General features: G+C 67.1%; 105 protein-coding genes and 1 pseudogene (2 of these 106 running past the window's edge). 68 read left to right on the forward strand and 38 right to left on the reverse strand.

The genetic code is table 11. The annotated features are described in order from the left end of the window. Together LDO22_RS02615 and LDO22_RS02620 are read right to left on the reverse strand one after the other, a co-directional pair. On the reverse strand, positions 1–285 hold the 5' end (the start) of the coding sequence (locus tag LDO22_RS02615) for an SDR family oxidoreductase (RefSeq protein ID WP_224026009.1). Its footprint begins 603 nt before the window's first position; the window shows 285 of its 888 coding nt (coding positions 1–285); it begins with the start codon at positions 283–285; its stop codon lies off the left edge, out of view. 9 nt (positions 286–294) lie between these two features. Next, positions 295–2,913, reverse strand: coding sequence for an excinuclease ABC subunit UvrA (locus tag LDO22_RS02620; protein ID WP_224027144.1), 2,619 nt, complete (start codon positions 2,911–2,913; stop codon positions 295–297). Between the two features lie 180 nt (positions 2,914–3,093). On the opposite strand from LDO22_RS02620, the gene LDO22_RS02625 reads away from it, so the two are divergent. Further along, entirely contained in the window at positions 3,094–3,918 is an 825-nt protein-coding gene (locus tag LDO22_RS02625) for a DUF1206 domain-containing protein (RefSeq protein WP_159632104.1), read from the forward strand. A 17-nt stretch (positions 3,919–3,935) separates the two neighbouring features. Here LDO22_RS02625 and LDO22_RS02630 read toward each other — a convergent pair whose 3' ends face one another. Continuing rightward, a complete protein-coding gene (locus tag LDO22_RS02630; RefSeq protein WP_224026010.1) occupies positions 3,936–4,706 on the reverse strand; it encodes an MBL fold metallo-hydrolase in 771 nt (256 codons plus the stop codon). A gap of 246 nt (positions 4,707–4,952) precedes the next feature. On the opposite strand from LDO22_RS02630, the gene LDO22_RS02635 reads away from it, so the two are divergent. Then, positions 4,953–5,696 carry an SGNH/GDSL hydrolase family protein gene (locus LDO22_RS02635; protein WP_159632102.1) on the forward strand — a complete coding sequence of 248 codons (744 nt, stop codon included), beginning with the start codon at positions 4,953–4,955 and terminating at the stop codon, positions 5,694–5,696. Between the two features lie 25 nt (positions 5,697–5,721). On the opposite strand, the gene LDO22_RS02640 is transcribed toward LDO22_RS02635, so the two are convergent. Together LDO22_RS02640 and LDO22_RS02645 are read right to left on the reverse strand one after the other, a co-directional pair. After that, a complete protein-coding gene (locus LDO22_RS02640) occupies positions 5,722–6,423 on the reverse strand; it encodes an SCO1664 family protein (protein ID WP_159632101.1) in 702 nt (233 codons plus the stop codon). Between the two features lie 58 nt (positions 6,424–6,481). Then, positions 6,482–7,111, reverse strand: a complete 630-nt coding sequence (locus tag LDO22_RS02645) for an MSMEG_4193 family putative phosphomutase (RefSeq protein ID WP_224026011.1) — start codon at positions 7,109–7,111, stop codon at positions 6,482–6,484. A 168-nt stretch (positions 7,112–7,279) separates the two neighbouring features. Here LDO22_RS02645 and LDO22_RS02650 point away from each other — a divergent pair, with 168 nt between their 5' ends. After that, the gene (locus tag LDO22_RS02650) at positions 7,280–8,668 is read left to right on the forward strand and encodes a sigma 54-interacting transcriptional regulator (protein ID WP_159632099.1); all 1,389 of its coding nucleotides are present in this window, start codon (positions 7,280–7,282) and stop codon (positions 8,666–8,668) included. 14 nt (positions 8,669–8,682) lie between these two features. Then, complete coding sequence (locus LDO22_RS02655) at positions 8,683–10,686, forward strand: VWA domain-containing protein (protein ID WP_224026012.1); 2,004 nt, start codon at positions 8,683–8,685, stop codon at positions 10,684–10,686. Here LDO22_RS02655 and LDO22_RS02660 read toward each other — a convergent pair. After that, complete coding sequence (locus tag LDO22_RS02660; RefSeq protein ID WP_224026013.1) at positions 10,683–12,824, reverse strand: glycogen debranching N-terminal domain-containing protein; 2,142 nt, start codon at positions 12,822–12,824, stop codon at positions 10,683–10,685. The genes LDO22_RS02655 and LDO22_RS02660 overlap by 4 nt on opposite strands. A gap of 148 nt (positions 12,825–12,972) precedes the next feature. On the opposite strand from LDO22_RS02660, the gene LDO22_RS02665 reads away from it, so the two are divergent. The 6 genes from LDO22_RS02665 to hrpB all read left to right on the forward strand — a co-directional run bounded on the left by LDO22_RS02665 (position 12,973) and on the right by hrpB (position 19,015). Continuing rightward, the gene (locus LDO22_RS02665) at positions 12,973–13,608 is read left to right on the forward strand and encodes a dihydrofolate reductase family protein (protein ID WP_159632096.1); all 636 of its coding nucleotides are present in this window, start codon (positions 12,973–12,975) and stop codon (positions 13,606–13,608) included. A gap of 169 nt (positions 13,609–13,777) precedes the next feature. After that, positions 13,778–14,725, forward strand: a complete 948-nt coding sequence (locus LDO22_RS02670; protein ID WP_224026014.1) for a 5'-3' exonuclease — start codon at positions 13,778–13,780, stop codon at positions 14,723–14,725. A gap of 136 nt (positions 14,726–14,861) precedes the next feature. Then, positions 14,862–15,377: a flavin reductase family protein gene (locus LDO22_RS02675; RefSeq protein WP_224026015.1), complete on the forward strand. Its 516-nt coding sequence runs from the start codon at positions 14,862–14,864 to the stop codon at positions 15,375–15,377. Positions 15,378–15,489: 112 nt separating this feature from the next. Beyond that, complete coding sequence (locus LDO22_RS02680; RefSeq protein ID WP_159632093.1) at positions 15,490–15,792, forward strand: hypothetical protein; 303 nt, start codon at positions 15,490–15,492, stop codon at positions 15,790–15,792. Continuing rightward, complete coding sequence (locus LDO22_RS02685) at positions 15,782–16,363, forward strand: hypothetical protein (protein WP_224026016.1); 582 nt, start codon at positions 15,782–15,784, stop codon at positions 16,361–16,363. The genes LDO22_RS02680 and LDO22_RS02685 overlap by 11 nt, the downstream gene beginning before the upstream one ends. Before the next feature lie 42 nt (positions 16,364–16,405). Next, positions 16,406–19,015, forward strand: coding sequence for an ATP-dependent helicase HrpB (gene hrpB / locus LDO22_RS02690; RefSeq protein ID WP_224026017.1), 2,610 nt, complete (start codon positions 16,406–16,408; stop codon positions 19,013–19,015). 59 nt (positions 19,016–19,074) lie between these two features. Here hrpB and LDO22_RS02695 read toward each other — a convergent pair whose 3' ends face one another. Next, positions 19,075–19,752, reverse strand: coding sequence for an alpha/beta family hydrolase (locus LDO22_RS02695; RefSeq protein ID WP_224026018.1), 678 nt, complete (start codon positions 19,750–19,752; stop codon positions 19,075–19,077). Between the two features lie 67 nt (positions 19,753–19,819). Between LDO22_RS02695 and ligD the strand changes: the two genes are divergently transcribed. Continuing rightward, complete coding sequence (ligD, locus tag LDO22_RS02700) at positions 19,820–20,842, forward strand: non-homologous end-joining DNA ligase (protein WP_224026019.1); 1,023 nt, start codon at positions 19,820–19,822, stop codon at positions 20,840–20,842. Between the two features lie 24 nt (positions 20,843–20,866). Here ligD and LDO22_RS02705 read toward each other — a convergent pair whose 3' ends face one another. Next, positions 20,867–21,487, reverse strand: coding sequence for an L-threonylcarbamoyladenylate synthase (locus LDO22_RS02705; RefSeq protein ID WP_141160539.1), 621 nt, complete (start codon positions 21,485–21,487; stop codon positions 20,867–20,869). Positions 21,488–21,578: 91 nt separating this feature from the next. Here LDO22_RS02705 and LDO22_RS21755 point away from each other — a divergent pair, with 91 nt between their 5' ends. From LDO22_RS21755 to LDO22_RS02750, 8 genes are all read left to right on the forward strand, one after another. Further along, complete coding sequence (locus LDO22_RS21755; RefSeq protein WP_263422192.1) at positions 21,579–23,567, forward strand: DUF4118 domain-containing protein; 1,989 nt, start codon at positions 21,579–21,581, stop codon at positions 23,565–23,567. Beyond that, positions 23,564–24,283: a response regulator gene (locus LDO22_RS02720; protein WP_159632088.1), complete on the forward strand. Its 720-nt coding sequence runs from the start codon at positions 23,564–23,566 to the stop codon at positions 24,281–24,283. The genes LDO22_RS21755 and LDO22_RS02720 overlap by 4 nt, the downstream gene beginning before the upstream one ends. Positions 24,284–24,398: 115 nt before the next feature. After that, the gene (locus LDO22_RS02725) at positions 24,399–24,830 is read left to right on the forward strand and encodes a VOC family protein (protein WP_159632087.1); all 432 of its coding nucleotides are present in this window, start codon (positions 24,399–24,401) and stop codon (positions 24,828–24,830) included. A 136-nt stretch (positions 24,831–24,966) separates the two neighbouring features. Beyond that, positions 24,967–25,203, forward strand: a complete 237-nt coding sequence (locus tag LDO22_RS02730; protein WP_224026020.1) for a hypothetical protein — start codon at positions 24,967–24,969, stop codon at positions 25,201–25,203. A gap of 20 nt (positions 25,204–25,223) precedes the next feature. Beyond that, positions 25,224–25,730: an HAD domain-containing protein gene (locus LDO22_RS02735; RefSeq protein ID WP_224026021.1), complete on the forward strand. Its 507-nt coding sequence runs from the start codon at positions 25,224–25,226 to the stop codon at positions 25,728–25,730. Positions 25,731–25,882: 152 nt separating this feature from the next. Continuing rightward, complete coding sequence (locus LDO22_RS02740; RefSeq protein WP_159632085.1) at positions 25,883–27,130, forward strand: inorganic phosphate transporter; 1,248 nt, start codon at positions 25,883–25,885, stop codon at positions 27,128–27,130. Continuing rightward, positions 27,127–27,348, forward strand: coding sequence for a hypothetical protein (locus tag LDO22_RS02745; RefSeq protein WP_159632084.1), 222 nt, complete (start codon positions 27,127–27,129; stop codon positions 27,346–27,348). The genes LDO22_RS02740 and LDO22_RS02745 overlap by 4 nt, the downstream gene beginning before the upstream one ends. A 26-nt stretch (positions 27,349–27,374) precedes the next feature. Beyond that, complete coding sequence (locus tag LDO22_RS02750; RefSeq protein ID WP_224026022.1) at positions 27,375–27,935, forward strand: dihydrofolate reductase family protein; 561 nt, start codon at positions 27,375–27,377, stop codon at positions 27,933–27,935. Between the two features lie 10 nt (positions 27,936–27,945). Here LDO22_RS02750 and LDO22_RS02755 read toward each other — a convergent pair whose 3' ends face one another. Next, positions 27,946–28,410 (reverse strand): hotdog fold thioesterase, encoded by a 465-nt coding sequence (locus LDO22_RS02755; RefSeq protein WP_159632082.1) that lies wholly within the window; start codon positions 28,408–28,410, stop codon positions 27,946–27,948. A gap of 19 nt (positions 28,411–28,429) precedes the next feature. On the opposite strand from LDO22_RS02755, the gene polA reads away from it, so the two are divergent. From polA to rpsA, 3 genes are all read left to right on the forward strand, one after another. Beyond that, positions 28,430–31,270, forward strand: a complete 2,841-nt coding sequence (polA, locus tag LDO22_RS02760) for a DNA polymerase I (protein ID WP_224026023.1) — start codon at positions 28,430–28,432, stop codon at positions 31,268–31,270. Between the two features lie 72 nt (positions 31,271–31,342). Further along, on the forward strand, positions 31,343–32,641 hold the full coding sequence (locus LDO22_RS02765) for a GNAT family N-acetyltransferase (RefSeq protein ID WP_201302425.1): 1,299 nt from the start codon (positions 31,343–31,345) through the stop codon (positions 32,639–32,641). A gap of 250 nt (positions 32,642–32,891) precedes the next feature. After that, a complete protein-coding gene (gene rpsA / locus LDO22_RS02770) occupies positions 32,892–34,367 on the forward strand; it encodes a 30S ribosomal protein S1 (protein ID WP_159632080.1) in 1,476 nt (491 codons plus the stop codon). A gap of 143 nt (positions 34,368–34,510) precedes the next feature. Here rpsA and LDO22_RS02775 read toward each other — a convergent pair whose 3' ends face one another. Together LDO22_RS02775 and LDO22_RS02780 are read right to left on the reverse strand one after the other, a co-directional pair. Further along, positions 34,511–35,011 carry a GNAT family N-acetyltransferase gene (locus LDO22_RS02775; RefSeq protein ID WP_224026024.1) on the reverse strand — a complete coding sequence of 167 codons (501 nt, stop codon included), beginning with the start codon at positions 35,009–35,011 and terminating at the stop codon, positions 34,511–34,513. Beyond that, positions 34,995–35,684: a YigZ family protein gene (locus LDO22_RS02780; protein ID WP_224026025.1), complete on the reverse strand. Its 690-nt coding sequence runs from the start codon at positions 35,682–35,684 to the stop codon at positions 34,995–34,997. Before LDO22_RS02780 ends, LDO22_RS02775 begins: the two co-directional genes overlap by 17 nt. Positions 35,685–35,761: 77 nt before the next feature. On the opposite strand from LDO22_RS02780, the gene coaE reads away from it, so the two are divergent. The 4 genes from coaE to LDO22_RS02800 all read left to right on the forward strand — a co-directional run bounded on the left by coaE (position 35,762) and on the right by LDO22_RS02800 (position 41,946). Further along, entirely contained in the window at positions 35,762–36,976 is a 1,215-nt protein-coding gene (gene coaE / locus LDO22_RS02785; protein WP_224026026.1) for a dephospho-CoA kinase, read from the forward strand. A gap of 80 nt (positions 36,977–37,056) precedes the next feature. Continuing rightward, complete coding sequence (uvrB, locus tag LDO22_RS02790; RefSeq protein ID WP_159632076.1) at positions 37,057–39,171, forward strand: excinuclease ABC subunit UvrB; 2,115 nt, start codon at positions 37,057–37,059, stop codon at positions 39,169–39,171. Between the two features lie 187 nt (positions 39,172–39,358). After that, positions 39,359–40,387 carry a TerC family protein gene (locus tag LDO22_RS02795; protein ID WP_159632075.1) on the forward strand — a complete coding sequence of 343 codons (1,029 nt, stop codon included), beginning with the start codon at positions 39,359–39,361 and terminating at the stop codon, positions 40,385–40,387. 131 nt (positions 40,388–40,518) lie between these two features. Further along, complete coding sequence (locus tag LDO22_RS02800; protein ID WP_224026027.1) at positions 40,519–41,946, forward strand: MFS transporter; 1,428 nt, start codon at positions 40,519–40,521, stop codon at positions 41,944–41,946. Here LDO22_RS02800 and LDO22_RS02805 read toward each other — a convergent pair. The 3 genes from LDO22_RS02805 to LDO22_RS02815 all read right to left on the reverse strand — a co-directional run bounded on the left by LDO22_RS02805 (position 41,932) and on the right by LDO22_RS02815 (position 46,387). Then, a complete protein-coding gene (locus LDO22_RS02805) occupies positions 41,932–43,284 on the reverse strand; it encodes an alpha/beta fold hydrolase (RefSeq protein ID WP_224026028.1) in 1,353 nt (450 codons plus the stop codon). The genes LDO22_RS02800 and LDO22_RS02805 overlap by 15 nt on opposite strands. Continuing rightward, the gene (locus LDO22_RS02810; protein ID WP_224026029.1) at positions 43,271–43,786 is read right to left on the reverse strand and encodes a GNAT family N-acetyltransferase; all 516 of its coding nucleotides are present in this window, start codon (positions 43,784–43,786) and stop codon (positions 43,271–43,273) included. The genes LDO22_RS02805 and LDO22_RS02810 overlap by 14 nt, the downstream gene beginning before the upstream one ends. A gap of 63 nt (positions 43,787–43,849) precedes the next feature. Beyond that, positions 43,850–46,387, reverse strand: coding sequence for a DEAD/DEAH box helicase (locus tag LDO22_RS02815; protein WP_224026030.1), 2,538 nt, complete (start codon positions 46,385–46,387; stop codon positions 43,850–43,852). A gap of 97 nt (positions 46,388–46,484) precedes the next feature. On the opposite strand from LDO22_RS02815, the gene LDO22_RS02820 reads away from it, so the two are divergent. From LDO22_RS02820 to LDO22_RS02900, 17 genes are all read left to right on the forward strand, one after another. Then, complete coding sequence (locus LDO22_RS02820; protein WP_224026031.1) at positions 46,485–47,264, forward strand: trans-aconitate 2-methyltransferase; 780 nt, start codon at positions 46,485–46,487, stop codon at positions 47,262–47,264. A gap of 137 nt (positions 47,265–47,401) precedes the next feature. Further along, a complete protein-coding gene (locus tag LDO22_RS02825) occupies positions 47,402–49,144 on the forward strand; it encodes an ABC transporter ATP-binding protein (protein WP_224026032.1) in 1,743 nt (580 codons plus the stop codon). Further along, positions 49,141–50,952 carry an ABC transporter ATP-binding protein gene (locus LDO22_RS02830; RefSeq protein ID WP_224026033.1) on the forward strand — a complete coding sequence of 604 codons (1,812 nt, stop codon included), beginning with the start codon at positions 49,141–49,143 and terminating at the stop codon, positions 50,950–50,952. The genes LDO22_RS02825 and LDO22_RS02830 overlap by 4 nt, the downstream gene beginning before the upstream one ends. Then, positions 50,949–51,329, forward strand: coding sequence for a GntR family transcriptional regulator (locus tag LDO22_RS02835; protein ID WP_159632068.1), 381 nt, complete (start codon positions 50,949–50,951; stop codon positions 51,327–51,329). Before LDO22_RS02830 ends, LDO22_RS02835 begins: the two co-directional genes overlap by 4 nt. 47 nt (positions 51,330–51,376) lie before the next feature. Further along, the gene (uvrA, locus tag LDO22_RS02840) at positions 51,377–54,301 is read left to right on the forward strand and encodes an excinuclease ABC subunit UvrA (RefSeq protein ID WP_224026034.1); all 2,925 of its coding nucleotides are present in this window, start codon (positions 51,377–51,379) and stop codon (positions 54,299–54,301) included. 79 nt (positions 54,302–54,380) lie between these two features. Then, positions 54,381–55,097 (forward strand): HAD hydrolase-like protein, encoded by a 717-nt coding sequence (locus tag LDO22_RS02845; protein ID WP_224026035.1) that lies wholly within the window; start codon positions 54,381–54,383, stop codon positions 55,095–55,097. Beyond that, positions 55,084–55,752 carry a lysophospholipid acyltransferase family protein gene (locus LDO22_RS02850; RefSeq protein WP_224026036.1) on the forward strand — a complete coding sequence of 223 codons (669 nt, stop codon included), beginning with the start codon at positions 55,084–55,086 and terminating at the stop codon, positions 55,750–55,752. Before LDO22_RS02845 ends, LDO22_RS02850 begins: the two co-directional genes overlap by 14 nt. 85 nt (positions 55,753–55,837) lie before the next feature. After that, positions 55,838–57,838, forward strand: coding sequence for an excinuclease ABC subunit UvrC (uvrC, locus tag LDO22_RS02855; protein WP_224026037.1), 2,001 nt, complete (start codon positions 55,838–55,840; stop codon positions 57,836–57,838). A 68-nt stretch (positions 57,839–57,906) separates the two neighbouring features. Beyond that, positions 57,907–58,830: an RNase adapter RapZ gene (gene rapZ / locus LDO22_RS02860; protein ID WP_159632064.1), complete on the forward strand. Its 924-nt coding sequence runs from the start codon at positions 57,907–57,909 to the stop codon at positions 58,828–58,830. Then, complete coding sequence (gene yvcK, locus LDO22_RS02865) at positions 58,830–59,849, forward strand: uridine diphosphate-N-acetylglucosamine-binding protein YvcK (RefSeq protein ID WP_224026038.1); 1,020 nt, start codon at positions 58,830–58,832, stop codon at positions 59,847–59,849. Before rapZ ends, yvcK begins: the two co-directional genes overlap by 1 nt. A 9-nt stretch (positions 59,850–59,858) precedes the next feature. Beyond that, positions 59,859–60,839, forward strand: a complete 981-nt coding sequence (gene whiA / locus LDO22_RS02870; RefSeq protein ID WP_015937022.1) for a DNA-binding protein WhiA — start codon at positions 59,859–59,861, stop codon at positions 60,837–60,839. Between the two features lie 102 nt (positions 60,840–60,941). Continuing rightward, positions 60,942–61,568, forward strand: coding sequence for a superoxide dismutase (locus tag LDO22_RS02875; protein ID WP_159632062.1), 627 nt, complete (start codon positions 60,942–60,944; stop codon positions 61,566–61,568). Between the two features lie 259 nt (positions 61,569–61,827). Next, positions 61,828–62,838, forward strand: coding sequence for a type I glyceraldehyde-3-phosphate dehydrogenase (gap, locus tag LDO22_RS02880; RefSeq protein ID WP_224026039.1), 1,011 nt, complete (start codon positions 61,828–61,830; stop codon positions 62,836–62,838). A 10-nt stretch (positions 62,839–62,848) separates the two neighbouring features. Then, positions 62,849–64,075: a phosphoglycerate kinase gene (locus LDO22_RS02885; protein WP_159632060.1), complete on the forward strand. Its 1,227-nt coding sequence runs from the start codon at positions 62,849–62,851 to the stop codon at positions 64,073–64,075. Positions 64,076–64,209: 134 nt separating this feature from the next. Further along, the gene (gene tpiA / locus LDO22_RS02890; protein ID WP_224026040.1) at positions 64,210–65,025 is read left to right on the forward strand and encodes a triose-phosphate isomerase; all 816 of its coding nucleotides are present in this window, start codon (positions 64,210–64,212) and stop codon (positions 65,023–65,025) included. Between the two features lie 48 nt (positions 65,026–65,073). Continuing rightward, positions 65,074–65,331, forward strand: a complete 258-nt coding sequence (gene secG, locus LDO22_RS02895) for a preprotein translocase subunit SecG (RefSeq protein ID WP_159632058.1) — start codon at positions 65,074–65,076, stop codon at positions 65,329–65,331. A gap of 138 nt (positions 65,332–65,469) precedes the next feature. Then, entirely contained in the window at positions 65,470–65,865 is a 396-nt protein-coding gene (locus LDO22_RS02900; RefSeq protein WP_224027147.1) for an RNA polymerase-binding protein RbpA, read from the forward strand. Here LDO22_RS02900 and pgl read toward each other — a convergent pair. Genes pgl through tkt form a run of 6 tightly spaced genes read right to left on the reverse strand, consistent with a single transcriptional unit; the run spans position 65,818 to position 74,035 of the window. Continuing rightward, positions 65,818–66,636: a 6-phosphogluconolactonase gene (gene pgl, locus LDO22_RS02905; protein ID WP_224026041.1), complete on the reverse strand. Its 819-nt coding sequence runs from the start codon at positions 66,634–66,636 to the stop codon at positions 65,818–65,820. The genes LDO22_RS02900 and pgl overlap by 48 nt on opposite strands. Then, entirely contained in the window at positions 66,626–67,567 is a 942-nt protein-coding gene (locus LDO22_RS02910) for a glucose-6-phosphate dehydrogenase assembly protein OpcA (RefSeq protein WP_159632055.1), read from the reverse strand. Before LDO22_RS02910 ends, pgl begins: the two co-directional genes overlap by 11 nt. Further along, positions 67,564–69,123, reverse strand: coding sequence for a glucose-6-phosphate dehydrogenase (gene zwf, locus LDO22_RS02915; RefSeq protein WP_159632054.1), 1,560 nt, complete (start codon positions 69,121–69,123; stop codon positions 67,564–67,566). The genes LDO22_RS02910 and zwf overlap by 4 nt, the downstream gene beginning before the upstream one ends. 15 nt (positions 69,124–69,138) lie before the next feature. Beyond that, on the reverse strand, positions 69,139–70,770 hold the full coding sequence (locus LDO22_RS02920) for a glucose-6-phosphate isomerase (RefSeq protein ID WP_224026042.1): 1,632 nt from the start codon (positions 70,768–70,770) through the stop codon (positions 69,139–69,141). Positions 70,771–70,775: 5 nt separating this feature from the next. Continuing rightward, on the reverse strand, positions 70,776–71,891 hold the full coding sequence (gene tal / locus LDO22_RS02925; protein ID WP_224026043.1) for a transaldolase: 1,116 nt from the start codon (positions 71,889–71,891) through the stop codon (positions 70,776–70,778). A gap of 26 nt (positions 71,892–71,917) precedes the next feature. Then, a complete protein-coding gene (gene tkt / locus LDO22_RS02930) occupies positions 71,918–74,035 on the reverse strand; it encodes a transketolase (RefSeq protein WP_224027148.1) in 2,118 nt (705 codons plus the stop codon). Positions 74,036–74,555: 520 nt separating this feature from the next. On the opposite strand from tkt, the gene LDO22_RS02935 reads away from it, so the two are divergent. Next, a complete protein-coding gene (locus tag LDO22_RS02935; RefSeq protein WP_159632050.1) occupies positions 74,556–75,515 on the forward strand; it encodes a heme o synthase in 960 nt (319 codons plus the stop codon). 174 nt (positions 75,516–75,689) lie between these two features. After that, positions 75,690–77,960, forward strand: coding sequence for a bifunctional SulP family inorganic anion transporter/carbonic anhydrase (locus LDO22_RS02940; protein ID WP_224026044.1), 2,271 nt, complete (start codon positions 75,690–75,692; stop codon positions 77,958–77,960). 71 nt (positions 77,961–78,031) lie between these two features. Here the strand turns inward: LDO22_RS02940 and LDO22_RS02945 are convergent, their stop codons facing one another. The 3 genes from LDO22_RS02945 to LDO22_RS02955 are packed head-to-tail and all read right to left on the reverse strand — an operon-like array spanning position 78,032 to position 80,716. Continuing rightward, positions 78,032–78,976 carry a COX15/CtaA family protein gene (locus LDO22_RS02945; protein ID WP_224026045.1) on the reverse strand — a complete coding sequence of 315 codons (945 nt, stop codon included), beginning with the start codon at positions 78,974–78,976 and terminating at the stop codon, positions 78,032–78,034. Between the two features lie 7 nt (positions 78,977–78,983). Further along, positions 78,984–79,751, reverse strand: coding sequence for an ABC transporter permease (locus LDO22_RS02950; protein ID WP_224026046.1), 768 nt, complete (start codon positions 79,749–79,751; stop codon positions 78,984–78,986). Then, positions 79,748–80,716, reverse strand: a complete 969-nt coding sequence (locus tag LDO22_RS02955; RefSeq protein ID WP_224026047.1) for an ABC transporter ATP-binding protein — start codon at positions 80,714–80,716, stop codon at positions 79,748–79,750. Before LDO22_RS02955 ends, LDO22_RS02950 begins: the two co-directional genes overlap by 4 nt. A gap of 144 nt (positions 80,717–80,860) precedes the next feature. Between LDO22_RS02955 and LDO22_RS02960 the strand changes: the two genes are divergently transcribed. From LDO22_RS02960 to LDO22_RS02985, 6 genes are read left to right on the forward strand one after another with little or no spacing between them, the layout of a single operon-like run. Continuing rightward, complete coding sequence (locus tag LDO22_RS02960) at positions 80,861–81,667, forward strand: helix-turn-helix domain-containing protein (RefSeq protein WP_224026048.1); 807 nt, start codon at positions 80,861–80,863, stop codon at positions 81,665–81,667. After that, positions 81,667–83,130: a Fe-S cluster assembly protein SufB gene (sufB, locus tag LDO22_RS02965; RefSeq protein ID WP_159632044.1), complete on the forward strand. Its 1,464-nt coding sequence runs from the start codon at positions 81,667–81,669 to the stop codon at positions 83,128–83,130. Before LDO22_RS02960 ends, sufB begins: the two co-directional genes overlap by 1 nt. Then, a complete protein-coding gene (gene sufD / locus LDO22_RS02970) occupies positions 83,130–84,371 on the forward strand; it encodes a Fe-S cluster assembly protein SufD (protein WP_159632043.1) in 1,242 nt (413 codons plus the stop codon). The genes sufB and sufD overlap by 1 nt, the downstream gene beginning before the upstream one ends. Before the next feature lie 16 nt (positions 84,372–84,387). Beyond that, a complete protein-coding gene (locus LDO22_RS02975) occupies positions 84,388–84,744 on the forward strand; it encodes a non-heme iron oxygenase ferredoxin subunit (RefSeq protein WP_224026049.1) in 357 nt (118 codons plus the stop codon). A 42-nt stretch (positions 84,745–84,786) separates the two neighbouring features. Beyond that, the gene (sufC, locus tag LDO22_RS02980) at positions 84,787–85,581 is read left to right on the forward strand and encodes a Fe-S cluster assembly ATPase SufC (protein ID WP_224026050.1); all 795 of its coding nucleotides are present in this window, start codon (positions 84,787–84,789) and stop codon (positions 85,579–85,581) included. 12 nt (positions 85,582–85,593) lie between these two features. Further along, a complete protein-coding gene (locus tag LDO22_RS02985; RefSeq protein ID WP_110543073.1) occupies positions 85,594–85,926 on the forward strand; it encodes a metal-sulfur cluster assembly factor in 333 nt (110 codons plus the stop codon). A gap of 141 nt (positions 85,927–86,067) precedes the next feature. Here the strand turns inward: LDO22_RS02985 and LDO22_RS02990 are convergent, their stop codons facing one another. Then, positions 86,068–86,949 carry a neutral zinc metallopeptidase gene (locus LDO22_RS02990; RefSeq protein WP_224026051.1) on the reverse strand — a complete coding sequence of 294 codons (882 nt, stop codon included), beginning with the start codon at positions 86,947–86,949 and terminating at the stop codon, positions 86,068–86,070. Positions 86,950–87,006: 57 nt separating this feature from the next. Between LDO22_RS02990 and LDO22_RS02995 the strand changes: the two genes are divergently transcribed. Both LDO22_RS02995 and LDO22_RS03000 read left to right on the forward strand, forming a co-directional pair. Further along, positions 87,007–88,413 (forward strand): AMP-binding protein, encoded by a 1,407-nt coding sequence (locus LDO22_RS02995; protein ID WP_224026052.1) that lies wholly within the window; start codon positions 87,007–87,009, stop codon positions 88,411–88,413. A 4-nt stretch (positions 88,414–88,417) separates the two neighbouring features. Continuing rightward, positions 88,418–89,596: a thiolase family protein gene (locus tag LDO22_RS03000; protein WP_224027149.1), complete on the forward strand. Its 1,179-nt coding sequence runs from the start codon at positions 88,418–88,420 to the stop codon at positions 89,594–89,596. Between the two features lie 22 nt (positions 89,597–89,618). On the opposite strand, the gene LDO22_RS03005 is transcribed toward LDO22_RS03000, so the two are convergent. The 4 genes from LDO22_RS03005 to LDO22_RS03020 form a co-directional block, all read right to left on the reverse strand. Continuing rightward, positions 89,619–90,242 carry an energy-coupling factor transporter transmembrane protein EcfT gene (locus LDO22_RS03005; protein ID WP_224026053.1) on the reverse strand — a complete coding sequence of 208 codons (624 nt, stop codon included), beginning with the start codon at positions 90,240–90,242 and terminating at the stop codon, positions 89,619–89,621. Continuing rightward, on the reverse strand, positions 90,239–90,970 hold the full coding sequence (locus tag LDO22_RS03010) for an ABC transporter ATP-binding protein (RefSeq protein ID WP_224026054.1): 732 nt from the start codon (positions 90,968–90,970) through the stop codon (positions 90,239–90,241). The genes LDO22_RS03005 and LDO22_RS03010 overlap by 4 nt, the downstream gene beginning before the upstream one ends. 9 nt (positions 90,971–90,979) lie before the next feature. Then, positions 90,980–91,624 (reverse strand): biotin transporter BioY, encoded by a 645-nt coding sequence (locus tag LDO22_RS03015; RefSeq protein ID WP_159635519.1) that lies wholly within the window; start codon positions 91,622–91,624, stop codon positions 90,980–90,982. A 138-nt stretch (positions 91,625–91,762) separates the two neighbouring features. Then, a complete protein-coding gene (locus LDO22_RS03020) occupies positions 91,763–92,695 on the reverse strand; it encodes a hypothetical protein (RefSeq protein ID WP_224026055.1) in 933 nt (310 codons plus the stop codon). 217 nt (positions 92,696–92,912) lie between these two features. Between LDO22_RS03020 and LDO22_RS03025 the strand changes: the two genes are divergently transcribed. Together LDO22_RS03025 and LDO22_RS03030 are read left to right on the forward strand one after the other, a co-directional pair. Next, entirely contained in the window at positions 92,913–93,101 is a 189-nt protein-coding gene (locus tag LDO22_RS03025) for a hypothetical protein (RefSeq protein ID WP_224026056.1), read from the forward strand. Positions 93,102–93,178: 77 nt separating this feature from the next. After that, entirely contained in the window at positions 93,179–93,742 is a 564-nt protein-coding gene (locus tag LDO22_RS03030; protein WP_224026057.1) for a dihydrofolate reductase family protein, read from the forward strand. Positions 93,743–93,778: 36 nt separating this feature from the next. On the opposite strand, the gene LDO22_RS03035 is transcribed toward LDO22_RS03030, so the two are convergent. Next, positions 93,779–93,979 (reverse strand): hypothetical protein, encoded by a 201-nt coding sequence (locus tag LDO22_RS03035; RefSeq protein WP_224026058.1) that lies wholly within the window; start codon positions 93,977–93,979, stop codon positions 93,779–93,781. 151 nt (positions 93,980–94,130) lie between these two features. Between LDO22_RS03035 and LDO22_RS03040 the strand changes: the two genes are divergently transcribed. Then, on the forward strand, positions 94,131–94,568 hold the full coding sequence (locus LDO22_RS03040; protein ID WP_159632032.1) for a VOC family protein: 438 nt from the start codon (positions 94,131–94,133) through the stop codon (positions 94,566–94,568). A gap of 96 nt (positions 94,569–94,664) precedes the next feature. Next, entirely contained in the window at positions 94,665–95,678 is a 1,014-nt protein-coding gene (locus tag LDO22_RS03045) for a DUF808 domain-containing protein (RefSeq protein ID WP_224026059.1), read from the forward strand. 24 nt (positions 95,679–95,702) lie between these two features. On the opposite strand, the gene LDO22_RS03050 is transcribed toward LDO22_RS03045, so the two are convergent. Continuing rightward, complete coding sequence (locus tag LDO22_RS03050) at positions 95,703–96,767, reverse strand: spore photoproduct lyase family protein (protein WP_224026060.1); 1,065 nt, start codon at positions 96,765–96,767, stop codon at positions 95,703–95,705. A 210-nt stretch (positions 96,768–96,977) separates the two neighbouring features. Here LDO22_RS03050 and LDO22_RS03055 point away from each other — a divergent pair, with 210 nt between their 5' ends. Further along, on the forward strand, positions 96,978–98,576 hold the full coding sequence (locus tag LDO22_RS03055) for an ABC-F family ATP-binding cassette domain-containing protein (protein ID WP_224026061.1): 1,599 nt from the start codon (positions 96,978–96,980) through the stop codon (positions 98,574–98,576). On the opposite strand, the gene LDO22_RS03060 is transcribed toward LDO22_RS03055, so the two are convergent. Genes LDO22_RS03060 through LDO22_RS03075 form a run of 4 tightly spaced genes read right to left on the reverse strand, consistent with a single transcriptional unit; the run spans position 98,573 to position 100,623 of the window. After that, complete coding sequence (locus tag LDO22_RS03060; protein ID WP_224026062.1) at positions 98,573–99,049, reverse strand: YbaK/EbsC family protein; 477 nt, start codon at positions 99,047–99,049, stop codon at positions 98,573–98,575. The genes LDO22_RS03055 and LDO22_RS03060 overlap by 4 nt on opposite strands. 3 nt (positions 99,050–99,052) lie before the next feature. Further along, positions 99,053–99,931, reverse strand: a complete 879-nt coding sequence (locus tag LDO22_RS03065) for an SURF1 family protein (RefSeq protein ID WP_224026063.1) — start codon at positions 99,929–99,931, stop codon at positions 99,053–99,055. Further along, complete coding sequence (locus LDO22_RS03070; protein WP_159632028.1) at positions 99,932–100,195, reverse strand: hypothetical protein; 264 nt, start codon at positions 100,193–100,195, stop codon at positions 99,932–99,934. It lies immediately after the preceding gene. Next, complete coding sequence (locus LDO22_RS03075; RefSeq protein ID WP_224026064.1) at positions 100,192–100,623, reverse strand: DUF3099 domain-containing protein; 432 nt, start codon at positions 100,621–100,623, stop codon at positions 100,192–100,194. Before LDO22_RS03075 ends, LDO22_RS03070 begins: the two co-directional genes overlap by 4 nt. Before the next feature lie 151 nt (positions 100,624–100,774). On the opposite strand from LDO22_RS03075, the gene LDO22_RS03080 reads away from it, so the two are divergent. Together LDO22_RS03080 and LDO22_RS03085 are read left to right on the forward strand one after the other, a co-directional pair. Further along, entirely contained in the window at positions 100,775–101,500 is a 726-nt protein-coding gene (locus tag LDO22_RS03080) for a beta-ketoacyl-ACP reductase (RefSeq protein WP_159632026.1), read from the forward strand. 140 nt (positions 101,501–101,640) lie between these two features. Further along, positions 101,641–102,405 carry an SDR family oxidoreductase gene (locus LDO22_RS03085; protein WP_159632025.1) on the forward strand — a complete coding sequence of 255 codons (765 nt, stop codon included), beginning with the start codon at positions 101,641–101,643 and terminating at the stop codon, positions 102,403–102,405. Between the two features lie 77 nt (positions 102,406–102,482). Here the strand turns inward: LDO22_RS03085 and serB are convergent, their stop codons facing one another. After that, positions 102,483–103,376, reverse strand: coding sequence for a phosphoserine phosphatase SerB (gene serB, locus LDO22_RS03090; protein WP_224026065.1), 894 nt, complete (start codon positions 103,374–103,376; stop codon positions 102,483–102,485). A 126-nt stretch (positions 103,377–103,502) separates the two neighbouring features. On the opposite strand from serB, the gene LDO22_RS03095 reads away from it, so the two are divergent. The 5 genes from LDO22_RS03095 to LDO22_RS03115 all read left to right on the forward strand — a co-directional run bounded on the left by LDO22_RS03095 (position 103,503) and on the right by LDO22_RS03115 (position 107,538). Next, positions 103,503–104,288, forward strand: coding sequence for an ABC transporter ATP-binding protein (locus LDO22_RS03095; protein WP_159632023.1), 786 nt, complete (start codon positions 103,503–103,505; stop codon positions 104,286–104,288). Between the two features lie 19 nt (positions 104,289–104,307). Beyond that, a complete protein-coding gene (locus tag LDO22_RS03100) occupies positions 104,308–105,093 on the forward strand; it encodes a sulfite exporter TauE/SafE family protein (protein ID WP_224026066.1) in 786 nt (261 codons plus the stop codon). A gap of 7 nt (positions 105,094–105,100) precedes the next feature. Beyond that, a complete protein-coding gene (locus LDO22_RS03105) occupies positions 105,101–105,910 on the forward strand; it encodes an RNA methyltransferase (RefSeq protein ID WP_224026067.1) in 810 nt (269 codons plus the stop codon). A 175-nt stretch (positions 105,911–106,085) separates the two neighbouring features. Further along, positions 106,086–106,343 (forward strand): type B 50S ribosomal protein L31, encoded by a 258-nt coding sequence (locus LDO22_RS03110; protein ID WP_018771158.1) that lies wholly within the window; start codon positions 106,086–106,088, stop codon positions 106,341–106,343. 97 nt (positions 106,344–106,440) lie between these two features. Further along, positions 106,441–107,538: a biotin/lipoate A/B protein ligase family protein gene (locus LDO22_RS03115; RefSeq protein WP_224026068.1), complete on the forward strand. Its 1,098-nt coding sequence runs from the start codon at positions 106,441–106,443 to the stop codon at positions 107,536–107,538. A 126-nt stretch (positions 107,539–107,664) separates the two neighbouring features. Here LDO22_RS03115 and pepN read toward each other — a convergent pair. Both pepN and LDO22_RS03125 read right to left on the reverse strand, forming a co-directional pair. Next, positions 107,665–110,333, reverse strand: a pseudogene (pepN, locus tag LDO22_RS03120) (aminopeptidase N). A 33-nt stretch (positions 110,334–110,366) separates the two neighbouring features. Beyond that, positions 110,367–111,425, reverse strand: coding sequence for a putative sulfate exporter family transporter (locus tag LDO22_RS03125; protein WP_224026069.1), 1,059 nt, complete (start codon positions 111,423–111,425; stop codon positions 110,367–110,369). 113 nt (positions 111,426–111,538) lie between these two features. Here LDO22_RS03125 and LDO22_RS03130 point away from each other — a divergent pair, with 113 nt between their 5' ends. The 3 genes from LDO22_RS03130 (at position 111,539) to LDO22_RS03140 (ending at position 114,945) form a co-directional block, all read left to right on the forward strand. Beyond that, entirely contained in the window at positions 111,539–113,095 is a 1,557-nt protein-coding gene (locus LDO22_RS03130) for a circularly permuted type 2 ATP-grasp protein (protein ID WP_159632017.1), read from the forward strand. Between the two features lie 75 nt (positions 113,096–113,170). Further along, positions 113,171–114,097 (forward strand): alpha-E domain-containing protein, encoded by a 927-nt coding sequence (locus LDO22_RS03135; RefSeq protein WP_141160461.1) that lies wholly within the window; start codon positions 113,171–113,173, stop codon positions 114,095–114,097. Then, positions 114,094–114,945 (forward strand): transglutaminase family protein, encoded by an 852-nt coding sequence (locus LDO22_RS03140; protein ID WP_159632016.1) that lies wholly within the window; start codon positions 114,094–114,096, stop codon positions 114,943–114,945. Before LDO22_RS03135 ends, LDO22_RS03140 begins: the two co-directional genes overlap by 4 nt. 46 nt (positions 114,946–114,991) lie before the next feature. Here LDO22_RS03140 and LDO22_RS03145 read toward each other — a convergent pair whose 3' ends face one another. Next, positions 114,992–115,343 carry the 3' portion of a pyridoxamine 5'-phosphate oxidase family protein gene (locus tag LDO22_RS03145; protein WP_224026070.1) on the reverse strand. The gene runs 116 nt beyond the window's last position, so 352 of the gene's 468 nt are visible here — the last part of the coding sequence; its start codon lies beyond the right edge, outside the window; it ends in the stop codon at positions 114,992–114,994.

Genomic DNA, 115,343 nt, shown 5'->3' on the forward strand with positions numbered 1-115,343 from the left:
CCAGATATCCAACGTCCCCCGGGCCAGGGCCTCGTCCCGGAGCGCCGCAACGTCTCCCGGCTCGGCGGTGTCGCAGCGCCTGCCGGACGCCGCGATCCCTTCAGCGCGCAGGCGCTGGACGGCGGCAGCAACGCCGTCGTCCGACCTGGCTGCCAGCACCACCGCCGCGCCGTGCAGGCCCAGGACCCGGGCCATTTCAAACCCCAGCCCGCGCGACGAGCCAGTCACCACCGCCACGCGGCCGCGAAGGACGTCGTGGGCGGGCACCGCCCGTCGGGTACGCATTCCTCTGTCCTACGCCCCCGGGCGCCCGGGGGCAAGGTGCGCCCGCCCCGGGCGGCCCTTGCCGGCGGATGCCGCCTGCAGTGCCGCCGCGAGGTAAGGGGCCGTGCGGCTGCTGCGGGAACGGGCGACGGCGGCCGGGTCACCGGCGGCGACGATCGTACCGCCGGCGTCGCCACCAGCGGGTCCCAGGTCCATGACCCAGTCTGCGTCGGCCACCACGTCCATGGCGTGTTCCACAACGATGACCGTGTTCCCGGCATCGACCAGGCGGTTCAACTGCGCCATCAGGAGCTGGACGTCGGCAGGGTGCAGCCCCGTGGTGGGTTCGTCCAGGAGGTACAGGGTGTGCCCGCGCCGGGCCCGCTGCAGTTCGGTGGCCAGCTTGATCCGCTGCGCCTCGCCGCCGGAAAGTTCGGTGGCGGGCTGGCCCAGCCGGAGGTAGCCCAGGCCCACTTCCTGCAGGGTCTGCAGGGACCGTGCGGCCGCGGGAACCGCGGCCAGGAAACCGGCCGCGGCGTTGACCGTCATGCCCAGTACTTCCGCGATGTTCCTGCCCTGGTAGGTGACCTCGAGGGTCTCGGGGTTGTATCGGGTGCCCCCGCATTCAGGGCACGGGCCGTAACTGCCGGGAAGGAACAGCAGCTCCACGGCCACGAAGCCTTCGCCCTGGCAGGTCTCGCACCGTCCACCGGCCACATTGAAGGAAAAGCGTCCCGGGCCGAACCCCCGGCTCCTGGCGGCATCGGTGGCGGCGAATTCCTTGCGGACGGCATCGAACAGCCCCGTGTAGGTGGCCAGGTTGGACCGCGGCGTGCGCCCGATCGGTTTCTGGTCCACCTTCACCAGGCGGTCGATCCGTTCCAGCCCGGAGACGTGCCCCACGGTCAACGGTCCGCCCTGTTCCTCGACGTCGTCCTCCGGCTCCCCGTCGGGTGCCGCGGTACCGGCTTCACCGGTGCCGCGAAGTGCTGCGCCGGCAACGTCGGCGAGGACCCGGCTGACCAGCGTGGATTTCCCGGAGCCCGAGACGCCCGTGACCGCTGTCAGGACGCCGAGCGGAAAGGCGGCGTCCAGGTCCCGCAGGTTGTGGCGGCTGACGCCCCGCAGTTCCAGCCAGCCGGAGGGTTCCCGCAGGGCATCCCTGCCCGCGCCGTCAGCGGCCGCCCCTGGTTCTTTCGCACCTGTTCCGCCCGGGAAAAGGAACGGACGCGTCACCGACTCCGGCACCTCATCGAGGCCCTGCACGGGCCCGCTGTACAGTACCTCTCCGCCGTCCTCCCCGGCCCTGGGCCCAACATCCACAAGCCAGTCAGCCCGGCGGACCATGTCCATGTTGTGTTCCACCACGAACACGGAGTTTCCCGACGACTTGAGCTGGTCCAGGACCGCCAGGAGAGGTTCGGCGTCCGCCGGGTGCAGACCCGCCGACGGCTCATCCAGCACGTAGATCACGCCGAACAGCCCCGACCTGAGCTGGGTGGCGATCCTGAGGCGCTGCATTTCCCCCGGCGAGAGCGTGGGGGTGGCCCGCCCCAGCGCCAGATACCCCAGGCCCAGTTCCAGCAGCACATTGATGCGCTGGAGGAGGTCGCGGGTGATGGCCACAGCCACCTCATTGGACTCGGAGGACTGCTTGCGGGACGCAGTTCCCGCTGTGGCCAGCCTGGTGGTGGGGCGGATGATGTCCGCGAGTTCGGTCATGGGCACGGCGCTGAGCCCGGCGATGGTCTGCCCTGCGAAGGTCACTGCGAGGGCCTCAGGCCTGAGCCCGGTTCCACTGCATTGCGGGCAGGGCCCGGTTTCCATGAAGCGCAGCACCTTTTCCCGCATGGCGGGGCTTTTGGAGTCGAGCAGGGTGTGCATGACGTAGCTCCTGGCGCTCCAGAAGCGGCCCTTGTACGGTTTGGCCACCCGGTCGCGCTGCGGCGTTACTTCCACCACGGGCTGTTCCTCGGTGAAGAGGATCCAGTCGCGGTCTTTTTTGGGCAGTTGCCGCCAGGGGATGTCCACGTCGTAGCCCAGGTGGGTGAGGATGTCGCGGAGGTTCTTGCCCTGCCACGCGCCGGGCCAGGCCGCAATGGCGCCGTCGCGGATGCTCAGGGACGTGTCCGGAACCAGGGATGCCTCGCTGACGGTGTGGGCGGTGCCCAGGCCGTGGCACTGCGGGCAGGCGCCTGCTGCGGTGTTGGGGGAGAAGGCGTCCGAGTCCAGCGGCGCTGCGCCCTCCGGGTAGCTGCCTGCACGGGAGAACAGCATGCGCAGCGAATTGGACAGCGTGGTGACGGTCCCCACGGTGGACCGGGACGTCGCCGTTCCCCGGCGCTGTTGGAGTGCGACGGCGGGCGGCAGCCCGGTGATCAGGTCCACCTTGGGGTTGTGGCCCTGCTGGATGAGGCGGCGGGCGTAGGGCGCCACCGATTCGAAGAACCGGCGCTGCGCCTCCGCGTAGATGGTGCCGAAGGCCAGGGACGACTTGCCGGAACCGGAAACCCCGGTGAACGCCACGATCGCATCCCGCGGCACATCGACGCTGACGTTTCGCAGGTTGTTTTCGCGGGCGCCGCGCACGCGGACGAAGCCGTTTTCGTCGTGATCCGCGGTGGGGCCGGGGATGTTCAGCTCGGTCAGTTCATCAGCGTTCTGTTTGGCATGCACCGCTTCGACTGTAGTAGCCAACGGTGCGTGGCCGGAACTTTCGGGGATCTGTCGGGACGGCGCGGACGGATTTACACTGAAGCATTCCGCGGCGCGGGCAAGGAAAGCCGGCCGCGGAGCAGGAGATCAACTACATATCTGGAAGGGCCGGCCATGGGCAACGCGTCGCAGGGAGCTAACAGGGCAGTATCCGGGGCGGCCTCGGCGGGCCGCAGCCCGGCGGTACGCGTTCTGGCCCGTACCGGATATGTCTTCATCGGCCTGCTTCATATCCTGATCGGTGCCATTGCCTTGCAGTTGACCAGGGGCCAGGGTGGAGAAGCTGACCAGTCCGGGGCGCTGGGAAGCCTGGCATCCAAGCCGGGGGGCGGGATCCTGCTCTGGGCCGGCACTGTTGCCTGTGCGGCGCTTGCCCTCTGGATGCTCAGCGAGGCTGCTTTTGGGGCGCGCACGGAGACCGACTCCAAGAAGAAACTGAAGAAAGCTGCCGGTGCTGCGGGGAAAGCTGTGATTTTCGCTTTCCTTGCCTTTACCTTCGGCGTCTTTGCCGCAGGGGGCAGCAAGAACTCCAGCCAGTCGGCCAGCGATTTCACCGCAAAGTTGATGGGAGCGCCCGCCGGGGTGGTGCTTCTGGTGGTGCTGGGGCTGGCGGTCATTGCAGGCGGCGTCCTTTACGCCTACCGGGGCGTTTCCAGGAAGTTCATGGAGGACCTGCAGGACCCGGGCAACGCGCGGACCGCCGTGGAATGGCTTGGCATCATCGGTTATGCAGCCAAGGGTGTGGTGCTCGCCGTCGTGGGTGTCCTGGTCATCGTGGCGGCAGTAACCGCCGATCCGTCCAAATCCTCCGGCCTCGACGGCGGCTTGAAGACCCTGGGCGCGCAGCCCTACGGCGGGATCCTCCTCGCCGCCATCGCCGCGGGCCTCATCTGCTACGGCGTGTACTCGATGGCGAGGGCGCGGTACGGGAAGTTCTAGCCGCGGTACGGGAAGTTCTAGCCGCGGTACCCGAGAACCGCCAGCGCTTCCGCCAGCGGGGCGCGCAGGGCAGGTCCGTGGCCCGGAAGGACAACCGGGGATTCCAACCCGGCCAGGTTCTGCAGGGCGGCTTCGGCTGCGGCCGGATCTGCGTGGTACATCGGGTGCAGCATCTGCGGTCCGGAAGTCCGGCTGATCGGGTGGCCGCTGACGAAGCAGTCGCCCACGGCGATGGCACCCGCCCCGGGCAGGTGGATGGCTGCATTGCCTGGCGTATGGCCGGGCACTGGTACGGCAACGGGCCGGCCAGGCAGGGCCCGGAGCCTGTCAGCGTCCCACGCTTCGGCCGCCGGCACTGGCTTGGCACCCAGGGCACCCGCCCTGATGACGTGCACCATCCAGCGGAAGATGCGCGGCTTCCAGGCCCGGCGGATGACCTGGCCGAAGGTGACCTGGTGCTTCTCCTTACCCTGGACGTGGGCCAGCTCCCCGGGGGCGCACAGGACCGGGGTTCCGAATGTTTCGGAGAAGAAGGCGGCAGTGCCCGTGTGGTCCACATGTCCATGCGTGACCAGCAGGGCAAGGGCGTTGGCCGGTTCCAGGCCCAGATGGCGGATCGAGGCAAGGACGTTGCTGCGGTCACCGGGGTAGCCGCTGTCGAGAAGGATGAACCCGGAAGGGTCCCGCACCACGATCCAGTTGGAGGCCGGCCCTTCGGCGAAGTAGACGCCGGGCGCCTGCTCGGAAATTTTGGTTGCGGGATTCCACCCGGTTGCCTGCCGCTGCACGGATACAGCGTAGCCCGCGGCTGCAGTGCAGCCTGGTCGGCGCCGCCCGGCCTGACCCCGGACGGCGGCCACCAGGGTACCTAATGCCCTAAAGGTTCCTGTGCAGTCGCTGTGCATCCTGTTGATCCTGGTCACCTTGGCCCTAAAGTATTCCCACAATTGCCTACGATGGGACACGGACAAGAAGAAAAAACGGCCGGCGGGCAATTCCCCGGCCACCCGGAAATCCAGGCAGGAGGAGGTGCCATGCAGGACAGTGCGCTGCTGCACGGGCATCCCGGTCGGCTGGTGACTGCCGGTGTGGCTGCCCTCCTCCTGGCCGTGACGTCGGGAAGTGCAGCCCGGACCCAGCCCCCGGCCACGGCGGCGCCCCCCGTCCGCGTTGTGGTGGTGGGGGACTCGCTGAGCACCGGTCACGGCACGTCGCCGCAGCAGGCGTGGCCGGCGTTGATGCGGACGGACCCGGAGGTGGCGGGCCTTGAGGTGGTCAACGCAGCCGAGGATGGAAGCGGCTACCTCAGCCTGGGCGACTACAACGGAACCTTCGGCACGCAGGTGGATGATTACGTCACCCCTGACACCGGGATCGTGGTTTTCTTCGGCTCGGAAAACGACCTCGGCTACGCCTCTGCCGACGTCGGCGACGCGGCCCTCGCCGCCATGGACAGGGCAGAAGCCCTTGCCCCGGACGCCAGGATCATTGTGGTGGGGCCGCCTTCGTACACCACGGACCCTGACCCCGGGCTCCTGGATATCAGCGACCAACTCAGGACTGCCACTGCGCGGGCGGGCGGTGAGTACGTGGACCCGATCGCCGAGGGGTGGATCAGCGATGACTTTGATGACCTGATTGGCCCGGACGGCGACCATCCCACAGTGCTTGGGCAGCACTACCTGCTGGACCACATCGGCGCGTACCTTGAGCAGGCGGCGCCGGCGGCCGCGGCTGCGCTGGAAGGGCGCCAGGACCCGCGCAGGCCCGCCGCCTGAACCTAAACACCCGGACCTGGGGCGCCTAGATCAGCGGCCAGGGATAGCGCCGGCCGGTGTGGTCAACGGGCAGCACCATCTCCTGCAGCATCCGCTGGACCCTGCGTTGCAGGGCAACCACCTCGGCGGGATGGAGCAGCGCTGCCACGTCAGCCGGAACAGTGTCCGCCAGGGGACTGATGTCCGCCAGCAGGTTGTCCGGGATCGGCTCGCCGGCGAAGTCCCAGATCACCGTGCGCAGCTTGAAGGCGGCGGAAAAGCACAGGCCGTGGTCAATGCCCCAGATGCGGCCGTCCGCTCCGCGCAGGACATGCCCGCTTTTGCGGTCCGTGTTGTTGGCCACGTAGTCGAACAGGGCCATCCGGGCCAGTTCGTCGTGGGTTTCCGGGGAGTCAGCGTACAGGGTGAAGTAGTGTTCCTCGTGGTCGCCCTCGATGAACCACTGCAGCGACCCCACTCCAAGCGGGGCATCCGTGCGGACCACCGTGGGCGGCACCATTCCCCAGCCCAGCGCTTCGCTCAGCAGGTACGCGGCGCGCTCCCGGCGGTACAGGCCGGCGTCGAAATCCGCCAGGGGCCGCTCTCCTGCCTCCGGCTTGTAGACGGCCCAGGCGGAATCGTCACCGCAGGAGAGCTCCGCGAGGAACGTGGCATTGCTGCCGCTCATGATGCGGCCCAGCAGCTCCACGCGGCCCTCGGTGAGGAGGGTCAGCTCCCGCCCGGACACCGCATGCCCCGTGCCGCCGCGTCCCGCGGCCAGTCGTTCCGTGCCGGACCGGATGGCATCACGGCGCCCTCAGCCCGCTCAGGGGCTCCGACATCGAATTCACCGTGAGCACCGCCGGCGCCTGGCCGTCCGCATAGGAGATCACCGAGACCGACGCCGGGCTGATCATGATCCGCTGGAAAAGGTCCAGGTGGGTGCCCAGCGCGTGTGCCACGGCCGCCTTAATGGGATCGGCATGGGAGAAACAGACCACGACGCCACCATGGTGGGCGGCCCGGAGATCCTCCAGCGTCCCGACCATCCGCGCCTGCATTCCGGAAAAGCCCTCGCCGTTGGGGAAGCGGAACGCCGACGGGTTGTGCTGGACAGTCTGCCACTCCGGCAGGCCCGCAAGCCCGGCGAGCGCGGCGCCGGTCCAGTCACCGAAATCGCATTCCAAAAGCCCGGCTTCTTCCGTGACCGTCCGGCCGGTGCGGGCGGCCGTGGGCTCCGCTGTCTCCCGTGCCCGCTCCAGGGGTGACGAATAGAGCGCGTCGACGGGCAGGCCCGCAAGGCGTTCGGCAACAGCTTCAGCCTGCGTGCGGCCGCGCCCGGAAAGATGCAGGCCCGGGGCCCGCCCCGGCAGGACGGTGCCGGTGGTGGGGGTCTCGCCGTGCCGCACCAGGAGGATTAATGTGCTCTGTGTCATTGGGTCTAAGCGTAGCCGCGAGGGGGCCCCGTGCCGAGCCTGCGAGGCGCGGGGAGCGGCAAGCGGTAGCCGCGAGGGGGCCCCGTGCCGAGCCTGCGAGGCCCGGGGTCCCACAGGAATCTGGAGGAATCTATCGATTAGCCGCAAGGCGGGGCTTACCGTAGAGGAGTGACTGATCGCCCCGATATCTACACCGTTGGTGAACTGCGTGCGGCAGGATACGTCCACAAGGACCTAAGGCACGAAATCCGCGACAACCTCCTCGCCGCCCTTGCTGCCGGACGTGACCCCTGGCCGGGCCTGTACGGCTTCAGCCGGACGGTGATTCCGCAGCTCGAGCGGGCCCTGCTCGCCGGCCATGACGTTGTCCTGCTGGGTGAGCGCGGGCAAGGCAAAACCCGCCTGCTCCGTACCCTGGCCGGACTGCTGGACGAGTGGTCGCCGGTGATCGAGGATTCGGAGCTGAACGAGCATCCCTTTGACCCGATCACCGAACAGTCCCGTGCCCGGGCACTGACGGAGGGGGACCGGCTGCGGGTGGCCTGGCGGCACCGTTCGGAGCGCTACGTGGAGAAGCTCGCCACCCCGGACACGTCGGTCGCTGACCTGATTGGTGACGTGGATCCGATGCGGGTGGCCGAGGGACGCCGCCTGGGGGACCCGGAAACCATCCACTACGGGCTGATCCCACGCTCCAACCGCGGCATCATCGCCATCAACGAGCTCCCGGACCTGGCTGAACGCATCCAGGTGGCCATGCTCAACGTCATGGAGGAACGGGACATCCAGATCCGCGGCTACGTGCTGCGGCTCCCGCTCGACGTGCTGGTGGTGGCATCAGCAAACCCGGAGGACTACACCAACCGCGGGCGCATCATCACCCCGCTGAAGGACCGCTTCGGTGCGGAGATCCGGACCCACTACCCCATCGAACTGGAAGACGAAGTAGCGGTCATCCGGCAGGAGGGCCGGCTCGTTGCGGACGTCCCCCCGTTCATCCTGGAGATCCTAGCAAGGTATACCCGGGCGCTGCGGGAGTCGCCCGCCATCAACCAGACGTCCGGCGTTTCGGCCCGGTTCGCCATCGCCGGGGCGGAGACGGTGGCCGCGGCGGCACTGCGGCGGGCCAGCCTGCGGGGGGAGGAGCAGGCGGTGGCCCGCATCATCGACCTGGAGCCAGCAGTGGAGGTGCTGACGGGCAAGATCGAGTTCGAATCCGGCGAGGAAGGGCGGGAGCAGGGTGTCCTTGACCACCTCCTGCGCACCGCCACTGCGGAAGCTGTCCGCGCGCACTTCCAGGGTCTGGACATGGGTCCGCTCGTGGCCGCCCTGGATGGGCACCGGACCGTCACCACGGGTGAACAGGTCACGGCGCAGGAGTTCCTGGGCAACCTCCCGTCGCTGAACGGCTCGGGGCTGTACGACGAAATCGGGCGGCGCCTGGGCGCGGCGAATGACGGACAGCTCGCCGCCGCCGTCGAACTGGCCCTTGAAGGGCTGTACCTGGGCCGCCGGATCTCCAAGGAATCCGACGACGAGGAAACCATCTACGGCTAGGCTCAGGAGGCACCATGGCCATCCACAAGCGGTCCGCCAAGTACGGCCGGTATACCGGCGGCCCGGACCCGCTCGCCCCGCCGGTCGACCTGGCCGAGGCGCTTGACGCCGTCGCCGAAGACGTCATGGCCGGCTACTCGCCCCGCCACGCCCTGCAGGAATTCCTGCGGCGCGGCGGCCGGAACCGGGACGGCCTGGATGACCTTGCCCGGCGCGTCCAGCATCGGCGCCGCGGCCTGCTCAGCCGGCACCGGCTGGACGGCACCCTGGACGAAGTAAAGAAGCTCCTGGACACCGCGGTGCTGGAGGAGCGCAAGCAACTGGCGCGGGACGCCATGATGGACAACACCGACCGTGCCTTCCGGGAGATGCAGCTGCAGAACCTCCCACCCTCCACGGCTGCGGCGGTCAATGAGCTGGCGTCCTACGATTGGCAATCGAGCGCAGCACGTGAGGCCTACGAACACATCAAGGACCTGCTGGGCCGGGAAGTCCTTGAGCAGCGCTTCGCCGGCATGAAGCAGGCGCTGGAGAGCGCCACCGATGAGGACCGGCAGGCAGTGAATGACATGCTCCGGGACCTGAACGAACTACTGGGCAAGCACCGGCGCGGGGAGGACACCGACGCCGACTTCCAGGACTTCATGGCCAAACACGGCCAGTTCTTTCCGGAGAACCCGGAGTCGGTGGAGGAGCTGGTGGACGCCCTCGCCCAGCGCGCCGCCGCCGCCCAGCGGCTCCTGCAGTCGATGTCCCCGGAGCAGCGCGGTGAGCTGATGCGGCTCTCCGCCCAGGCCTTCGGCTCGCCCGAACTGATGGCCCAGCTCAGCGAACTCGACGCCACCCTCCAGGCCCTCCGCCCGGGGGAGGACTGGACAGGCTCGGAACGGTTTGAAGGGCAGGAAGGCCTGGGACTGGGGGACGGCACCGGGGTGTTGCAGGACATCGCCGAACTCGACGAACTGTCCGAACAGCTCTCCCAGTCCTACAACGGCTCCCGCCTTGATGACCTGGACCTGGACGCGCTCACCCGCCAGCTTGGCGAAAACGCGGCCGTAAGTGCGCGTACCCTCGCGGAGATCGAGCGGGCCATGCAGGACGGCGGCTACCTGCGGCGTGGCGCCGACGGCGACCTCAGGCTGTCCCCGCAGGCCATGCGGCGGCTTGGGAAGTCCCTGCTCCGTGATGCTGCCAGGCAGTTGTCCGGCCGGCAGGGAAGCAGGGACACCAGGATGGCCGGGGCCGCAGGAGAACAGACGGGCTCGAGCCGGCAGTGGGAGTTCGGGGACGCCGAGCCGTGGGACGTCACCCGCACCATGACCAACGCCATCCGGCGCACCATGGCCGACGGCGGTGACCCGGCCCGGGGACTGCGCCTCGCCGTCGGCGACATCGAAGTATCGGAAACGGAGGCCCGCACGCAGGCCGCCGTGGCCCTTTTGGTGGACGTGTCCTTCTCCATGGCTGCAGAAGGACGATGGGTTCCCATGAAGCGGACCGCGCTCGCACTGCACCACCTGGTGTCCACCCGCTTCCGCGGTGACCGGCTGGAGCTGATCACCTTCGGCCGCTACGCGCAGGCCATGGACATCGGAGAACTCACGGCGCTGCCCGCCCTCCGCGAACAGGGAACCAACCTGCACCACGGCCTGCTGCTGGCCGGCCGCTTCTTCCGCCGGCACCCGTCCATGCAGCCCGTCCTGCTGGTGGTCACGGACGGCGAACCCACGGCGCACCTCCTGCCCGACGGGGACTCCTGGTTCAACTGGCCGCCGGACGCCGAGACCATCCGCGCCACGGTTGCCGAACTGGACCGCCTTGGCCGCGCCGGCGTCCAGGCCACCTTTTTCCGCCTGGGCAACGACCCCGGCCTGGAGCGGTTCATCCAGCGGTTGGCCCAGCGCGTGGACGGCCGGGTTGTGGCGCCCGAAGTGGGCGGCCTTGGAGCTGCCGTGGTGGGGGAGTACCTGCGCGCCCACGTCCGCAGCGCCTACGCCGACGGCGACTGGGATGTTTAGCTTTTGGCGTCCAGTCCGGCCTGGGAGATGAGCTCGGTCAGCCAGGGCCGGTGTTCGCGGTGGAACGTCAGGCCCTCCGGCAAGCCCTGCACCGCAGGTTCGCCGTCTTTGATGTCGATGGTGATCCGGCCTCCGGCCAGGGGAGCGTTGGTGATGTGCAGGTTCCCGTAGGACTGGGGCAGCGCCGGATCCATCCAAAAACCACCACGGGAGACGTGGGCGTCGTACCGCATCAGGCAGGTGATCAGCATGATCGGCGCGGTGGCCGCCCAGGCTTGAGGGGAGCAGGCCGTGGGGTAGGGCACCGGCTCGGCTACCTGCTCGCGGCTGAAGCCACAGAACAACTCCGGCAGCCGGCCGCCGGAAAAATCCGCGGCTTCGAGCAGGGCGCTGGCGATTCTCTGCGCCTCCTCGACGAATCCGTACCGCATCAGTCCGGCCGCAATAATGGCATTGTCATGCGGCCAGACTGAACCGTTGTGGTAGCTGGCCGGGTTGTAGGCCCCCATATTTGAGGCCAGGGTCCGGACACCCCAGCCACTGAACATCTCCGGCGACATCAGCCGTTCAGCCACCAGCGGCACCTTGTCATCGTCAACGATCCCGTGCCACATGCACTGCCCCATATTCGAGGCGCAGGCATCAACCGGCCGCTTGCGGCCGTCCAGGGCAACGGCGAAGTAGCCACGTTCCGGCAGCCAGAATTCCTCATTGAACCTTTTCTTCAACTGCGCCGCCTCGGCGGTGAGCCGGGCAGCCAACGGCGCGTCCCCGGCGTCGTACGCCATCCATGCCCGGGACAGCAGCGCTGAGTAGACCAGAGCCTGCACCTCGCAAAGCGCGATGGGCGGCTCGGCAATGGTTCCGTCCGCGAAATTGATCCCGTCCCAGGAGTCCTTCCACCCCTGGTTGATAAGGCCCTGGTCGTTGAGGCGCTGGTACTCAACGAACCCGTCGCCGTCCTTGTCGCCGTAGGTCCGGACCCAGTCCAGGGCCCGGTCGGCGTTGGGCAGGAGGGCGGCTATGGCGTCCTTTCCGAACCCCCAGCGGCTGACCGATGCCAGGGTCATCACAAACTGCGGGGTGGCGTCCACGCTGCCGTAGTAGATGGATTTGCCGCCAAGCGCCAGCCCGGAGGACACGCCCAACCGGACTTCGTGCAGGATCTTCCCGGGTTCCTCCTCGCTCATCGGGTCCACTACCTTGCCCTGCCGGTCCGCCAGCGTCTGCAGGGTGCCCAATGCCAGGGACGGGTCCACGGGCAGGGCCATCTCCGAAGCCCACAGCGAATCACGCCCGAACAGGGTCATGAACCATGGGGCACCGGCCGCCACCACTATCCGTTCCGGATGCTCAGGGTCCTCGATCCGGAGCGCGCCGAGGTCGTCATAGCTGCGCCGCAGCGTGCGTTCAATGGACCGGTTCGCCATCTGCAGCCTGGGGATTTTGGCAACCCATTCCTGGTGCCTCCGGTCACTCGGTGACACCCCGTGCCCGGCGGGGCGCGTAACGTTGTGCTGCCCTGCCGGTGCCACGCTCAACCGCGTGCTCCACTGGCCGTATCCGGGAACCACGGCGCGGTATGTGAGTGCGCCGGCGGAGGCGACGGCGCCGCGTCCCCTGACCAGGACAGCTTTCCGCAGGTCCTGCCAGGCCGCGCTGATAATCAGGGAATCGCCGTCGGCTCCGCGGGTGACGTCCCACCGCCGCTGGACCCTCGCCTCCTTCACCTCGAACAGATCGGCGAAGTCCGAATCGACACCGACGGAGATGCTGCATTCAACGGGGTTGCCGGAATAGTTGCGGATCGTAATCTCCTCAACCACTCCGGCCGCCACTTCCCGCAGCCGCTCCACGATCAAGGGGCTGTCCGCATACCCGTCTGCCCGGGGAACGCGGCCGATGAACAGTGCCCGGTAGGGTTCCTTCGTCTCCGCCGCCAACGGCTCAAGGGGCTGGCCGTTCACCGTCATGCTCCACCCCGACAGGATGCGGGTGTCCTCATGGAAGACGCCGTGGGGCAGGTCCGGGTGGATATCACCATTGGCTGCGGAGATACAAAAACATGAGCCTTCGACCAGGGTCACGGTCCCTGCGCCCACAGGCCCCGCCGCTGTGTCTGCATTCCATCCAGCCATGTCCGCTCCTTAGACGGCTACGACGGTTCCGGCGCAATAGACGCTACGCCTGCGGCAGGGCTGATGAAAGGGCCGGACCCTTGTACCTCCGCCCTGGCGGGCATAGCATTGCCGCCAAATCAACGCCGATCAGTCCAAGGAGCCGGCCATGGGCGCCACACCTGCCGAACCGTCCCAGGCACCCCTGATGGTGGACCTGATCATTTCGCTGGACGGTTACGCCTCCGCAGAGGGCTGGCCCGGGTGGTGGGGACTGGAGGGGCCCGAATACCTTGCCTGGCTGGACCAGGAATCGGCGAACAACTACACCTTCCTCCTGGGCGCGAATACGTACCGGCTGATGTACGGCATGTCTGCGCAGGCCGCGGCGAACCGGTCCGGTTTTTCCGAGGAGGAGGGCGCCAGCCTCACGGGGCTGTCCGCAGTACCGAAAATCGTGTTCTCTTCCTCGCTGCAGTCTCCCCTGGACTGGCCGAACTCGACCCTGGTAACCGGGGACGCGGTTGATGCGGTCCGCGAGCTGAAGCGCAGGGGAACGGGACCCCTGAGTACCTTGGGCAGCATCAGCCTGGCACGGTCGTTGCTGGTGGCGGGCCTCGTGGACCGGTTCCGGCTGGTGGTCTTCCCCGTCATTACCGGCGCCACCGGGCGGGAGCGGATCTTCGACGGATATCCCGACGTCCGGCTGGACATGGTGCAGAGCAGGACGTTTGACGGCAGGCTCCAGCTGCTGGAGTACGTTCCCACGGTACTCACCGGCCCGCCCGGCACCGGGCAACCGTGACCGGCGCCCTTGGCACCCCGACGTCCGGCTGAACCGTACGCAGCATGTCCGGTTCGAGCAGGCAGGCCGGGGCCTCCCGGGACTGGGAATCCCTGCCCAGTCCTTCCAGGCGCCACGGCGGAGATCGCGGCTACTGCCCGGGTGGCCATTTCCGTGTGAGGATCGAGGTATGCCCCAGCGCCTCATGCTGCTCGACACTGCCTCCTTGTACTTCCGCGCCTTCTACGGCCTGCCGGACACCATCCGCCGCCCGGACGGCACTCCGGTCAATGCCGTCCGCGGTCTGCTGGACATGATTGCCCGGCTCAGTACCGACTACGCGGCCACCCACCTGGTGGCCTGCTGGGACGATGACTGGCGGCCGCAGTGGCGGGTGGACCTGATCCCCACCTACAAAGCCCACCGGGTGGCGCAGGCGGTCCCCGGCGGCACCGACGTCGAAGTGGTGCCTGAGGGCCTGGAAGCGCAGCTGCCTATGATCCGCCGCGTGCTGGAGCTGGCCGGCATCGCCATTGTGGGAAGAGCGGAACATGAGGCCGACGACGTCGTGGGCACCTACGCCAGCCAGGCAGGCCTTCCCGTGGACGTCGTTACGGGCGACCGGGATCTGTTCCAGGTCTGCGACGACGACCGGAAGGTCCGGGTGATCTACACAGCCCGCGGCATGAAGAACCTCGAAGTCATCACCGAAGAAACCGTCGTGGCCAAGTACAAGGTCCTCCCGCAGCAGTACGCCGATTACGCCACGCTGCGCGGCGACGCCTCCGACGGCTTGCCCGGCGTGGCCGGGATCGGCGAGAAGACGGCGGCATCCCTGCTGCTCAAGTACGGCACCCTGGAACGGCTGCTGGCTGCTGCGGAAGACGACGACGGCGGCGTGTCCGGTCCCGTCCGGGCCAAACTCTCCGCCGCTGCCGCGTACCTCGAAGCAGCTCCCGCCGTCGTCCGCCTGGTGCGCGACCTCGAGCTGCCCACCCTTGAGCAGGCGGGCGCCCTGCTGCAGCCGGTGACGGGTGACCGGCGCGCCGAACTTGAGCGGCTGGCCATCGACTGGAACCTCGGCGGCTCCGTCCGCCGGCTGCTCGCCGCGCTGGACCAGCGGGCGCAGCCGGCATAACGGCCCGGAACCGATGACGCCGGATGTACGGCCGTGACCTTTCGTTGCGGTACGCGTCTGCGTGTTTCGGGCGGCTTGAGCGGCCCGGCCGGCTGGTGGTTTGGTGAGGTAACGATCCAGACGAGAGGGCCACTCCATGACAGTCACTTCAGATCTCGCTCCCCGCCGGCTTCGGGATATCTTCGGAACATTCGCCAGCGGCCTGACCGTGGTCACCGGTTCCACCCCCGGAGGGCCCGTGGGTTTCACCTGCCAGTCCTTTGCCTCCCTGTCGCTGGAACCGGCGCTCGTGACCTTCAGCCCGGCACGCACATCGAGCACGTGGCCGGTGCTGCGGAGGGCCGGTTCCTTCACCGTCAACATCCTCCCCGCGGAACACCAGCACCTCGCCGGACAGTTTGCCCGCCCGGGAACGGACAGGTTCGCGGGAGTCGCCCACACCCCCTCGCCGCTGGGGAATCCGGTCCTGGAGAACGCGCTCGCCTGGATCGACTGCGACCTCCATGCAGAGTACGACGGCGGTGACCACACCATTGTGGTGGCTGCCGTGCGGCACCTCCACGCGCGGGGCGACGCCGAGCCCCTGCTGTTCTTCAAGGGCCGGTACGCCGGACTCGCGCCGGCCGGGCACCTGCTCGAAGCGGCAGGCTGACTGCTGCTCCGCCTCCCCGGCCCCTCCCACTCTTGCTTCCGGCCCATGTGGTAGTAAGCTTACTGAGCATTACTAGTAAGCTTGCTGATTAAATGGGATGGGAGCAGGAGCCATGGGCGCAATATTTGGTACGGCCCTGTCACTGGCGCTGACCTTGGGCGGTGCTGCGGTGGCGGCGGCAGGTGGCCCCGGAGCGGCCCAGCACTACCTGGCCGGCCACGTCCTCCTCGGAATTGGCATTGGCCTGTTGATCGCCACCGCCCTCCGAACCGCAGCCCGCGTCCTCATGGCGCGGCCGGCCTCTCCGGTGCGCGTGGCTGCGGTGCCGGCGCCCGCAGTTGATACCGCCACTGTGACGGTACTGCCCGTGCGTTCCGCGTCCACCCTTCCGATGCGGGGCAGGCATGCGGCCTGAGCCGGAGAAACCGGCGGGACCCGCTCCGGCGGAGGCGTCCACTCCCGCACCCCGCCGCCGGGTCCGCGCCCTGATCATCCTGTGCTGCGCCGTGGTTGCATGCCTCGTCGCTGGCGCGGCAGCCGTCCGCCCGGGCGGCACGGACGACGACGTACTGCGAGGTTTCCAGATCCGCGTGCTGAGCATCAGCCAAGCTGCCTCCGAGAACAGGATGGACGGGGCGCTGGCCGCCCTGCAGGCGCTCGAAAAGGACCTTGGCGAAGCAGCGGCAGCAGGCCGTGTTTCGGCTGCCCGCTACCGCGGCATCGAGGACGCGCTGTCGGCCGTCCGGGCGGATATCGCCACGCAGGTGGCAGCTGCGGCCGCCACGGCATCGCCGGCCGCGGAGCCGGCCGCCGGCGCCCCGGCACCTGCCCTGGCAGACACCACCGGGACCGGGCCCAGCCCGGTGGCCCCGGTTGTTGAGGCCGTCGCCCCGGCCCCTGCCCCCGCCCCGGAAGCGCCCGGTTCACAACGGTCGGACACCGCAAAGGAAGCCAAAGGCAAAGGCCGGAGCCAAGGCAAACCCTGACCCGGGCGGAGGAGCGCTTGCCCGCCAAGGCAGAATGGACGGGTGATCCCTCCTGACGGCAACCCCGCTGCCGGTGCCTTCGACCTTGCTGCCATCGGTGCCGGTCTGGCCTTCCAAGGCTCCCTGCCCGCACTGCAGCAGGCAATGAAAAGCGGCGCCGCCGTTGTCCAGGCTCCGCCGGGCACCGGCAAAACCACGCTCGTTCCGCCGCTGCTCGCCAATCTGTATGGCCGGTCCGGCCGCGTCATCGTCACCCAGCCCCGAAGGGTTGCCGCCCGGGCCGCCGCCCGCCGCCTCTCCGCCCTGGACGGCAGTGGCCTTGGCGGCCGCGTGGGCTACACGGTGCGCGGGGAACGCCAGGCGGGCCCGGCCACCCGGGTTGAGTTTGTCACCCCGGGCATCCTGTTGCGCCGGCTGCTGGCAGATCCCGCGCTCGAGGGGACGGCCGCCGTCGTCCTGGACGAAGTGCACGAGCGCGGCCTGGAAACGGACCTCCTGGTCGGCATGGTCGCGGAGGTCCGGGCGCTGCGCGGTGACCTCGCCGTCGTCGCCATGTCCGCAACGCTGGACGCAACCCGCTTCGCGGCGCTGCTGGCCGATTCCGACGGCGGCGGCCCGGCACCCGTGGTCGGCTGCGCTTCAGTGAATTATCCGCTGGAAGTGCAGTGGCTCCCGGCACCGGCGGCGCGGCTGGACGCCAGGGGAGTGGCGCCTGCCTTCCTGGACCACGTTGCAGCGGCAGCGGCGGACGCCCATGCCCGTGCACTCACCGCGGACAACGCCGTGGATGCCCTCGTGTTCCTTCCGGGCGCCAGGGAAGTCTCGCACGTGGCCGCGGCGCTCCGCGGCCGGCTGGGCCGCAGCGTAGAGGTGCTGGAACTTCACGGCCAGGTGGCGGCATCGGAGCAGGACCGGGCCGTGTCCGGGCGGAACCCCGGAGATCCCCCGCGGATCATAGCCTCCACCGATCTTGCCGAGTCCTCCCTGACGGTGCCCGGCGTCCGGCTGGTGGTCGACTCCGGCCTGACCCGGGAACCGCGGCGCGACTCAGGCCGCGGCATGAGCGGGCTGGTCACGGTCTCCTGCTCCCGGGCGTCGGCAGAGCAACGCGCCGGCCGCGCCGCACGGCAGGGTCCGGGGCAGGTGGTCCGCTGCTACACCCAGCAGGCCTACGGTGCGGCTCCGGCCCACGTCACCCCGGAAATCAACGTGGCAGACCTGACCGGCGCCGCCCTCACCCTGGCATGCTGGGGAGCGCCCGGCGGGAAGGGCCTCGCGCTCCCGGACGCGCCGCCCCGCCTGGCCATGGACGACGCCGTCGAGGTACTCCGGGAACTGGGCGCGGTATCGGACGACGGGCAGGTGACGGCCGCGGGCCGGGCCCTCGCTGCAATCCCCGCCGATCCCCGGCTGGCCCGGGCACTGCTCGACGGCGGCGCCTCCACCGGCCGCCGGCTCGCCGCCGAAGTGGTGGCCGCGGTCTCCGGAGACCACCGCGCACCTGGCGGCGACCTGCCCAGGCTGCTGGCGCAGCTCCGCGCGGACAAAGGCCCGGCGGGGAAGCGCTGGGCGGAGGAGTCCAGGCGGCTGGCTGCCATGGCGCAGCGGAAAGGCGAGGTCGCCCTGCCGGATTCCTCCGGCGCCGCGGGAGGCTCCGACGCGGTGGGCGCCGTCGTCGCCCTCGCGTTTCCCGACCGCATAGGCCGCCGCGTGCCGGGCAGCGAGGGGGCAGGACAGTACCTGCTGACATCCGGCACCCGGGCAGGCCTGCCCGCGGGCAGCACGTTGTCAGGCCACGAGTGGCTGGCCGTGGCCGAAGTGTCCCGGGCCTCGGGCCGGGACGCGGGGGGCACCGGCGCCGTGATCCGGGCCGCCGCACCCCTGGCCGCCACCATGGCCGAAACGGCGGCGTCGCACCTGCTGGCAGACACGGTGGAAGCGGACTTCAGCGGAGGCCGGCTGAGCGCGCGCAGGACACGGCGGCTGGGTGCCATCATGCTCTCGGCCACGCCGGTACGCCCCAGCGCCGAACAGGGACGGAGGGCCGTGGCGGTCGCATTGCAGTCCCAGGGGCTGGCGGCCCTGCCCTGGTCGACGGCGGCGGCTTCCTTCCGGCGCAGGCTCGCGTTCCTGCACCGCCAGCTGGGAGGGCCCTGGCCGGATATGTCGGACACCGCGCTGCTGGAGCGGCTGGAAGAGTGGCTGGGGCCCGAACTGGAGGACCTTGCGGCCGGGAAACCGTTGGCCTCCCTGGACCTGGCGGACCCCCTGCGCCGCCTCCTGCCCTGGCCGGAAGCGGCCCGGCTAAGTGAGCTGGCCCCCGAAAGCCTTGAGGTCCCCAGCGGCTCCCGCATCCGGATCGATTATCCGGAACCGGGCGATGATGGTGCGGCGCCCGTCGTCGCTGTGAAACTGCAGGAGTGTTTCGGACTCGCCGAGTCCCCGCGGCTTGTGGACGGGCGCGTACCGGTCCTGTTCCACCTGCTCTCCCCGGCCCGGCGGCCCCTCGCCGTGACGGATGACCTGACCTCTTTCTGGTCCGGCCCGTACACCCAGGTCCGGGGCGAAATGCGCGGCCGCTACCCCAAACACCCCTGGCCCGAGGACCCCTGGACGGCCCCCGCCACCGCACGCACCAAGCAACGCCGGTAGCCTTGCCCCGGGCGCCCCTGTCATGCCACGGACCGGCATATGCGGGGAGGGGCGCCTCCTTAGCTGTGCGCTGCGATGAACGCGGCCACAGGGGCTGCCAGGGATGCGCCAACTTCCCCGGCCGGCCGCTTCTTTCCCGCCACCGCGAAGGAGTGGTCACCGCCCTCCGCCCACTGGAGCACGGCGTTGGGGCCGATCCGGGAGACCACATCCTCAAGGATCCTCGGTGTGGCAAACGTGTCCCGGGTTCCCTGCAGGAACAGCATCGGGGCGCCCAGCCCGTACAGGTGTTCATCCCGGAGCTTCTCCGGCTTCCCGGGAGCGTGCAGGGGATAGCCCAGGTAGACCAGCCCCGCCACGTCCATGCCTTCGGCTGCAGCCATGGACGCCATCCTCCCCCCGAACGACTTGCCCGCCGCCCACACGGGGCCGCGGTCACCGTGGGCGTCTGCCTGCGCCCGCGCGGCGGCCATGGCGGCCCGCCAGGCGGCGAGGGCCATGGGAGGACGGTCAGGGAACTTCCGCCCCGCCTCGCGGTAGGGGAAATTGAAGCGCAGGGTGGCCAGGCCCAGGCTGTTCAGGGCATCGGTGAAGCCGTGAAGGAAAGGGTGCTCCATGCCGGCGCCGGCGCCGTGTGCCACCACCACGGTGGCGGTGGCATCTGCAGGGCGGGCGTAAACGGCGGAAAACGAGGCGTCCCCCACGGCGACGGTGAGCTGCTCATCGGATGCTGGCATGGGTCCATCATGCCGGAGGGTGGCGGATGTACCCATCCCTGCCGTTGGCGGGGTGTACGTTGTCCCCATGGCGAGTGAACAGACCACCATCACCGTGCAAGGCCCCAACGGACCGCGCGACATGCGCATTTCCAGTCCCAGCCGCGTTCTCTGGCCGGACCTGGGCCTCACCAAGCTGGACCTGGTGAACTACATCTGCGATGTGGGGGAGGCGTTCATCGCCGCCAACGGGGACCGGCCCGTCTCACTTCAGCGGTATTCGGGCAACATCGACGGCGAGATGTTCTTCTCCAAGAACCCGCCCAAGGGCACGCCGGACTTCATCCGCTCCGTCAAAGTTGTCTACCCCAGTGCCCGGTCCCACCCCCAGCTTGTGTTCGACGAGCCTGCGGCCGCCGTCTGGGCCGTCCAGATGAACACGGTGGTGTTCCACCCCTGGCCTTCGCGCGCCGAAAACACTGACAACCCCGACCAGCTGCGCATCGACCTCGACCCGCAGCCCGGCACCGACTTCGATGACGCCGTCCCGGCCGCCCTGGTGCTGAAGGAAGTCCTTGGCGAGGCCGGGCTCACCTGCTTCATCAAGACCTCCGGGAACCGGGGCCTGCACGTTTACGCCCCGATCGAACCCACCCGCGAGTTCCTGGACGTCCGCCACGCCGTCATTGCCGCCGCCCGGGAAGTGGAACGGCGCATCCCGGACAAGGTGACCACGGCCTGGTGGAAGGAAGAACGCGGCCAGCGGGTGTTCCTGGACTTCAACCAGGCCAACCGCGACCGCACCATCGCCGGAGCCTACAGCCCGCGTGCCCTCCCGCACGCCCCCGTGTCCTGCCCGCTGGGCTGGGATGAACTGGAAACCGCGGATCCGAAGAACTTCACCATCCTTACCGTGCCGGAGCGGCTGAAGACGGTGGGTGACCCGTGGGCGGACTTCAGTGCCGCTCCCGGCACCATCGACACCCTGCTGCAGTGGTGGGACCGTGACTGCAAGGCCGGCCTGGGAGAACTGCCCTTCCCGCCCGATTACCCCAAGATGCCGGGCGAACCGCCGCGGGTGCAGCCCAGCAGGGCGCGCAAGCAGGACTGACCCACCGCCGCGGCCGGCCGGTGGTCACTCGAAGCGGGACGGATCGCCCATGCCGCGGCGCACAACCTCGGCCACACCGCTGGAGAAGTCGACAACGGTGGTGGGCTCGGCGCCGCAGTCGCCGGCGTCAATCACGGCATCCACCTGGTGGTCCAGGCGTTCCTTAATCTCCCAGCCCACGGTCAGCGGTTCCTCCTCGTCCGGCAGCAGCAGGGTGCTGGACAGCAGCGGCTCGCCCAGTTCGGCGAGCAGCGCCTGGACCACACGGTTGTCCGGGATGCGCACCCCCACCGTCTTCTTCTTGGGGTGGAGCAGCCGCTTGGGAACCTCCTTGGTGGCGGGCAGGATGAACGTGTAGCTGCCGGGGGTAACGGCCTTGATGCTCCGGAAGACGTCGTTGCCGATGTTCACGAACTGTCCCAGCTGCGCGAAATCCCGGCACACCAGTGTGAAGTGGTGCTTGTCATCCAGGTGCCGGATGCTCCTGATCCGGTCCAGGGCCTCCCGGTTTCCCATCTGTGCCCCCAGCGCGTAGCAGGAGTCCGTGGGGTACGCGATCAGGCCGCCGTCGCGGATAATCTTCACTGCCTGCGCGATGGCGCGGGGCTGGGGGTCGTGGGGATGAACGTCAAAGAATCTGGCCATCCCCCGAGCCTACGTTCCCGGGGGCCCCACCGCACCATGTTCCGGCGCCCCCTGGCGTGCGGGGATGGGCGTTGGTGGGAGAATATGCGTCATGGCTAGGGAACGCATCGTCATCGGCCTCAACGGCAGCGACGACGGAGACCTCCTGGTGCACCGGGCCGCCAAGCTCCTTGAGCGGGCCGGCGGGGGCGAGATCCTGGCCATCCATGTCCGGACCCCCTCCGGTGCCGGGAGCGAATCGCCCCACGCACTCGAGTCCCAGCGGCGGCAGGTGGCGGAGCTGGGCGGGAGCTACCACGCGCTGACCGCCGGCGACGTGTCCGCGGCCCTCCTGGACTACGCCCGGGCTTCGCGCGCCACGCACATCCTTGTCGGGCAGAGCCGTCGCAGGTTCACCGTCCTGTCCGGTGGAAGCGTGGAAGCCAAGGTTGTGCGCGGGGCAGGGGACATCGACGTCCAGGTGGTGCCCCGGCCCGTGGCGGCAAGGAGCCGCAAGCGCCGCACCGGGCTGGGACGGCGCAGGGTCATTGCCGGTTTCGCGCTCGCCGCCGTCCTGCCCGCAGGCCTGCAGTTGCTGCTCGCAGTCTTTGACCACAGCGTTGCCACGGCGGCACTGCTCCAACTGGCGGGCGCGGTGGCCGTAGCCCTGGTTGGCGGCTTGTGGCCGGCGGTTGCCGGTGCGCTGTGGAGCAGCCTGCTGGTGAACTATTTCTCCACCCCGCCGCTGTATGACCTTGCCATCCGTGACCCGCAGGATGTCCTGTCCCTGGCTGTATTTGCCGGCGTGGCCGTAGCGGTGGCAGGGGTGGTGGACCGCTCCGCCCGGCGGTCCAAGGAGGCGTCAACGGCGCGGGCCGAGGCAGCCACGCTGGCCGACCTGGCCCTGGCCGCATCCCGCGAGGAGGACAACCTCAAAGGGCTGCTCGCGGAAGCAGTCAGCGTCTTCGGTGCCGACGGTGCCGCCGTCGTCACCCGCCGGGCCCCGTCCGGGGCAGAGGCGGAGGGCGTGATGGTGGACGGTGTGATGGTCGACGACGGCGGGTTGGCTGACGGCGGGTTGGGCGACGGTGGCGGGGCGGGCCCTGGGCCCGGCGCATGGCAGGTGATCGCCGCGGCGGGGGATGCGACCGGCTGGCCGGTGATGCCGGGTGGGCCAGGAACCACGGTTGAACCGGTGGACGGGGAAACGTTCCTGGTGCTGGCGGGCCGGGCGGTTCCGCCGTCCGGGCGGCGGCTCCTGGCAGCCTTCGCCGTGCACGTCAAAGCGCAGCTCGAACGCCGGCAGCTGGCCGCAACCAGGAATGAGATCCTCCGACTCGCCGAGGGCAATATCATGCGGACCGCGATTCTCCGGGCCGTCTCCCACGACCTTCGGACACCCCTGGCCGGCATCAAGCTGGCCGCCGGGGGACTGCTGCAGAACGGCGTCTCCTACACCCGCGCAGAGCAGCAGGACCTGCTGGAAACCATTGACGCCTGCACCGACCGGCTGGACCTGCTGGTGGGCAACCTCCTGGACATGTCACGCATCACCGCCCAGTCGGTGGAACCATTGCTGGGTCCGGTCCGCTGGACCGAGGTGGTGGATGCGGCCCTGCGCGGGCTGCCGGCAGGGGCGGTGACGGTGGCGCTGCCTGCGAACATGCCGCCCGTGGACGCCGATCCCGGCCTGCTGGAGCGGGTGGTCGCCAACATCCTGGAGAATGCGCTGAAATACGCGGCCGGAAGCCGTGTGGTGGTGGCGGGCGGTCCGGACGGCAGCGTCCTTGACGGCCATCCCTGCGGCGAACTGCAGATCACCGACCATGGACCCGGGGTCCCTGCCCGCAAGGTGGTGGACATGTTCCGGCCTTTCCAGCGGCTCGACGACCGGTCGCAGTCCAGCGGGATAGGGCTGGGCCTGTCAGTGGCACAGGGCTTCATCCAGTCCATGCGGGGCACGCTTACAGCTGCCGAAACCCCTGGCGGCGGCCTGACCATGGTGATCCGGCTGCCCCTCTCCACCGGCATCCCGGCCGGTATCCCGGCGGCCGGGTACCCCGGCGGCAGCGAGCCCACCACCGCGGCGGGCCCGGCATGACCGCCAACCACGCCGGCACCAAAACCGGAAACCTGCCCCCGGCAGCGCGGGTACTCGTCATCGACGACGATCCGCACCTCCTCAAGGCCCTTCGGATCACGCTCGCAGCGCACGGCTACGCCGTGGACACGGCCGTGGACGGCGCCTCCGCCCTCGCCGCGGCCTCGCGCCAGGCACCGGATCTGCTGGTCCTTGACCTCGGGTTGCCGGACATGGACGGGACCGAAGTCCTGCGGAACCTCCGCCGCTGGAGCGCGGCGCCGGTGCTGGTCCTGTCCGCCCGCCACGGGTCCCCGGACAAGGTGGGCGCACTGGACGCCGGCGCCGACGACTACATCACCAAACCGTTCGGGCTTGATGAACTGCTGGCACGGCTGCGTGCCCTGCTGCGCAGGGTGCCGGAGCCCGAATCCCGCCCCGTGGTCAGCTCTGCCGGGTTCACCGTTGACCTTGTGGCCCGGCAGGTCCTGCGTGCCGGGCAGCCGGTAAGGCTCACCCCCACGGAGTGGAACATCCTCGAAATCCTGGTCCGGAACCCGTCGCGTCTGATCTCGCAGCAGCAGTTGCTGTCCGAGGTCTGGGGGCCGTCCTACCGGAAGGAGGTCAACTACCTCCGCGTCTACATGGCCCAGTTGAGAAGGAAGCTGGAAGAGGACCCCGGCAACCCGCGGCACCTGCTGACCGAAGCCGGGGCAGGCTACCGTTTCGTACCCTGAAACGAGGGGTGAACAGGGGAGTCTTCCCCTACCCGCCCGCCTCCGGATGGGGCAGGATGTTGAGTGGCCGAGTCCCGGCCGAAGCAGTCCCGGCCCCTGTGAAGGAGATCCTGCCATGCCCACAATCCTCAATCCCTACATCAGCTTCCGTGACAACGCCCGCGATGCCATGAACTTCTACCAGTCCGTCTTCGGCGGCGAACTCACGCTCAGCACGTTCGCCGACTTCCAGGCCAGCGAGGACCCCACGGAAGCGCAAAAGATCATGCACGGCATGCTGACCACCACCCAGGGCCTGGTGCTCATGGGCGCTGACACCCCGAACAGCATGGAGTACCACCCGGGGTCCTCCATTTCCATCTCGCTCAGCGGCGATAACGAGGTGGAGCTCCGCGGCTACTACGAGAAGCTGAGCGGCGACGGGGGAGCGGTGACCGTCCCCATGGAGAAGGCGCCGTGGGGTGACGTTTTTGGCATGTGCACGGACCGGTTCGGCGTCGCCTGGCTGGTCAACGTCAACGCAGCGCAGCCGACGGCGGCACCCTGACCCCCGGGCGGGTGGGCTGGCCGGACGGCCGCCTGACCGCCCGCCGGGCCGTCACTTGCTTTCCCGCGCCGGCCCCCGTCCGTCAAGGCCGGGCCCACTCCTTGAGGGAGGGGCCCGCGACTGCGAGGATTAACGGGTGAGGTCCTTCATGGAGTTCCTGTCCGACAAATGGTGGATGTTTCCGCTGATGGCGTTCGCCGGCCAGTGGGCAGGCGGCTGGCGGCGCGCGGGAGAACGAACAGCCTACAAACGGGCCCGGCGTGAGCTGGACGGCCTCATCGTCCTCCCTGACGTCACCCCGGCGGCCCTTGAGGGGAAGATCGCCCCGGAACTGGATGCGGGCCCCCGCCCGGCACAGTTCCACCAGGGCTGAAGCTGCCGCGGGGCTGCGGCGTGGGCTGCACGCTTTACCTGGACGTCGACGGCGTGGTCTGCCCCTTCGGCCCCCAGGGAACCACCGACTGGGGTTCCCCCTGGCAGCAGGCCGACGCCGGGCTGTTGCCCGTCACGTTCGCCGCCGAACTCGTGGCGGGGCTGAACACCCTGGCCCGGACGCCCGGGCTGCGTTGTGTCTGGCTGACCAGCTGGGAGGAACTGGCGCCCCAATACCTGTGTCCCGCCGTCGGACTGAAGGGCAGCCGCTGGCCGTACCTGAGCGCGGACGGGGCAGCCGGAGGGACCGGCTGGTGGAAACTCCGGGCCATCCAGGACGACGTCGAAAGCACCAGGCCCGAAGCCGTCGCCTGGGTGGATGACCAGTTGGCGTTCGAGGCGGAAGCGCAGCGCTGGGCACGGTTCCTGGGCCGGCGGATCCTTACCGTCTCGCCCCATCCCCGGCGCGGAATCACGCCCGCCGAACTGGACCGGATCCGTTCTTTCCTGGCGCAGCCCGTGTTTTGACCTCATGCCGGGGACGCGTACGATCGATAAGGTTTCCCGCCGGTTGTGCCAACACCGCAAGTCATTCCACGCAAACAGCTGGTGAACTATGCTGTCCAAGGCAGCCTGGTACGAGAAACTGCTGAACGTCGACTCTGCAGATTGGGCAACAGGTGGATATCACCTTCATGGTGGCGCTGGTCATCGGACTGGCACTATTTTTCGACTTCACGAACGGCTTCCACGACACCGCGAACGCCATGGCAACGCCCATCGCAACGGGTGCCATCAAGCCCCGCACAGCGGTGGCCCTGGCCGCCGTCCTGAACCTGGTGGGTGCCTTCCTGTCCACCGAAGTGGCCAAGACAGTGTCCGGCGGCATTATCCGCGAGGGCTCCGGGGGAGTGCAGATCACGCCGCAGATCATCTTTGCCGGCTTGATGGGCGCTGTTCTGTGGAACATGATCACCTGGTTGAAGGGCCTGCCGTCCAGCTCATCGCACGCCCTCTTCGGCGGCCTGATCGGCGCGGCGGTTGTCGGGGCAGGATTCAGCTCGGTCAATTTCGAGAGCCTGCTGCAGAAGGTCATCCTTCCGGCGGTCTTCGCCCCCCTGATTGCAGGCCTCGCCGCATATGTCTGCACCCGCCTGGCCTACGCCCTCACGGCACGCCACGATCCCGAGACAGGCACCAAGCTCACCCAGAAGCGCGGTGGCTTCCGTACCGGCCAGATCTTCACCTCCAGCCTGGTGGCCCTGGCCCACGGAACCAACGACGCCCAAAAGACCATGGGCATCATCACCCTGGTCCTGATCGCTGCCGGGAGCCAGGCGCCCGGCTCCGGTCCCCAGCTTTGGGTAATTACCGCCTGCGCCCTGGCCATCGCCATCGGAACCTACGCCGGCGGCTGGCGCATCATCCGCACCATGGGTTCGGGCCTGACCGAGGTTAAGCCGGCCCAGGGCTTCGCCGCGGAGACCAGCACCGCGTCCGCCATCCTCGCCTCCTCCCACCTTGGCTTTGCCCTCTCCACCACGCAGGTTGCTTCCGGCTCCGTCATCGGCTCCGGCATGGGACGCCGCGGCACCACCGTCCGCTGGAACATGGTGGGAAAGATCGCGCTGGGATGGCTCTTCACCCTTCCGGCCGCCGGCATCGTCGGCGCCCTGACCGCCCTGGTGGTGCAGACCGGCGTCGTGGGTGTCCTTATCGCCGCCATCGCCGGCACCGGGGCGGTGCTGTTCATGTTCTTCTACTCACGCAAGTCCTCCGTCAGCCACCAGAACGCCGTGGAGGTCGAGGAGGCCGGCCAGGCTGTCCGGTTCGCCAAGAAGAAGGCCCTGGCGCGCGCCCGGGCTGAAGCAAAAGCCAAAGCGCAGGCCGACGCCAAGGCCAACAACCCCAAGGAGAATCAGCGATGAAGTGGTTGGAACTCCTGACCGTTGCAGGCGCCACCCTCGTATCCGCGGCGATTGTGGTGACGCTCTATTCGCTGGGGGTCCGGTTCACCGCCATCGCCGCTGACGCCCAGCAGGCGTCCCCCGGAGTAAAGCGCTCTGTGGCGTACGTATGCTTTGGGCTGTGCGGCGTGGCCGTCCTCGTCGGGCTGTACCTGATCATCCCGTACTTCTCCAAGTAGCCGCGCCCACCGGCTAGGCTGGGGCCATGCAGCGCATCCAGTACTTTGTGGCCGCATCCCTTGACGGCTTCATCGCCACGCCCACGGACGACCTCGGCTGGCTGCTGCAGTTCGACGGCTTCGAGGGCGGAGCTGACAGCTACAACGACTTCATGGCCGCGGTGGGCTGCATCGTCATGGGCGGGGAAACCTACGCCTGGCTGATGGAGCACGAGCCCGGCGCGTGGCCGTATTCCGGCACGGCCTGTTACGTCTTCACGCACCACGAGCACCGTGCGCCGGACGGCGCTGACATCACATTTGTCCGCGGCGACGTGCGGGAGTTCATCGCAGACTTCCGCCAGGCCGCGGGAGACCTGAACATCTGGGTGGTGGGCGGCGGCAACCTTGCGGCCCAGTTCGCCGATGCAGGCCTTTTGGACGAGATCATCCTCTCGGTCATCCCCGTGGTGCTGGGTGAGGGGAAACGGCTGCTGCCGATGAAGGGCCCCACCCCGCCGCTGGAGCTGGCTGCTTCCCGCACGCTGGGCCGGGGCATCGTCGAACTGCGCTACCTGCTGCGACCCGGGGCGGATCCGCAGTCTTGACGCGCCCGCCTCAGCCGGCGTTGTCGCGGAGCATGTTGGTGATCCGGGCGGTCGAAAGGCGGCGCCCCAGGGCATCCGTCATGACGATCTCGTGGGTGGCCAGGGTCCTGCCCAGGTGGATCGCCGTGCAGGTCCCCGTCACCAGGCCCTCGGCGATGGACCGGTGATGTGTGGCGTTGACCTCAATGCCGACGGCGTGGCGTCCCGGTCCTGCATGCATGCCTGCGGCGAACGAGCCAAGGGTTTCCGCCAGCACCACGTGCGCGCCGCCATGGAGGATCCCCGCCACCTGCGTATTGCCCTCAACCGGCATGGTGGCGACGGTGCGTTCCGGGCTCATTTCCAGGAAATGGATTCCCATCTTGACCACCAGTGCGCCGACACCGAACGCGCCCAGCCAGTCATGCATATGGCCGGGAATCCCGGCGGCTGCCAGCTCTTCGGCGAAAGCGCCCGGCGTGAAATTGTCTGTCATGGCAACTAGGCTGGCACCTGTGAGTGAAACAACCAAACCGGCCCCTTTCCCGTCCCAGGCCATCGACGAGGGTGCTGCCGCGCAGCCTTCGTCCCCCGCCCGCAGGCCTGCCGCAAAGGCCGCCGCCCCCGCCGCCGGTGGGTCTGTTTCAGCTACTGAAGCACCGGTCATTCCCATCACCGACCAGCCCCGGCTGCTGGTCCTGGACGGCCACTCGATGGCCTTCCGGGCGTTCTTCGCCCTGCCGGCGGACAAGTTCTCCACCTCCAACGGCCAGCACACCAACGCCATCCATGGCTTCACCTCCATGCTGATCAACCTCATCAAGGAACAGCAGCCCACCCACATCGCTGTGGCGTTCGACGTCTCTGACGAATCCACCCACCGCAAGACCGAGTACAGCGAGTACAAGGGCGGCCGGAACGAAACCCCCCGCGAAATGAGCGGCCAGATCGACCTTATCGGCAAGGTTATGGAGGCCTGGGGCATCAAGACCATCAAGATGCCCGGCTACGAGGCCGATGACATCCTTGCCACCCTCGCCGCGATGGGCGAGAAGGCCGGCTTCGAGGTTTTGCTTGTCTCCGGAGACCGGGACGCCTTCCAGCTGATCACGGACAACGTCTTCGTGCTGTATCCGCGCAAGGGTGTCAGCGACATCCCGCGGATGGATGCCGCCGCCATCGAGGCAAAGTACTTCGTCAGCCCGTCCCGCTACTCCGACCTCGCCGCACTGGTGGGGGAGACGGCGGACAACCTTCCCGGCGTACCCGGCGTCGGACCCAAGACGGCGGCCAAATGGATCAACCTTTACGGCGGCCTCGAGGGCGTCCTGGAGCACCTGGATTCCATCGGCGGCAAGGTGGGCGACGCCCTGCGGGAGAACGTGGACGCCGTCAAGCGCAACCGCCGGCTGAACCAGCTCCACACCGACCTCGAGCTCCCCGTCACGCTGGATGACCTCTACCAGCCGCGCCCGGATCAGGCTGCCATCGAGGACCTCTTCGACGAGCTTGAGTTCAAGGCCATCCGGGGCCGGCTGTTCGCCCTGTATGGTGACGCCGACACCCCGGCCGCTGAACGGGAAAGCATCGAAACCCCGGAGTACAGCACCCCCGCCAACGCCGCCGGGCTGGCCGCCTTCCTGGCTGCCGGCGCCGGGCAGCGGTCCGCCCTCGCCGTCGACCTCGTCCCCGGCCGGATCGGTGAGGACGCCGACGCACTGGCCATCGTCCGCGGCGACGCCGCAGTCTATGTGGAGCTCGCCGGCCAGGACGCGGAGACCGAGAACGTGCTGGCCGCGTGGCTGCGCGATCCTGAAGCACCCAAGGTGATGCACGGCTTCAAGGCCGCGCTCAAGGCGCTCACGGCCCGTGGCCTTGAACTGGAGGGCGTGGTGGATGACACCTCCATCTCCGGTTACCTCATCCAGCCGGACCGGCGCACCTACGAACTCGCCGAACTCGCCCAGCACCACCTCAACGTGGGCATCCCCGCAGCCACGGCCAAGGCGGGGCAGCTGGAGCTGTCCTTCGACGGCGATGACACCGCCGCCGCCGACGCCCTGGTCCAGGCCGGCGCCGTGGTGCTGGCCCTGAGCCGCTACTTCGAGGACGAACTCAGGGACCGCCGGGCCGAGGAACTGCTGTCCACCCTCGAGCTGCCTGTCAGCCGCGTGCTGGCGGACATGGAACTCGCCGGCATTGCGATTGACATGGACAAGATGGACGACCAGCTTGCCGACCTTGCGCGGGTCATCGACCAGGCCCAGGAACAGGCGTTCGCCGCGATCGGCCACGAGGTCAACCTGGGCTCGCCCAAGCAGCTGCAGACTGTCCTGTTCGAGGAACTGCAGCTCCCCAAAACCAAGAAGATCAAGTCCGGCTACACCACCGACGCCGCGTCCCTGAAGAACCTGCTGGAGAAGACCGGGCACGAGTTCCTGGTGCAGCTCATGGCGCACCGGGAGGCCGCCAAGCTGCGGCAGATGATCGAGTCGCTGAAGAAGTCCGTGGCGGAAGACGGCCGGATCCACACCACCTACGCCCAGAACGTCGCGGCAACCGGCCGGATCTCGTCCAACAACCCCAACCTGCAGAACATCCCCATCCGCAGCGAGGAGGGCCGGCGCGTGCGCGGCATCTTCGTGGTCAGCGACGGTTACGAGTGCTTGCTCTCCGCGGACTACTCGCAAATCGAGATGCGCATCATGGCGCACCTCTCCGGCGACGAAGGCCTGATCCAGGCGTACAGGGACGGCGAGGACCTGCACCGGTTCGTCGGCTCCAACATCTTCCACGTCCCCACGGACCAGGTCACCAGCGCCATGCGCTCCAAGGTCAAGGCCATGTCCTACGGCCTTGCCTACGGCCTGACGTCCTTCGGCCTGTCCAAGCAGCTCGAGATTTCCGTCGATGAAGCCCGCACCCTCATGAAGGACTACTTCGACCGCTTCGGCGCTGTCCGCGACTACCTCCGGGGCGTGGTGGACCAGGCCCGGGTGGATGGCTACACGGCCACCATCGAGGGCCGCCGCCGCTACCTGCCGGACCTCACCAGCACGGACCGCCAGCTGCGCGAGAATGCCGAGCGCATCGCACTCAACAGCCCCATCCAGGGCTCCGCAGCGGACATCATCAAGCGCGCCATGCTGGGAGTCCACGCTGAACTCCAGGCCCAGGGCCTGAAATCCCGGATGCTGCTCCAGGTCCATGACGAACTGGTCCTCGAAGTCGCCGCGGGCGAACGCGCCGCCGTTGAGAAGCTGGTCACCGAGCAGATGGGTGCCGCCGCGGACCTCAGCGTGCCGCTGGAAGTCCAGATCGGCGTCGGGCCCAGCTGGTACGACGCCGGACACTAGGCGTCCGGGGCACGCCACCAGCAGGAATGTTTGTGCTGGTCAGGCGCCGGATTCATAACTAGGCTCGGGTAAATGGGTGATCTGAGCGGAAACTATGAAATCCGGCGCTTCAAGCCGGCTGCCAAGGAAGATCCTGCCTACCCGCAGACCGTCGACTGGATGCGGGCCGTTGCCTTCGGGTTCCATGACGCACGCCGCAGCGACGAACGGGTGGACCGGGGCATCGGGATGCAGCGCGCCGACGGGCGGGTGATGACCGGCGCCTACCAGGCAGGGCCGGTGGCCGACCACGCCCTGGGAGCCAACGTCCCGGTGGCAACCTTCGGTACCTTCACCAAGACACTGAACATCGGCTTCGGCCGGATGCTCGACACCCGCCTGGTCACCGCCGTGACGGTCCGGACGTCACACCGGCGGAGGGGACTGCTGCGCCGGATGATGGCAGAGGAGCTGGACCTGGCCCGCCGGGAGGGGCTGGCGATGGCGGCATTAACCGCGTCGGAGGCCTCGATTTACAGCAGGTTCGGGTTCGGGGTGGCCACCCGGGAACAGTCCATCAAGGTCGACACCAGCCGCCGCTTTGTCCTCAACCACCATGCCACGGGCCGGGTGGAGGTGGCCGATCCCAAGGTCCTCCTCGACCTGGCGCCGAAGGTCTTCGAGCAGCTGCACCACCTCACTCCCGGTTCGATCGGGCGGCACGAGTTCTACCGCCAGCTCGCGTCCGGATCCATCAGCCGGGCCGAGGACGAGGACCCCAAGGTCAAAGTTGCGCTGCACTACGGACCCGACGGCGCGGTCGACGGCTACGTCTCCTACAAGTTCGCCGGGTGGGACGCCCGGCCGTACACCATGGAAGTGGTGGACCTGGTGGCAGCAACCGACCACGCCTACCTGGAGCTCTGGCAGTACCTTGGCGCCATCGACCTGGTCGAGAACGTCACGTGGGAAGAAGCGATGGTCGATGATCCGCTGCCATGGGCGCTCGAGGACTCCCGCTGCGTTGAAGCGTCCGAGCCCCGGGACATGCTCTGGCTGCGGATCCTGGACGTCCGCGGGGCCCTGGCGGCCCGGCACTACCCCTCGGATGGAAGGCTCGTCCTGGAGGTGGGGGACCCGTTGGGCTTCACGGCAGGAACGTTCGCGCTCGAAGTCGACGGCGGCCAGGCCGCCGTCGAACGTGTCGACGCAGGGGAGCAGCCGGACCTGGCCATGGATGTCTCCGCGCTGTCCTCGATCTACCTCGGCGGCGTCTGCCCGGTGACGCTGGCGGCTGCGGGGAAGATTTCCGAACACGCCAAAGGCGCCGCCTTCAGGGCACGGCAGATGTTCGCTGTGGAACGGGCCACGCACTGCCTGACCCACTTCTGATACCGCGTGCCGGCTGCACGTTCCCTCTCCGCTGCCGCTTTGACCCCAATTGCCGGCAGCGACTAGAATAAACGGGCGTGTACCACGTGCACGCGCTTGCGGTCCTCTGAGGACTGCATTGAAAAGCAATCCACAAATCAGGATGACCCGGGGAATCCATCGGATTCACCGAGAATCGCGCCTGCGTTCCATAACGCGGGCGCGCCGGTTTGCCTGACCGACTAACTATCCACAACGGAGCCCCTACTACATGACCATCACCTCCACCGAGAAGCCCGGTACCCCCGTAGTCGCGATTAACGACATCGGTACCGCTGAGGACTTCCTCGCAGCTGTCGACGCCACCATCAAGTACTTCAACGACGGAGATCTCGTCGAAGGTACCGTCGTCAAGGTCGACCGCGATGAAGTCCTGCTCGACATCGGTTACAAGACCGAAGGTGTCATCCCCTCCCGCGAGCTGTCCATCAAGCACGACGTTGATCCCGGGGACGTTGTCTCCGTTGGCGATCAGGTCGAAGCCCTGGTGCTCACCAAGGAAGACAAAGAAGGCCGTCTGATCCTCTCCAAGAAGCGTGCTCAGTACGAGCGTGCCTGGGGCGACATCGAGAAGGTCAAGGAAGAAGACGGTGTCGTCACCGGTACCGTCATCGAGGTTGTCAAGGGTGGTCTTATCCTCGACATCGGCCTGCGCGGCTTCCTGCCCGCATCCCTCGTCGAGATGCGCCGTGTGCGCGACCTTGCTCCGTACATCGGCCAGCAGATCGAAGCCAAGATCATCGAGCTGGACAAGAACCGCAACAACGTTGTGCTGTCCCGCCGTGCATGGCTCGAGCAGACCCAGTCCGAGGTCCGCTCCACGTTCCTCAACAAGCTGGAAAAGGGCCAGGTCCGTCCCGGCGTCGTTTCCTCCATCGTCAACTTCGGTGCATTCGTGGACCTGGGCGGCGTAGACGGCCTCGTCCACGTTTCCGAGCTCTCCTGGAAGCACATCGACCACCCGTCCGAGGTTGTCGAAGTTGGCCAGGAAGTCACCGTCGAGGTTCTCGAGGTCGACCTGGACCGCGAGCGCGTTTCCCTGTCGCTCAAGGCTACGCAGGAAGATCCGTGGCAGACCTTCGCCCGCACCCACGCCCTGGGCCAGGTTGTTCCGGGTAAGGTCACCAAGCTGGTTCCGTTCGGTGCGTTCGTCCGCGTCGAAGACGGCATCGAAGGCCTGGTCCACATCTCCGAGCTGGCTGTCCGCCACGTGGAGCTGGCCGAGCAGGTTGTCTCCGTTGGCGACGAACTGTTCGTCAAGGTCATCGACATCGACCTGGAACGCCGCCGCATCTCGCTGTCCCTCAAGCAGGCCAACGAGGGCGTCGACGCCGACAGCACCGAATTCGATCCCGCTCTGTACGGCATGGCCGCAGAGTACGACGAAGAGGGCAACTACAAGTACCCCGAGGGCTTCGACCCCGAGTCCAACGAATGGCTCGAGGGCTACGAGAACCAGCGCGCAGCCTGGGAGCAGCAGTACGCTGACGCCCAGACCCGTTGGGAAGCCCACAAGAAGCAGGTTGCCCAGCACGCTGCCGACGACGCTGCAGCTGCAACGTCCGGCGACAGCGACTCCGGCACCACCAGCTACTCCTCCGAGCCTGCTGCCACCGATTCCGGTGCCGGCACCCTGGCTTCGGACGAGGCACTTGCTGCCCTGCGCGAGAAGCTGACCGGCAACTAATTGCCGCCGGCCCGGACTTCCGGGCTGACACAGTGGGCCCCCGCGAAAGCGGGGGCCCACTGTGCTTTAAAGCGCCCGCTGTACTTTAGAAGCAACAGGCGCCTAACGCCCTGGCCCCCGTCTGGACGGGTCCCGCCGCCGCACTAAAGGTCGACGACGGCGAGGACCGTCCCGTCGTCGTCGTGCGTCAGTGCCGCGCCTGCCGCCGTGAGCAGCCGCTGGGCGCTGAGGTTCCCGGACAGGGTCCGCGCGGTGACGCGTTTCAGGCCCGCCCGGCGGGCCTCCGCCAGGACGAGGTCCAGGGCGGCACCGCCGATTCCCCGGGATCGGAAGCTCCGGCCAAGCCAGATGCCGGTTTCCGCAGAGGGGACTCCAGCCGCGGGGTCGCGCTTAAGCCGCACGGAGCCGGCAATGTGGGTGCCCTTGAAGACAGCCCAGGACTTTTCCGCCGCAGGGCCGTCCAGCCCTGCGGCCGCAGTGCGGTGGTAGCCGTAGAACCAGGCGGTGCGCTCGAGGTTCCAGCCCGGTCCACCCAGCGGGGGCGCCACTTCATCGGGGGAGGCGTCGCGCTTGGCCAATTGGAGCAGCCGGTCCGCCACGGCCTCGTCCACGTCCGCCAGGGTCACATCAGTCGAGCCGCTCATCAATCCATTCCGTTCCGTCGGGATTGAGCTCGGCGGACCCTGCCGTCAGCTGCAGCAGGCGATCGGACGCAGCGGCGATGGCGGCAGCGTTGTCAGCCACCGCAATCCGGAGCACCGTGTGCCGGTCCTGGTAGCTGGTGTCCGCCATGACCATGCCTGCGGCGCGCAGATCGTTCTCCAGCCGTCCCGCTGCCGCGTGCGGCACCGCCGTGGAACAGATCCGCTGCCTGCTGCGCCGGGCAAGGGGTGCCCGGTCAAGGGCGGCCGAGACTGATTCGGAATAGGCACGGACCAGGCCACCCGCGCCGAGCAGGACGCCGCCGAAATAGCGGACGACGACGGCGCTGACGTCGCTGAGGTCGGTCACCCCCGGCGCGGTTTCCCTTTTCAGCAGGGCTTCGAGCATGGGGATGCCGGCGGTCCCGGCGGGTTCGCCGTCGTCGCTGGAGCGCTGGACGGTCCGGTCCGGCCCGATGACGAACGCGGAGCAGTGGTGGCGGGCGTCGTGGAATTCGCGGCGGAGGCCGGCCACCAGGTCGCGGGCAGCGTCTTCCGTGCCCGCCCTCCGGAGAACCGTGATGAACCTGGAGCGCTTGACCTCAAGTTCATGCCGGAAGTCCCCGCCCGCTGCCAGCGTGGTGTAGGTGGTGGCCCGGCTTTCATGCTCTTGCATCCGGCCCAGTCTAGTGCCGCCATGGGGGCGTGGCCCGGCTGGTTCAGCTGGCCAGGCCGGTTCAGTAGGGTGGGGGTGTGCTGAAGATCGGGTTGACGGGCGGGATCGCCTCAGGGAAGTCGGTGGTTGCCGCGCGGCTGCAGGAACGCGGCGCCGTGCTGGTGGATGCGGATGCGTTGGCCAGGGAGGTGGTGGAGCCCGGGACCGAAGGCCTGGAACGCATCGTGGGGGAGTTTGGCGAAGGAATGCTCGACGACGGCGGACGGCTTGACCGCGCGCGTCTCGGGGCGGCGGTGTTCGGCAATCCTGAGCGCCTCGCCGCTTTGAACGCCATCGTCCATCCCCTGGTGCGCGCCCGCGCCGCCGCCATCACGGCAGCAGCCCCGGCTGACGCCGTGGTGGTCCAGGACATTCCCCTCCTGGTGGAGACCGGCCAGGGGTCCGCTTTCCACTTGGTGGTGGTGGTGGATGCGCCGGACGACGTGCGGCTGCAGCGCATGCTCGGGCACCGGGGAATGACCGCGGAAGCGGCGCGTGCCCGGATGGACGCCCAGGCCTCGCGACAGGACCGGCTGGCCGCGGCCGACGCGGTCCTGGACAACTCCGGTACCGTGCAGCACCTGCTGGGCCAGGTGGACCGGCTGTGGGATGAGCGCCTGGTTCCCTTCGCCCGCAACCTGGTGGCGGGGAAACGCGCACCGCGGAACGGCGGTCCGGTCCTGGAACCGCACCGGACGGAGTGGGCGCAGGAGGCGGCCAGGATAGCGGCCCGGCTGGCGGCGGCAGCACCCGACCTCATCCTGGCCGTGGACCACATTGGCTCCACAGCTGTTCCCGGCCTGCCCGCGAAGGACGTGATCGACCTGCAGGTGACGGTGCCTGACCTCGCGGTTGCGGCCACCATCGCACCTCTCCTGGCCGCAGCAGGCTTTCCGGCGGTACGGGACGTCGAATCCGACACTCCAAAGCCCAATGCTCCGGACCCGGCAGCATGGTTGAAGCGGTTCCACGCCAACGCGGACCCGTGCCGTGCCGTCAACGTCCATGTCCGGCCGGCCGGTTCGGCCGGATGGCGCTTCGCGTTGATGTTCCGCGATTGGCTGCGGAACGATCCCTCCGCGCTCCGGCTGTACGCGGCGCACAAGGCTGACCTCGCCGCCCGGCACGCCGATTCGGGCACCACCGGCTCCTACGCGGAGGCGAAGGAACCGTGGTTCACGGACGTCGCGTGGCCCCTCATGGCCGCGTGGGCGGACGCAACCGGGTGGGAACCGCCGTCGTGCGCTTCCTGACACCGGCCCGTGCCGTGCTGGATGTTCGCCGGTAACGGACGGGGCCGTCCAGTGTCGGTGCCCGGCTGTAAATTAGATTCATGAGCCTTGCGCAGGAAATCAACCGTGTTGTAGCGCCCTTCGAAGTCATCAGCGAGTTCAAACCTGCCGGAGACCAGCCGGCCGCCATCGCTGAGCTGACGGAGCGCATCAACAACGGCGAGAAGGATGTGGTGCTGCTTGGCGCCACCGGCACCGGTAAAAGTGCCACCACCGCCTGGCTTATTGAACAGGTGCAGCGCCCCACGCTGGTGATGGTGCAGAACAAGACCCTTGCCGCCCAGCTGGCCAACGAGTTCCGCGAACTGCTGCCCAACAACGCGGTGGAATACTTCGTTTCCTACTACGACTACTACCAGCCCGAAGCGTACGTGGCCCAGACGGACACCTTCATCGAGAAGGATTCCTCCATCAACGAGGAAGTGGAACGGCTCCGCCACTCCGCCACCAACGCGCTGCTGACCCGCCGCGACGTGATTGTGGTGGCCACGGTGTCCTGCATCTACGGCCTGGGAACCCCTGAGGAATACATTTCCGGCATGGTGACCCTCCGCCGCGGCGCCGAGATGAACCGGGACGACCTCCTCCGCAAGTTCGTCTTCATGCAGTACGCCCGCAACGACATGGACTTTCACCGCGGCACCTTCCGGGTGCGCGGCGACACCGTGGAAATCATTCCCATGTACGAGGAACTGGCCATCAGGATCGAGTTCTTCGGTGATGAGATTGAGAGCATCCAAACCCTCCACCCGCTTACCGGCGAAGTCATCCGCGACGAGGAAGAGATGTACGTCTTCCCGGCCTCGCACTACGTGGCCGGGCCGGAACGGATGGCGCGGGCCATCAAGCGGATCGAGGATGAGCTGGCGGACCGGCTGAAGGTGCTGGAGGGCCAGAACAAGCTCGTCGAAGCCCAACGGCTGCGGATGCGCACCACCTACGACCTCGAGATGATGCAGCAGATGGGTTTCTGCAACGGCATCGAGAACTACTCGGCGCACATTGACGGGCGGGAGCCGGGTACTGCACCCCACTGCCTCCTGGACTACTTCCCGGACGACTTCCTGCTGGTGGTGGACGAGTCCCACGTGACCATTCCCCAGATCGGGGCCATGTACGAAGGTGACATGTCCCGCAAACGGAACCTGGTGGACTTCGGCTTCCGGTTGCCGTCCGCTATGGACAACCGGCCGCTGAAGTGGGACGAGTTCCTCGAACGCGTGGGCCAGACCGTCTACCTCTCGGCCACCCCCGGCAAGTATGAGCTGGGCAAGGCAGACGGCTACGTCCAGCAGATCATCCGTCCCACCGGCCTGGTGGATCCCGAGGTGGTGGTCAAGCCCACCAAGGGACAGATCGACGACCTCCTCGGCGAGATCAAGACCCGGGTGGAAAAGAACGAGCGCGTCCTGGTGACCACGCTGACCAAGCGGATGGCAGAGGACCTCACCGACTACCTGCTGGGCCACGGCGTCAAGGTGGAATACCTGCACTCGGACGTGGACACGCTGCGCCGGGTGGAGCTCCTGCGTGAACTGCGGCTGGGATCCTTCGACGTCCTGGTGGGCATCAACCTTCTCCGTGAGGGCCTGGACCTCCCGGAGGTGTCCCTGGTCAGCATCCTGGACGCGGACAAGGAGGGGTTCCTGCGCTCGTCCACCTCGCTGATCCAGACCATCGGACGTGCCGCCCGCAACGTCTCCGGCCAGGTGCACATGTACGCGGACCGGATCACCGACTCCATGGCCAACGCCATTGACGAAACCAACCGTCGCCGCGCCATCCAGGTGGCGTACAACAAGGAACACGGCGTCGATCCGCAGCCGCTGCGGAAGAAGATCGCCGACATCACGGACCAGTTGGCCAAGGAAGATGCCGATACCGATGCGCTGCTGGGCAGCTTCGATTACGGCAAGGGCAAGCGCGGCATCACCGGATCCAATAAGGCCGGCGCCAAGAAGGGCGCGGCCCAGGTCCGTTCGGACGGCCTGGCGGCGGCTCCGGCCGAGGACCTGGTGGGCCTGATCGCACAGCTCACGGAACAGATGCATGGCGCGGCGGCAGACCTCCAGTTCGAGGTGGCGGCGCGGATCCGCGACGAGGTCAGCGAGCTGAAGAAGGAGCTGAGGCAGATGCAGGCGGCAGGCCACGCCTGACGTCCGCGGCCGGGCATCCGGCTGGGGTACAGTTAAAGCACGTAGGGGAGTATCCCAAGCGCTACGATCGTCAACACGCAGGGCACAGCTGCCCCGCCGGGCGTAGCGGGCCGCCACATCAGCACCAAGTGCACAGGCAGGCCGGAGAGACTTACACCATTTTGTGTACCCTGCGAAAGGCTGCCCTGTGCTCGACTTGCCCGTATGGTTCGAGGTTGGCTCATTTGCCGTCCTCGGCCTGATTCTCCTGATCGATCTCCTTCTGGTGGTGCGGCGCCCGCATGAGCCGTCCATGAAGGAGGCCGGTCTGTGGGTGGCCTTCTACGTCACCCTTGCCCTGGCCTTCGCCGGTGCCATGTTCGCTTTTACCGGGCCCGAATTCGGCAGCCAGTTCGTCGCTGGCTGGGTGACCGAGTACAGCCTCAGCATCGACAACCTGTTCGTCTTCATCATCATCATGGCCAGGTTCTCCGTGCCCCGGAAGTACCAGCAGGAAGTGTTGATGGTGGGCATCATCATCGCGCTCATCCTGCGCGGCATCTTCATCCTGCTGGGCGCCATCGTCATCGAACAGTTCAGCTGGGTGTTCTACATCTTCGGCGCATTCCTGCTGTGGACGGCCTGGAAGCAGGCCCAGGACGAGGGTGAAGAGGAAGAGGACCGGGAGAACCCGCTGATTGCGAAGATCCGCAAGGTCATCCCGATGTCGGAGAAGTTCGACGGCGGCAAGCTCCGTACCGTGGTCAACGGCAAGAAGGTCTTCACCCCCATGGTGATCGTCTTCGTCACCATCGGCCTCACGGACCTACTGTTCGCAGTTGACTCCATCCCCGCGATCTTCGGCCTGACCCAAAGCCCCTTCATTGTCTTCACCGCCAACCTGTTCGCCCTGATGGGCCTGCGGCAGCTGTACTTCCTGCTGGGTGGCCTGATGAACCGGCTCATCTACCTCAAGCACGCCCTGTCCTTCATCCTCGCGTTCATCGGCGTCAAGCTTGTCCTGCACGCCATGCACGTCAACGAGCTTCCCTTCATCAACGGCGGACAGCACATCGAGTGGGCACCTGAGATCCCCACCTTCGTCTCCCTCGCCGTGATTGTGGGCACCATCATCGTCGCCGTCGTCGCCAGCCTGCTCAGCTCCAAGGCCCAGGCTGCCACGGTGGATCCGCGGCTTGAAGAGGACGCCCGGAAGAGCCACAGCGACGCCGAGTAGGCGCGCCCCGGCGCATTCCCCTCCGGTAATCCCGGCCGCCTGAGCGGCCGGGATTACCCCTGAAAGCCTCAGCAGCACGGACGGGTTCCGCACCCCTGTGGGTCCCGCCGGCGCAGGACTATGCTCAGATCATGGCCCGCACGCTTGTGATGGATCAGGGCGCGCGCCAGGTGCAGCGGCGTACCGTTTTGCTCTTGAGCGTGGCCCAGGTGTTCGGTGGACTCGGGACGGGATCGACCGTGTCCATTGGTTCCATCCTGGCCGTCGAGCTGTCCGGCTCCAGTGCCTGGGCGGGCTCCGTGGCCACGGTGATGACCCTCGGGGCGGCGGCCGCAGCCCTGCCGTTGGCATCGCTGGCGGAACGGCGTGGGCGCCGGGCGGGCCAGGTGGCCGGCCTTTCGGCGGCGCTGGCAGGGGCGGTCCTCATGGTCCTGGCCGTTGTCACCGGGCTCTTCCTCCTGCTGGTCGTGGGCTCGGCAGGCATCGGCATCGGCACGGCAGCGACGCTGCAGGCACGGTTTGCCGCGGTGGATCTCGCTGCCCCCGAGCACCGCGGGCGGGCCTTGTCCACCGTGGTCTGGGCGGTAACAGTCGGTGCCGTGGCAGGCCCCAACCTGATCCAGCCCGGAGCGGCGGTAGGAACTGCGCTGGGGCTGCCGCCCATCGCGGGACCGTTCGTGATCTCCGGGGCCGGGCTCCTCATCGCCGCCGTGCTGCTGTTCGCCGGCCTTCGCCCGGACCCGCTGCTGCTGGCACGCCGCCTTGCCGCGGCCAACAATGCCGCCACCGCGGAGCGGGGAAGTGGCGCGCCTTCCACCACCCCTGTCGCCGGCACCACCCCGGAAGGTGCCGAAATGGAAGGTGCCCCACCGGAAGGCGTCCCACAGGCAAGGACCCAGCCCGCCGCAGCGGCCGCGCGGGGCTCGCTGGACCGTGGACTGCGGGCTATCCGCAGCTCCCGGATGGCACTGCTGGCCGTCGCCGGCGTTGTGGCAGCGCACGCAGTCATGGTGGGTGTCATGTCCATGACCCCGCTGCACCTGCAGCACCTGGTGGAAGGACCGGGCCCGCATGCCGGCCACATCGCCGAGGGGGACGTGCTGGTCATCATCGGCTTCACCATCTCGCTGCACATCGCAGGCATGTTCGCGCTCTCCCCGGTCATGGGGTGGCTGACCGACAGGGCGGGCCGGATAGAGACCATCATGATCGGCTTCGCGCTGCTGATCGCCGCCGTCGCCGTTGCCGGGTTCGGCCAGGCCTCGACCGGCGCAGTGGCCGCAGGACTGGTCCTGCTGGGCATGGGCTGGTCCGCGGCCACGATCTCCGGCTCCACCCTGCTCGCCGAGAGCGTTGGCCAGGACGCCCGGGTGGCTGTCCAAGGCGTCTCCGACATGCTGATGGGCGCCGCAGGTGCCCTGGGAGGCGCCGTGTCCGGACTGGTCCTGGGCTTTGCCGGCTACCTCGGCCTCAACCTGCTGGGCGGTACCATCGGGGCGGCCGTCCTGGCCGTCGCCGTTGTCACCCGCACGTCACACCGGCGGTCAGCGGCCGCCTGAGCGGGTCATGCCCAGGAGGCGGGCGAAGATCCTCTCGCCGTCGTCGGCGATCCCGTCATGGTGGAAGTCGGCCGTCTCCCAGACCTGCAGCCCGCGCACCGCAGCTGCCGTGCGCAGGGAAAGGTCCCGGTCAACGTAGATGTCGTCCGAGTAGACCGCCGCTGCCACGGGAACGGTGTTGGCGGCCAGCACCTCCGGGTCGTACAGCGGCTTCCAATCCTGCTTTGCGGCCAGCAGGTCGGCCACCTCCCGGAGCGGCTGGAGTGCGGGGTCCTGCTCGAAGTACCAGGGGTACACCATTTCGCCGGTCAGCAGCAATGGTTCGGCGTCGGGCCTGAACCAGGGATTTTCGCCGAGCATCCGCCAGGCTGACCAGTTGGTGGCCTGCTCCTGGCCGTAGATGGATTCATGCATCAGGGCGTACAGCGGGTTGGAGCGGCGGGACACCACACCGGTGAGCTGCTCCAGGAAAGTGTCGGACAGCCTGGGACCACCGGGGGTGTCCACGAACGCGTCCTCCAGCAGGTAATGCAGGCTGTCCACCCGGGTGTTGCCGCCCAGGAATGCGCCGGCCATCTGGAACCGCTCCACGGTGAGGGGACTGCCGTCGGGCAGGAGTTCCGGTGTGCAGCGCAGGTGGCGCGCTATCCGCTCCACCGCGTCCCGGTCCTCCGGATACCAGCCGAAGTATTCGTCGTTCCGTGCCGCTACGCGCTGGAAGGTGGCCCGGTAGACGTCGTCCGCGCTGCCCGTGAGAGGTGCCAGGCCGCCGGTGATGAGGGCTTCGCGCAGTCCTTCGGGGGCGAAGGACAGGTACGTCAGGGCGCAGAAGCCGCCATAGCTTTGGCCGTAGATGGTCCAGGCAGGTGATTCCAGGGCACGGCGGATCAGCTCCGCGTCCGCCACGATCGAGTCGGCCCTGAAGTGCTCCAGGTAGGCCGCCTGTTCGGCAGCGGACCCGCGGGCGGGCAAGGTCCTGCGGTCGATGGGCGTTGAGAGCCCCGTGCCGCGCTGGTCCAGCATCAGGATGCGGAAGTCCTGGGCGGCGGCTTTGCTCCAGCCGCCCAGGGAGCCCCACCTGTTGCCGCGGCCGCCCGGGCCGCCCTGCAGGAAGAGGAGCCAGGGCAGCTGTGCGGCCGCTTCCGCGCTGTGCGCCGCCGAGACATACTCGCGGGCGAATACCGTGATGGTCTCTGCGGAGCCGTCGGACGGTGCGGAATGGTCCAGGGGGACGGTGAAGTAGTGCTCCACGGTGCGCATGCCACGGAATTCGTGCGTCGCCCTGACCTCATGGCCGGCAGCGGGGACTGCTGCCCGGCGCGCGTCAGCCCTGGGCATGGGCGGAAAGGGAGCCGCGGGAGGCTGCACTTCCAAACTGGTCCAGCGCCTCGCCGGTGAGCCGGAAGGTGGACCACCCGTCCATGGGGCGGGCACCAAGGCGGCGGTAGAAATTGATGGAGGGCTCGTTCCAGTCCAGCACGCTCCATTCCACGCGCGCGTAGCCGTTCTCCACGGCGATGGCGGCAAGGTGCTGCAGCAGGGCCTTGCCATGCCCCTCGCCCCGTGCTTCCGGGCTGACGTAAATGTCTTCCAGGTAGATCCCGTGGACGCCTTCCCAGGTGGAGTAGTTCAGGAACCACAGCGCAAAGCCCTGCACGCTGCCCGCCGCGTCCTCAGCCATGGCAGCGAAGATCCGCGGGTTGTCGCCGAAGAGGGCCTGCTCCAGCAATTCCGGTGTGTTCCGGACGGCGTCGGGTTCCTTCTCGTAATGCGCCAGCTCGTGGATCATGCGGAGGATGGCGGGAACGTCGTGCCGGGTTGCGGGGCGGATTACACTCATTGTTCGAGCTTACCGCCGGGTCCGGCGGTACCGCCGCAGGGCAAGCGAAGGGCCGGTCCGGGGCTAGAGCCGGTTCACATCCGTCACCCTCACCACGGCCGTTCCGGTCGCGTCGGAGTCCGCCAGGTCCACCTCCGCCGAGATGCCCCAGTCGTGGTTGCCCGCCGGGTCGTCGAAGATCTGGCGGACCTTCCAGGTCCCCGGTTCTTCGGTGATGATGAGCAGGCCGGGACCCCGCGCATCCGGTCCCGTCCCGATGTCGTCGTGTTCGTCGAAGTAGTCGTCCAGCGCATCTTCCCAGCGCTCGGCACCCCAGCCGGAGCCGGCGTCGAGCTCTCCCAGCGCGGTGGCGTCCTCGTCGGCGAAAAGTTCCACGCGGCGGAACATCTCGTTGCGCACCATCACCCGGAACGCGCGGATGTTCGAGGTGAGCGACGGCGGCGGGGGCGGCGGCGCGTCGTGGGGGGTCGGCGCCGCACCGGACGTCAGCTCCTCCCACTCGTCCAGCAGGCTGGAGTCCACCTGCCGGACCAGCTCACCCAGCCATGCAACAAGGTCTTCGAGGTCCTCACGGAGCATGTCCTGGGGAACGGTTTGGCGCAGCGCTTTGAAGGCATCCGCGAGGTACCGCAGCACGATGCCTTCGGACCTGGCCAGGCCGTAGAACTGGACGAATTCGCCAAAGTTCATGGCGCGCTCGTACATGTCGCGGACCACGGACTTGGGCGCGAGCTCAAAGTCGCCCACCCACGGTGCGGCCTTGCGGTACACCTCGAACGCTTCGCCCAGGATGTCGGCGAGCGGCTGGGGGTAGGTGACCTCGTCCAGCATGGCCATCCGCTGGTCATACTCGATGCCGTCGGCCTTCATGGCCGCCACTGCCTCGCCGCGGGCCTTCTTTTGCTGCGCCGACAGGATCTGCCGCGGTTTCTCCAGGGTAGCCTCGATGACGGACACCACGTCCAGGGCGTACGACGGCGACTCCGGGTCAAGGAGGTCCAGCGCGGCAAGTGCGAAGGGGGAGAGCGGCTGGTTCAGCGCGAAGTTGGCCTGCAGGTGCACGGTCAGGCGGACCGTGCGGCCATCCGGCCCCTGCTCCTCCGGCGGGATCCGCTCGATGACTTCGGCGGCGAGGAGTTCGCGGTAGATGCCCAGCGCCTTCTTCATGAGCCGCAGCTGGGAGGAGCGTGGCTCGTGGTTTTCGGTGAGCAGCCGCCTGGCCGCGGCGAAAGGGTCGCCGGGCCGTTCCATCAGGTTCATCAGCATGGCGTGCGTCACCGTGAAGCTTGACGTCAGGGGGTCGGGGACAGATTCCACCAGCCGCTTGAACGTGGGCTCACCCCAGGAAACAAAACCCTCGGGCGGCTTTTTCTTGACCACCTGGCGGAGTTTCTTCTGGTCGTCACCGAACTTGGCCGTGGCCTTCGCCATGGCCTTGACGTTCTCGACCACGTGCTCGGGTGCCTGCACCACCACCGTCCCGGCGGTGTCGTAGCCCGCCCTGCCGGCCCTGCCCGCAATCTGGTGGAACTCACGTGGGTTAAGCAGGCGGGTGCGGACGCCGTCGTATTTGCTCAGGGCGGTGAGCAGCACGGTGCGGATGGGGACGTTGATACCGACGCCCAGCGTGTCCGTCCCGCAGATCACCTTCAAAAGTCCCGCCTGGGCCAGCTGCTCCACCAGCCGGCGGTACTTGGGCAGCATGCCGGCGTGGTGTACGCCGATGCCGTGGCGCACCAGCCGGTTCAGCGTCTTGCCGAACCCGGCGGCGAACCGGAAATTGGCAATGAGCTCTGCGATCCTGTCCTTTTCCTCCCGGGTGCACACGTTGATGCTCATCAGGTTCTGGGCTCGGTCGATCGCCTCAAGCTGGCTGAAGTGCACTACGTAGACCGGCACCTGCCTGGTGGAGAGCAGTTCCTCCAGCGTCTCGTGGACCGGGGTCTGGTGGTAGTAGTAGTGCAGCGGAATGGGCCGCTCGGCAGAACTGACCGTGGTGGTGGGCCGGCCTGTCAGCGCCGTGAGCCCCTCCTCGAACCGGGTGACGTCGCCCAGGGTGGCGGACATCAGCAGGAACTGGGCCTGCGGAAGCTCCAGGAGCGGGACCTGCCATGCCCAGCCGCGCTGCGGGTCGGAGTAGAAATGGAACTCGTCCATGATCACTGCGCCGAGTTCGGCTGCAGCGCCCTCGCGCAATGCGATGTTGGCCAGGATCTCCGCGGTGCAGCAGATGATGGGTGCATCCTGGTTGACCCCGGAGTCACCGGTGATCATGCCCACGTTCTCCGCGCCGAAGATATCGCAGAGCGCAAAGAACTTTTCGGACACCAGCGCCTTGATCGGGGCGGTGTAGTAGCTCCGCCGTCCCTGGGCCATGGCCTGGAAGTGCGCGGCGATCGCCACCAGCGACTTCCCGGACCCCGTTGGCGTGGCCAGGATGACGTTCGCGCCCGTTGCCAGCTCCATGATGGCCTCGTCCTGGGCCGGGTACAGCGACAGTCCACGGGTTTCCGTCCACTCCACGAACCGGGTGTAAAGGGTGTCGGGGTCGACGGCGGCGTTGGGGACGGACAGATCGTTCAGCTGGTCAACGAGTTTCATTGACTTAAACCTTAGTGCCACGTTGCGGGCGGATCAGGCGCGCGGGCCGGGTTAGGCTACGCCTGGCCGCCTTGCATGCCAGAACCTGGAGAAGATCATGAAATGGGACCCCGCAAAGTACGTCAAATTCGATGACCACCGGAACAGGCCGTTCTTCGACCTGACTGGCCGGATCCATGCTGACCGCCCCGTGCGGGTGGTCGACCTTGGCTGCGGGCCGGGGAACCTGACAGCTGCCCTGGCCGAACGCTGGCCCGGAGCCCAGGTGGTTGGCCTGGATTCCTCCGCGGAGATGTTGGCAAAGGCCGCCCCGCTGGCGCAGGCTGTCCCCGCCCTGAGGTTCGACCGTGCCGACATCGCCGAATGGATGCCCACCGGGGAGACGGACGTCGTGGTGAGCAACGCAGCCCTGCAGTGGGTCCCCGGCCACCAGGACCTGATGCGCAGGTGGCTGAAGGCCCTCCGCCCGGGATCCTGGTTCGCCATGCAGGTGCCGGGCAACTTCAACGCCCCCTCGCATTCCCTGATGCGGGAACTCGCGGCGTCCGGCCGTTGGGCGGCCAGGCTTGGCGGCGTGCTCCGCGGCGGGGAGTCGGTGGGGGAGCCCGCGGACTACCTGGGCATCCTGCTCGACGCCGGCTGCGCGGCGGATGCGTGGGAAACGAGCTACCAGCAGGTCCTGCAGGGGCCGGACCCCGTGCTCGAGTGGGTCCGCGGCACGGCACTGCGTCCGGTTATGGCGGTCCTCGGCGAGGACGACGCCAGGCATTTCGAGGAGGAGTACGCAGCCGCCCTGCGGGCGGCCTACCCCCAGGGGGCGCACGGCACCGTTTATCCGTTCCGGCGGATCTTTGCCGTCGGCCGCAAGGAGGAATAGGGGCCGGGACGCCATGTTTTCCAGCGCGTCACACGGCGTGACAGCGCCCGAAAGTGATCTGGCTTACAATGGCCACTGTGCTTCAGGGGTCAAGCCGCTGGCCCCCTCTTCGGCCGTAGGCATCTGCAGGGGGTATTTTGCTGGTCGGACTCTTAAAGCGGCAGCTTGCCGGCAAACACGCGCAGTTGTGGGCGATCGTTGTGCTCCAGCTGGTCCAGGCGGGGGCGAACCTGTTGCTGCCCACCGTGAACGCGGCCATTATCGATGACGGGATCGTGGCGGGCGAGCCCGGCGTGATCTCACGGCTCGGCATGCTCATGGCCGCCATTGCCGTGGTCCAGGCAGCGTCCGCCATCGCGGCGGGCTACCTCGGCGCCGTCGTTGCCATGAGTATCGGGCACCGCCTGCGGGCGGAGGTGTTCAGCCGGATCCAGACGCTGTCCTCCCAGGACGTGGCCCTGTTCGGAACCCAAAGCCTGACCACCCGCGCCACGAACGATGTCCAGCAGATCCAGGCGTTCGCCCTGCTGGTTTTCACCATGCTCTTCGCAGGCCCGGCCATGGGCATCGGCGGGATAGTGCTGGCTGTCCAGCAGGACGTGGTGCTGTCCGTCGTCGTCATCGTCATCGTGCCCCTGCTGCTGCTGATCATGTACCTGATCGTCCGCCGGCTCATTCCGCTCTACCGGGAGGGCCAGGAACTGCTGGACCGGTCCGGGGGAATCCTGCGCGAACAGATCATCGGTGTGGATGTGATCCGTGCCTTTGTCCGCCAGGGCCATGAAGGGCGGCGTTTCGCGGCGGTCAACGCCCGCCTGACCGCCAACAACCTCCGGTCGGCGCTCCTGGTCGCCGGGATGCTGCCAATGATCATGCTGGTGGTCAACACCAGTTCGGTTGCCGTGGTGTGGTTCGGCGGCCACCGCATCCAGTCGGGACTCATGAACCTTGGAGCGCTCACGGCCTTCATCGCCTACATCATGCAGATCCTGCTGGCAATCATGATGTCCATGTATGTGCTGATGACGGCGCCGCGGGCCGCCGTCTGCGCCGAACGTATCCAGGCCGTGCTGGACACCGAGCCCTCCGTCAGCAGCCCGGCCGGCCCGCAGCAGTTCCAGCCGGACCTTTCGCAGCCGGCAACCCTGGCCTTCCACGGCGTTGGCTTCTCCTACCCGGGAGCAGAGGCTCCCGTGCTTGCGGACATCAGCTTTACCGCCACTCCCGGTACCACCACCGCAATCGTGGGCGCGACCGGGAGCGGCAAGACCACGCTGCTGAACCTGATTCCACGGTTCCTCGACCCCACAAAAGGCCGCATCTCCCTGGCCGGCCATGACATCAGGGACGTGCCCCTGGACCAGCTGCGTGCAGCGATGGCCATCGTGCCCCAGCATTCCCACCTGTTCACCGGCACCATCGCCGACAACCTGCGGATGGCCGCGCCCGGGGCCACGGACGGGGAACTTTGGGCGGCCCTGGAAACGGCGCAGACCATGCGGTTCATGGGTGACCTCCCGCTGGGGCTTGCCACCCCCGTAGGCCAGGGAGGCGCCAGCCTGTCAGGCGGGCAGCGGCAAAGGCTGTGCATCGCCAGGGCGCTGTTGCGCAAGGCACCCCTCTACCTTTTTGACGACAGCTTCTCCGCCCTCGACTACGACACGGACACCAGGCTGCGGCAGGCCCTGGGGCAGGCGCTCGCCGCCGCGACGGTGGTCATCGTGGCCGAGCGCATTTCAGCCGTGGAGGACGCGGACCTGATCCTGGTGCTCGACGACGGCCGCCTCGTTGCGCAGGGAACGCACCGGGAGTTGCTGGAAACGTCCGCCACCTACCGCGAGATTGCCGAATCCCAGCTGGCGCTGGACGGCACGCTGTGACCGCAGGGAAAGAAGCCGGGGAAACGGCGTACAGGTTCTGGCCGACGGCCGGCAGGCTCCTGGGCCTCCTGCGCCCCTTCCGGCTCCAGATGCTCGGAGCCGTGGGATCCACCTGTGCCTTTGCCGTCCTCAACGTCGCGGCACCCAAGTACCTCGGTGATGCCACCGACGAGGTGGTGGAGGGCGTCCTCCAGGGCAGCCTGGACCAACGCCTCGGAGTCCTCCTGGCAGCGGTGGCCATGATGTACGTCTTCGCTTCCCTGTTCAACTGGGTCCAGGGCGCGTTGACCGCCCGGGCCGTGCAGGGACTCATGTACGGCCTGCGCGCGTCGGTGGAGGACAAGCTGCACCGGCTGCCCTCCACCTACTTCCGCGAACGCTCCCGCGGTGACGTGCTGAGCCGTGCCACCAACGACATCGACAACATCGCCCAGGCCCTGAACCAGGTCCTGACCCAGCTCATCGTGTCGGTCCTGATGCTGTGCGGCTCGCTGGCCATGATGCTGTGGATCTCACCGCTGCTCGCGGCCATCGCCATTGCCACCGTCCCCGTCTCCACATTGATCACCGTCCTGGTGGCCAGGCGGTCCCAGGAGCATTTCGCCCGGCAGTGGAAAGAGACCGGGGAACTGAACAGCCACGTGGAGGAATTCATCAGTGGCCACGAAGTCATCAAGGCTTTTGGCCGGCAGGAACAGGCGGCGGACGTCTTTACCCGCAGCAACGGACGCCTGGCGCGGGCGGCAGCCAAGGCCCAGTACTCAGCCGGGGTGGTCCAGCCACTGATGGTGCTGATGTCCAACCTCAACTACATCGCGGTTGCCGTGGTGGGGGCCCTGCAGGTCATCGCGGGCGCCATGACCATCGGGGGAGTCCAGGCCTTCATCCAGTTCAGCCGGCTGTTCACCCAGCCGGTGGGCCAGATAGGCGGGCTGTTGAACGTCATGCAGTCCTGCGCGGCGTCGGCCGCCAGGGTATTCGTGCTCCTGGACGCCGGCGAAGACCCGCCGGAGCCGGGCGGGCAGGGCGCCGCCATGCCGGCAGGCGGCCGCATCACCTTCCATGACGTCACCTTCGGCTACCCCGGATCCGTGCCCGCCGTCCGCAACCTCACCTTCACCGTGGAGCCAGGGCAGGCTGTCGCCATCGTGGGACACACGGGCGCAGGCAAGAGCACCGTGGTGAATCTCCTCATGCGGTTCCTGGAACCCTCATCCGGCGTGATCACCATGGGCGGGCAGGACATTGCGGCAATTCCCCGGAACCAGTTGCGGGCGCAGTTCGGTGTGGTCCTCCAGGATTCCTGGCTCTTCGACGGCAGCATCCGCGAAAACATCGCCTACGGCCTGCCGGGCGCGCCGGATGCTGCCATCGTCGCCGCCGCGGAGGCCACCCACGCGGACCGCTTCATCAGGTCGCTGCCGCACGGATACGGCACGGTGCTGGAAAACGGCGGGGAACCGCTCAGCCAGGGCCAGCGGCAACTGCTCACCATCGCCAGGGCGCAGCTTGCCGGGCGGGCCGTCCTGGTCCTGGATGAAGCAACCAGTTCCGTGGACTCCAGGACAGAACTGCTCATCCGCCAGGCGATGCAGAGGCTCCGCCACGGACGGACGAGCTTCATGATCGCCCACCGTTTGTCCACTATCCGCAACGCTGATCTAATTCTCGTCATGGACCACGGACGCATCGTCGAGCAGGGTACGCACGCAAGCCTGCTTGCCGCCAACAGTTACTACGCCAAGCTGTACAACGCCCAGTTCGCCGAACGGGACGGCAGGGCAGAGGTCCTGGAGGGCGGCCTGTGAGCGCTGCAGGAGAGTTTCCCGGTTCCTGGCGCCCCAATCCTGCCAGCAGTGTGGCGCTGTTCGAACAGCTGCGGCTCCAGGTCATCCATCTGGCGGACAACGGCGCACTGGCGCCAGGCACCCGGCTCCCTGCGGTGCGGGCCCTTGCAGAGAAACTCGACGTCGCTCCGCACACCGTGGCAAGGGCGTACAAGGAACTGGAGGCGGCGGGCATCGTTGCCACCCGGGGACGCAACGGGACCGTGGTCTCGGCACGCGACGAAAGGCTGGGAGGCCTGTCCGAGGCCGCTGCCGCCTATGCCGCGGTCGCCAAATCCCAGGGCGCCAGCTTCGCCGAGGCCGTGAAGATCCTCGCTGCCGCCTACGATGTTCCCTGAGGGCGGAACCGTCGGTGTTCGAAAAAGTTTTCGATTAGCATTATGGGGTGCCTAAAGCCTTAGCTGAAGAAACCCCTGCCCCCGCCACTTCCCTCGCAGTCCCCCCTGCTGCCTCCCCGCAGCGTCCGGACCTCTCCCGCCTCGTGGTGAAGGGCGCGCGGGAGCACAACCTGCGCAACGTGGACCTCGACCTGCCGCGTGATGCCATGATCGTCTTCACCGGCCTCTCGGGCTCCGGGAAGTCCTCGCTGGCATTCGACACCATCTTCGCCGAAGGCCAGCGGCGCTACGTTGAATCCCTCTCCGCTTACGCACGACAGTTCCTGGGCCAGGTGGACAAGCCCGACGTCGATTTCATCGAAGGCCTCTCTCCGGCGGTCTCCATCGACCAGAAATCCACCAGCAAGAACCCGCGGTCAACGGTGGGCACCATCACCGAAATCTACGACTACATGCGCCTGTTGTGGGCCCGTGTCGGCAGGCCGCATTGCCCGGTGTGCGGCGAGCCGGTGTCCAAGCAGACCCCGCAGCAGATCGTGGACCAGCTCCTTGAACTCGACGAGGGCACACGCTTCCAGGTCCTGGCACCGGTGGTGCGCGGACGCAAGGGCGAGTTCGTGGACCTCTTCAAGGAACTGACGGCCAAGGGATACTCGCGGGCACGGGTGGACGGCAACCTGGTCCAGCTGAGCGATCCCCCCAAGCTGGGCAAGCAGTTCAAGCACACCATCGAAGTAGTAGTGGACCGCCTGGTGGTCAAGGAAGGCATCAGCCAGCGGCTCACGGACTCCATCGAAACGGCCCTTGGGCTGTCCGAGGGCCGGGTCCTGGCTGAATTCGTGGACCTCGAAGCCGATGCGCCCGGACGGATCCGGGCGTTCTCCGAAAACCTTGCATGCCCCAACGAGCACCCGCTTGCCATCGATGAGATCGAGCCCCGCTCGTTCTCGTTCAACAACCCGTTCGGCGCCTGCGCCGCCTGCAGCGGAATCGGCACCCGGCTTGAGGTTGATGAGGAACTCATCGTGCCCAACCCGGAGCTGTCCCTGTCGGAGGGCGCCATCGCACCATGGTCGCTGGGCACCGCCACCACCGAGTACTGGAACCGGCTCCTGGAAGGCCTGGCCAAGGAAGTGGGCTTCTCCATGGCCACGCCGTGGGAGAAGCTGGGCAAGGATGTACGCCAGACCATCCTGCACGGCAAGGACCACAAGGTGGTGGTGCAGTACCGCAACCGCTTTGGCCGGGAACGCAAGTACAGCACCGGGTTCGAAGGCGCCATCCAGTACGTCCACCGCAAGCATGGCGAAACCGATTCGGACTGGGCCCGCGACCGCTACGAGGAATACATGCGGCAGGTTCCCTGCCCCGCCTGCAACGGCGCACGCCTCAACCCCGCATCCTTGTCGGTGCTGATCAACGGCAAGTCCATCGCCGAGGTAGCCGCGTTGCCCATGCGGGACTGCGCGGAGTTCCTGAACAACCTGGTGTTGACCGGGCGCGAAGCCCAGATCGCCCACCAGGTCCTCAAGGAGATCCAGGCCCGGCTGACGTTCCTCCTGGACGTTGGCCTGGAGTACCTCAACCTCGAGCGTCCGTCCGCCACCCTCTCCGGCGGCGAAGCGCAGCGCATCAGGCTCGCCACCCAGATCGGCTCCGGCCTGGTGGGTGTCCTCTACGTCCTGGACGAACCCTCCATCGGCCTGCACCAGCGGGACAACCGCCGGCTGATCGAAACCCTCACCCGGCTCCGCGACATGGGGAACACCCTCATCGTCGTTGAGCATGACGAAGACACCATCCACGTTGCCGACTGGATCGTTGACATCGGACCGGGCGCCGGCGAGCACGGCGGCCAGGTTGTCCACTCCGGGACCTACAAGGAGCTGCTGGACAACAAGGAATCGCTGACCGGCGACTACCTGTCCGGCCGCAAGGCCATCGAGGTACCGAAGAAGCGCCGTAAATACGACAAAAAGCGTGAGATCAAAGTGGTGGGCGCGCGGGAGAACAACCTCGTGAACGTCGACGCCGCCTTCCCGCTGGGACTCTTCACCGCGGTCACCGGCGTCAGTGGTTCGGGCAAGTCCACGCTCGTCAACGAGATCCTCTACAAGGTGCTGGCGAACAAACTCAACGGGGCCAAGCAGGTGGCGGGCCGGCACAAGACCGTCCAGGGCCTGGAGCACCTGGACAAGGTGGTCCACGTGGACCAAAGCCCCATCGGCCGTACCCCGCGGTCCAACCCGGCCACGTACACGGGCGTATTCGACAACATTCGCAAGCTCTTCGCCGAGACCACCGAGGCCAAGGTGCGCGGCTACCTTCCCGGGCGGTTCTCCTTCAACGTCAAGGGCGGCCGCTGCGAGGCATGCTCCGGTGACGGCACCCTGAAGATCGAGATGAACTTCCTGCCGGACGTCTACGTGCCGTGCGAGGTGTGCCACGGTGCCCGCTACAACCGGGAAACTTTGGAGGTGCATTACAAGGGCAAGACCATCGCCGACGTCCTCAACATGCCCATCGAGGAGGGCGCGGAGTTCTTTGCGGCGTTCTCACCCATTGCACGCCACCTGAACACCCTGGTGGACGTGGGACTGGGCTACGTCCGCCTGGGCCAGCCTGCCACCACCCTCTCCGGCGGTGAGGCTCAACGGGTCAAGCTTGCGGCAGAACTGCAGAAGCGGTCCAACGGCCGCAGCATCTACGTCCTGGACGAGCCAACCACAGGCCTGCACTTCGAGGACATCCGGAAGCTGCTCATGGTCCTGCAGGGGCTGGTGGACAAGGGCAACACGGTGATCACCATCGAACACAACCTGGACGTCATCAAGAGCGCCGACTGGCTGGTGGACCTCGGGCCGGACGGCGGCTCCGGCGGCGGCCAGATCGTCGCGGCGGGCACGCCGGAGCAGGTGGCCAAGTCCTCCACCAGCCACACCGGAAAGTTCCTGGCCGAAATACTCGGCTGACCGACGGAAACTGCACGGAAGTATTCCTGGAAGGGAATGCGAGTTTCAGGCATTCCTGCTGTCGTGAGAAACTAACCCGGTGACTTCAACAACAGTGCCCGTGATCTTTGACCTGGACGGCACTCTTGTCGATCCGGCCGGTGGAATAACTGAAGGGATTGCCTCAGCCCTCCGCGGGCTGGGGCTCCCGGTTCCCGGCCAGGACCTGCTCGATTCGATGATTGGCCCCAAGCTGAGCGATTCCCTGCTCAACGTGGCAAATGTGCCCGCGGAACGCCTGGAAGAGGTGGTCCACCGGTACCGCGAACACTACGTCGCCAGGGGAATTGCCCAGAGCCGGCTCTACCCCGGTATCCGGGAAATCCTGGAATCCTTCGCGGCGGCGGGACGGCCCGTTGCTGTGGCAACGCAAAAGCCCCAGCGGCTGGCGCATAAAGTCCTGGCACACCACGGCATCGACGGCCTCTTCCACGGCATCCACGGCTCTGCCGACGACGAAACGCTGGTGGAAGGCGTCCCCCTGGGCAAGACCCAGATCATCGCCGCCGCCCTGAGGGACCTGGATACCCAGCACGCGATCATGGTGGGCGACCGCGCCCAGGACGTGTCCGGTGCCATCGCCAACGGGCTGGACTGCATCGGAGTTGTCTGGGGATTCGCGCCCGACGGGGAGCTGGAGGAAGCCGGATCCGTGGCGGTCGTCAGCACGGGCGAGGAACTGGTAGCGGTCATCGAGCGGCTGCAGGCGGTCCACACCGCGGCCATGAGCGGGGTGGTCAACGATGGAAATGTTTGATGCCGTCCGCTGGACCACGCGCAACCTGATCGCCGGCACCTGCCGGCCCACCGTCGTCGGACTCGAAAACGTCCCTGCCGATGGCCCCTTTATCGTGGCACCCAACCACCTGTCCTTCTTCGACAGCGTGATCGTCCAGGCCCTGATGCCGCGGCCGGTTGCCTTCTTTGCCAAGGCCGAGTACTTCACCACGGGCGGCGTCAAGGGCAAGGTCATGAAAGCCTTTTTCGAATCCGTCGGCTCCATCCCCGTGGAGCGGGGTGAGCAGGCAGCCAGCGTCCAGGCACTGAAAACCCTGCTGGACATCCTGGAGTCCGGCCGCGGCATCGGCATCTACCCCGAGGGCACGCGCTCCCGCGACGGCATCCTCTACCGGGGACGCACCGGCGTCGGCTGGCTGGCCCTCACCACCGGGGCGCCCGTGATCCCCGTCGGGCTGATCGGGACCGAAAAGCTTCAGCGTGCCGGCGAAAAAGGGGTCAAGCCGCAGCACTTCACCATGAAGGTGGGGGAGCCGCTGTACTTCGACAAGACGGGACCGGACCACTCACTGCCGGCCCGCCGCGAGGTCACGGACAGGATCATGGACGCAATCGCCGGCCTCAGCGGCCAGGAGCGCTCCGCCAGTTACAACCAGAGCAAGTCCGCCGAGTAACCGGAAACCGCCGCACGCAGGCCCGGACCGGGTCTGGATGCTCCGGTTGGCATGGAGAGCCGGCGCGACTCAGTAGACTTGATAGGTGGCAAATCCAGCAAGTTACCGGCCCAAAACCGGTGAAATCCCCACCAACCCGGGCGTCTACCGGTTCCGTGATCCGCACGGCCGGGTCATCTACGTGGGCAAAGCCAAAAGCCTCCGGTCCCGGCTGAACTCCTACTTCGCCAACCCGGCGGGGCTGCTGCCCAAGACCTATGCGATGGTCCACGCGGCCAGCAGCGTCGAGTGGACCGTGGTGGGCAGCGAACTCGAATCGCTGCAGTTGGAATACACCTGGATCAAGGAATTCAAGCCGCGCTTCAACGTGGTGTTCCGGGATGACAAGACGTATCCCTACCTGGCCGTGACCATGGGCGAAAAGTACCCGCGGGTGCAGGTCATGCGGGGCGACAAACGGAAGGGGACCCGCTATTTCGGCCCCTACACCGCCGGCGCCATCCGGGAGACCATGGACACCCTGCTCCGGGTCTTCCCCGTCCGGAGCTGCAGCGCCGGCGTCTTCAAGCGGGCCGAGGCAAGCGGCCGGCCCTGCCTGCTGGGCTACATCGACAAGTGCTCCGCGCCGTGCGTCGGACGGATTTCGCCGGAGGACCACCGGGCACTGGCCGACGATTTCTGTGCCTTCATGGGCGGCGAAGCCAAACGCTTCATCAACAAGCTGGAAAAGCAGATGGGCGACGCCGTGGCGAAGCTCGACTACGAGCACGCAGCCCGGCTGCGTGACGACATCACCGCGCTGCGGAAGGTATTCGAACGCAACGCCGTGGTGCTCTCCGAGGACACCGATGCCGACGTCTTCGCCCTGCACGAAGACGAGCTGGAAGCCGCCGTCCAGGTGTTCCACGTCCGCGGCGGCAGGATCCGAGGCCAGCGCGGCTGGGTGGTGGAAAAAGTGGAGGACTTCACCACCCCGGACCTGGTGGAGCACCTGCTGCAGCAGGTGTACGGGGAGGACGGCGACACGCACGGCCGGCTGCCCCGCGAAGTCCTGGTGCCGGTGGCCCCCAGCAACCAGGAAGACCTGGCCAATTGGCTGGGCGGGATCCGCGGCGCCAAAGTGGACATCCGGGTGCCGCAACGCGGTGACAAGGCGGCACTGATGTCCACTGTGCGCGAGAATGCCGAACACGCTCTGAAGCTTCACAAGACACGGCGGGCAGGTGACATCACTGTCAGGTCGCAGGCCCTCCAGGAGCTGCAGGAAGCCCTGGACCTTCCGGTTCCCCTGCTCCGGATCGAATGCTTCGACGTCTCCCACGTCCAGGGCACCAACGTCGTGGCTTCCATGGTGGTGGTGGAGGACGGGCTGCCCAAGAAGTCCGACTACCGCAAGTTCTCCATCACCGGCCCCGCGGCCGCTGATGACACCGCCGCCATGCACGACGTCCTGACGCGCAGGTTCCGCCACTACCTCCAAGACAAGTCGGCGCAGGTGGACGAATCCGTGCTGGAAGCTGACGGCCCGGAGGCGGCACCGGGCGCGGAGGTGCTGGACAGCACCACGCCGGCGCCAAAGGCCAAGTTCGCCTACCCGCCCAACCTGGTGGTGGTGGACGGCGGCCAGCCGCAGGTGAACGCGGCCGCCCGTGCACTCAAGGACCTCGGGATCGACGACGTCTACGTCGTGGGGCTCGCCAAACGCCTGGAGGAAGTCTGGCTTCCGGACAGCGACTTCCCGGTGATCCTTCCCCGGACCTCGCAGGGACTCTACCTGCTCCAGCGGATCCGCGACGAGGCCCACCGCTTTGCCATCACTTTCCACCGGCAGAAGCGCGGCAAGGCCATGACGGTGTCGGCACTGGACGCCGTCCCGGGCCTGGGCGCCTCCAAGCGGAAAGCCCTGCTGGCGCACTTTGGATCCGTCAAGGGCGTGAAGGCCGCCACGGTGGAGGAGCTCGCAGAGGCGAAGGGCATTGGCCCTGCCCTGGCCGGGGCCATCGTCAACCACTTCGCGGCGGAGGGGACCGAGGCCGTGACCGTGCCCGCGATCAACATGACCACCGGCGAAATCATTGAAACTTAGCTAGGGTAAAGGACGGGGCAGTGCCACAGCGGCGGCCCCGGGAACAACGAGGAAACGGGGCAGGCTTCATGGCAGACACGACCGCGGGATCCGGAGCGGGCCACGACGGGCTGGAGCCCGTCAAGCCGCTCGAAGCGGAACTGCTGGTGGTCACCGGGATGTCCGGCGCCGGACGGAGCACCGCCGCGGACGCGCTGGAGGACCACGGCTGGTACGTCGTGGAGAACCTGCCGCCGCAGATGCTGGGCACGCTCGCGGAGCTGGTCTCCCACGCCCCGCAGTCGATTCCACGGCTGGCCGTGGTGATCGATGTCCGCAGCAAGGGACTCTTTGCGGATATCCGTGCAGCCCTGGGGGCCCTGGCGGCCAGCGGTGTGACCTTCCGCGTCCTGTTCCTCGACGCCAGCGACAACGTCCTGGTCCGGAGGTTCGAACAGGGCCGGCGCCCGCACCCGCTGCAGGGAGGCGGACGCATCCTTGACGGCATCGCCGCCGAACGTGAGCTGCTGCAGGAACTGCGCGACAGCTCCGACGTCGTCCTCGACACCTCCAACTACAACGTCCACGGGCTGGCCACGGCCATCACCGAACTGTTCAGTGAAACCGGCCCGGTGGCCCTGCGGCTCAACGTCATGAGCTTCGGCTTCAAGTACGGCCTCCCGGTCGATGCCAACTATGTGGCCGACGTCCGGTTCATCCCCAACCCCCACTGGGTGCCCCAGCTGCGCCCGCAGACCGGCCTGGACAAGGACGTCAGCGACTACGTCCTGGAGGCCGAGGGCGTGAAGAACTTCGTGGACCGCTACGTCCTGGCCCTGGAACCGGTCCTGGAGGGATACCGCAGGGAGAACAAGCACTACGCCACCATCGCCGTCGGCTGCACGGGCGGCAAGCACCGCTCCGTCGCCGTCGCGGTTGAACTCTCCAAGAAACTCGCGCAGTATCCGCGGGTCACGGTGACCACCGCGCACCGGGATCTGGGCCGCGAGTAATGGCGCTGTTCACCGGAGCCCTGCCCCTGGTGCCGCCGGCCGCTGGTAAGGGCTCGGGCCAGCAGGACAAGGGCCCCAACGTCGTGGCCCTGGGTGGCGGGCACGGCCTGGCGGCCTCGCTGTCGGCTTTGCGCCTGCTCACCTCCGAGCTCACCGCAGTGGTGACGGTGGCGGACGACGGCGGCTCGTCCGGGCGCCTGCGCGAAGAGTACGGCGTCCTCCCGCCGGGAGACCTCCGCATGGCGCTGTCCGCGCTGTGCGACGACACCGACTGGGGACGCACCTGGCGTGACGTCATGCAGCACCGGTTCCGGGCCGGGACAGGCCCCGGGGGTTCGCTGGATGAGCACGCCATGGGCAACCTCCTGATCGTCACCCTGTGGGAGTTGCTGGGCGACGCCGTCGCAGGACTCAAATGGGCCGGTGCGCTGCTTGGCGCCCGCGGCCAGGTGCTGCCCATGTCCACGGTCCCGCTCACCATCGAAGGCGACGTCCGCGTCACCGCACCCGACGGCGGAACTGCCCTGCACACCATCCACGGCCAGGCACGCTGTGCCGTGGCCGGCTCGCTGGAGGAGGTCCGGCTCCTGCCCGAGGCCGCGCCTGCCTGCACCGACGCACTGACGGCCATCGAACTGGCGGACTGGGTGGTCCTGGGCCCCGGCTCCTGGTACACATCAGTCCTTCCGCACCTGCTCCTGCCGGAGATGCGGCAGGCACTGTGCAGCACCCCTGCCAAACGCTGCCTCACCATGAACCTCGCCACGGACACCAAGGAAACCAGCGGCATGACGGCGGCCGACCACCTCCACGTCCTCCGGCGCTACGCCCCCGAGTTCAGTGTGGACGTGGTCCTGGCCGATCCCGCGTCGGTACCGGACCGGCAGGAGTTCGAGAAGGCCGCCGGCATGATCGGCGCGGAGGTGGTCTTGGGTAAAGTAGGGGCGTCGGGACGCCGCCCCGTCCATGAGCCGCTCCGGCTGGCCACGGCGTACCAGGACATTTTTGGGAACAGTTAGGAAGGTGCCATGGCACTGACAGCATCGGTCAAGGAAGAACTGTCCCGTCTGGACATCAAGAAGTCATCAGTGCGCAAGGCTGAAGTCTCCGCAATGCTCCGGTTCGCCGGGGGACTGCACATCATTTCGGGCAGGATCGTCATCGAGGCGGAAGTTGACCTCGCGTCCACTGCACGCCGGCTCCGCGCCGCCATCGCCGAGGTCTACGGACACCAGAGCGAAATCATCGTGGTCTCCGCCGGCGGACTCCGCCGCGCCAGCCGCTACGTGGTCCGCGTGGTCCGCGACGGCGAGGCGCTGGCCCGCCAGACGGGCCTGCTGGATGGCCGCGGCCGCCCCGTGCGCGGCCTGCCGTCCGCCGTCGTCAACGGCTCGGCCGCAGACGCCGAAGCCGTGTGGCGCGGGGCGTTCCTGGCGCACGGTTCGCTCACCGAACCCGGCCGGTCGTCATCGCTGGAAGTCACCTGCCCGGGTCCGGAATCGGCCCTGGCCCTGGTGGGCGCCGCCCGCCGCCTGGACATCCAGGCCAAGGCCCGCGAGGTCAGGGGAGTGGACCGCGTGGTCATCCGCGACGGCGACACCATCGCCGCGCTCCTGACGCGCATGGGCGCCCACGACGCACTGATGGTGTGGGAGGAACGCCGGATGCGCAAGGAAGTCAGGGCCACAGCCAACCGGCTCGCGAACTTCGATGACGCCAACCTGCGCCGCTCCGCCCAGGCAGCCGTGGCTGCCGGCGCACGCGTGGACCGGGCCCTGGAAATCCTGGGCGACGACGTCCCGGACCACCTGAAGTACGCCGGCGAGCTGCGGGTGGCGCACAAACAGGCCAGCCTTGACGAGCTGGGCCGGCTCGCCGACCCCGTGATGACCAAGGACGCGATCGCCGGCCGGATCCGCCGCCTGCTGGCCATGGCGGACAAGCGTGCGCTTGACCTGGGCATTCCCGGAACGGACGCCAATGTGACGCCTGAAATGCTGGACGAGTAGGCGCCCCATAGAATCAGAAATAATTCCGGGCACCAGCTGCCCGGATGCACAATCCAAGAGTTACCAACCGGGCCTTCCTGGTCCACGATATTGGAGGATTTTGTGACCGAGTACGTATTGCCGGAACTCAGCTACGATTACGCCGCCCTCGAACCGCACATCTCTGCGCGGATCATGGAGCTGCACCACAGCAAGCACCACGCCACCTACGTGGCAGGCGCCAACAACGCCCTGGCCCAGCTGGCCGAGGCCCGCGAAAAAGGCGACTTCGCCAACATCAACCGGCTCTCCAAGGACCTCGCGTTCCACACCGGCGGCCACATCAACCACTCCGTGTTCTGGAAGAACCTGTCCCCGGACGGCGGCGACAAGCCCGAGGGCGAACTGGCTGCAGCGATCGATGACGCCTTCGGCTCCTTCGACGCGTTCCGCGCCCAGTTCTCCGCCGCGGCCCTGGGCCTGCAGGGTTCGGGCTGGGGCTTCCTGGCCTACGAGCCCATCGGCGGGAACCTGGTCATCGAGCAGCTCTACGACCAGCAGGGCAACGTTGCGCTGGGCACCACCCCGCTGCTGATGCTGGACATGTGGGAGCACGCCTTCTACCTGGACTACGTCAACGTCAAGGCCGACTACGTTAAGGCGTTCTGGAACATCGTCAACTGGGCCGACGTCGCCCAGCGCTTCGAGGCAGCACGCACCAACGCCACGGGACTCATCACCCTTCCGTAGTGACGTGCGATATACATCGCTGTAACAAACTTCACATTCTGACTTAAACAGGCCGGGATGTGGACCGTCCGCCCCCGCACTTGCGGGGGCGGACCCAGTTAAACGTAAGATAGGTCACGGAAGGCGGTTAGCCTTCAGCAATGAGGCTGGTCGCCCTCCGTGTAAATCATCTCTGCCCAATGGCGTGCGGGATCTGTTAGTTGGCTTCAACGCCCGCTCAACTAGTAGTGCTTTTCAAAGCACCAAGGAGACTGTAAAAGTGACGACCCGTATTGGTATCAACGGCTTTGGCCGCATTGGCCGCAACTACTTCCGCGCAGCGCTTGCCCAAGGCGCAGACCTCGAGATCGTTGCCGTCAACGACCTCACCAGCCCCGAAGCCCTGGCCCACCTGTTCAAGTACGACTCTGTCGGCGGCCGGCTGAAGGAAACCATCGAGGTCAAGGACGGCAACATCGTCGTCAACGGCAACGTGGTCAAGGTCCTGGCCGAGCGCGATCCCGCCAACCTCCCGTGGGGTGAGCTGGGCGTTGACATCGTGATCGAATCCACCGGGTTCTTCACCAAGGCTGCCGACGCCAAGAAGCACATCGATGCCGGCGCCAAGAAGGTCCTGATCTCCGCTCCGGCTTCGGACGAGGACATCACCATCGTCATGGGTGTTAACCACAACCTCTACGACAACGCCAAGCACAACATCATTTCCAACGCGTCCTGCACCACCAACTGCCTCGGCCCGCTGGCAAAGGTCGTCAACGACGAGTTCGGCATCGAGCGCGGGCTCATGACCACCGTGCACGCCTACACCGCCGACCAGAACCTCCAGGACGGCCCGCACAAGGACCTGCGCCGTGCACGTGCCGCAGCCATCAACATGGTTCCCACCTCCACCGGTGCCGCCAAGGCCATTGGCCTGGTCCTGCCTGAGCTCAAGGGCAAGCTGGACGGCTACGCCATCCGCGTTCCCGTGCCCACCGGCTCCGCCACCGACCTCACCGTCACCGTCTCCCGCGAAACCACCGTCGAGGAAGTCAACGCAGCCCTCAAGCGTGCTTCCGAGTCCGACGAGCTGCAGGGCTTCCTGACCTACACGGAAGAGCCGATCGTGTCCTCCGACATCGTTGGTGACCCCGCGTCGTCGATCTTCGACGCCGGCCTGACGAAGGTCATTGGCAACCAGGTCAAGGTTGTTTCCTGGTATGACAACGAATGGGGCTACTCCAACCGCCTCGTCGACCTCACGGAGCTTGTAGCAGCCAAGCTGGGCTAGGGTTAGACACATGACATCACACACCCTCAACGAACTGATCGCTGAAGGTGTCCGCGGGCGGTACATTCTGGTTCGAAGTGACCTGAATGTGCCGCTCGACGGCTCTACAGTCACTGACGACGGCCGCATCAAGGCCTCACTCCCAGTGCTGGCAAAGCTCACGGACGCCGGTGCCCGCGTGCTGGTAACAGCCCACCTAGGACGCCCCAAGGGCGCCCCGGAGGACAAATACTCCCTTCGCCCCGCAGTGGACCGCCTCGCCGAGCTGGCGGGCTTCAAGGTAACCCTGGCGGCCGATACTGTCGGCGACGCCGCCAAGGCTGCCGCCGCATCCCTGCAGGACGGTGAAGCACTCGTTCTGGAGAACGTCCGCTTCGACGCCCGGGAGACCAGCAAGGACGACGCCGAACGCGGCGCCTTCGCCGACGAGCTGGTGGCACTCACCGGCAGCAACGGCGCCTACGTGGACGATGCCTTCGGTGCCGTCCACCGCAAGCACGCCAGCGTCTACGACGTCGCCACCCGGCTGCCGTCGTACCAGGGCGACCTGGTGCACACCGAGGTTGAGGTCCTGCGGAAGCTGACCGCCGACACCCAGCGCCCCTACGTGGTGGTTCTGGGCGGTTCCAAGGTCTCGGACAAGCTCGCGGTGATCAACAACCTGATCGGCAAGGCTGACACCATCCTGGTGGGCGGCGGCATGCTCTTCACCTTCCTGGCGGCACAGGGACACAAGGTTGCCTCAAGCCTCCTTGAAGAGGACCAGATCCCGGTGGTCCAGGACTACCTGAAGCGCGCCGCGGACGCCGGCACTGAGTTCGTGGTTCCCACGGACGTAGTGGTGGCAGAGAAGTTCGCTGCGGACGCTGCGCACGAAACGGTTGCAGCCGACGCGATTGAGGGCAGCAGCTTTGGTGCCCAGGGCATCGGCCTGGACATTGGTCCTGATACCGCTGCCGCCTTCGCTGAGCGGATCAAGGGAGCCCGTACGGTCTTCTGGAACGGCCCCATGGGCGTTTTCGAATTCGAGGCCTTCTCTGCAGGCACCCGCGCCATCGCGCAGGCCCTGACCGGCACCGACGGGTTCACAGTGGTGGGCGGCGGAGATTCGGCCGCGGCAGTACGCACCCTGGGATTCAGCGATGACCAGTTCGGCCACATTTCCACCGGCGGCGGCGCCAGCCTGGAGTACCTCGAAGGCAAGGAACTCCCCGGCCTCAGCGTCCTGGACCGCTAGAACCGGACCGGTAAAGCGGGACGGCAGAATCACCGCTGCTGTCCGCCAGTAACGGACCTCGCAGTCCTCCGGCCGGCAGGTTGCCCATGGCAGCCTGCCGGCCGATTACATATCAAGAACTTTTTGGAGATTACGTGACTACGTCAACGAACGGCGCTTTCGACCGCAAGCCCTTCATCGCGGGCAACTGGAAAATGAACATGGACCACGTGCAGGGCATCACCCTCCTGCAGAAACTCGCCTGGACGCTGTCCGACGCAAAGCATGACTACAGCCGCGTCGAGGTTGCCGTCTTCCCGCCGTTCACCGACCTCCGCGGGGTCCAGACCCTGGTGCAGGGCGACGACCTGCAGGTCGCGTATGGTGGCCAGGACCTGTCGCAGTTCGACTCAGGCGCCTACACCGGCGACATCTCCGGGCAGTTCCTGAACAAGCTCGGCTGCAAGTACGTGCTGGTGGGCCACAGCGAACGCAGGACCATCCACAACGAGTCCGACGACGTCCTAAACGCCAAGGTCAAGGCAGCGTTCAAGCACGGCGTCACCCCCGTCCTTTGCGTGGGGGAAGGACTGGAAATCCGCCAGGCCGGGACCCACGTCGAGCACACGCTCCAGCAGCTCCGTGCCGGAGTGGCGGGCCTGACCAACGAGCAGGCAGCCGAACTGGTGGTTGCGTACGAGCCCGTCTGGGCCATCGGCACCGGTGAAGTGGCCGGACCGGAGGACGCACAGGAAATGTGTGCCGCCATCCGTGCAGAACTCGAGAGCCTTTTCGGCGCCGACGTGGCAGCCAAGACCCGGCTGCTGTACGGCGGCTCAGTCAAGGCCAACAACGCTGCCGCCATCCTGCAGGAGCGCGATGTGGATGGCGTCCTGGTGGGTGGCGCCAGCCTTGACCCGGCTGAGTTTGCTAATATTGTCAGGTTCGAGAGCCACCTGGTCACGGACTAGTCCGTAGCCAGCGCATACTCCCGCAATTCCAACTTCCGAAAGGCCGTCGTGGACGTTCTTCATGTCATTCTGCAGATCCTCCTGGGTATCACCAGCCTCCTGCTGACGCTGCTGATCCTCCTGCACAAGGGACGCGGCGGCGGACTGTCAGATATGTTCGGCGGCGGCATGAGCTCAGGCCTCAGCTCCTCGGGCGTGGCAGAACGCAACCTCAACCGCTTCACCATCATCCTGGGCGTCACCTGGGGTGTGGTGATCATCGGGCTTGGCCTGATCATGCGCTTCAGCGGCGCCGGCGACTCCTAAAGGGTCCGCTGGATAGGGTCCTGCGGCACTCCCGCCGCCCCGCCCTGGCATCTAAACTGTGGCTGTCGGTTTACCCGGCAGCCACAGTTTTTGTTTAAGCTGCAGGGCTCCGGCGTCCGCTTCGAGGCAGGAGTTTCCATGGTCCATCCAGCATCAGGCTTCCGAGGCACCCGTGCCGGTGTTGTCGCAGGCTCCGGATCGAGCCTGCAGAGCAATGACTCGTCCTCCCAGCCCCTCCCGCGCATCCGGGTGTCCTACTGGTGCGCGAAGGGCCATGAGACCCAGCCGGTGTTCCTGAAAATGCCTGACGACCAGATTCCGCAGACGTGGGACTGCCGGCGGTGCGGCGCGACCGCTTCCCGGGACGGCCAGGCGGCGGCGCCGGATGACCCGTTCGACGACGGCTACAAGAGCCACCTGGAATACGTTAAAGAACGGCGCTCCGGCCAGGACGCCGAGGACGTCCTGGCCGGAGCGCTGGAAAAGCTACGCTCCCGCGGCGTCCTTCCGGACCAGCTGCTCGGGGACACGTGAGGCTGCGTTCTCGTCGATAAGCCACAGGGTCCGGGACGTTCCCCGTGGGCCCGACGCAGGCACCTGCACCGGGTTGGCCCCGGCCAGGGCGAGTCCGACGGCTCCGGCCTTGTCCTCGCCTGCAACAACCATCCAGACCTCCGCCGCCGTATTGATGGCAGGCAGGGTCAGGGAAATCCGCAGCGGTGGCGGCTTGGGGGAGTTCCGCACCCCAACCACTGTTAGCTCCTTCTCGCGGACTCCGGCCTGCTCCGGGAACAGCGATGCAATGTGGGCGTCCGGACCAACCCCCAGCAGCACCACGTCCAGGCGGGGGAGTGCGGACGGTTCCTCAGGCCTGTCGTCGGACATGTCCGCCGCGTGCTCGGCTGCCGCGGCATCCCGCAACTGGCGTGCATAGTCCTCAGCCGCTTCTTCGGGTGTGCCGAACTCATCGGCAGAACCCGGAGAGTGGATCCGTTCCGGGTCCACCGGAATGTGGGACAGCAGCGCGTCAAACGCCTGCTTGGTATTCCGGTCCGGATCTGCGGCACCGATGAAGCGTTCGTCACCCCACCAGAAGTTGACCTTGGACCAGTCGACGGCGGGCGCCGCCGGGGAGTCCGCAACAGCCTTCAGCGTGCCGATCCCGACGGTTCCCCCGGTGAGCACCACCGTGGCTTCGCCGTACTTGTCCTGGACATCAACGAGCTTGGTGATCAGGCGTGCCGCTATGGCGGCCATGAGGACGGACGAATCAGGATGGATGCTTACTCGTGGGTCAACGCTCACTGGGTCGGACGCTCCTTAGATTGGTACGTGGCAGTCCAATAGTAATCACTTCGCCAAATACTTCGTCGGGGTCCAGGCGGCGCAGTTCTTCGGCGAGGCAGTCGCGGAGGCTGCGGCGCGGGAGGGAGATCCGCTGGGCGGGCTGGCCCGGCTGGGTGAGCTCGGCGATGGACAGTCCCGGCCGGAAGAGTTGGACGTCCCCGCCTGGGCGGGTCAGCCGCACGCGGCGGATGCCGGTCCCGGCGGGGTCCGCGACGATGGTCACCGGGGCGTCCAGGGTCAGGGTCAGCCAGGCTGCGAGCAGGATGGTGGAGGGTGAGTCCGAGGCGCCTTCGACCGCTACCGCCGTCACGGGCGAGGAGTCCACCTCGTCCAAGGCGGCCGCGAGCTGGATGCGCCAGTTGGTCAGGCGCGTCCAGGCGAGGTCGGTGTCGCCGGCTTTGTAGGTCCGGTGGATGCGTTCCAGGGCGGCCTGGGGGTCGGGTTCGTTCGCGGAGTCGGTGATCCTGCGGTGGGCGATCGCACCGATGGACGTTTCGCAGGCGTTCTCGGGGGCGCCGTGCGGCCACCAAGCCACGATCGGCGCGTCCGGAAGCAGCAGCGCGGCGACCAGGGACTCACTTTCGCGGGCGAGTTGGCCGTAGCCGCGCAGCACGATGACCTCGGAGGCGCCGGCGTCCCCGCCGACCCGGATCTGGGCGTCGAGCCGGTCCTCGTTGTCCTTCCCGGCATCGGCGAGCACGATGATCCGGCAGGGGTGTTCGCGGGAGGCGTCGTTGGCGGCCTCAATCGCTTCTTCCTCGAGCCCGGACTTGGTCACAACCACGAGGGTCAGGACCCGGCCCAGGGCGATCACGCCGCCCTGCTCGCGCAGGGCCATGAGTTTCTTGGACACCTTTGAGGTGGTGGTGTCCGGCAGGTTAACGATCATGGCCTTCTCCAGGTTCGTCCGTCGCGGGCCAGCAGCTCGTCAGCCGAGGCCGGGCCCCAGGAGCCGGGGGCGTAGGGTTCGGGCTGTTCGGACAGTGATGCCCAGTATTCCTCGAACGGGTCAAGGATCTTCCAGGAGAGCTCCACTTCCTCATGACGGGGGAACAGCGGTGGCTCACCCAGCAGCACGTCCAGGATCAAACGCTCGTAGGCTTCCGGGGAGGACTCGGTGAACGAGTGCCCGTAGCCGAAGTCCATGGTCACATCCCGGACTTCCATCTGCGTGCCGGGGACCTTGGACCCGAACCGGATGGTCACACCTTCGTCGGGCTGGACACGGATCACCACGGCGTTCTGGCCGAAGTCGTCCTCGCCGTGGTCCCGGAAGAGCAGGTTCGGGGCGCGCTTGAACACCACCGCGATCTCCGTCACCCGCCGGCCCAGTCGCTTGCCCGCGCGCAGGTAGAACGGCACCCCGGACCAGCGGCGGGTGTGGATGTCCACGCGCACCGCAGCGTAGGTTTCCGTGGTGGAATCGGCGGGGATGCCTTCTTCCTCCAGGTAGCCCAGGACCTGCTCGCCGCCCTGCCAGCCGCCGGTGAACTGCCCCCGCGCCGAATGCGTCGACAAATCCTCCGGGAGCTTCACCGCTGCCAGGACCTTTTCCTTCTCCGCCCGCAGGTCATCGGCGTTGAACGAGATGGGTTCCTCCATCGCGGTGAGCGCGAGCAACTGCAGCAGGTGGTTCTGGATCACGTCGCGGGCGGCACCGACACCGTCGTAATACCCCGCCCGGCCACCGGTCCCGATGTCCTCGGCCATGGTGATCTGGACGTGGTCCACGTAGTTCGCGTTCCACAGTGGCTCGAACAACTGGTTCGCAAAGCGCAGCGCCAGGATGTTCTGCACCGTTTCCTTGCCCAGGTAGTGGTCAATCCGGAACACCGCGTCCGGCGGGAACACCGACTCCACAATGTCATTGAGCTGCCGGGCCGATTCCAGGTCATGACCGAACGGCTTCTCGATGACCACGCGGCGCCACTTGTCCCCGTCGGCCTGCGCCAGGCCGTGCTTGGAGAGCTGACGGCAGACCTGCTCGAACGCTTTCGGCGGGATCGACAGGTAGAACGCGTGGTTGCCCCGGGTGCCCCGGACGTCGTCGAGTTCCTTGATCGTCTCGCCCAGACGCTCAAACGCCGCGTCGTCGTCGAACTCGCCCTGCACAAACCTGATGCCCTCAGAGAGCTGGTTCCACACAGCCTCATCAAACGGCGTGCGGGCATGGGCCTGCACCGAGGCCTTCACCTCGGCGGCGAAATCCTCCTTGTCCCACTCCCGGCGGGCGAAGCCCACCAACGCAAAACTCGGCGGCAACAACCCACGGTTGGCCAGGTCATACACCGCCGGCATCAGCTTCTTCCGGGCAAGATCCCCCGTGACCCCGAAAAGGACCAACGACGACGGACCGGCGATCCGGTTCAAACGGCGGTCACGCGGATCGCGCAACGGATTACGCCCGCGGCCCGCGCCCTTCCTGCCGTATTCAGTTTCTGGCATGGTTACTTTTGCGCCTTAGCTTTCGGTTGCGGATGCGCGGGTGGACAGTGCAGCGACGACGTCCTGCAGCTGGGCCACGCCGGCGGCACGGTCGGTGAGGTGGAGGCGCAGCACGGGACGGCCATGCTCACCCAGGACCTGGGCGTCGCCTGCAGCCTGGGCAGCGATGAGCTCACCAAAGGTGAACGGCCGGTCTGGGATGCCCAGGTCCTCTGCAGGGGCGGCAGTGACCTGGAGGAACACGCCGATGGCAGGGCCGCCCTTGTGGAACTGGCCGGTGGAGTGCAGGAAGCGCGGGCCCCAGCCGAACGTCACGGGACGGCCGGTGGCAGCAGCCAGTTCGTCACGGATGCCTTCGAGCCCGGCGAAGGCCAACCGGTCGAAGTACGCCTGGACGCTCAGGTAGCTGTCGGCGGACAAGGTGCCCAGCAGAGCCTTGACGGCACCCTCTGCGGTAGCGGCCTCGCCAAGCCAGTCGCCGCCGCGCACCTCGATGGCGCCGTCAACGAATGCCGCCGGCGTAGGCTCCGGCTGGGCGTCCAGCAGTCCGCGTGCGGCTACCTTGGCGGCCTCGACGTCGGGCTGGTCGAAGGGGTTGATTCCCAGCAGGCGGCCGGCGACGGCGGTGGCGAACTCCCACACCATCATTTGGGTGGCAAGGCCGCCGGCGATGGCCACCTGGTTGTCGCCGAGTTCGATGTCGGCATCCGCGGCCACAAGCCGCACCACCAGCACGTCAGCCGCGCCGGAAGTGACCTCCGGGGACTGCGGGCCTGCGACGACCGGCAGGATGCCCGTGCCCAGCTTGCCGGTGGATTCGGCGATGAGCTGTTCAGCCCAGTCAGCAAATCCAACAATGCCGGAGCCGTCCTCGGCGATGACAATCTTGTTCCGCAGCGGGTTGGTCCCGCCCAGTGCCGTACCCAGGGCGAGCCCGATGTTTTCCGGCGCATCATCGTTGAGGATTTCGGCAGCTTCTTCTGCCTCGTCCAGGAACGCCTGGATGTCCACCCCGGCCAGGCCGGAGGGTACAAGGCCGAACGCGGTCAGCGCCGAGTAGCGGCCGCCGACGTTGGGATCGGCATTGAAGACAGCCCGGTAGCCGGCTTCGCGTGAGGCCTTGTCCAGCGGTGAGCCGGGGTCGGTCACGATGATGATCCGGCTCTTGGCGTCCACGCCGGCCTCGGTGAAGGCCTGCTCGAAGATCCGCCGCTGGGAATCCGTTTCCAGGGTGGAACCGGACTTGGATGAGACCACGATGGCGGTGGCGGCCAGCCGGTCTGCGAGGGCAGCACGGACCTGGTCCGGGTCCGTGCTGTCCAGCACTGTCAGCTCGACGCCGGCCGTGCCCGCGATGACCTCGGGAGCCAGCGAGGATCCGCCCATGCCGCAAAGCACGATCCGGCTGACGCCTTCGGCGCGCAGGGCGTCACGGAGTTCCAGGATGTCCTTGACCAGGGGCTGTGAAACGGTGGCGGCCTCCACCCAGCCCAGGCGGACTGCGGACTCGGATTCGGCGTCCGGACCCCACAACGTGTGGTCCTTGGCGAAGATCCGGGTGGCGATCCGGTCCTCGACGAGGGCGGGAAGGTGCTGTTCAAGCGCCTGCTGGGCAGCGCCGGTGGCGTCGTAGCTGAGAGTGCTCATAGGTGTTAGGAAGCCTTTCGTGCAGAGGCGAGGGCGCCTTCGACGTCGGCCAGCAGTTCCTTCCAGCTGGCCACGAACTTGTCCAGGCCTTCGGTTTCAAGGAGCGCGACGACCTCGTTGTAGGAAACGCCGAGCTTTTCCAGGGCGTCGAGGGTTGCGTTCGCCTCATCATAGGTGCCGGTGACGGTGTCACCGGTGACCACGCCGTGGTCGAAGGTGGCGTCCAGGGTCTTCTCCGGCATGGTGTTCACGACGCCGGGGGCCACGAGTTCGGTGACGTACAGGGTGTCCGGGTACGCCGGGTCCTTGACGCCGGTGGAGGCCCACAGGGGGCGCTGGGGGAGCGCGCCGGCGTCGGCCAGCAGGGCCCAGCGCTCGGCGGCGAACAGTTCCTCGTAGACCTGGTAGGCCAGGCGGGCGTTGGCCACGCCGGCCTTGCCCTTGAGGGCCTTGGCCTCATCGGTGCCGATCTTGTCGAGGCGCTTGTCGATCTCGGTGTCCACGCGGGAAACGAAGAAGGACGCAACGGAGTGGATCTTCGACAGGTCGTGGCCGTTTTCCTTGGCCCGCTCCAGGCCGGACTGGAAGGCGTTGATGACGGCGCGGTAGCGCTCCAGGGAGAAGATCAGGGTCACGTTGACGCTGATGCCCTCGGCCAGGGTTGCCCTGATGGCTTCGAGGCCTTCGAGCGTGGCCGGGATCTTGATGTGGACGTTGTCCTTGTTGACGCGCTGGTAGAGGTGCTTGGCCTCGGCGATGGTTCCTGCGGTGTCCCAGGCAAGGCGCGGGTCGACCTCGATGGAGACCCGGCCGTCGACGCCCCTCGTGGCGGCAGCGACCGGGGCGAACAGGTCGCAGGCATCGGCAACGTCGGTGGTGGTGATCTCGAAGATCGTGTCCTCCACGCTGGCGCCCTCTGCTGCCTTGCTGGCGATGATGTGGTCGTAGTCGGTACCGGAGGTGATGGCGGCGTGGAAGATGGACGGGTTGGTGGTCACACCAACCACGTTCTTCTCTTCGATGAGCTTGCGGAGGGTGCCGGTTTCCAGGCGTCCGCGGGAAAGGTCGTCGAGCCAGATGGAAACACCGGCGTCGGAAAGCTGCTGGGTGGGAGTAGTCATTGTTATATCTCCTAAAAGTTTAGGTTTCAGGCCTGGAGGCTGGAGAGGGAGTCCTTGGCGGCGGCGGCGACAGCTTCTGCCGTGATGCCGAACTCCTGGAAGAGGCGCTTGTAGTCAGCCGAAGCGCCGTAGTGTTCAAGGCTGACGGAGCGTCCGGCGTCGCCGACGAATTCGCGCCAGCCCAGGGCAAGTCCGGCCTCGACCGAGACGCGTGCCTTGACGGCGGCCGGCAGCACGGATTCGCGGTAGGTGGCGTCCTGCTTCTTGAACCACTCAACGCAGGGCATGGACACCACGCGGGCGGCGATGCCGTCGGCCTGGAGGGCTTCGCGGGCCTGGACGGCCAGCTGGACCTCGGAGCCGGTGGCAATCAGGATCACATCAGCCGGAACGGTGGCGCCGTCCTTCGACGCTTCGGCCAGCACGTAGCCGCCCTTCGCCACGCCTGCCGTGGATGCGAAAGTGTCGCCGTCGGCGTCGCCCGTACCGCGTTCCCACGTGGGAATGTTCTGGCGGGTCAGCACGATGCCTGCCGGGTTGGAGTGGTTCTCCAGCATGGTCTTCCAGGCTGCTGCCACTTCGTTCGCGTCACCGGGGCGGACCACGTCCAGGCCCACGATGGCGCGCAGCGATGCGAGCTGTTCCACGGGCTGGTGGGTGGGGCCGTCCTCACCCAGGCCGATGGAGTCGTGCGTCCAGACGTACAGGGACGGGACACCCATCAGGGCGCCGAGGCGGATGGCGGGGCGCTGGTAGTCGCTGAAGATCAGGAAGGTTCCGGAGAATGCACGGGTGTTGCCCGCCAGGCTGATGCCGTTCACGATCGACGCTGCGGCGTGCTCGCGGATACCAAAGTGCAGCACCCGGCCATACGGGTTGCCGGACCAGGCACCGGTCTGCTTGGAGGCAGGCACGAAGGACGGGGAACCCTCGATGGTGGTGTTGTTGGACTCAGCGAGGTCGGCGGAGCCGCCCCACAGCTCGGGCAGGACCGGGCCGAGGGCGTTCAGGACCTTGCCGGAGGCTGCGCGGGTGGAGACATCCTTGCCGGCCGGGAAGACCGGAAGCGCGGCGTCGACGTCGGCAGGGAGTTCCTGCGCCTCGATGCGCTGGAGGAGGGCGGCGCCCTCCGGGTTGGCTTCACGCCAGGCGTTGAAGGATTCTTCCCAGGCCTTGTGTTCTGCGGCGCCGCGTTCCACCACTGCGCGGGCGTGGTCCAGGACTTCCTGGTCCACCTCGAAGGACTTGGCGGGGTCGAAGCCCAGCACCTCCTTCAGTGCGGCCACCTCTTCGGCGCCAAGGGCGGAACCGTGGATCTTGCCGGTGTTCTGCTTCTTGGGGGCCGGGTAGCCGATGATGGTGCGCAGCGAGATGATGGACGGCTTGGAGGTTTCGGCCTTGGCGGCGAGCAGGGCGCTGTAGAGCTCCTGGACGTCTTCCTTGTATTCGCCGGTCCGGGTCCAGTCCACGCGCTGGGTGTGCCAGCCGTAGGCCTCGTAACGCTTCAGGACATCCTCGGTGAACGCGATGTCGGTGTCGTCTTCGATGGAGATGTGGTTCTCGTCGTAGATCACCACGAGGTTGCCCAGTTCCTGGTGTCCTGCCAGTGAGGACGCCTCGGACGTGACACCTTCCTGGAGGTCGCCGTCGGAGGCGATGACCCAGATGGTGTGGTCAAACGGCGACTCGCCGGCGGGAGCATCGGCGTCGAACAGGCCACGCTGCCGGCGCTGGGAGTAGGCGAATCCCACCGAGGACGCCAGGCCCTGGCCCAGCGGGCCCGTGGTGATCTCCACGCCGGCGGTGTGCTTGTACTCGGGGTGGCCGGGAGTCAGCGAGCCCCACGTGCGCAGGGCCTCAAGGTCCTTGAGTTCCAGGCCATAGCCGGAAAGGAAAAGCTGGATGTAGAGCGTCAGGGACGTGTGGCCGGGGGACAGGACGAACCGGTCACGGCCAAGCCACTGCGGATCGCGCGGGTCATGGCGCATCAGCTTCTGGAAGAGAAGGTATGCGGCGGGGGCCAGGCTCATGGCAGTGCCGGGGTGGCCGTTGCCCACCTTCTCCACCGCGTCCGCGGCGAGGACACGGATGGTGTCCACGGCGCGCTGGTCCAAGCTGGTCCATGACAGTTCTTGCTCTTCCAAATGTGGCACGAAAACCGGGCCCCTCTCTGTGCTGGTGGCGGCGGTACACCGGATCCGTCCAAGGGCGCGCTGTTTGGCGCCCGCTGCGGTGTGTACCAGCCGTTCACCATCGAAACGTTGATCCTTGCATTCAGTCACGGACAGCAAGCGGGAATGCGTTTTCCACCGCTTTCTTGCTGCGTGCTGATCTGGTGACAGCTTAGCTCTTATCCATACTGCGGGCGGCGCAAATCTCACGTTTTGGACGCAATTTCCCCTTTTGTGAATGACCTTCACGGAGGGTTGAGTTAATCTGCTCGAATGGGCCCGCGAGCGATCAATTGCGCATAGTGCGGGGCGGGGACAGGGCCGTTGGCGCGGTATGATAATCGGAGGCCAACGCCGGGCGCGCATCCCTATCGCCGCCCGGGGTATCCCGGCTGTTGCACGCACGTGAAGCGTTTCCTTCCTTAAGTGCCGTGCCCGGGTCCGGGCCGCACGACCGGAGCTGCCTGCCAGCCTCAACTGCCACACAGAACGGGTGACTGCCACCGTGAGCACAACAGATACGCCGCTGAACGCATCCCGGGCCTCCGGCATAGGGTTTGCCCGTAAGGCCAAGGCGTATCTCGCCCTCACCAAGCCGCGCGTGATTGAGCTGCTCCTGGTGAGCACCCTGCCCACCATGATCTACGCCGAGCGGGGCTTCCCGTCCATCGGGCTGATCCTTGCCACGCTGGTGGGCGGCGCCTTTGCTGCCGGCAGCGCCGGAGCCTTCAACTGCTACATCGACCGGGACATCGACAAGCTGATGCACCGGACGGAAAACAGGCCGCTGGTCACCGGCGAAGTCACCCCGCGGGAAGCCCTGGTCTTTTCCTGGCTGCTGGGCGCAGCCGCCATCGTGATCCTGTGGTTCGGCGCCAATCCGCTCTCTGCCTGGCTGGGCCTGGGTGCCATCTTCTTCTACGTGGTCATCTACACCATGATCCTCAAGCGCCGCACGGCGCAGAACATCGTATGGGGCGGTGCCGCAGGCTGCTTCCCGGTGCTGATCGCGTGGGCTGCCGTGACCAACTCGGTGGAGTGGCCCGCCGTCATCCTGTTCATGGTGATCTTCCTTTGGACGCCGCCGCACTACTGGCCCCTGTCCATGCGCTATGGCGAGGACTACCGGAACGCCAACGTCCCCATGCTTGGAGCCATCGCCGGGGCCAAGGTCGTCTCTGTCCAGGTGGTGCTGTACGCCTGGGCCATGGTGGCCTCCTCCTTGCTGATGATCCCGGCCGGCGGGGCGGGCTGGGTGTACACGGTGACGGCCGTCGTCGCGGGCGCCTGGTTCCTCTATGAGTCCCATGCGCTGTACTCCCGCGCCCACCGCGAGGATATTTCCGACAAGCGCGCCATGAAGGTGTTCCACGGTTCCATCAGCTACCTGACGCTGCTGTTTATCGCCCTCGCGGTGGACCCCTTCGTTGGAAGTGCTGTCATGCCCGGCTAGCCACTGCGGCCTGGCACCACGGCGGCTCCTGCTTCAGGCAGGAGCCGCCGTTGTGCTTTAATCGTCGACAGGAAAAATGTGACAAGTTTGTCATATCTATCACATTAACTGTCATTGCCGGTGACCGAATGCTTACGGTGGAGCGGACCCTTCCCGCGACCAAAGGAAATCCCCATGGAAGCCCGTCCCGCTGCCGTCTCCGCCCCCAGCCACAGCCCGCCCGGAGGAGGCGGCGGAGGCCGCCGCCGGTTCCTGTCCCGCCATCCCTTCTTCGCCCACCTTGGCGCCGACGTGCCGGCATCGCTGGTGGTGTTCCTGGTGGCACTCCCGCTCTCGCTGGGGATTGCAGCGGCCTCCGGGGCGCCCATCATGGCGGGACTTATCGCCGCCACCATCGGGGGGATCGTGGCCGGAAGCCTCGGCGGCTCACCCCTCCAGGTGAGTGGACCGGCGGCCGGACTGACCGTCGTCGTGGCCGGCCTCGTCCAGGAATTCGGCTGGCAGGTGACCTGCGCCATCACCGCGGCCGCCGGCGTCGTCCAGCTTTTGCTGGGTTTCAGCCGGGTGGGAAGGGCCGCCCTGGCGGTGTCGCCGGTAGTGGTCAAGGCCATGCTCGCCGGCATCGGCGTCACCATCATCCTGCAACAACTGCACGTGATTCTCGGGTCCAGGCCCGCCGGATCCGCCCTGGAGAACCTCGCCGGACTCCCGGCGGCCATTACCAACCTCGAGCTGCACGCGGCCCTGCTGGGGCTGGCCGTCGTGGCGATCCTGCTGTGCTGGAAGTTCCTGCCCGCCGCTGTCCGGCGGATTCCCGGGCCCTTGGCCGCCGTCGCGGCAGGAACCGCACTGTCCGTGGCTTTTGCGCCCGGCGTTGAACGCATATCCCTGGACGGGTCCATCGTCGACGCCATCGCCCTGCCGCAGCTCCCTGACGGAAACTGGCGCGCCTTCGCGTTCGCCGTCATGACCATGGCGCTGATCGCCAGTATCGAGTCCCTTCTGTCCGCTGTGGCCGTGGACAAGATGCAAACCGGTCCGCGGACAAACCTCAACCGGGAGCTTATTGGGCAGGGTACGGCAAACATCCTCTCCGGGTCGCTGGGCGGCCTACCGGTGACGGGTGTGGTCGTGCGCAGCGCCACCAATGTGGAAGCGGGCGCGGCCACGCGCACGTCCGCGGTGCTGCATGGGGTGTGGATCCTTGCGTTCTCGGCCCTCTTCTCCGGTCTGATCCAGCTGATTCCGTTGGCTGTCCTGGCCGGCCTGCTGGTGGTGATCGGTGCCCGCCTGATCAAAGTGGCGGACATCCGCACCAGCCTGCGGACCGGGGATCTCCCGATCTATGCGGTGACCCTGGTCTGCGTGGTGTTCCTGAACCTGCTTGAGGGCGTCATGATCGGCCTTGCGCTTGCCGCCGCCAACGTCCTCTGGCGTGTCCTGCGGGCCCAGATCCATGCCCACCCGCCGGCCGCCCCGTCGTCGCCCTGGCGCGTGACGATCGCCGGTTCGTGCAGCTTCTTCGCGCTGCCAAAGCTCAACCCCGTTCTCCAGGTTGTACCGGCCGGCAGGAACGTGGTGGTGGAGCTGAACGCGGACTACGTCGACCACTCTTTCCGTGAAGCCCTGCTCGCCTGGCAGCTGCAGCACCAGGCCACCGGCGGAACCGTGCGCCTTGAGGAACACGGCAACACCGTTTTCCAGGATGCCGGTCACCAGGCACCCAGGCGCGAGGAAGCCACCGAACTGCCGCTCCCGCCGCGGAAGGAACCCCTGCTGGTGGGGGTCAACAAGTACCACCGCCGGTTTGCCCACCAGGTCCGTCCGCTGGTCCATGACCTGACGGAAGGCCAGAACCCTGACAGCCTGTTCGTGGCCTGCGTCGATTCCCGCGTCAACCCGAACCTGATCACCAGCAGCGGCCCCGGAGATCTGCTCACGCTGCGGAACATCGGCAACGTGGTGTGCAGCCACGGGCGGGACGACTCGATTGATTCGGCCCTGTCCTTTGCCGTCAACGGCCTGCGGGTGCAGTCCCTGGTCATTTGCGGGCACTCCAACTGCGGTGCCATGAACGCGCTCCTTGCGGAAGCCGACAGCGGAGATAACAGTTCCCTGGGCCCGGCGTTCAACCAGTGGCTGGACCATGCCCGGCCCAGCTATGCGGCACTGCTGGCTGGGCACCCGGTGGGCAGGCAGGCCGCCGCAGCGGGCTACGGGACCGTTGACCAGCTCTCGATGGTCAACGTGGCCGTGCAGCTGGCAAAGCTCCAGGACCATCCGGTGACCGGGCCCGCACTGGCCGATGGGACGGTCCAGGCCACGGGACTCTTCTATGACATTGCCACGGCCCGGGTCCTCCAGGTTTCCTCCGACGGCATCGAGAACCTGGATCCTGCCTTCGACGCCGGCCGCCAGGGCAGCGTCGCCGCAGCCGGCCGCTAGCCAGCGGACTTAAAAGGAGGCGCCCCGGTCCTGACGTGGACCGGGGCGCCTGGCGCCAGATGCGCTGGAGGCTATTTCACCTTGCTGGACCGCGCGATGTCCCAGGCATTGGTCGAGGCTGCCATGAGCAGCGCCGCGCCGAGCATGTGCGCTGCCACCAGCAACGCCGGGATGCCGTTGTAGTACTGCGTGAACCCGATAATGGCCTGCAGCACGGTAACGCCCAGGAGCATCAGGACTGCCGTCCGGAACGGGCCCGAAATGCGGCGGCGAATGACCAGCACCAAGGCCACCACGGTGCCCGCCGTCACCAGGTAGGCCGGTACGGCGTGGATGTGGGAGAACAGGTCCCAGTCGAGGTCGTTGCGGGGGGCGTCAGCGTCACCGGCGTGCGGACCGGCGCCGGTGACGACGACGCCAAGCATGACGGCCACGGCGGAGAAGAGTGCGACGGCGGCCGTCACCGGACGCAGCACGGCCGGCAGTTCCGCGGGGCGGCCTGCGGGGAAGCGGCCGGTCCGGCCGAAGGCGCGGTTCACCAGCAGGGTGGAGAACACCACCAGGGCCATCGACACCAGGAAGTGCAGGCCCACCACCCACGGGTTGAGGTTGGTGAGCACGGTAACGCCGCCGATGACGGCCTGTGCGGGGATGCTGGCGAGCAGTCCGAGGGCCAGCAGGAAGAGGTCCTTGCGTTCCTTCCGCAGGTTCCACAAGTAGACCAGCATGAGCGCGGCCACAGCGGCCAGCGCGAAGGTCAGGAGCCGGTTGCCGAACTCGATGAAGCCGTGGATGCCCATCTCGGGAGTGTTCACGATCGAGTCCGAGGTGCAGCGGGGCCAGGTGGGGCAGCCAAGGCCTGAGGCCGTGAGGCGGACAGCGCCGCCCGTGACCACCAGAAGCGTCTGGCCGATCAGGGATGCGACGGCGAGGCGGCGGATGCGGACGTCCACCGTGCGGGGGAGCCGCGACGCCAGGCGGCCGGCAAGCTGGGGAAGGCGTGAAGCCGTGGTCACGATTATCTCAATTCCACTTGAACCAACGGATGGCTGCGGCTCCGGCAATGACTGTCCAGAGCAGCAGGATCAGGGCGGCGCCGCCGTTCACGGCCCCGCCCAGGAAAGCGGCGCGCATCGATTCACCGAGGGCGCCGGAAGGCAGGAAATGGACGACGGCCTGCGCCGCGGCGGGCAGCCGTTCGGCCGGGAGGACGATCCCGCCCATGGCACCGAGGAGGATCCACAGCAGGTTAGTGATCGCCAGCGTCGCTTCCGGCCGGACGGTTCCGGCCACCAGCAGCCCCAGGGCAGTGAAAGCCGCTGCGCCCAGTGCCAGCAGCGCAAGCCCGGGGAGCCAGCCGGCCGCCGTCGGCTGCCACCCCAGCGCCAGGGCAACAAGGCCCACCACCACTACCTGGAGGCAGAGGACGGCCAGCACCGAGAGAACCTTGCCGGCGATCAGGCCGCCGCGCCCAAGGGGCGTCGTGGACAGGAACCGGAGCACCCCGTAGCGGCGGTCGAAGCCGGTGGCGATGCCCTGGCCGGTGAAAGCCGTGGACATGGCGCACAGGGCCAGGATGCCCGGAACGGCCACGTTGATGCGGCTGGAGCCCATTCCGTCCAGGAAGGGCGTCACCGTCAGGCCGACCAGTGCCAGCAGGGGCAGCACCACAGCCAAGATCAGCTGTTCGCCGTTGCGCAGCATGGTCAGTGCCTCGTATTTGCCCTGCAGGAGGACGCGGCGCAGCAGGGACGCGGGCTGTTGCGTCTCCCGGATCGCTGCGGTACTCATCGGATGTCCTTTCCCGAGATATCCAAAAAGACGTCTTCAAGGCTACGCGCCTGGAGGCTCATCGACGCCGGCATGATGTCCTTTGCTTCCCACCACTGGGCAAGCGCAGAGAGGTGGCGGGGCGTGAGGGCGCCGGTGACGGCGTAGCTGCCCGCGCGGGTTTCGGAGACGTCGACGCCGTCCGGCAGCACGGCAGCCAGGTCCAGCCCGGCGGGTGCTTCGAACACCAGGGTCCGGACGTGCTCGCCGGCATGGTCCGCCACGGGGCTGCGCTGCAGCAGCTCATGGACGGTTCCTTCGGCGACGTTGCGGCCGCCGTCGATGATGTACACATAGTCCGCAAGGCGCTGGGCGTCGTCCATGAGGTGGGTGGTGAGGATGATTCCCATGCCGCCGTCGCGCAGTTCGGCAATCAGGTCGAACACCAGCTGGCGGGACTGCGGGTCCAGGCCGGCGCTGGGCTCGTCCAGGAACAGGACTTCGGGCCTGCCGATCAGGGCTGCCGCAAGTGCCAGGCGCTGCTTCTGGCCGCCGGACAGCCGGCGGACGCTGGTGCGGCTGAAAGTATCGATGCCGAGCCGGCCCACCAGGTCCTGCAACGGCCAGGGGCGGGCGTACAGCCCGGCGATATGCCGCAACAGTGGCAGTGGCCTGGCCGACGGCGGAAGCCCGCCGTCCTGCAGCATCACACCGACGCGGGAGCGCAGGTCGGCGCCTGCCGTGGCGGGGTCCTGGCCCAGCAGCGAGATGCTGCCGCCGCTGCGCTTCTGGAGGCCCTGGGCGCACTCAAGGGTCGTCGTCTTTCCGGCGCCGTTCGCGCCCAGCAGGGCGGTGACCTGCCCGCGCTCCGCGGTGAGAGAGACGCCGCTGACAACCCTGAGCATCTTTCCGTCCAGGCTGGAAAGGGGGCCTACGTCCTTGATGAGCCCATGGATGGACAGGACGGGGGACTGGGGGGATCGCACCACAGTATTCTACGGGATGTAGTATATGGAGCCGTCCGTCAGGAAGGTCCCCTATCCTTGGAGTTTTGCGTGCAGCCGGCCAAGGTCAGCCTGCCCTTACTGGAGCACGGGACTAAATTACGACATGATTGTGTTGTGTATTCCATGACCAACGCTACCGCTGTGCCTGTTGCCGGGCCGGGTCCCGCCGCGTCCGGTCCTGTGGCGGACGCCGACGAGCGCACCCGGGACCGGGTCCTTGCTGCCGTCCTGGAACACGGTCCCGTCAGTGCGGCCGAGTTGGGGGACATGCTGGGGTTCACCCCGGCCGCTGTCCGGCGCCACCTCGACCACCTGTCCCGGGCCGGCATTATCGAGGTCAAGCGGGTTGCCAAGCCGGGAGCAGGTGCCGGCCGGCCCGCACGCCGCTACGTCCTCAGCTCGCAGGGCCAGTCCAGCCTGGGCAACGACTACCTGGACATTGCAGCCCTTGCCCTCCAGCAGCTGCAGAAGGTGGCCGGCCCCGACGCCGTACGGGCGTTCGCCGAGGAGCGGTTCGCGGACATGGAACGGCGCTACGCGCCCGAAATGGAAAAAGCCGGTCCGGACATCAGGGACCGCGCCACCGCCCTGTCGGCCGCCCTCAGCCGCGACAACTTCGTGGCATCCGCCGCCTCCATCGAGGCCAAGGCACCCCTGCCCGCGGCGCTTTCCAGCGTGCAGCTCTGCCAGGGCCACTGCCCCATCCAGCAGCTCGCCGCCCGCTTCCCGGTGTTCTGCGACGTCGAAACGGAAGTCTTCTCGAGGCTGGTGGGAGTGGACGTACGCCGGCTTTCCACCCTGGCCCGTGGTGGCCACGTCTGCACCACCCACATTCCCACAGGCAGGCTGTCTGCCAGACCGGCCACCGCGCCGGCGGCAGCCCCCGCCCGCCTGGACGAAGTAACCAACCATCAGCAAGAAAGGCCGTGATGACGGACCAACTATCAGAGAAAGCAGTAGCCGAAAACACTGTGATCTCGGAGATTCTGGAGAAGAATCCCGAGCTCCACGGCATCGGCAACTACGAGTACGGCTGGGCTGACAAGAACGACGTCGGCGCCAATGCACGGCGTGGTCTCGATGAAGAGGTAGTCCGGGACATCTCGGCCAAGAAGAGCGAGCCGGAATGGATGCTCGACCTCCGCCTCAAGGGCCTGAAGTACTTCGACCGCAAGCCCATGCCCACCTGGGGTGCAGACCTCTCCGGCATCGACTTCGACAACATCAAGTACTTTGTCCGCTCCACCGAGAAGCAGGCTGCCACCTGGGAAGACCTCCCGGAGGACATCCGCAACACGTACGAGAAGCTGGGCATCCCGGAAGCCGAGCGCAGCCGCCTCGTTTCCGGCGTTGCCGCCCAGTACGAGTCCGAGGTGGTGTACCACCAGATCCGTGAGGACCTCGAGGCCCAGGGCGTCATCTTCCTGGACACCGACACCGCTTTGAAGGAACACCCGGAGATCTTCCAGGAGTACTTCGGCACCGTGATTCCGGTGGGCGACAACAAGTTCGCGTCGCTGAACACCTCAGTGTGGTCCGGCGGTTCCTTCGTGTACGTACCCAAGGGCGTCCACGTCGACATCCCGCTGCAGGCGTACTTCCGCATCAACACCGAGAACATGGGCCAGTTCGAGCGGACCCTGATCATCGCCGACGAGGACTCCTACGTCCACTACATCGAAGGCTGCACGGCGCCGATCTACACCTCGGACTCGCTGCACTCCGCCGTGGTGGAAATCATCGTGAAGAAGGGCGCCCGCGTCCGCTACACCACCATCCAGAACTGGTCCAACAACGTGTACAACCTGGTGACCAAGCGCGCGGTCTGCGAAGCCGGCGCCACCATGGAATGGGTGGACGGCAACATCGGCTCCAAGGTCACCATGAAGTACCCGGCCGTGTACCTCGTAGGCGAAGGGGCCAAGGGCGAGACCCTGTCCATCGCGTTCGCCGGCGAGGGCCAGCACCAGGACACCGGCTCCAAGATGGTGCACATTGCGCCGAACACCAAGAGCTCCATCGTCTCCAAGTCGGTGGCCCGCGGCGGCGGCCGTGCAGCCTACCGCGGCCTCGTGCAGGTCCGGGAAGGAGCCAAACACTCCGCCAACACCGTGCGCTGCGACGCGCTCCTGGTGGACACCATTTCCCGCTCGGACACCTACCCGTACATCGACATCCGCGAGGACGATGTGCAGCTGGGACACGAGGCCACCGTTTCCCGCGTCAGCGAGGAGCAGCTCTTCTACCTCATGTCCCGCGGCATGCCCGAGGACGAGGCCATGGCCATGATCGTGCGCGGCTTCATTGAGCCGATCGCCCGCGAGCTGCCCATGGAATACGCCCTTGAGCTGAACCGCCTCATCGAACTCCAGATGGAAGGATCCGTCGGTTAATGACTGCCGAAGCAACTACCGAGAAGGCGCGCATCGGCGCACCGTCGATCGCCGGTTTCACCGAGGAAGGCGAGCACCTGGTCGCCTCCAAGGTTGACCGCCACCACAGCCACGGCACCCAGGTCATGGCCTCCCGCGCCGAGCGGCTCACCAGCCATGACGTGGCCGACTTCGCCCTGCCCAACGGCCGGGAAGAGGAATGGCGCTTCACCCCGGTGCGCGAACTGGCCAACCTGCTGTCCGATACCCCGTCGGAGGCCGGCGCCCTGAGCCTTTCGGTCGAGGCGCCCGCATCCGTGGTCCAGCGGACCCTTCGCGAAGGTGAGGCCCCCCGTGGCTCCACCCTCGTCCCCGCCGATCGGGCCGCCGTCGTGGCTTCCGCGAACGCCGGCGACGCCCAGCTCATCTCCATCCCTGCGAACGCCGAGTTGGACGAGCCTGTGCGACTGGTCCTGACAGGCAACGCTGCAGGACGCCGTACCAACTCCCACGTGGTGATCCAAGCCGGAGTCAACAGCCGCTCCGTCGTGATCATTGAGCACGACGGCACCGCAGACCACAACGGCAACGTTGAGGTCCTGGTCGGCGAAGGCGCCCACCTCACGGTGGTTTCCCTGCAGCTGTGGGGGGACGACGCCAAGCACCTGGCACAACACGATGCCGAGGTTGCCAAGGACGCCGTATACAAGCACATTGCCGTAACGCTTGGCGGCAAGATCGTGCGCCTGAACTCCAACGTCCGCTTCGCCGGGGAAGGTGCCGAGACGCAGCTCCTGGGCCTGTACTACGCCGATGCGGGCCAGCACCTCGAGCACCGCTCCTTCGTGGACCACAACGTGGCCAACTGCAAGTCCAACGTCCTGTACAAGGGCGCGCTGCAGGGCAAGGGTGCGCACACGGTGTGGGTTGGCGACGTGCTGATCCAGAAGCAGGCTGAGGGAACCGACTCCTACGAGAAGAACCAGAACCTGGTACTCACCGACGGTTGCCGCGCGGACTCCGTGCCCAACCTCGAGATCGAGACCGGCCTGATCGAGGGCGCCGGCCACGCAAGTGCCACCGGCCGGTTCGACGACGAGCACCTGTTCTACCTGATGGCCCGCGGCATCCCCGAGGATGTTGCCCGCCGCCTGGTGGTCCGCGGCTTCCTGAACGAGATCATCCAGCAGATCAAGGTCCCGGCCCTCGAAGAGCGCCTGACCGAGGCTGTGGAACGCGAACTCGCGGCAATCGACTACTAGGGACAGGCAGGAACGTATGAGCGGCACACCCAAGGGCGAGCTGGTTTGCAGCGCCAATGACATCCAGGTCAAGCAGGCGCTGCGGATCCTGATCGACGGCTACCCCGTAGCCGTGGTGCGGGATTCAATGGGGGACATCCATGCCATTGGAGACACCTGCTCGCACGCGGACATTTCCCTGTCCGAGGGCGACGTGGAAGGCTGCGCCATCGAGTGCTGGGGCCACGGCTCCCAGTTCGACCTGCGCAGCGGCCAGCCACTGCAGCTTCCCGCCTACGATCCTGTTCCGGTGTTCGCCGTCGAACTCGACGGAGACGACGTCTACGTGGACGTCACCAGCGTTTTGAACGGTGCAGCAGTAAACAACTACTGAGCGCCCGCAGCATCAGACTTACGAGCGAAAAGAAAGAAGAGCATGTCAACTCTTGAGATCAAGGACCTGCACGTCAGCATTGAGACGGAGCAGGGCACCAAGGAGATCCTGAAGGGCGTCAGCCTGACCATCCGGACCGGCGAGACGCACGCCATCATGGGCCCCAACGGCTCCGGCAAGTCCACCCTGGCCTCCACCATCGCCGGCCACCCGCGCTACACCGTCACCAGCGGCACCATCACGCTGGACGGCGAGGACGTGCTGGCCATGAGCGTTGACGAGCGCGCCCGTGCAGGCGTCTTCCTGGCCATGCAGTACCCGGTAGAGGTTCCGGGTGTCACCATGACCAACTTCCTGCGCACCGCCAAGACCGCAATTGACGGCGAAGCACCCAAGCTTCGTACCTGGACCAAGGACGTCAAGGATGCCATGGAGAAGCTGCGCATCGATGCCGACTTCGCCCAGCGCAACGTCAACGAAGGCTTCTCCGGCGGCGAGAAGAAGCGCGTGGAGATCCTCCAGCTGGAACTCTTCAAGCCCAAGTTCGCCGTCCTGGACGAGACCGACTCCGGCCTGGATGTCGACGCGCTGAAGATCGTCTCCGAGGGCGTCAACCGCGCACACTCTGAGGGCAACATGGGCACGCTGCTCATCACGCACTACACGCGTATCCTGCGCTACATCAAGCCTGAATTCGTCCACGTGTTCGTTGATGGCCAGGTTGTCGAGGAGGGCGGCCCCGAGCTGGCCGACCGTCTCGAGGAAGAAGGCTACGACCGTTACGCAAAGGGCGCCGGCGCAGCTACCATCGCGGCCGAGGCCGCAGTACAGGCCTAGTTAGGACTTGTCATGACCGAAATCAAGCCGGGCCGTACGGCCCTGGAGGACGTCGAAGAGGCGCTCAAGGACGTCATCGATCCTGAGCTTGGCGTTAACGTGGTGGACCTCGGCCTGCTGTACGGCCTGAAGTACTCCGACGAGGACGGCGCGCTCCTGATCGACATGACGCTCACCACCGCCGCCTGCCCGCTCACCGATGTGCTCGAGGAGCAGGTGGGCCAGGCCCTGGACGGCGTTGTGGACGACTGGCGCCTGAACTGGGTATGGATGCCGCCATGGGGTCCTGAGCGGATCACCGATGACGGCAAGGACCAGATGCGGGCCCTCGGCTTCAACATCTGACAAACCTGAAGTACGACGACGGCCGGTCACCTTCTCCACGAAGGTGACCGGCCGTCGTCGTTGGCTCATCGATTGCTGCGTAAATGTCGTTATGACCTCTCAAAACGGCAATTACTCAGCAATCGATGGGGGTGAGCCGGGTTAGAGGGTTGCGGCGCTGAACGTGTCGCACTGGTTGATGTCGCCGGACTGGTAGCCCCGCGAGAACCAGCGCTGGCGTTCCTCGCTGGAGCCGTGCGTCCAGCCTTCGGGGGAGACGCGGCCGGTGGCGGCCTTCTGGATGCGGTCGTCACCTACGGACGCAGCGGCGGACAATGCGTCGTTCACATCCTGCGGGGTGAGGGGCTCCAGGTACGGCTGTCCTGTGGCGGGGTCCGGCGTGGTGGAGGCGTACTTGGCCCACAGTCCCGCGTAGCAGTCAGCCTGCAGTTCGGTGCGGACGGAACCGGACTCGGGTCCCTGCGGATCCTGCTGCGCCCGCTTCAGGTCACCGAGCAGGTTCTGGACGTGGTGGCCGAACTCGTGCGCCACCACATATTCCTGCGCCAGGGGGCCGCCGGAGGACCCAAAGCGGTCCACGAGTTCCTGGAAGAACCCGGGGTCGAAGTACGCCGTGGTGTCCGTGGGGCAGTAGAAGGGGCCCACCTCGGAGGTTGCGGAACCGCATGCGGTGTTGGTGCCGCCGCTGAAGATGACCGCTTCAGGCCGGGGGTACTGCACGTTGTACTGCTTCAGGTAGCCGGGCCAGAAAGCGTTAAGGCTGTTGACGGTGCCCGTGATCCGGCAGTCCAGCCTGGCGTCGGCGTCCGCGCCGGTGCTGCAGGCCGGCGCCGTACCCTGTGACTGCCCGGCGTTGCCGCCTTCGGTCAGGCCGCCGAGCAGGTTGGGGTTGATGCCCAGGAGCAGGGCAACCAGCAGGACCAGGCCGCCGCCGATTCCGCCGCCCACTTTCACCCCGGTGCCCATGCCCCGGCGGTCCTGGACCTGCGAGGGATCCAGCTGAACGTTGTCATTGAAACTCATAACGTCACATTACCCGCGGGCCGGGCCCTCAATCCGCCCGGCCGGTAAAGTTGGTCCGTGCCTTTCCTCGACAAGCTCCAGCGCTGGGCCGGGCAGCGGCCGCACGACACCGCCGTCGTGATCGCCGGACGCCGCCTGGACTGGGAGCAGCTGCGGGACGCCGCCGCTGAACTGGTGGCCGGGACCACGTCCGTCACGGCGCTGTGCGAGGCCAATTCCGTGGACTTTGCCGTGAAATTCGCGGCCGCCGTGGCGGGCGGCCGGCAATGCGCCGTCCTGGATCCGGCGTGGTCCGCCCCGCTGCAGGAAGACATCATCCGGCGGCTGGAAGCATGCGCCGGTCCGGCCCCGGTGTCCCCGGATGACCAGCTGGCCGACGGGCCGCCGGACTCCAGCTTCCTGATCGGCCTCACCTCCGGGACCACGGCCGTACCCAAAGCGTTCACCCGCTCCCGGCAGTCCTGGCAGCAATCCTTCGACGCCTCGATCGAGTTCTTCGGGCTTCGGCAGGATGACGTCACCCTGGCACCCGGTCCGCTGGCGGCCAGCCTGAACCTCTACGCCCTGGCTGAGTGCCTGTACGCCGGTTCGGAGTTCCAGACGCTGGAGACGTTCGACGTCGGCGACGTCCATGCGGCCATCACCCACGACCGGGTCACCCGGCTTGTCCTGGTGCCCACCATGCTGCGGATGCTCAGCGAACGCGGAATGACCGGATGCGTCGATGCCTCCAGCGTGCGGACCATCATCTGCGCCGGTTCCAAGCTTGATGCCCGCACCCTCGAAGCGGCCAGGCGCTGGGCTCCCAATGCCACCATCTACGAGTACTACGGCGCCTCCGAACTGAGTTTCGTCTCCGGCCTGGGCCTGGCCCCCGGCCAGGCTGCGACCGCCGGCGGCACCGGTATCGGCCGGCCGTTTCCAGGGGTCGACGTCCGGATCCTTGATGACGACGGCGCACCCGTCCCCGACGGCGGCTACGGCAACATCTGCGTCCGCAGCGGCATGGTGAGCAACGGCTACCTGTGGGGTGACGACGGCGAAGCGCTGCGGTCCTTCGGCGACTGGTACACGGTGGGGGACCAGGGCTACCTGGCGGACGGTGAGCTGCACATCCTTGGCCGGCGTGCCGACATGATCCTCACAGCGGGGAGGAACGTCTACCCGCATGAGGTGGAACTGGCGCTGGCGGCCGTTCCCGGGGTTGCGGCAGCTGTCGCCGCCGGGATGGCCGATGATTTGCGCGGCCAGCGTGTGGTAGCTGGTGTGGTGCCGTCGCACGGCGGAATTTCTGCCACCCAGCTGCGGGCCGGCCTGGAGGACATCCTGTCCCGGCACAAGCGGCCCTTGCAGTACTACCTGCTCCAGGAGCTTCCCACCACGGACCGCGGAAAGGTCAGCCGGAACCTCCTGCTGGAGTGGATCAACGCCCGCGACGCAAGGGTGCGTGCCCTTGGCGCCTGACCTGCTGCCGCCTGACCTCCTGCCGCCCGAACGCCAGCCGGTCATCATCGCCGCGCGCCGGACCCCCGTGTGCCCCGTCAACGGCGCCCTGCGGAACCTGCGCGCCCACGAACTCCTGGCTCCGGTCCTCCGGAAGCTGGTGGCCGAAGTGCCGCTGGATCCCGCGTCCGTCACCGACGTCGTTATCGGCAACGCCGTGGGCGGGGGCGGGAACGTCGCGCGCCTGGCCCTGCTGGAGGCGGGACTGCCGGCCGGCGTGCCTGGGATCACCGTTGACCGGCAGTGCGGTTCGGGCCTGGATGCAATCGTCCTTGCCGCCCGATTGGTGGCGGCCGGCGGCGGACCACTGTATTTAGCCGGTGGAGTGGAGAGCACCAGTACCGCGCCACTGCGGGCGCACAGGAAGGACGACGGCGGCCCGGAGTTTTACCGCCGCGCCCAGTTCGTGCCGGACAGCTTCGGGGACCCTGACATGGGCGTGGCCGCGGAAACGGTGGCCGAAGAGTACGGTGTTGCCCGCGAACGCCAGGATGACTTCGCGCTGGCCAGCCACCGGAAAGCCCTCGCTGCCATCCGGGACGGACGCTTCATGGACGAACTCGTGCCGCTGGAGACCCCCGCGGGGACTGTCTCGTCGGACGGCGGCCCGCGGGCCGGCCTGACCCCTGCTGTCATGGCACGGTTCCCTGCCGCCTTTGTGCCAGGAGGAACTGTCACCGCCGGAAACTCCTGCTTTGACGCAGACGCTGCCTCCGGCGTCGTCGTAACGTCCCTTGCGCGGGCGCGCCGACTGGGGGTGCGTGACGCCCTGCTGGTGCGCGGCACGGGTACCGCCGGGGTGGCTCCGCAGGTGCTGGGGATGGGCGCTGTTCCCGCTGCGCGGGGTGTGCTGGCTGCTGCAGGCGTGAAAGCGGACGAGGTGGATCTGGTGGAATTCAACGAGGCGTTCGCTTCGCAGACACTCGCGTGCCTCGACCAGCTGGGCATCGCTCCCGGCCGGGCAAACCTCGACGGCGGGGCGCTGGCGCTGGGGCACGCCTACGGTGCGTCAGGTGCCGTGCTGGTGACCCGGCTGCTGGCCCAGGCGCGGCGGGCGGACACCGAGGGTGCCCTGGGTCTGGCGATGATCAGCATGGCCGGCGGCATGGGCACGGCGGCGCTCCTGGAATACCGGCGGCTATAACGCCGCCTGGCGTCCCAGCCGGTCAGTCTTCCGCTTCGCCCAGGCCGCGGGCGGCCAGTGCCTCACCTGTTTGGCGGGCGTAGGCCACGGACGTGATGAAGACCGGCAGGACCAGCGCGCGGGGGTTGCGCTCCAGTCCCCGGGCCTTGGCGGAGTCGCGGACGTCGGCGAAGGTGCCGGCGATGAAGGGAATGCTGCGGAGCATTATGCCGATGGTCAGCGCGAAGCGTTCGGGATCGGCGCCGAACCTTTTGAAGGGCCGCGCCAGGTGGACCACACCGTCCAGGAGCCGCTGGATCGGCGTGGTGGCTGTGAGCAGGGATGCTGCCACGACGCAGACCAGGATGTTCAGCACGATCCGGCCCGCCGTGGGGCCGCCAAGCTGCCACCATTGGAAGAGTCCGATGACCAGGAGCACGGGGGCCAGCGGGCGGACGGCGTGCCACAGCCGCTTCACCCCCGCGCCTGTTGCGAGGAACAGGCCGCAAAGGACGGCCAGGATCAGCCCGGAGATCCGCCAATCCACGATGAGGAAGGAAAGCAGGCCAGAACCGATAACCAGGAGGAACTTCAGGGCCAGCGGCGCCCGGTGTACCAGTGAGGTGCCGGGCACGTAGTTTGCCAGGAGGAAGCCGTGGCCCCTCATGTGGAATCCCGCCCTGTGGCGTCGAGTCCCTGCAGGCACCATGAGCGGTAGGCCGCCACCGCATCCGCCGGGGCGCCGTCGAAGGCGACGCGGCCCTGGTCGATGACCAGGACCCGGTCCATGTCCAGCGCCAGGTCAAGGTCGTGGGTGGACATGATGATCTGCTGGTCCAGGTCCGCCAGGGTCCTGCGGAGCAGCTCGCGGTTGCGCAGGTCAAGGAGGGTTGAGGGCTCGTCCAGCACCAGCACCCGGGGTTGAACGGCAAGCACGGCGGCGAGCGCCATCAGCTGCCGTTCGCCGCCGGACAGCTCGTAGATGCTTTGGTCCGCCAGGTGCAGCAGGCCGAGGCGTTCGAGGGCTTTATCTGTCAGCCGCCGCCGCTCCGCACCGTTCTTCGTTGAACGGCGGAGGGACAGTTCCACGTCTTCCCGTCCGGTGGGCATCACCAGCTGGGAGAGGGGATCGGTGAAGACGAACCCCACGTTGCGCCTGACCTTCCGGACGGCACCTACTGTGTCGTCGCCGTCGACCGTTACGGTGCCGCTGGTGGGCTGGACGAGTCCGTTGATGAGGCGCAGCAGCGTGGATTTGCCGGATCCGTTGGCGCCGATGACGCCCACCCGGGCTTCGTCCAGCCTGAGGCTGACTGCGTCCAGGAGGACCTTGGGCTGCGGGGAGTCTTCGCTGTCGACGGCGACACCCACCTGTTCAAACGTTACTGCCGGCATGCGTTGTCCCTAGGCGCTTTGGGTGGGCTGGGTGCGTCGGCGCACGCGGCGGACCAGCACGTCGGGGAAGGCCCGGTGCAGGGCGACGGCGACGGCGGCGGCGAGGAGATTCTTGATGATGTCTCCCGGGTAGAAGACCAGGTCGCTGAGGAAGGCCTGCTCCAGGGTGGCCTTGGAGTTGAGGGCAATTCCCAGGACGCCCAGCGTGTGCACGAAGACAACGCTCGTGACCGTGGCGGCCAGGAAGAACCACAGGGCGCGTGCCTTCGTGGTCCGCCGGATGACCACAGTGGCCAGCCAACCCACCACGGCGGCGGCGATGGGGAAAGCGATGATGTAGCCGGCCGAGGGCCCGGCGAGGATGGCCAGGCCACTGCGGCCCTGGCTGAAGATGGGCAGGCCGGCCAGGCCCAGGAGGGTGTAAAGTCCGACGGCGGCGAATCCGCGGGCGGGGCCCAGCACCAGGCCGGTGAGCATCACGGCAAGGGTCTGGAAGGTGATGGGGACGCCGAAGCCGTTCAGGGCCAGTCCCGGCACCAGGGCTGCGCCGGCAACGAGGGCGGCGAAGACGGCGATCAGTCCCAGGTCGGTGCCGTTCCAGCGGCGGCGCTCCGTCCGTTTGCTGGTTTCTGTGGTGGTCTCGGTGTTGCCCATGATGGTCCTGTCGGGGTTGTACAAGCGGAATCTAATGTACAGCCGACGCTACCGGGGCGGAACAGGGACCATTTTGTAGGGGTCCTACTGAGGGAGCGTGTGGGTGCTTTCGGGTGGGCACAAGCGGGCCGCGCCGCGCTATCCGTCCCTTGTTATGGAGCGGAGCACGGCCTGGAAGCCTGGACTGACGTGGATGGTGAGCGTGCCGTCGTCCTGCACCTGGGTAAGTTGCTCGTAACCCGTGCCGTTCCACCAGTAGACGTGCGGGCTCACCGACCCGGCCGCGTCGGCGTAGCCCATGGCGGTGAACCGTGCCATTCCGTTGAGCACTGGGACGACGGTGGCGTCCTCGACGATGTGCCAGACAACCTGGTGCCGGTTCGGGATGCTCATCAGCCACCCAAAATCTTTTACAGCGCGCCGGCCAGTGAGTTCTGTGGCCAGACCCGGCAGAAGCAGGGCGCGGCTTGCGGTGTAAACAGATTCACCCAGGAGGGCATTGAAGGTGCCCCCTCCAGGCGCGGGGAGGGTTTCGAGTTGTTCGATCTCCAGACGGCGGAGGTTTTCGATGCCCTGTCTCTGGAGGGCTTCCCAGCCGCCAAATCTGTTCGCGTTGTCATGGTTGAAGACTGCAACGGTGTCTGGAAGGTCGAGGGCGAGCATCTCGACAATGCCCGGTGCGAACTCCCTGTGTGGGTAGCTCTGTATCCCCGGGATGCTTGCCTCGTCGTAGAGGCGGCCGAAGGTCCGGCTCTGCACGTCCTGAGGGGCCAGGACGCCGAACGGATCGGGTGCCTCAAAGCTCGCCAGTACGCGTTCAAGATGGTCGGCGATCAAGCCGCGCCACATGGACTGGGGCTGCTCATAGCAAATGGCCCCGATGTTCCAGAAGCCGAATTCGCGTCCGGAACCGTCGACGGCATGGCCCGGGTGGACCTCCACTTCGAGTCCCGCCTCGGCGAAGACTTCGCGCGCGGTGGCCCGGAACTCGTCGGCCTTGCAATGGGTGAAGAACGTCAGGGCGGAGTCAGGTGTCTCCGCTTCCGGAGATTTCCTCTTGAAGATACCCACAGTTGCTCGCTCTCGGGGGCCGGGACAGCTGGAAAGGGTCAGTCTACGGAATTTCCGCATTTCCACCGGGCTCCGGCTGGGAATCTTGAGGAGAAACGCGCGCTTTTCGGATCATAGGCAGCGTTGACGGGTGAAGTTTGTGCTATGGCTGGGAAGATCGGGTCATGGATTCGATCTTCGTGAATGGAACCGTCGGCGTTGGAAGGCTCGTCCAGAGGTGCCGGAGTCACGCCTGCGCTTCCGCCATCGGGACGATCCTGAACGCCTCACGTGGCATCTGGACCGCGTCAGCGAGTTGTCAAAAGTTCTTGAAGCTGCAGAGATCGATGACCTGGTTCTGGACTCCTCCGACATTCCTGCCGTAGAGCTGGCAGTGGCTGTTCGGCGGGCTGCCGGCTGGGCTTGATCCCGGGAGCGACGGCTTAACCGAACACGAACTCTGCTGGTCTGTACAGAGGCTGCGGCGCACGGGAGACTGGCGCCATGCGGAAACTGACCTACGCCATGAATGTGAGCGTTGACGGGTACATCGCAGCGCCCGGCGACGACCTTGGCTGGAGCGTACCGAGCGATGAGCTGTTCCAATGGTGGTCCGACCGGGTCGCGGCGACGGGCCTGGCGCTGTACGGCCGCAAACTCTGGGAGACCATGAGCTCGCACTGGCCGACCGCCGACCAGCAGCCTGGCGCCACACCGGCGCAGATCGAGTTCGCCCACCGCTGGCGCGACATGCCAAAGGTGGTGTTCTCCTCGACGATCAGCACTGTCGACTGGAATGCACGCCTGGTGACCGGCGATCCGGTCGCCGAAATCATCCGCCTCAAGACCGGCGAGGGCGGCCCCATGGACGTCGTCGGTGCCACACTCGCCGCGGCGGCCATGCGGGCCGGGCTGATCGACGAGTACGTGACCGTCACGCATCCGGTCCTGCTGGGAGGCGGCACACCGTACTTCACGGCCCTGGAAGGAAGGATGAACCTGGGCTTGGTAGAGACCCGGACATTTCCCGGTGGCGTGGTCCTGACCAGGTACCAGGCCACGCGCTGAGTTCCCCGGATGGATTGGGACGTCCCGAAATCACCTTTACAGCAGTCCGCCTTCCAGACGCTTGGTGGCAGCGCGTTCCACAAGGATGGGTACCAAGCTCCGCACGGGGCCGGCGTTGAAGGCGGAGTATTCCTCGCAGACGGCGTCTTCGACGTCCGTCCGGGAACGTCCGGGAAACCTGCCCGCAAGCGTGTTGATGACGGATATCAGTGCTTGTTGTTCCTCACCGCGCTCCATGCCCACCTCTTCGTCGAAGTCCAGCTTAACTAGCCTGCCTAGTATTTAGGGTGGCAAGCAAAAAGTCCAACGCCAGGGTGCCGCAGAGCGCCCGCGTCCGGTGGTGGGCGGGCCTCGACCCGGACAACGCGGGCTTGGTACCGTGTGGCCCATGCCCATCAAACTCGAGAATGTAGGCATCGCGGTCCGCGATTTGGAAGAGGCGATCGCTTTCTTTACCGACCTGGGGCTCATTGTCCTGGGCCGCCAGACTGTGAGCGGGGAATGGGCCGATACCGCCGTCGGACTCGACGGCAACCACGCCCGGATAGCCATGCTCCAAACACCGGATGGCAAGGGCCGCCTCGAGCTCTTCGAATACATCCACCCCGACGCGATCGAGACTGAGCCCACCCTGCCCAACGAGATCGGCATGCACCGCGTTGCCTTCTCCGTTGACGACATTGGCAACGCACTTGAGATCGCCGCAAGGCACGGCTGCCATCCCCTGCGTGGCGTGGCAACGTACGAAAACGCCTACAAGCTCAGCTATGTCCGGGGCCCCAGCGGCATCATTGTGATGTTCGCGGAGGACCTGACGAAGGGCTGAGCCTGCAGGCGGGCTGCAATATACTCCGAATATGCCCATCAAGCACCCAGCCCCCAATGCTCAACGCCCTGACCACAAGATTCGCGGGGGCCAGCTGTGAGCGGCGGCCTCGTAGCCCTGCTGGATGACGTCGCAGCCCTGGCCCGCATCGCGGCAGCATCAGTGGATGACGTCGCCGCCGGTGCAGCCAAGGCAGGGGCCAAGGCCGCCGGGGTAGTCATCGACGACGCCGCGGTCACACCGCAGTACGTCTCAGGTGCGGACCCGTCACGCGAACTGCCGATGATCAAGAAGATCTTCTGGGGCTCCATCCGGAACAAGCTCCTGATCATCCTGCCCGCCCTGCTGCTCATCAGCGCCTTCATCCCCTGGATCATCCCGTTCATCCTCATGCTCGGCGGCACTTACCTCTGCTACGAGGGCGCCGAGAAGGTCTGGCACAAGCTCCGCGGCGGCCACCACGAGGAGGACGAAGCGCCGGCGGTGGAACGCGGGCACGACGCCGAGGCCAAGGTCGTCAAGGGCGCCATCACGACCGACTTCATCCTGTCCTGCGAGATCATGGTCATCTCCATGAACGAGGTGGCCACAGAATCCATCTGGGTCCGTGCGTTCATCCTGGTCCTGGTGGCGTTCGCCATCACGGTGCTCGTGTACGGCGCCGTCGCGCTCATCGTCAAGATGGACGACATCGGTGTGCACTTGGCTGCCAAGGACTCTCCCCGCTCCAAGCGCTTCGGGAGGTTGCTGGTCACGGGCATGCCCGCCGTGCTGGCCACCATCACCTTCGTCGGAACGATCGCCATGCTTTGGGTTGGCGGCCACATCATGCTGCAGGGCGCGCATGACCTCGGCTGGCACGCACCCTACGACCTGGTCCACGCGCTGGAGCACCCGGTGGCAGGGGTCGCGGTTGTCGGCGGTCTTTTGGCTTGGCTCGTCAACACCCTGTGCTCAACGGTCGTCGGGCTCGTCTGGGGCCTCATCGTCCTGGCGGTGGTGGGCCCGCTTCTGAAAGTGCTGCCGTTCGGCAAGGCCAAGGGCGGCCACAATGAGGCGGCCGCGTCTGCCGGGAATGGCGGCCACGGGCCCGCCGAGCCAAGAGGCTGACAGGTGCCGCACCGGCCGCGCGTTTCAGAACGCGTAGCGGATGCGGCAGTACGGTGCGATGTCCTGGATCAGTCCGGTCAGCTGCCGCACGTAACCGGCCTTGGCCCGTAATCGGTAGCGGACGTTGTTGAAACCGTTGGACGAGGTTTTTGATTCCTGGAGGTCGGGGCGCCACAGGACGTTCTCAGCCTGCGGATGCCAGCCCAGGTTGACCTCGTGCAGCTGCTCGTTGTGGGTCAGGAAGATGACCTCCGCCGCGAGCTGGGCCTTGGCTGCCTCCGTCAATGTCGCATCGAGTTGGCGGAGCAGCGCTTCCCAGTCGGCCAGCCAGGTGTCGGTGATGATGACGGGGGAGAAGTTCACGTGCACTTCGTAGCCTGCGTCGACAAAGTCATTGACCGCGGCCAGCCGTTCCACGACCGGCGACGTCCGGACGTCAATGGACTTGGCCAGGTCCGCCGGCATCAGGGAGAAGCGGATCCGGGTGTGGCCGCCATGGTCCCACGCCAGCATTTCCCGGTTGACGAATTTGGTGGCGAAGGACAGCTTGGCGTTGGGCAGTTCGCGGAAAAGCCCCACAAGTTCCTCGACGTTGGGGCTGAGCAGCGCATCCACCGAACAGTCGCTGTTTTCGCCGATGTCATAGACCCACAGTTCCGGGTCGCACTGGTTGGGCTCCAGCTTGAGCCCCTGGCGGGTGGCGTGCCGCTCCAGCGTCGCAGCGATCTGGTCGATGTTGGCGAACACCGTAATTGGATTGCTGTAGCCCTTATGCCGCGGAACGTAGCAGTAGGCGCACGCCATGGTGCAGCCGTTCGCCGTGGAAGGTGCAATGAAGTCTGCCGAGCGGCCATTGGGTTTGACGGTCAGCGATCTTTTGATCCCCAGGACCAGCGCTTCCGTTTTGATCCGTGACCAGCGCGGCACGTTGGTTTCGTCACCGTGCAGGTCCGGGATGTTCCAATGGCTGTCCACCAGTACGACGTCGGCGTCAGGCCAGCGCGCGACAATCTGCTGGCCACGGGGCAGCTCCAGGGCGGCTGGCTGTGCGTAAATACGCCGGATTTGGAGCAGCCGATCGAATTCCATGACCCCATTCTGCTTGAACCTCCGGGGCGCAGGCGGCAGTTAAGCCCACGGCGCCATCACCGGACGGCCGGAAGTTTCTGCTGCTGAAACTGGCGTGGCCCGCCGGACGGTAGACTGGATAGTGCCGTTCTCCGGCCACTCTGCCCCAGCGTCCCTTCGCACACAGTGCGCGGACCGTGGCGTTCCCTGTTGTGAAAGGCCTTACCTGCTGTGATTACTGTCCAGGATCTTGAACTGCGCGCCGGTGCCCGGCTCCTCATGGACCAGGTGAGCTTCCGCATCGACAAAGGGGACAAGATCGGCCTGGTGGGCCGGAACGGCGCGGGCAAGACCACGCTGACCCGTGTCCTCGCGGGCGAAGGCCTGCCCGCCGCCGGCAAGGTGACCCGCAGCGGAGAAATCGGGTACCTGCCCCAGGACCCGCGGACCCCCGACATGGAACAGTTGGCGCGTGACCGGATCCTTTCCGCCCGAGGCCTGGACATCGTCGTCGGCAAACTGCGCAAGGCGCACGACGAAATGGCGAGCGAGGACGCCGACGTCCAGCGCAAGGCCATGAACCGGTACGACCGGCTGGAATCCGAGTTCCTCGCCGCGGGCGGCTACGCAGCCGAGGCCGAAGCAGCCTCGATCTGTTCCAACCTTGCCCTCCCTGACCGGCTGCTGAACCAGCCGCTCAAGACGCTCTCCGGCGGCCAGCGGCGCCGCGTGGAGCTTGCCCGCATCTTGTACTCGGATGCCGAAACCATGCTCCTGGACGAACCGACGAACCACCTCGACGCCGACTCCATCGCCTGGCTGCGTGACTTCCTGAAGAACCACCAGGGCGGCCTGATCGTGATCAGCCACGACACCGATTTGCTGGAAGCCACCGTGAACAAGGTGTTCCTGCTGGACGCGAACCGTGCCAAGATCGACTTTTACAACATGGACTGGAAGCGCTACCTCCTGCAGCGGGAAACTGACGAGCGGGCCCGGAAGCGTGAACGGGCCAACGCCGAAAAGAAGGCGCAGGTCCTCATGGACCAGGCCAACAAGATGCGGGCCAAGGCCACCAAGGCTGTTGCCGCGCAGAACATGGCCAAGCGTGCCGAGCGGCTGCTCAGCGGACTGGAAGCTGTCCGTGAGCAGGACCGCGTGGCAGCCCTGCGGTTCCCGGACCCGTCACCCTGCGGCAAGACCCCGCTCACCGCGGACGGGCTCAGCAAGTCCTACGGGTCGCTGGAGATCTTCACCGACGTGGACCTGGCCATCGACCGCGGGTCCAAGGTGGTCATCCTTGGCCTCAACGGTGCCGGCAAGACCACCCTGCTGCGCATGCTCGCCGGTGTGGATACCCCCGACACCGGTGAGGTCATCCCGGGCCACGGCCTCAAGGTGGGCTACTACGCCCAGGAGCACGAAACCCTGGACCACAACCGCACCGTGCTGGAGAACATGCGCTCGTCCGCACCGGACATGAAGGACGCCGAGGTGCGGGGCATCCTGGGCTCATTCCTGTTCTCCGGCGACGACGTGGACAAGCCCGCAGGCGTGCTCTCCGGTGGTGAGAAGACCCGCCTGGCCCTGGCCACCATCGTGGCCTCAAGCGCCAACGTCCTTCTCCTCGACGAGCCCACCAACAACCTGGACCCCGCCAGCCGCGCGGAAATCCTCGGCGCGCTCCGGAACTACACCGGCGCCGTCGTGCTGGTCAGCCACGACGAAGGTGCTGTCGAGGCCCTGAACCCCGAACGGGTCGTCATGCTTCCGGACGGCGTGGAAGACCTCTGGAACGAGGACTACCTGGACCTGATCACCCTGGCCTAGCGCACCGTCAGTTCCAGGGCCCCGGTGATGCGGAGCAGGTCCTGGTAGGTGATGCTGAACATCGAGTTGTGGTCACCTGCCCCGGCCCACAGCAGCCCGTGGGCCTGCAGGGTTTCATCCAAAAGTGTCCTGATTCTCTTCGGGTGGCCCACCGGGGCGACCCCGCCGACCTTCTGTCCGGTGTGGTCCAGGACGAATGCGGGGGAGGCCCGGCGGATTTTGCCGGTCCCGAGCCGGGCCGCAACCAGCGCCGTATCAACACGGGCCGCACCGCTGGCGAGGATCAGCAGGGGTTCGCCGCCGACGTCGAAAATGAGGCTGTTGGTGATGGCGGCAAGATCGCATTTCAGCGCCTGGGCCGCGGCGGCTGCCGTGGGCACCCCCGCGGAAAAAGTCCGCACGGTGTCGCCGACTCCGGCCTCGACCAGCGCGGCGCGCACCAAGGCGACCGGACCGCCGTCGTGCTTCTCCACGTCCTAGTACCCCTGCGCGTCCAGGAGGGCGTCTTCTTCCTCCTCGGCCGTCGCCTTCTTACGCTTGCGCGGCGGTGCGGGCTGGCGCCGGGCGGCCTGGACGGCGGAGTGGACCGCTCCGTCCAGTTCCGGCTCGTCCTGGTCCTCGGCGTCGATCGCTGCGTTACGCGCCTGCTGCCGGGCCGCGTAGCCGAAGCCCACGAACATCAGGACCCCGAAAGCGAACCACTGCAGCGAGTAGGACAAGTGCGTCCCCTCGTCAGTGGACGGTTTGGGGAAGGCAACCGGCATCTCCGCCGGCGCCGGCGTTTCCGAGGCCAGCTGGCCGTACGCACCCGTCATCAGGGGATAACCCAGCTGCGCTGAGTAGGTGGGAAGGTCAATGGATGCCAGCTGCCCCTCGGGCGCCCCGCGCTGCAGCTCCGGCTCACCATGCTTCAAACGGACGACGGCGGTCACGTCACCGGAGGGCGGGGCGGGCACGGAGTCAGGGCTGCCTGGATTCTTGTTGCCGATGGGCAGCCAGCCGCGGTCGATGACAACGGTCTCGCCCGTGGTGAGGCGGAACGGGACCACCACCTCGTACCCGGGCTGCCCATTGAGCGGCCGGTTGCGCACAACCCGCTGCCCGGCGGCATCGTAGGAGCCTTTCAGCTCGACCTGGGTCCATTCCTTGGCCGGGTCCAGCTGGGTGAACTGGTCCCGTGCCTGGGCGAAGGGAATGGGAGCCGCCGAGTAATTGCTGACGACGCGGTTGATTTCGGCCAGAGTCTCGGCGCGCCGGTCCATCTGCCAGCGGCCCAGGAAAACGCACGCGGTGGCAAAGATGGCGGCCAGCAGGAGATAGCCCAGCCACTTGCTGGAAAAGAGGAAACGGTACATTCAGATGTCCTGCTCCAGGGGGGCGTCCCCGGCGGCTTCCAGCGGGAGCGTTTCCTTCCAGAGGCCACGCGTCTGCAGGTAGTCCTCCAGCCAGTCCCGGTGGTCGGCGCAGGCCAGCCAGGTTTTGCGCCGCTCAGGAGCATGGATTTTCGGGTTGTTCCAGAGAAGCTGCCAGGACGCCTGGGCCCTGCACGCCTTCCTGGAGCAGACGGCGGCAGCCTCCGATGCCACGTCCGTTCCCGCTGCGAAATCGAAAATGCTCATGATGCCTGCCGCTCCTCCCCTTGCTCCGGGTCCTCGTCCTTCACCAGTTCGCCCTGCAGCACGGCGTTTCCCGGTTCCTCATCCGCCACTGGAGGGGCAGGGCTTTCCAGCTCGGCCAGCGGCGCGGAATCCAGCAGCAGGTCACTGGGCGTTTCTGCCTTGTCGCTGCCGTTGGCAATCACCACGGCGAACCACGGCAGGAAGACCGCGCCCGCCACCGCAATGATCTTGAACCAGCCGTCCACCACGAAAATGAGGATCAGGCAGACCATGCGGATGCCCATCGCCAGGGCGTACTTAATCATCCGCTGGCGCATATCCTCCGAATGCGCGGCGGCGGCATCCGTAATGCTGTGGACCTCGGTGTCGCCGGAGAACCGGCCCGGTTCTTCGGGCGCCGGACGTCCCGCATGGTTTTCAAGGGTCACGGTGAATGATCACGCTCCAAAGGCTTCCCTTAATTCTCGCACCATCGGCAGTGCTGCCCAAACCCGCGGCAGGGCTGCCGCTAAGATCGGTTCCAGCCAAACCACACCCTCTACCGCGGCGCAGCCTGCCGCAGAATTCCGGAGCACCTCCATGACTGAAGCAGTTACCGCACCGCGCAGCGTCCTCATCACCGGCGGCAACCGCGGTATCGGGCTGGCCATCGCGCAGGCGTTCCTCGCCAACGGCGACAAGGTGGCTGTGACCTACCGCAGCGAAACCCAGCTGCCGGAGGGCATCCTCGGCGTCAAGGCTGACGTCACCGACGAGGCTTCCGTGGATGCCGCCTTCAAGGAAGTGGAAGCTGCCCACGGTCCGGTGGAAGTCCTCGTGGCCAACGCCGGCATCACCAAGGACACGCTGCTGCTGCGCATGAGCGAGGATGACTTCACCTCAGTGATCGACACCAACCTGACCGGCGCCTTCCGCGTGATCAAGCGTGCGTCAAAAGGCATGATCCGGCTGCGCAAGGGCCGCGTGGTCCTCATTTCCTCGGTCTCGGGCCTGTACGGGGCGCCGGGACAGATCAACTACTCCGCCTCAAAGGCCGGCCTGGTGGGCATCGCCCGCTCCCTTACGCGCGAACTGGGCTCACGCGGCATTACCGCCAACGTGGTGGCACCCGGATTCATCAACACGGACATGACCGCCGAACTCCCCGAGGCCACCCAAAAGGATTACCTCGCCAGCATCCCCGCCGGCCGTTTCGCTGAAGCTGCAGAGGTAGCCAACGTGGTCCGCTGGATCGCCAGTGACGAAGCCGCATACATCTCCGGTGCCGTCATCCCCGTGGACGGCGGCCTGGGCATGGGCCACTGACCCTTCGGCCTCCGCCGCTGCAGCAAACTAGCCCCGCGGTCCTTATTTGTCGAAGTCAGACAACGGATATTGACCATGGCCGCTGGCATGATGGACTGCAGGCCACAACGATTTAGATGTTTCGAACAAAGGAAGCTCGTATGGGACTGCTGGACAACAAGACGGCGATCGTCACCGGATCATCGCGGGGCATTGGCGCTGACGTAGCCAAGATCCTCGCCTCGGAGGGCGCCGCCGTCGTGGTCAACTACCGCCAGAAGGCACCCCGCGCCAACAAAGTGGTGCAGGGCATCGAAGCCGACGGCGGCCGGGCCGTCGCGGTCGGCGCGGACCTCACCACCCAGGAGGGTGTCCAGGCCCTGGCCAGCGCCGCCATGGAGAACTTCGGGTCCCTGGACATCCTGGTCCTGAACGCCTCCGGCGGCATGGAGACCGGAATGGGGGAGGACTACGCACTCAAGCTGAACCGCGACGCCCAGGTGAACATGCTCAACGCGGCGGTGCCCCTGATGAAGGAAGGCTCGCGCGTGGTCTTCGTGACCAGCCACCAGGCCCACTTCATCAACACCGTCCCCACCATGCCGGCCTACGAGCCGGTGGCCCGCAGCAAGCGCGCCGGCGAGGACGCACTCCGGGACCTGATCCCCAACCTGGCGGAGAAGGGCATCAGCCTGGTGGTGGTGTCCGGCGACATGATCGAGGGCACGGTCACCGCCACGCTCCTGGACCGCTCCACCCCGGGCGCCATCGAAGCGCGCCGCGCCGAAGCCGGGAAGCTGTACTCGGTGGAGGAGTTCGCGCAGGTTGTTGCCGGAATGGCAACGGCCGACGTCGAGTCCGGCCACACTGAGTACGCCGGCGGTGCCGACTACTTCGGCAAGAGCGCCGGGCAGGCTTCCAGCTAAGCAGCAGCTGGCAGATGGCCCCCGCCGCCGGGTAATCCGGCGGCGGGGGCCGCTTTGTTATGGGGCGTTGCGGGGGCTCAGACCCGGGCGATGTGGCGGACGGCGTCCAAGTACGGCATGTTCAGGGCGGCGTCGGCCACGGCGCGGACAGCGGGCTTGGCGTTGAAGGCCACCCCGATCCCGGCGGCGCCCAGCATGTCCAGGTCGTTGGCGCCGTCGCCCACGGCGATGGTGTGCTCCAGCGCGATGCCCTCGGCGGCAGCCCACTCCCGCAGGTACTTTTCCTTCGCTGCCCTGTCTACGACCGCGCCCAGCACCTTGCCGGTCAGCGCGCCGTCGACGATTTCCAGCTCGTTGGCCTGCCAGTAGTCCAGGCCCAGGTCCCCGGCAATAGGCTCCAGGATCTGGTTGAAGCCGCCGGACACCACAGCCACCGTGTGGCCGGCGGCTTTGAAAGCGGCCACGAGCTGATCGGCACCTTCGCTGAGCTTCACTTCTTTGCGGACGGAATGGACGACGTCGGCGGGCAGCCCCGCGAGCACCGCCACCCGGGCGTGGAGGCTTTGGGCAAAATCGAGTTCGCCGCGCATGGCAGCTTCCGTTACGGCCGCCACTTCCTCGCGCTTGCCGGCGTACGCGGCCAGGAGTTCGATGACCTCCTGCTGGATCAGGGTGGAGTCCACATCCATGATCAGCAGCTTGCGGGCCGCAGAGCGGAGCCCGGAGGGCACCAGGGCCGTGTCAAAACCATCGGTTGCGGCATCCGCCACAGCCCGGCGGAGGGCGGCCAGGCCGGCCGCGGTGGCGTCGGGAAGGGCCAGGTCAAGAACCTGGACCCCATACCGGCTGTCACCGGCGGAGGATTCAGACAGCAGCTCTGCGCCGTGTGACGAAAGGACGGAACGCAGCTGCTCCAGCCCGGCGGGGGTCATATTCAGGCCATAGCTGACCGCAGTCACGTTCGAAGTCATGCCTGCAATCTTAGTCAGCGCGGGTGGGGTGTCCTGAATTCGTTGCGGGCGGCCGCGGCGAAACCCTTTAGGGAGCCTTCACACCGGTTATCAGTCATCTTCTTTTTTGTCCTAGTGTCTACTCCTATGAGTGATGTTCTGGAACTGGACTCCGTCAGCGTTGTCCGTGGTAAGAAGACCCTGCTGGACAAGGTTGACTGGCAGGTCAACGAGGGCGAACGCTGGGTCATCCTGGGACCCAACGGGGCCGGCAAGACCACCCTTCTCCAGATCGCGGCGGCCCGCCTCCACCCCAGCAGCGGCACCGCCGGCATCCTCGACGAAGTCCTGGGCCGTGTTGACGTCTTCGAACTCCGGCCCCGCATCGGCCTTTCCTCGGCAGCCCTTGCCACCCAGATTCCGGAGCACGAGAACGTCCTCAACGTCGTGGTCACGGCCGCCTATGGCGTCACGGGCCGTTGGCGGGAGGGCTACGAGCGCGACGACGAACGGCGCGCCTTCCGGCTCCTGAACGACTGGGGCATGGGTCCGCTGCTGAACAGGACGTTCGCCACTCTCTCCGAGGGCGAGCGCAAACGGGTCCAGATCGCCCGGGCGCTCATGACGGACCCCGAACTGCTGCTCCTGGATGAGCCCGGTGCCGGGCTGGACCTGGGCGGCCGCGAGGAACTGGTCCACAAGCTGGGCGAGCTGGCCCGGGACGAATCGGCCCCGGCCATGGTCCTGGTCACGCACCACCTTGAAGAAGTCCCGCCGGGCTTCACCCATGCCATGCTGCTGCGCGACGGCGGCGTGGTGGCCGCCGGCCCCATCACCGAGGTCCTGACGGAAGAGCACCTGAGCACCACCTTCGGGCTTCCTCTGGATGTCTCCGAGAACGCGGGACGCTACACCGCCACAGCACGCCGCTAGACGGGCCTGCGCTACTACCTTGGAACTCTTCAGCAGCATCATTGTGTTCATCGCCGGCTTGTGGGCCGGTACCATCAACGCGGTGGTGGGCTCCGGCACGCTCGTGACCTTTCCGGTGCTCATCGCCCTGGGCGTTGCACCCGTCACCGCCTCCATGAGCAATGCCATGGGCCTGGTCTTCGGAACGGGCGCCGGGGCCTTCGGCTACCGCCGAGAGCTGGCCGGCCGGGGACGGCAGGTGCTGCGCCTCCTTCCCGCCTCGGTCCTGGGCGGCGTCACCGGCGCCTGGCTCCTGCTGCACCTGCCGGAGAAGGTCTTCCACTACGTCGCCCCGGTCCTCCTGGTCCTGGCACTGCTGATGGTGGTGTTCCAGCCTCGGCTCCAGGACTGGGTGCGCAACCGCGAGGCCAACCCCGAACACGCCGTCCGGGACAAACGCCACGGCGTCCTCCTGGTGGTCCTGGTCTACCTGGCCGGTGTCTACGGGGGTTACTTCGTCGCGGCACAGGGAATCCTGCTGGTCGGCATCCTGGGCGTGTTCCTTACCGGCACTATCCAGAACGCCAACGCCATGAAGAACATCCTGGTCCTCGGCGTGAACATGGTGGCCGCCATCTCCTACCTCCTGTTCGCCTTCGACCGGATCAACTGGCTGGTGGTGCTGCTGATCGCCATCAGCTCCACGATCGGCGGCCTCCTGGGCTCGAAGGTAGGCCGCAAGCTCTCGCCCCGGGTCCTGCGCGCTGTGATCTTCAGCCTGGGCATCGTGGCCCTCGGCGTGATGATCGCCAACCTGCTGAAATAATCACCCGGTGACTTTCCACTACCTCGAATCCGCCGATGACCCGCGCGTCAGCGATTACACCACCCTGACCGACGTGCACCTGCGCAAGCTCCGTGAACCCGCCGAGGGCATGTACATCGCCGAGTCCTCGCGGGTCCTGCGCCGGGCCCTTGCAGCCGGGCACCGGCCCCGGTCATTCTTCCTCGCCGAGAAGTGGATGGCGGACCTCGACGACGTCTTCCAGACGTACCCGGACGTTCCGGCGTTCATCGGTTCGGCTGCCCTGCTGGAGGAAATCACCGGGTTCCACCTGCACCGTGGCGCCATGGCAGCCATGCAGCGCCCGGCTCCGGTGCCGCTGCCCGAACTCCTCGCCGGGGCGCGCCGCGTGGCCGTGCTGGAAGACATCGTGGACCACACCAACGTGGGTGCGATTTTCCGCTCAGCGGCGGCGCTGGACATCGACGCCGTGCTGGTCTCGCCACGCTGTGGCGACCCGCTGTACCGGCGCAGCGTCCGGGTCAGCATGGGCACCGTGTTCCAGGTTCCCTGGGCACGCCTGCAGGACTGGCCCGGGGACCTGCGGGTGCTCAAGGACCACGGCTTCACCGTCGCGGCCCTGGAACTGACACCGGAGGCAGAGGATGTCGACGCCGTCGCCTCCCGCAACGTGGACAAACTCGCCCTGGTGCTTGGCACCGAAGGTGCCGGCATGAGCCCGGAGACGCTCGCCGCCGTCGACCTTGCCGTCAAAATCCCCATGCGCAACGGGGTGGATTCACTGAACGTGGCCGCTGCCTCGGCCGTCGCCTTCTGGGAGTTGCGCGCCCGGGACTGACCTGCGGCGCCACCACCTGCCGCCAGGGGCGCCGGTTCGTCAGCCCTTGGCGGATCAGCTATGATTGATAGCTGGTTGTCCTGCTTTTTCAGCTTCGGCTGATGCGACAGACCGCAGCCATCCCATTCATACCTGGCAGCTGGCAAAATCCAGTTGCGCGAACAAAGGTCCCATTATGAAGTCTGATACCCACCCGAAGTACGAAGCTGTTGTCTTCAACGACCTGGCCTCCGGCACCAAGTTCCTGACCCGCTCCACCGTGTCTTCCAACAAGACCATCGAGTGGGAAGACGGCAACACCTACCCGGTCATCGACGTCGAAATCTCTTCCGAGTCCCACCCGTTCTACACGGGCAAGCAGCGCATCATGGACTCTGCAGGCCGCGTCGAGCGCTTCAACGCTCGCTTCAAGGGCTTCGGCGGCAAGAAGTAATTCCTTCGCCAAGCTTGTTTGCAGAAGGCCCGCACCGGAAACGGTGCGGGCCTTCCGCGTTAACCGCACACCTGCTTTCTGGGGCAGGATGGGAAGCATGAGCGAGTCCGGATTTCCTGCCAATAATGCCGACAGCAACCAGCGCCTGCACGGGGAGTACAAGGTTCCCGGCGGCAAACTGGTGGTGGTGGACCTGGCGGTGGTGGACGGCGCACTGGCGGACGTCTCCGTCAGTGGCGACTTCTTCCTGGAGCCGGACGAGGCCCTGGAGGACATCAACCGGGCGCTGACCGGGCTTCCGGAGACCATACCTGCCGCAGACCTCGCAGCCGCCGTCACAGCCGCCCTGCCGGCCGGAGCCGTGCTGTTCGGCTTCTCCGCGGATGCCGTTGCCGTGACGGTCCGGCGTGCCCTGGCCAAGGCGACCTCCTGGGGAGACCACGAGTGGAACGTCATCGCGCCCACCGTGCTTCCCACGGAAATCAACGTTGCCCTTGACGAGGTGCTCACCGAGGCCGTGGGCTCGGGGGCGCGCACGCCCACCCTGCGGTTCTGGGACTGGCAGGAACCGTCGGTGGTCATCGGCAGCTTCCAGTCGGTGCAGAACGAGGTGGATCCCGAGGGCGTGGCCAGGCACGGCATCAATGTGGTCCGCCGGATCAGCGGCGGGGGAGCGATGTTCATGGAGGCCGGCAACTGCATTACCTACTCGCTCTACCTGCCCCAGACCCTGGTGGACGGACTGAGCTTCGCCGACTCCTACCCGTTCCTTGACGCCTGGGTCATGGCCGCGCTGGAAAAGATCGGCATCAACGCCTTCTACATCCCGCTGAACGACATCGCCACGGACCAGGGAAAGATCGGCGGCGCCGCGCAGAAGCGCCTCGCCAACGGCGGCATGCTGCACCACGTCACCATGAGCTACGACATCGACGCCGACAAGATGGTCGAGGTCCTCCGGATCGGCAAGGAGAAACTGTCCGACAAGGGTACCCGCAGCGCCAAGAAGCGGGTGGATCCGCTCCGCCGCCAGACCGGCCTGGCCCGCACGGCCATCATCGAGGCGATGATCGAGGTTTTCAGCGAGCGTTACGGGGCCACACCATCAACGCTCGCGGGACACGAGCTCGCAGCTGCCGAGGACAAGGTGGCGGCCAAGTTCGGCACTCCGGAATGGCTCCACCGCGTCCCCTAGCTCCATCCACTATCCCGACCCATCCATTGCTGAGTAACTGCCGTTTTGGCGCCTCAAAACGGCAGTTACTCAGCAACCGATGAGTGGGCCCACGCCGGCAGGGTACCCTAGCCGAGCGCAGCGAGGTTAGGGGGCCGGTGGGGGAACGACGGCGGCCTGTGCCGTGAGCGCGCGCAGCAGGTGGCTGCGCTGCTCCACGATGATCCGGCGCAGTGCGTGCGGGGCGTCCGGGTTGGCGTCCAGCCAGGCATCGGTCCGCCGGACGACGGGGTGGTCTTTGGGCTCCCCGCCGTCCGGGAGGTCCTGGGCTGCCGGGTAGAAGCCCCGGACAATCCGGCTGGCGATCTCGATACTCCGCGCGTCCCACACAGCGCGCAGGCAGTCGAAGTAGGGCTCCACGTAGGGTTCCAGCAGCGCCGGCGGCGCGGTAGCGAAGCCGCTGATGGTGGCGGTCAGAAGCTGGTTGGACAGCCCGGTCCCGTGGACGGCCGCATCCCAGGCGGCAGCCTTGACGTCGCGGTCGGGACGGGACGCCATGGCTGTTGCATGCCCCGCCCGGCCGGAGGCGGTGGTGTCCCGGGCAAGCTCGGCGTCGAGCTCGGCTGCGGAGGCCTGGCCATTGGCTGCCAAGGCATGCCAGAGGTGCCAGCGGAGCTCGGCGTCCACCGCCACCCCTCGACGGCGTACGTTCCGTCCAGCAGGCCACGGAGCCGGGGGAGCAGGGCACCGTCCTGCCTGCTAAGTGTGCCGAGGGTGCGAGCCCAGGCGAGCTGCTGGTCCGAACCCGGGGCGGCCCGGTCCAGTTCTGCGGCGGCAGCTGCCAGGAAGGATGCGCGCACCCTGCCCCGGGTGGCGGCGGGCGTGTAGCGTTCGACGGCGGTGGTGGCGTTGTCGAGGACGTTCAGGAGTACGCCGATGCCCGTCTCAGCCGCGGCAAAGGCCGTCACGGCGTCCACGTACCTGGACGCGGGGCTTTCGCCGTCCCGCGCCGAGTTCCACAGCGCCGTCCAGCACAGGGCCCGGGCCATAGGATCGGTGATGCGGTCCAGCGATGCACGTACGGCAGCCTCGGACACCGGATCCAGCCGCACTTTGGCGTAGGTCAGATCGTCATCGTTGACCAGTAGGAGCGCGGGCCGCGGCTGGCCGGCAAGCTGGGGGAGCTCAGTCCGGGCACCGGTCATGTCGGTTTCGATGGTTCCGGTCTGCACCAGGGCCCCGCCGGCGTCGAAGTCGTAGGAACCGACGCGGAGGCGGTGCGGACGCAGCTCTTCCCGTCCGGTGACCGGGTCCACCGCCTCCTGGACGAGCGCCACCTGTCCCAGCACGCTGGCGTCGCCCGTTGCTGCTCCCGCCACGGCCGGGTCCTTGGACGAACCGTCCACGGCAGAAAAATCCAGGGACAGCATCGAGATGCCGGACGTCTGCAGCCACTGCCGGGCCCAGCCGGACAGGTCACGGCCCGAGGCCGCATCCAGTGCCGCCAGGAGGTCGGCCAGCGACGTGTTCCCATAGGCGTGCTTCCGGAAGTACTCCCGGGATCCTGCGATGAACGAATCAAAGCCCACGTACGCCACCAGCTGCTTGAGGACCGAGGCGCCCTTGGCGTAGGTGATGCCGTCGAAGTTCTGCTTGGCCGCTTCAAGGTCGGGGATGTCAGCCACGATGGGATGGGTGGTGGGGAGCTGGTCCTGCACGTAGGCCCAGGCCTTGCGTTTGTTGGCGAAGTTGACCCAGGCGGTATCCCAGTCCGTTGCCCGGTCCACGCCGAGGGTTCCCATGTAATCGGCGAAGGACTCCTTGAGCCAGAGGTCGTCCCACCACTGCATGGTCACCAGGTCGCCGAACCACATGTGCGCCATCTCGTGCATCAGGGTGTTGGCGCGCGCCTGGTACTGCGCGTCCGTGGCGCGGGAGGTGAACACGTAGCTCTCGGTGAACGTCACCAGCCCCGGGTTCTCCATGGCGCCCAGGTTGTACTCGGGCACGAACGCCTGGTCGTACTTGCCCCACGGGTAGGGGTAGTCGAAGAGGCGGTTGAAGAAGTCCAGGCCCTTCTTGGTGAGGGCAAAGAGCTCTTCCGTGTCGAAGGAGCCTGCCATGGATGCCCGGCAGTAGAGGGCGAGCGGGACGTCCAGGCGCGTGCCGTCGTCGAGCGTTGCCTGCCAGCGGTCCTCAGCCCTGAAGTAGGGCCCGGCCAGGATGCTGGTGATGTAGGTGGACATCGGCAGGGTGGTGGCGAAGTCCCAGCAGGCGGTGGCAGGATCGCTGGTCAGCAGGGTGCGGTTCACCTCTGCGCCGTTCGAGGCCACCTTCCATTCCGCCGGAGCCATCACGTGGAAGGTGTAGGTTGCCTTCAGGTCGGGCTGTTCGAAGTTGGCGAAGACCCGGCGCGCGTCAGCCGGCTCGTACTGGGTGTACAGGTAGGTCTGGCCGTCGGCGGGGTCAACGAACCGGTGCATGCCCTCGCCGGAGCGGCTGTAGAGGGCGGTACCGGTGACGGCCACCTGGTTTTCGGCCCCGAGGTTGTCCAGCCTGATCCGCGCGCCGTCCACCACGTCCCCCACGGGCAGGCTCTTGCCGTTGAGGATCACGCTGTGGACGCTGCCGCCGATGAAGTCCAGGAAGGTGCTGGAGCCGGGTTCTGCGGTGAAGGTGATGACACTGCGGCTGGTGTAACCGGGAACCGCCGGATCTGCTGCCTGCCGCACATCGAGCGAGACGTCGTAGCTGGTGGTGCTGATCAGGGCTGAACGTTCGGAGGCTTCGCTGCGCTGCAGATTCTCATGTGACACCCGGCTATCTAATCACGCGGCCGGTGCGTCCGCTCAGCCCGCGATCAGGAAGGCGGCCGCCAGACCCAGCACGGCAATCAGGAGCCAGGATGCCAGCGCCGCCAGGAGCGCCTGCCCACCTGTATGGAGCAGTGTTCTGATCCTGACGGCCGAGCCCAGCCCGAACAGGGCAGCCCCCAGGAGGATGTCCTGCAGGGTGGCGCCGGTATCCAGCCAGGCCGGGGCCAGCCAGCCGGTGGAGCGCAGGGCCACCATGGCCACGAAGCCCAGCACGAACAGGGGCACCACGGGCGGCATTTTGGACGTGGTGCCGTCGGCGGCGCCCAGGGCGCGCGCTCCGTTCCTGTGGTGCGCGCCGGCTGCGGCAACAACGGGCGCCAGCAGCAGCACCCGGGTGAGCTTGACGACGACGGCGATCGCCAGGGCAGCGGTCCCGGCGGTTTGCGCCGTGGCCACCACCTGGCCCACGTCGTGCACGGACGCGCCGGTCCAGGCACCGAACACCGTGGCCGTGAGGCCCAGGGGGTGCGCGAGGAGGGGCAGGACGCCGATGGCGAGCGTTCCGCAGAGCGTTACCAAGGCCACCGGCAGGACAGTTTCGGCGTGCCGGATGCGGCGGACGGCGGCCATGGCGCCGATGGCCGACGCGCCGCAGATGGAAAACCCGGTGGCCACCAGGAGCGAGGTCACCGGCGGCAGGCGCAACAGCCGCGAGATTGCATAGGTGCCGCCGAAGCTGGCCGCGACGACGCCCACGATCAGGACCAGGGCCGGCCACCCGAGGTTGAGGACATCCATGACGCTGACCTTCAGGCCCAGCAGCACGATCCCGCCGCGCATCAGATGCTTGCCCGCGAAGTCGAGCCCTGCACGGGCCCGGCCGCCGGTCCAGCTGCCGGCGCCGGGCAGGTTGGCGGCCAGGACACCCAGCACCACAGCCATGGTCATCGCAGGCAATGCCGGCAGGAGCCCGTGCACCAGGAAGGCCCCTGCCACGGCGGCCGCCGCCGTCAAGAGGCCCGGAACCAACCGCGCCACATGGGCCCGGAAACTGCCGCGGCCCGGCACGGGGAGGCTTCTGCTGCTTGGCACTCACCTACTGTGCCCGAAGAGGCCAGTAAAGTACGAACCGGGCTGCCGGCGACAACACGCCAGAATGGATGGCAGTAATGAACTCGAAACAAAAAGATGGTTGGCTATTGGACATGTCAGACCTATTCCAGGATTACTCCGAGGCCGCGGGCCGCACCGGAGCCTACGACGAGATGTTTGCCCCCGGGCAGCAGGCCAGGGACTCGTACGGGCAGGTGGCGGAGGCGCTCCGGAAGCTCTCCCTGGCGGATGTGAGCGCACGCGCCGACTCCATGGCCCGCACCTTCCTGGACCGCGGGGTGACGTTCGACTACGCGGGCGAGGAGCGGCCCTTCCCCCTCGACATCGTGCCCCGTGTCATCCCGGCAGCTGAGTGGGATGTCCTGGAACGCGGCGTGGCGCAGCGCGTCCGCGCCCTGGAAGCGTTCCTGAACGACGTCTACGACAAGATGACCGTGGTCTCCGACGGCGTGATTCCCCGCCAGCTCGTGACCACCAGCGCCCATTTCCACCGGCAGGTCCACGGCTTTGAACCCGCGGGCGGGGTGCGGGTACACATCTCCGGCATCGACGTCGTCCGCGACGCCGCCGGCACCTTCCGGGTCCTGGAGGACAACGTCCGCGTCCCCTCCGGCGTCAGCTACGTGCTGGAAAACCGGCGCGCCATGGCGAAGGGCCTGCCTGAGGCATTCGGCCAGCAGCTCATCCGGCCCGTGGAAGAGTACCCGCGGCGGCTGCTCTCGGCCCTGCGCAAAACCGCGCCCGCCGGCGTGGACGATCCCACCGTCGTCGTCCTGACCCCCGGCGTGTTCAACAGCGCCTACTTCGAGCACACCCTGCTGGCCGGCCTCATGGGCGTGGAACTGGTGGAGGGCCGGGACCTCATCTGCCGTGGAAACCGCGTGTACATGCGCACCACGGCCGGCGAGCAGCGCGTGGACGTCATCTACAAGCGGATCGACGACGACTTCCTGGACCCGCTGCAGTTCCGGTCCGACTCGATGCTTGGCTGCCCCGGGCTGGTCAACGCCGCCCGTGCCGGCGGTGTCACCATCGCCAACGCGGTGGGCAATGGCGTGGCAGACGACAAACTGGTTTACAGTTACGTGCCTGACCTGATCCGCTACTACCTCAGCGAGGAGCCCATTATCGCCAATGTGGACACCTTCCGCCTCGAGGAGAAGGAGGCCCGGGAGTATACCCTGGACAACCTGGCGGAACTGGTGGTCAAGCCGGTGGACGGCTCCGGCGGCAAGGGCCTGGTCATTGGCCCGGATGCCTCCAGGGACGAGTTGGACGCCCTCCGCCAGCGGATCATCTCCGATCCGCGCGGCTGGATCGCCCAGCCGGTGCTGCAGCTCTCCACGGTTCCCACCCTGGGTGGTGACAAGTTCGGTCCGCGCCACGTGGACCTGCGGCCCTTCGCCGTGAACGACGGCGACGACGTCTGGGTGCTCCCGGGCGGCCTGACCCGTGTTGCGCTGAAGGAAGGGTCCCTGATTGTGAACTCCAGCCAGGGCGGTGGATCCAAGGACACCTGGGTCCTTGCCGACTCTCCCCAGATGCCGGTGGAGACCGTTCCGCGCCAGTCCGTCACGGTCCGGGAACGCGTCTCGGTGTGGCCGGTGGAAAGCAACTGGCGCGACCGCCAGTCGGAGCAGCAGCAGTGAGCCCGGCACGTGTAGACGTCGCCGCCGTCGCACCTTTCTTTGACAACGTTCCGGGCGCGCAGGAGGTAGCCGCGAATGCTTAGCCGTATTGCCGAGTCCCTTTTTTGGATCGGCCGCTATGTGGAGCGGGCGGACGGTACCGCCCGCATTTTGGATGTCCACCTGGAACGCCTGAACCACCTCCCCATGGAGGAGCGGAAGAGCGTGGCGCAGGAGCTCCTGGCCGTCATGGGCGCCAAGCCGCAGAGCGAGGATTTCGGGCTGCCGGAACTGCTTCACGCCCTGGCCTATGACAAGACCAGCGCCACGTCCATTGCCGGTTCCCTGGGTGCCGCCCGTGAGAACGCCCGCCGTGCCCGCGAGACTGTGTCCTCCGGGCTGTGGGAAAGCCTGAACACCACCTACTACGGGCTGAGCCAGCACCGCAAGGACGTGGTGGGCACCTACCGGTTCTGCAACTGGACCCTGGAGCGCACAGCCATGGTCAGCGGCCTTGCCGACACCACCGTGAGCCACGACGAGAGCTGGCTCTTCCTGGTCCTGGGCCGTTCGCTGGAACGTGCCGACATGACGGCCCGGATGCTCTCCACCAGGGACGTCCTCTCCGCAGGCATGTCCTGGGTGAACATGCTCCGGTGCGCCGGCGCGTACGAATCCTTCCTCCGCACCCGCCGCGCTGCGTTCGGAGACCAGCACGCTGCGGAGTTCCTGCTCCTGGACCGGCTGTTCCCGCGGTCCATCGTCTATGCCCTGCGGGACGCGGACGAATGCCTGGCCAAACTCGACCCGTCCGCCCAGCGCGTGGGTTTCATCAACGATGCCCGCCGGATCGTGGGCCAGGCCCGGACCTTCCTCGAGTTCCACCGCACGGACGACCTCATGTCCGAACTGCCGGAGCACATGGAGCGGGTGCAGAAGGCGGTGTCCCAGGCCTCGGACGCCATTTCCCGTAAGTACTTCAATCAGGCGGATGAACTTGCCTGGGTGGGAGAAGTGTCATGACCCGGCTGAGCATCGTCCACAGGACGGCCTACAAGTACAACAAGCGGGTAACGCTGTCCTACAACGAGGCACGGATGACCCCGCTGACGGATTCACAGCAGGTGGTCCTGGAGTCCGTGGTGAAGGTCTCCCCGTCGCAGGCGGCAGTGAGCACCTACCGCGACTACTGGGGGACAAGGGTCACGGCCTTTGACATGCAGATGCCGCACGAAAACCTTGAGGTGGTCTCCAACATCACCGTCGAGGTGCACCGGGCGGAAAAGATCCCCGCGGAGGCAGACATCGTGGGCTGGGATGAACTGGCATCGCCGGAGACGCTTGATGCGTTCAGCGACTGGCTGCCGCAGTCCCGGCTGAGCGGTCCCGGCGACGAGGTCCTGGGCATCATCCCCGGCGTCGTGGCAGGGAAGAATCCGCACGAGGCTGCCATGGCGGTCTTTGCCTGGATGCGCGGGGAGATGACCTACATGTCCGGGTCCACTGCCGTCACCACCAACGCGGAGGAAGCCTGGGGCCAGCGCAAGGGGGTGTGCCAGGACCTGGCGCACCTGGCCATCGGTGCACTGCGCAGCTGCGGCATTCCGGCGCGCTATGTCTCCGGCTACCTGCACCCGCGCTCCAGCGCCGGAATCGGTGAGACCGTGGCCGGGCAGTCGCACGCGTGGCTTGAATGGTGGGACGGGGACTGGCGCAGCTGGGACCCCACCAACCACAAACCCGCCGGTGACTTCCATGTCACTGTGGCCAGGGGCCGCGACTACCGGGATGTGCCCCCGCTGAAGGGCATCCTGTCCGGCGGCGGCGGCTCCGCCCTGAAAGTCAGCGTGGAGATCACCCAGCTCGCCTGACGCGCCAGGTTCCCCGGCCTCCGTGGCCGGGGAACCCGCCGTCGGCCTATTCCTGGGACGCTTTGGCGGAGCCGCTGATCTGCGTCCACCACGTCATCGGATCGGTGACCTTGAAGCGGCGGCCCGTGACGCTGTCCGGGGTGATGCGCACGAACGCGTCCTTCCGTCCTGCCTGCCAGGGGAAGAGGTACAGCCGGGAAGTCTCCAGCACTTCCTCAGTGCTCTTGACCAGGGCAGCGGTGCCCTTGATGACCACGCTCCACGCCAGGCCCGTGCCAGGGTCCACGCCGTCCGCCTCCACCGCCACGGGGGCGTCGCCGGAGGCCGCCGACAGCTTGGTTCCCTGGCTGGTGCGGAAGACCAGCGTGCCGCCGTCCACGGTGAAGTTCACCGGGAAG

The organism is Arthrobacter sp. NicSoilC5 (assembly GCF_019977395.1).
GTDB lineage: Bacteria > Actinomycetota > Actinomycetes > Actinomycetales > Micrococcaceae > Arthrobacter.

Bases quoted from the DNA above. Each gene is read 5' to 3' on its own strand.
- LDO22_RS02805 (WP_224026028.1), bottom strand. From the start codon at position 43,284: ATGCCCAGGGCTGACGCGCGCCGGGCAGCAGTCCCCGCTGCCGGCCAT.
- LDO22_RS02950 (WP_224026046.1), bottom strand. From the start codon at position 79,751: ATGAGTACCGCAGCGATCCGGGAGACGCAACAGCCCGCGTCCCTGCTG.
- LDO22_RS02635 (WP_159632102.1), top strand. From the start codon at position 4,953: ATGCAGGACAGTGCGCTGCTGCACGGGCATCCCGGTCGGCTGGTGACT.
- LDO22_RS02660 (WP_224026013.1), bottom strand. From the start codon at position 12,824: ATGGCTGGATGGAATGCAGACACAGCGGCGGGGCCTGTGGGCGCAGGG.
- LDO22_RS03010 (WP_224026054.1), bottom strand. From the start codon at position 90,970: ATGCCGGCAGTAACGTTTGAACAGGTGGGTGTCGCCGTCGACAGCGAA.
- LDO22_RS02815 (WP_224026030.1), bottom strand. From the start codon at position 46,387: ATGAAACTCGTTGACCAGCTGAACGATCTGTCCGTCCCCAACGCCGCC.
- LDO22_RS03135 (WP_141160461.1), top strand. From the start codon at position 113,171: ATGCTTAGCCGTATTGCCGAGTCCCTTTTTTGGATCGGCCGCTATGTG.
- LDO22_RS02645 (WP_224026011.1), bottom strand. From the start codon at position 7,111: ATGACACAGAGCACATTAATCCTCCTGGTGCGGCACGGCGAGACCCCC.
- LDO22_RS02975 (WP_224026049.1), top strand. From the start codon at position 84,388: ATGAGCGGCACACCCAAGGGCGAGCTGGTTTGCAGCGCCAATGACATC.
- LDO22_RS02850 (WP_224026036.1), top strand. From the start codon at position 55,084: ATGGAAATGTTTGATGCCGTCCGCTGGACCACGCGCAACCTGATCGCC.
- whiA (WP_015937022.1), top strand. From the start codon at position 59,859: ATGGCACTGACAGCATCGGTCAAGGAAGAACTGTCCCGTCTGGACATC.
- LDO22_RS02920 (WP_224026042.1), bottom strand. From the start codon at position 70,770: ATGAGCACTCTCAGCTACGACGCCACCGGCGCTGCCCAGCAGGCGCTT.
- sufB (WP_159632044.1), top strand. From the start codon at position 81,667: ATGACGGACCAACTATCAGAGAAAGCAGTAGCCGAAAACACTGTGATC.
- serB (WP_224026065.1), bottom strand. From the start codon at position 103,376: ATGACTTCGAACGTGACTGCGGTCAGCTATGGCCTGAATATGACCCCC.
- LDO22_RS03040 (WP_159632032.1), top strand. From the start codon at position 94,131: ATGCCCATCAAACTCGAGAATGTAGGCATCGCGGTCCGCGATTTGGAA.
- uvrB (WP_159632076.1), top strand. From the start codon at position 37,057: ATGAGCCTTGCGCAGGAAATCAACCGTGTTGTAGCGCCCTTCGAAGTC.
- LDO22_RS02665 (WP_159632096.1), top strand. From the start codon at position 12,973: ATGGGCGCCACACCTGCCGAACCGTCCCAGGCACCCCTGATGGTGGAC.
- LDO22_RS03110 (WP_018771158.1), top strand. From the start codon at position 106,086: ATGAAGTCTGATACCCACCCGAAGTACGAAGCTGTTGTCTTCAACGAC.
- LDO22_RS21755 (WP_263422192.1), top strand. From the start codon at position 21,579: ATGGCTAGGGAACGCATCGTCATCGGCCTCAACGGCAGCGACGACGGA.
- LDO22_RS02885 (WP_159632060.1), top strand. From the start codon at position 62,849: ATGACATCACACACCCTCAACGAACTGATCGCTGAAGGTGTCCGCGGG.
- LDO22_RS03005 (WP_224026053.1), bottom strand. From the start codon at position 90,242: ATGAGGGGCCACGGCTTCCTCCTGGCAAACTACGTGCCCGGCACCTCA.
- LDO22_RS03095 (WP_159632023.1), top strand. From the start codon at position 103,503: ATGAGTGATGTTCTGGAACTGGACTCCGTCAGCGTTGTCCGTGGTAAG.
- LDO22_RS02695 (WP_224026018.1), bottom strand. From the start codon at position 19,752: ATGCCAGCATCCGATGAGCAGCTCACCGTCGCCGTGGGGGACGCCTCG.
- LDO22_RS02985 (WP_110543073.1), top strand. From the start codon at position 85,594: ATGACCGAAATCAAGCCGGGCCGTACGGCCCTGGAGGACGTCGAAGAG.
- LDO22_RS02685 (WP_224026016.1), top strand. From the start codon at position 15,782: ATGCGGCCTGAGCCGGAGAAACCGGCGGGACCCGCTCCGGCGGAGGCG.
- LDO22_RS02655 (WP_224026012.1), top strand. From the start codon at position 8,683: ATGGCCATCCACAAGCGGTCCGCCAAGTACGGCCGGTATACCGGCGGC.
- LDO22_RS02990 (WP_224026051.1), bottom strand. From the start codon at position 86,949: ATGAGTTTCAATGACAACGTTCAGCTGGATCCCTCGCAGGTCCAGGAC.
- LDO22_RS02725 (WP_159632087.1), top strand. From the start codon at position 24,399: ATGCCCACAATCCTCAATCCCTACATCAGCTTCCGTGACAACGCCCGC.
- LDO22_RS03030 (WP_224026057.1), top strand. From the start codon at position 93,179: ATGCGGAAACTGACCTACGCCATGAATGTGAGCGTTGACGGGTACATC.
- LDO22_RS02810 (WP_224026029.1), bottom strand. From the start codon at position 43,786: ATGAGTGTAATCCGCCCCGCAACCCGGCACGACGTTCCCGCCATCCTC.
- tal (WP_224026043.1), bottom strand. From the start codon at position 71,891: ATGACTACTCCCACCCAGCAGCTTTCCGACGCCGGTGTTTCCATCTGG.
- LDO22_RS03035 (WP_224026058.1), bottom strand. From the start codon at position 93,979: ATGGAGCGCGGTGAGGAACAACAAGCACTGATATCCGTCATCAACACG.
- LDO22_RS02625 (WP_159632104.1), top strand. From the start codon at position 3,094: ATGGGCAACGCGTCGCAGGGAGCTAACAGGGCAGTATCCGGGGCGGCC.
- LDO22_RS03115 (WP_224026068.1), top strand. From the start codon at position 106,441: ATGAGCGAGTCCGGATTTCCTGCCAATAATGCCGACAGCAACCAGCGC.
- rapZ (WP_159632064.1), top strand. From the start codon at position 57,907: ATGGCAGACACGACCGCGGGATCCGGAGCGGGCCACGACGGGCTGGAG.
- LDO22_RS02780 (WP_224026025.1), bottom strand. From the start codon at position 35,684: ATGCAAGAGCATGAAAGCCGGGCCACCACCTACACCACGCTGGCAGCG.
- zwf (WP_159632054.1), bottom strand. From the start codon at position 69,123: ATGCCAGAAACTGAATACGGCAGGAAGGGCGCGGGCCGCGGGCGTAAT.
- yvcK (WP_224026038.1), top strand. From the start codon at position 58,830: ATGGCGCTGTTCACCGGAGCCCTGCCCCTGGTGCCGCCGGCCGCTGGT.
- LDO22_RS02745 (WP_159632084.1), top strand. From the start codon at position 27,127: ATGAAGTGGTTGGAACTCCTGACCGTTGCAGGCGCCACCCTCGTATCC.
- LDO22_RS02670 (WP_224026014.1), top strand. From the start codon at position 13,778: ATGCCCCAGCGCCTCATGCTGCTCGACACTGCCTCCTTGTACTTCCGC.
- LDO22_RS02680 (WP_159632093.1), top strand. From the start codon at position 15,490: ATGGGCGCAATATTTGGTACGGCCCTGTCACTGGCGCTGACCTTGGGC.
- LDO22_RS03070 (WP_159632028.1), bottom strand. From the start codon at position 100,195: ATGAGCATTTTCGATTTCGCAGCGGGAACGGACGTGGCATCGGAGGCT.
- LDO22_RS02910 (WP_159632055.1), bottom strand. From the start codon at position 67,567: ATGATCGTTAACCTGCCGGACACCACCACCTCAAAGGTGTCCAAGAAA.
- LDO22_RS03015 (WP_159635519.1), bottom strand. From the start codon at position 91,624: ATGGGCAACACCGAGACCACCACAGAAACCAGCAAACGGACGGAGCGC.
- LDO22_RS03080 (WP_159632026.1), top strand. From the start codon at position 100,775: ATGACTGAAGCAGTTACCGCACCGCGCAGCGTCCTCATCACCGGCGGC.
- LDO22_RS03140 (WP_159632016.1), top strand. From the start codon at position 114,094: ATGACCCGGCTGAGCATCGTCCACAGGACGGCCTACAAGTACAACAAG.
- ligD (WP_224026019.1), top strand. From the start codon at position 19,820: ATGGCGAGTGAACAGACCACCATCACCGTGCAAGGCCCCAACGGACCG.
- LDO22_RS03130 (WP_159632017.1), top strand. From the start codon at position 111,539: ATGTCAGACCTATTCCAGGATTACTCCGAGGCCGCGGGCCGCACCGGA.
- LDO22_RS02960 (WP_224026048.1), top strand. From the start codon at position 80,861: ATGACCAACGCTACCGCTGTGCCTGTTGCCGGGCCGGGTCCCGCCGCG.
- LDO22_RS02765 (WP_201302425.1), top strand. From the start codon at position 31,343: ATGGGTGATCTGAGCGGAAACTATGAAATCCGGCGCTTCAAGCCGGCT.
- LDO22_RS03085 (WP_159632025.1), top strand. From the start codon at position 101,641: ATGGGACTGCTGGACAACAAGACGGCGATCGTCACCGGATCATCGCGG.
- LDO22_RS03050 (WP_224026060.1), bottom strand. From the start codon at position 96,767: ATGGAATTCGATCGGCTGCTCCAAATCCGGCGTATTTACGCACAGCCA.
- rpsA (WP_159632080.1), top strand. From the start codon at position 32,892: ATGACCATCACCTCCACCGAGAAGCCCGGTACCCCCGTAGTCGCGATT.
- LDO22_RS02940 (WP_224026044.1), top strand. From the start codon at position 75,690: ATGGAAGCCCGTCCCGCTGCCGTCTCCGCCCCCAGCCACAGCCCGCCC.
- LDO22_RS02750 (WP_224026022.1), top strand. From the start codon at position 27,375: ATGCAGCGCATCCAGTACTTTGTGGCCGCATCCCTTGACGGCTTCATC.
- LDO22_RS02720 (WP_159632088.1), top strand. From the start codon at position 23,564: ATGACCGCCAACCACGCCGGCACCAAAACCGGAAACCTGCCCCCGGCA.
- LDO22_RS02755 (WP_159632082.1), bottom strand. From the start codon at position 28,410: ATGACAGACAATTTCACGCCGGGCGCTTTCGCCGAAGAGCTGGCAGCC.
- LDO22_RS02705 (WP_141160539.1), bottom strand. From the start codon at position 21,487: ATGGCCAGATTCTTTGACGTTCATCCCCACGACCCCCAGCCCCGCGCC.
- LDO22_RS02675 (WP_224026015.1), top strand. From the start codon at position 14,862: ATGACAGTCACTTCAGATCTCGCTCCCCGCCGGCTTCGGGATATCTTC.
- sufD (WP_159632043.1), top strand. From the start codon at position 83,130: ATGACTGCCGAAGCAACTACCGAGAAGGCGCGCATCGGCGCACCGTCG.
- LDO22_RS02900 (WP_224027147.1), top strand. From the start codon at position 65,470: ATGGTCCATCCAGCATCAGGCTTCCGAGGCACCCGTGCCGGTGTTGTC.
- LDO22_RS02800 (WP_224026027.1), top strand. From the start codon at position 40,519: ATGGCCCGCACGCTTGTGATGGATCAGGGCGCGCGCCAGGTGCAGCGG.
- LDO22_RS02820 (WP_224026031.1), top strand. From the start codon at position 46,485: ATGAAATGGGACCCCGCAAAGTACGTCAAATTCGATGACCACCGGAAC.
- LDO22_RS02775 (WP_224026024.1), bottom strand. From the start codon at position 35,011: ATGAGCGGCTCGACTGATGTGACCCTGGCGGACGTGGACGAGGCCGTG.
- sufC (WP_224026050.1), top strand. From the start codon at position 84,787: ATGTCAACTCTTGAGATCAAGGACCTGCACGTCAGCATTGAGACGGAG.
- LDO22_RS03065 (WP_224026063.1), bottom strand. From the start codon at position 99,931: ATGTACCGTTTCCTCTTTTCCAGCAAGTGGCTGGGCTATCTCCTGCTG.